The organism is Pseudomonas sp. MF6747, assembly GCF_963890955.1.
Classification (GTDB): domain Bacteria; phylum Pseudomonadota; class Gammaproteobacteria; order Pseudomonadales; family Pseudomonadaceae; genus Aquipseudomonas.
Genome location: NZ_CAWPSZ010000016.1, coordinates 1 through 103,435, shown reverse-complemented (window position 1 = coordinate 103,435; position 103,435 = coordinate 1). Strand labels below are relative to the sequence as shown.

88 protein-coding genes and 10 pseudogenes are annotated in these 103,435 nt (G+C 57.9%); 55 read left to right on the top strand and 43 right to left on the bottom strand.

Annotated features, from left to right (window positions below; translation table 11 throughout):
* Positions 1-327 precede the first annotated feature (327 nt).
* The 3 genes from rbsK to AACW30_RS17205 are packed head-to-tail and all read left to right on the top strand — an operon-like array spanning position 328 to position 3,664.
* The gene (rbsK, locus tag AACW30_RS17215) at positions 328-1,257 is read left to right on the top strand and encodes a ribokinase (RefSeq protein ID WP_200625453.1); all 930 of its coding nucleotides are present in this window, start codon (positions 328-330) and stop codon (positions 1,255-1,257) included.
* Positions 1,258-1,289: 32 nt separating this feature from the next.
* On the top strand, positions 1,290-2,621 hold the full coding sequence (gene fucP, locus AACW30_RS17210; protein ID WP_106580327.1) for an L-fucose:H+ symporter permease: 1,332 nt from the start codon (positions 1,290-1,292) through the stop codon (positions 2,619-2,621).
* On the top strand, positions 2,618-3,664 hold the full coding sequence (locus AACW30_RS17205; protein WP_200625452.1) for an aldose 1-epimerase family protein: 1,047 nt from the start codon (positions 2,618-2,620) through the stop codon (positions 3,662-3,664). The genes fucP and AACW30_RS17205 overlap by 4 nt, the downstream gene beginning before the upstream one ends.
* On the opposite strand, the gene deoR is transcribed toward AACW30_RS17205, so the two are convergent.
* The gene (gene deoR / locus AACW30_RS17200) at positions 3,661-4,419 is read right to left on the bottom strand and encodes a DNA-binding transcriptional repressor DeoR (protein ID WP_119740391.1); all 759 of its coding nucleotides are present in this window, start codon (positions 4,417-4,419) and stop codon (positions 3,661-3,663) included. The genes AACW30_RS17205 and deoR overlap by 4 nt on opposite strands.
* Before the next feature lie 130 nt (positions 4,420-4,549).
* On the opposite strand from deoR, the gene deoC reads away from it, so the two are divergent.
* A complete protein-coding gene (deoC, locus tag AACW30_RS17195) occupies positions 4,550-5,233 on the top strand; it encodes a deoxyribose-phosphate aldolase (protein ID WP_200625451.1) in 684 nt (227 codons plus the stop codon).
* A 54-nt stretch (positions 5,234-5,287) separates the two neighbouring features.
* Here the strand turns inward: deoC and AACW30_RS17190 are convergent.
* Positions 5,288-5,498: pseudogene (locus AACW30_RS17190) on the bottom strand (winged helix-turn-helix transcriptional regulator); the annotation flags it as partial.
* Between the two features lies 1 nt (position 5,499).
* Between AACW30_RS17190 and AACW30_RS17185 the strand changes: the two are divergent.
* Positions 5,500-5,988, top strand: a pseudogene (locus AACW30_RS17185) (SDR family oxidoreductase); the annotation flags it as partial.
* Positions 5,989-6,057: 69 nt separating this feature from the next.
* Here the strand turns inward: AACW30_RS17185 and AACW30_RS31575 are convergent.
* From AACW30_RS31575 to AACW30_RS17170, 4 genes are all read right to left on the bottom strand, one after another.
* Positions 6,058-6,312: a reverse transcriptase domain-containing protein gene (locus AACW30_RS31575; protein ID WP_445262341.1), complete on the bottom strand. Its 255-nt coding sequence runs from the start codon at positions 6,310-6,312 to the stop codon at positions 6,058-6,060.
* Positions 6,313-7,366: 1,054 nt separating this feature from the next.
* Positions 7,367-7,582: an NAD(P)-dependent oxidoreductase gene (locus AACW30_RS31570; RefSeq protein WP_442793546.1), complete on the bottom strand. Its 216-nt coding sequence runs from the start codon at positions 7,580-7,582 to the stop codon at positions 7,367-7,369.
* A 496-nt stretch (positions 7,583-8,078) separates the two neighbouring features.
* Complete coding sequence (cydB, locus tag AACW30_RS17175) at positions 8,079-9,092, bottom strand: cytochrome d ubiquinol oxidase subunit II (RefSeq protein ID WP_200625448.1); 1,014 nt, start codon at positions 9,090-9,092, stop codon at positions 8,079-8,081.
* Between the two features lie 37 nt (positions 9,093-9,129).
* Positions 9,130-10,536 carry a cytochrome ubiquinol oxidase subunit I gene (locus AACW30_RS17170; protein ID WP_200625447.1) on the bottom strand — a complete coding sequence of 469 codons (1,407 nt, stop codon included), beginning with the start codon at positions 10,534-10,536 and terminating at the stop codon, positions 9,130-9,132.
* Between the two features lie 339 nt (positions 10,537-10,875).
* Between AACW30_RS17170 and AACW30_RS17165 the strand changes: the two genes are divergently transcribed.
* Both AACW30_RS17165 and AACW30_RS17160 read left to right on the top strand, forming a co-directional pair.
* On the top strand, positions 10,876-13,149 hold the full coding sequence (locus tag AACW30_RS17165; RefSeq protein WP_234452734.1) for an FdhF/YdeP family oxidoreductase: 2,274 nt from the start codon (positions 10,876-10,878) through the stop codon (positions 13,147-13,149).
* 105 nt (positions 13,150-13,254) lie between these two features.
* Positions 13,255-14,196 carry a Dyp-type peroxidase gene (locus AACW30_RS17160; RefSeq protein ID WP_200625457.1) on the top strand — a complete coding sequence of 314 codons (942 nt, stop codon included), beginning with the start codon at positions 13,255-13,257 and terminating at the stop codon, positions 14,194-14,196.
* A 380-nt stretch (positions 14,197-14,576) separates the two neighbouring features.
* Here the strand turns inward: AACW30_RS17160 and AACW30_RS17155 are convergent.
* A pseudogene (locus AACW30_RS17155) lies at positions 14,577-15,083 on the bottom strand (IS5 family transposase); the annotation flags it as partial.
* A gap of 147 nt (positions 15,084-15,230) precedes the next feature.
* On the opposite strand from AACW30_RS17155, the gene AACW30_RS17150 reads away from it, so the two are divergent.
* The 7 genes from AACW30_RS17150 (at position 15,231) to AACW30_RS17115 (ending at position 25,373) form a co-directional block, all read left to right on the top strand.
* The gene (locus AACW30_RS17150; protein WP_200625446.1) at positions 15,231-16,673 is read left to right on the top strand and encodes a mechanosensitive ion channel family protein; all 1,443 of its coding nucleotides are present in this window, start codon (positions 15,231-15,233) and stop codon (positions 16,671-16,673) included.
* A gap of 1,443 nt (positions 16,674-18,116) precedes the next feature.
* Complete coding sequence (locus tag AACW30_RS17140) at positions 18,117-18,560, top strand: hypothetical protein (RefSeq protein WP_200625445.1); 444 nt, start codon at positions 18,117-18,119, stop codon at positions 18,558-18,560.
* 148 nt (positions 18,561-18,708) lie between these two features.
* Positions 18,709-20,265 (top strand): methyl-accepting chemotaxis protein, encoded by a 1,557-nt coding sequence (locus AACW30_RS17135; RefSeq protein ID WP_200625444.1) that lies wholly within the window; start codon positions 18,709-18,711, stop codon positions 20,263-20,265.
* A 154-nt stretch (positions 20,266-20,419) separates the two neighbouring features.
* Positions 20,420-21,439, top strand: coding sequence for a FecCD family ABC transporter permease (locus AACW30_RS17130; RefSeq protein WP_200625443.1), 1,020 nt, complete (start codon positions 20,420-20,422; stop codon positions 21,437-21,439).
* Complete coding sequence (locus AACW30_RS17125) at positions 21,436-22,200, top strand: ABC transporter ATP-binding protein (RefSeq protein ID WP_200625442.1); 765 nt, start codon at positions 21,436-21,438, stop codon at positions 22,198-22,200. The genes AACW30_RS17130 and AACW30_RS17125 overlap by 4 nt, the downstream gene beginning before the upstream one ends.
* A gap of 11 nt (positions 22,201-22,211) precedes the next feature.
* Positions 22,212-24,323, top strand: coding sequence for a TonB-dependent receptor (locus tag AACW30_RS17120; protein ID WP_200625441.1), 2,112 nt, complete (start codon positions 22,212-22,214; stop codon positions 24,321-24,323).
* Positions 24,324-24,368: 45 nt separating this feature from the next.
* Positions 24,369-25,373 carry an ABC transporter substrate-binding protein gene (locus tag AACW30_RS17115; RefSeq protein ID WP_234452732.1) on the top strand — a complete coding sequence of 335 codons (1,005 nt, stop codon included), beginning with the start codon at positions 24,369-24,371 and terminating at the stop codon, positions 25,371-25,373.
* 286 nt (positions 25,374-25,659) lie between these two features.
* Here AACW30_RS17115 and fdhD read toward each other — a convergent pair whose 3' ends face one another.
* Together fdhD and AACW30_RS17105 are read right to left on the bottom strand one after the other, a co-directional pair.
* The gene (gene fdhD, locus AACW30_RS17110; protein WP_200625439.1) at positions 25,660-26,487 is read right to left on the bottom strand and encodes a formate dehydrogenase accessory sulfurtransferase FdhD; all 828 of its coding nucleotides are present in this window, start codon (positions 26,485-26,487) and stop codon (positions 25,660-25,662) included.
* Positions 26,488-26,505: 18 nt separating this feature from the next.
* Positions 26,506-27,402, bottom strand: coding sequence for a LysR family transcriptional regulator (locus AACW30_RS17105; RefSeq protein WP_200625438.1), 897 nt, complete (start codon positions 27,400-27,402; stop codon positions 26,506-26,508).
* A 285-nt stretch (positions 27,403-27,687) separates the two neighbouring features.
* Between AACW30_RS17105 and moaB (AACW30_RS17100) the strand changes: the two genes are divergently transcribed.
* On the top strand, positions 27,688-28,227 hold the full coding sequence (gene moaB, locus AACW30_RS17100) for a molybdenum cofactor biosynthesis protein B (RefSeq protein ID WP_200625437.1): 540 nt from the start codon (positions 27,688-27,690) through the stop codon (positions 28,225-28,227).
* Positions 28,224-29,429: a molybdopterin molybdotransferase MoeA gene (locus AACW30_RS17095; RefSeq protein ID WP_200625436.1), complete on the top strand. Its 1,206-nt coding sequence runs from the start codon at positions 28,224-28,226 to the stop codon at positions 29,427-29,429. Before moaB (AACW30_RS17100) ends, AACW30_RS17095 begins: the two co-directional genes overlap by 4 nt.
* A gap of 54 nt (positions 29,430-29,483) precedes the next feature.
* Here the strand turns inward: AACW30_RS17095 and moaE are convergent, their stop codons facing one another.
* The 5 genes from moaE to moaA (AACW30_RS17070) are packed head-to-tail and all read right to left on the bottom strand — an operon-like array spanning position 29,484 to position 32,633.
* Positions 29,484-29,936 carry a molybdopterin synthase catalytic subunit MoaE gene (gene moaE, locus AACW30_RS17090; protein WP_200625435.1) on the bottom strand — a complete coding sequence of 151 codons (453 nt, stop codon included), beginning with the start codon at positions 29,934-29,936 and terminating at the stop codon, positions 29,484-29,486.
* 3 nt (positions 29,937-29,939) lie between these two features.
* Entirely contained in the window at positions 29,940-30,191 is a 252-nt protein-coding gene (moaD, locus tag AACW30_RS17085) for a molybdopterin converting factor subunit 1 (RefSeq protein ID WP_200625434.1), read from the bottom strand.
* A complete protein-coding gene (gene moaC / locus AACW30_RS17080; protein ID WP_200625433.1) occupies positions 30,188-30,682 on the bottom strand; it encodes a cyclic pyranopterin monophosphate synthase MoaC in 495 nt (164 codons plus the stop codon). The genes moaD and moaC overlap by 4 nt, the downstream gene beginning before the upstream one ends.
* A 13-nt stretch (positions 30,683-30,695) precedes the next feature.
* On the bottom strand, positions 30,696-31,595 hold the full coding sequence (locus AACW30_RS17075) for a bestrophin family protein (RefSeq protein ID WP_200625432.1): 900 nt from the start codon (positions 31,593-31,595) through the stop codon (positions 30,696-30,698).
* Positions 31,596-31,634: 39 nt separating this feature from the next.
* Positions 31,635-32,633 carry a GTP 3',8-cyclase MoaA gene (gene moaA / locus AACW30_RS17070; RefSeq protein ID WP_200625431.1) on the bottom strand — a complete coding sequence of 333 codons (999 nt, stop codon included), beginning with the start codon at positions 32,631-32,633 and terminating at the stop codon, positions 31,635-31,637.
* Positions 32,634-33,075: 442 nt separating this feature from the next.
* Between moaA (AACW30_RS17070) and AACW30_RS17065 the strand changes: the two genes are divergently transcribed.
* The 8 genes and pseudogenes from AACW30_RS17065 (at position 33,076) to AACW30_RS17030 (ending at position 41,989) form a co-directional block, all read left to right on the top strand.
* A complete protein-coding gene (locus tag AACW30_RS17065) occupies positions 33,076-35,400 on the top strand; it encodes an FdhF/YdeP family oxidoreductase (RefSeq protein ID WP_200625430.1) in 2,325 nt (774 codons plus the stop codon).
* A 113-nt stretch (positions 35,401-35,513) separates the two neighbouring features.
* Entirely contained in the window at positions 35,514-36,935 is a 1,422-nt protein-coding gene (locus AACW30_RS17060) for a cytochrome ubiquinol oxidase subunit I (RefSeq protein WP_200625429.1), read from the top strand.
* Positions 36,936-36,950: 15 nt separating this feature from the next.
* Positions 36,951-37,967 carry a cytochrome d ubiquinol oxidase subunit II gene (gene cydB, locus AACW30_RS17055; protein WP_200625428.1) on the top strand — a complete coding sequence of 339 codons (1,017 nt, stop codon included), beginning with the start codon at positions 36,951-36,953 and terminating at the stop codon, positions 37,965-37,967.
* Complete coding sequence (locus tag AACW30_RS17050) at positions 37,954-38,091, top strand: hypothetical protein (RefSeq protein ID WP_200625427.1); 138 nt, start codon at positions 37,954-37,956, stop codon at positions 38,089-38,091. The genes cydB (AACW30_RS17055) and AACW30_RS17050 overlap by 14 nt, the downstream gene beginning before the upstream one ends.
* Positions 38,078-38,239 carry a DUF2474 domain-containing protein gene (locus AACW30_RS17045; protein WP_200625426.1) on the top strand — a complete coding sequence of 54 codons (162 nt, stop codon included), beginning with the start codon at positions 38,078-38,080 and terminating at the stop codon, positions 38,237-38,239. Before AACW30_RS17050 ends, AACW30_RS17045 begins: the two co-directional genes overlap by 14 nt.
* Positions 38,240-38,300: 61 nt before the next feature.
* Positions 38,301-38,540: a hypothetical protein gene (locus AACW30_RS17040; RefSeq protein ID WP_200625425.1), complete on the top strand. Its 240-nt coding sequence runs from the start codon at positions 38,301-38,303 to the stop codon at positions 38,538-38,540.
* 193 nt (positions 38,541-38,733) lie between these two features.
* A pseudogene (locus tag AACW30_RS17035) lies at positions 38,734-38,916 on the top strand (Dyp-type peroxidase); the annotation flags it as partial.
* A 310-nt stretch (positions 38,917-39,226) separates the two neighbouring features.
* A complete protein-coding gene (locus tag AACW30_RS17030) occupies positions 39,227-41,989 on the top strand; it encodes an ATP-dependent Clp protease ATP-binding subunit (protein ID WP_200625424.1) in 2,763 nt (920 codons plus the stop codon).
* Between the two features lie 115 nt (positions 41,990-42,104).
* On the opposite strand, the gene AACW30_RS17025 is transcribed toward AACW30_RS17030, so the two are convergent.
* From AACW30_RS17025 to mobA, 7 genes and pseudogenes are all read right to left on the bottom strand, one after another.
* Complete coding sequence (locus AACW30_RS17025; RefSeq protein ID WP_200625423.1) at positions 42,105-43,010, bottom strand: bestrophin family protein; 906 nt, start codon at positions 43,008-43,010, stop codon at positions 42,105-42,107.
* Positions 43,011-43,043: 33 nt separating this feature from the next.
* Positions 43,044-44,042, bottom strand: a complete 999-nt coding sequence (gene moaA / locus AACW30_RS17020) for a GTP 3',8-cyclase MoaA (RefSeq protein ID WP_200625456.1) — start codon at positions 44,040-44,042, stop codon at positions 43,044-43,046.
* Between the two features lie 159 nt (positions 44,043-44,201).
* On the bottom strand, positions 44,202-44,378 hold the full coding sequence (locus AACW30_RS17015) for a DUF2897 family protein (RefSeq protein ID WP_200625422.1): 177 nt from the start codon (positions 44,376-44,378) through the stop codon (positions 44,202-44,204).
* A 431-nt stretch (positions 44,379-44,809) separates the two neighbouring features.
* The gene (locus AACW30_RS17010; RefSeq protein WP_200625421.1) at positions 44,810-46,888 is read right to left on the bottom strand and encodes a putative bifunctional diguanylate cyclase/phosphodiesterase; all 2,079 of its coding nucleotides are present in this window, start codon (positions 46,886-46,888) and stop codon (positions 44,810-44,812) included.
* A gap of 121 nt (positions 46,889-47,009) precedes the next feature.
* On the bottom strand, positions 47,010-47,891 hold the full coding sequence (locus AACW30_RS17005; RefSeq protein WP_200625420.1) for a formate dehydrogenase accessory sulfurtransferase FdhD: 882 nt from the start codon (positions 47,889-47,891) through the stop codon (positions 47,010-47,012).
* 227 nt (positions 47,892-48,118) lie between these two features.
* Positions 48,119-48,985 (bottom strand): annotated as a pseudogene (locus tag AACW30_RS17000) (LysR substrate-binding domain-containing protein).
* A gap of 133 nt (positions 48,986-49,118) precedes the next feature.
* The gene (mobA, locus tag AACW30_RS16995; RefSeq protein ID WP_200625419.1) at positions 49,119-49,709 is read right to left on the bottom strand and encodes a molybdenum cofactor guanylyltransferase MobA; all 591 of its coding nucleotides are present in this window, start codon (positions 49,707-49,709) and stop codon (positions 49,119-49,121) included.
* A 253-nt stretch (positions 49,710-49,962) separates the two neighbouring features.
* Between mobA and moaB (AACW30_RS16990) the strand changes: the two are divergent.
* From moaB (AACW30_RS16990) to AACW30_RS16965, 6 genes and pseudogenes are all read left to right on the top strand, one after another.
* A pseudogene (moaB, locus tag AACW30_RS16990) lies at positions 49,963-50,487 on the top strand (molybdenum cofactor biosynthesis protein B).
* Between the two features lie 84 nt (positions 50,488-50,571).
* Positions 50,572-50,765 (top strand): annotated as a pseudogene (locus tag AACW30_RS16985) (cytochrome d ubiquinol oxidase subunit II); the annotation flags it as partial.
* 360 nt (positions 50,766-51,125) lie between these two features.
* Positions 51,126-51,374, top strand: a complete 249-nt coding sequence (locus AACW30_RS16980) for a hypothetical protein (protein ID WP_200625418.1) — start codon at positions 51,126-51,128, stop codon at positions 51,372-51,374.
* An 89-nt stretch (positions 51,375-51,463) separates the two neighbouring features.
* Positions 51,464-51,901: a hypothetical protein gene (locus tag AACW30_RS16975; RefSeq protein WP_200625417.1), complete on the top strand. Its 438-nt coding sequence runs from the start codon at positions 51,464-51,466 to the stop codon at positions 51,899-51,901.
* A 628-nt stretch (positions 51,902-52,529) separates the two neighbouring features.
* A pseudogene (locus AACW30_RS16970) lies at positions 52,530-52,768 on the top strand (DNA-binding protein); the annotation flags it as partial.
* A gap of 16 nt (positions 52,769-52,784) precedes the next feature.
* Positions 52,785-53,087, top strand: coding sequence for a hypothetical protein (locus AACW30_RS16965; RefSeq protein WP_442793545.1), 303 nt, complete (start codon positions 52,785-52,787; stop codon positions 53,085-53,087).
* Positions 53,088-53,142: 55 nt separating this feature from the next.
* On the opposite strand, the gene AACW30_RS16960 is transcribed toward AACW30_RS16965, so the two are convergent.
* Together AACW30_RS16960 and AACW30_RS16955 are read right to left on the bottom strand one after the other, a co-directional pair.
* Positions 53,143-53,382 carry a hypothetical protein gene (locus AACW30_RS16960; protein WP_200625415.1) on the bottom strand — a complete coding sequence of 80 codons (240 nt, stop codon included), beginning with the start codon at positions 53,380-53,382 and terminating at the stop codon, positions 53,143-53,145.
* A 222-nt stretch (positions 53,383-53,604) separates the two neighbouring features.
* The gene (locus tag AACW30_RS16955) at positions 53,605-54,159 is read right to left on the bottom strand and encodes a hypothetical protein (RefSeq protein ID WP_200625414.1); all 555 of its coding nucleotides are present in this window, start codon (positions 54,157-54,159) and stop codon (positions 53,605-53,607) included.
* Between the two features lie 1,150 nt (positions 54,160-55,309).
* Here AACW30_RS16955 and AACW30_RS16950 point away from each other — a divergent pair.
* A complete protein-coding gene (locus AACW30_RS16950; RefSeq protein WP_200625413.1) occupies positions 55,310-56,371 on the top strand; it encodes an SDR family oxidoreductase in 1,062 nt (353 codons plus the stop codon).
* Positions 56,372-56,406: 35 nt separating this feature from the next.
* Here the strand turns inward: AACW30_RS16950 and AACW30_RS16945 are convergent, their stop codons facing one another.
* Positions 56,407-57,777, bottom strand: a complete 1,371-nt coding sequence (locus tag AACW30_RS16945; protein WP_200625455.1) for a heavy metal sensor histidine kinase — start codon at positions 57,775-57,777, stop codon at positions 56,407-56,409.
* Positions 57,774-58,445 carry a heavy metal response regulator transcription factor gene (locus tag AACW30_RS16940; protein ID WP_179677482.1) on the bottom strand — a complete coding sequence of 224 codons (672 nt, stop codon included), beginning with the start codon at positions 58,443-58,445 and terminating at the stop codon, positions 57,774-57,776. Before AACW30_RS16940 ends, AACW30_RS16945 begins: the two co-directional genes overlap by 4 nt.
* A 146-nt stretch (positions 58,446-58,591) precedes the next feature.
* Here AACW30_RS16940 and AACW30_RS16935 point away from each other — a divergent pair, with 146 nt between their 5' ends.
* The 5 genes from AACW30_RS16935 (at position 58,592) to AACW30_RS16915 (ending at position 61,645) form a co-directional block, all read left to right on the top strand.
* Positions 58,592-59,095, top strand: coding sequence for a GlcG/HbpS family heme-binding protein (locus tag AACW30_RS16935; protein ID WP_200625412.1), 504 nt, complete (start codon positions 58,592-58,594; stop codon positions 59,093-59,095).
* Positions 59,096-59,105: 10 nt separating this feature from the next.
* Positions 59,106-59,516: a hydroxyisourate hydrolase gene (gene uraH / locus AACW30_RS16930; protein ID WP_200625411.1), complete on the top strand. Its 411-nt coding sequence runs from the start codon at positions 59,106-59,108 to the stop codon at positions 59,514-59,516.
* A 194-nt stretch (positions 59,517-59,710) separates the two neighbouring features.
* Complete coding sequence (locus AACW30_RS16925; RefSeq protein ID WP_200625410.1) at positions 59,711-60,175, top strand: thiol-disulfide oxidoreductase DCC family protein; 465 nt, start codon at positions 59,711-59,713, stop codon at positions 60,173-60,175.
* 153 nt (positions 60,176-60,328) lie between these two features.
* Positions 60,329-60,898 (top strand): GTP cyclohydrolase I FolE, encoded by a 570-nt coding sequence (gene folE / locus AACW30_RS16920; RefSeq protein WP_106580338.1) that lies wholly within the window; start codon positions 60,329-60,331, stop codon positions 60,896-60,898.
* Positions 60,899-60,934: 36 nt separating this feature from the next.
* Complete coding sequence (locus AACW30_RS16915; RefSeq protein WP_200625409.1) at positions 60,935-61,645, top strand: SDR family oxidoreductase; 711 nt, start codon at positions 60,935-60,937, stop codon at positions 61,643-61,645.
* A gap of 23 nt (positions 61,646-61,668) precedes the next feature.
* Here AACW30_RS16915 and AACW30_RS16910 read toward each other — a convergent pair whose 3' ends face one another.
* Together AACW30_RS16910 and AACW30_RS16905 are read right to left on the bottom strand one after the other, a co-directional pair.
* Positions 61,669-62,250 carry a DedA family protein gene (locus AACW30_RS16910; protein WP_200625408.1) on the bottom strand — a complete coding sequence of 194 codons (582 nt, stop codon included), beginning with the start codon at positions 62,248-62,250 and terminating at the stop codon, positions 61,669-61,671.
* Positions 62,251-62,582: 332 nt separating this feature from the next.
* Entirely contained in the window at positions 62,583-62,831 is a 249-nt protein-coding gene (locus AACW30_RS16905; protein WP_106580341.1) for a CsbD family protein, read from the bottom strand.
* A gap of 300 nt (positions 62,832-63,131) precedes the next feature.
* On the opposite strand from AACW30_RS16905, the gene AACW30_RS16900 reads away from it, so the two are divergent.
* A complete protein-coding gene (locus tag AACW30_RS16900) occupies positions 63,132-63,599 on the top strand; it encodes a PAS domain-containing protein (protein ID WP_200625407.1) in 468 nt (155 codons plus the stop codon).
* Positions 63,600-63,675: 76 nt separating this feature from the next.
* Here the strand turns inward: AACW30_RS16900 and AACW30_RS16895 are convergent, their stop codons facing one another.
* Genes AACW30_RS16895 through AACW30_RS16880 form a run of 4 tightly spaced genes read right to left on the bottom strand, consistent with a single transcriptional unit; the run spans position 63,676 to position 69,250 of the window.
* Entirely contained in the window at positions 63,676-64,647 is a 972-nt protein-coding gene (locus AACW30_RS16895; RefSeq protein ID WP_200625406.1) for an XdhC family protein, read from the bottom strand.
* 1 nt (position 64,648) lies between these two features.
* On the bottom strand, positions 64,649-65,884 hold the full coding sequence (locus AACW30_RS16890; protein WP_200625405.1) for a c-type cytochrome: 1,236 nt from the start codon (positions 65,882-65,884) through the stop codon (positions 64,649-64,651).
* A 2-nt stretch (positions 65,885-65,886) separates the two neighbouring features.
* Complete coding sequence (locus AACW30_RS16885) at positions 65,887-66,426, bottom strand: (2Fe-2S)-binding protein (protein ID WP_119740456.1); 540 nt, start codon at positions 66,424-66,426, stop codon at positions 65,887-65,889.
* Complete coding sequence (locus AACW30_RS16880) at positions 66,419-69,250, bottom strand: xanthine dehydrogenase family protein molybdopterin-binding subunit (RefSeq protein WP_200625404.1); 2,832 nt, start codon at positions 69,248-69,250, stop codon at positions 66,419-66,421. Before AACW30_RS16880 ends, AACW30_RS16885 begins: the two co-directional genes overlap by 8 nt.
* Positions 69,251-69,546: 296 nt before the next feature.
* Here AACW30_RS16880 and AACW30_RS16875 point away from each other — a divergent pair, with 296 nt between their 5' ends.
* Entirely contained in the window at positions 69,547-70,137 is a 591-nt protein-coding gene (locus tag AACW30_RS16875; protein ID WP_200625403.1) for an acyl-homoserine-lactone synthase, read from the top strand.
* Between the two features lie 49 nt (positions 70,138-70,186).
* Here AACW30_RS16875 and AACW30_RS16870 read toward each other — a convergent pair whose 3' ends face one another.
* Complete coding sequence (locus tag AACW30_RS16870) at positions 70,187-70,912, bottom strand: autoinducer binding domain-containing protein (protein ID WP_339385059.1); 726 nt, start codon at positions 70,910-70,912, stop codon at positions 70,187-70,189.
* A 429-nt stretch (positions 70,913-71,341) separates the two neighbouring features.
* On the opposite strand from AACW30_RS16870, the gene AACW30_RS16865 reads away from it, so the two are divergent.
* The 7 genes from AACW30_RS16865 to phzG are packed head-to-tail and all read left to right on the top strand — an operon-like array spanning position 71,342 to position 77,629.
* Positions 71,342-71,833 (top strand): PhzA/PhzB family protein, encoded by a 492-nt coding sequence (locus tag AACW30_RS16865; protein WP_106580349.1) that lies wholly within the window; start codon positions 71,342-71,344, stop codon positions 71,831-71,833.
* Positions 71,834-71,858: 25 nt separating this feature from the next.
* On the top strand, positions 71,859-72,350 hold the full coding sequence (locus AACW30_RS16860) for a PhzA/PhzB family protein (protein WP_200625401.1): 492 nt from the start codon (positions 71,859-71,861) through the stop codon (positions 72,348-72,350).
* 23 nt (positions 72,351-72,373) lie between these two features.
* A complete protein-coding gene (locus AACW30_RS16855; protein WP_200625400.1) occupies positions 72,374-73,576 on the top strand; it encodes a 3-deoxy-7-phosphoheptulonate synthase in 1,203 nt (400 codons plus the stop codon).
* Positions 73,577-73,591: 15 nt separating this feature from the next.
* A complete protein-coding gene (locus AACW30_RS16850) occupies positions 73,592-74,215 on the top strand; it encodes an isochorismatase family protein (protein ID WP_106580352.1) in 624 nt (207 codons plus the stop codon).
* Between the two features lie 20 nt (positions 74,216-74,235).
* A complete protein-coding gene (locus tag AACW30_RS16845) occupies positions 74,236-76,125 on the top strand; it encodes an anthranilate synthase family protein (protein ID WP_372239328.1) in 1,890 nt (629 codons plus the stop codon).
* A 2-nt stretch (positions 76,126-76,127) separates the two neighbouring features.
* Complete coding sequence (locus AACW30_RS16840; protein ID WP_124417462.1) at positions 76,128-76,964, top strand: PhzF family phenazine biosynthesis protein; 837 nt, start codon at positions 76,128-76,130, stop codon at positions 76,962-76,964.
* On the top strand, positions 76,961-77,629 hold the full coding sequence (phzG, locus tag AACW30_RS16835; RefSeq protein ID WP_200625398.1) for a phenazine biosynthesis FMN-dependent oxidase PhzG: 669 nt from the start codon (positions 76,961-76,963) through the stop codon (positions 77,627-77,629). The genes AACW30_RS16840 and phzG overlap by 4 nt, the downstream gene beginning before the upstream one ends.
* 9 nt (positions 77,630-77,638) lie before the next feature.
* Here phzG and AACW30_RS16830 read toward each other — a convergent pair whose 3' ends face one another.
* From AACW30_RS16830 to AACW30_RS16805, 6 genes are all read right to left on the bottom strand, one after another.
* Positions 77,639-78,256 (bottom strand): dTMP kinase, encoded by a 618-nt coding sequence (locus tag AACW30_RS16830; RefSeq protein ID WP_200625397.1) that lies wholly within the window; start codon positions 78,254-78,256, stop codon positions 77,639-77,641.
* Between the two features lie 185 nt (positions 78,257-78,441).
* Positions 78,442-79,674: a phosphopentomutase gene (locus AACW30_RS16825; protein WP_200625396.1), complete on the bottom strand. Its 1,233-nt coding sequence runs from the start codon at positions 79,672-79,674 to the stop codon at positions 78,442-78,444.
* Entirely contained in the window at positions 79,671-80,978 is a 1,308-nt protein-coding gene (gene deoA / locus AACW30_RS16820; protein ID WP_179607941.1) for a thymidine phosphorylase, read from the bottom strand. The genes AACW30_RS16825 and deoA overlap by 4 nt, the downstream gene beginning before the upstream one ends.
* Before the next feature lie 10 nt (positions 80,979-80,988).
* The gene (locus AACW30_RS16815; protein ID WP_200625395.1) at positions 80,989-82,254 is read right to left on the bottom strand and encodes a NupC/NupG family nucleoside CNT transporter; all 1,266 of its coding nucleotides are present in this window, start codon (positions 82,252-82,254) and stop codon (positions 80,989-80,991) included.
* Between the two features lie 54 nt (positions 82,255-82,308).
* Positions 82,309-82,719, bottom strand: coding sequence for a cytidine deaminase (locus AACW30_RS16810; protein ID WP_119740485.1), 411 nt, complete (start codon positions 82,717-82,719; stop codon positions 82,309-82,311).
* Between the two features lie 303 nt (positions 82,720-83,022).
* Positions 83,023-83,928, bottom strand: coding sequence for a LysR family transcriptional regulator (locus tag AACW30_RS16805; RefSeq protein WP_200625394.1), 906 nt, complete (start codon positions 83,926-83,928; stop codon positions 83,023-83,025).
* Positions 83,929-84,078: 150 nt separating this feature from the next.
* Between AACW30_RS16805 and AACW30_RS16800 the strand changes: the two genes are divergently transcribed.
* The gene (locus AACW30_RS16800) at positions 84,079-84,276 is read left to right on the top strand and encodes a tautomerase family protein (RefSeq protein ID WP_164487938.1); all 198 of its coding nucleotides are present in this window, start codon (positions 84,079-84,081) and stop codon (positions 84,274-84,276) included.
* A gap of 50 nt (positions 84,277-84,326) precedes the next feature.
* Positions 84,327-84,677: pseudogene (locus AACW30_RS16795) on the top strand (putative quinol monooxygenase); the annotation flags it as partial.
* On the opposite strand, the gene AACW30_RS16790 reads toward AACW30_RS16795, so the two are convergent.
* Together AACW30_RS16790 and AACW30_RS16785 are read right to left on the bottom strand one after the other, a co-directional pair.
* A complete protein-coding gene (locus AACW30_RS16790) occupies positions 84,670-85,989 on the bottom strand; it encodes an LLM class flavin-dependent oxidoreductase (protein ID WP_200625392.1) in 1,320 nt (439 codons plus the stop codon). The pseudogene AACW30_RS16795 and the gene AACW30_RS16790 overlap by 8 nt on opposite strands.
* 23 nt (positions 85,990-86,012) lie before the next feature.
* On the bottom strand, positions 86,013-86,969 hold the full coding sequence (locus AACW30_RS16785) for an ABC transporter substrate-binding protein (RefSeq protein WP_200625391.1): 957 nt from the start codon (positions 86,967-86,969) through the stop codon (positions 86,013-86,015).
* A gap of 317 nt (positions 86,970-87,286) precedes the next feature.
* Between AACW30_RS16785 and AACW30_RS16780 the strand changes: the two genes are divergently transcribed.
* From AACW30_RS16780 to AACW30_RS16765, 4 genes are all read left to right on the top strand, one after another.
* Positions 87,287-88,894 carry an efflux transporter outer membrane subunit gene (locus AACW30_RS16780; protein WP_234452730.1) on the top strand — a complete coding sequence of 536 codons (1,608 nt, stop codon included), beginning with the start codon at positions 87,287-87,289 and terminating at the stop codon, positions 88,892-88,894.
* A gap of 91 nt (positions 88,895-88,985) precedes the next feature.
* Positions 88,986-90,098, top strand: a complete 1,113-nt coding sequence (locus AACW30_RS16775) for an efflux RND transporter periplasmic adaptor subunit (protein WP_177413700.1) — start codon at positions 88,986-88,988, stop codon at positions 90,096-90,098.
* 9 nt (positions 90,099-90,107) lie between these two features.
* On the top strand, positions 90,108-93,173 hold the full coding sequence (locus AACW30_RS16770; RefSeq protein WP_179607930.1) for an efflux RND transporter permease subunit: 3,066 nt from the start codon (positions 90,108-90,110) through the stop codon (positions 93,171-93,173).
* A gap of 22 nt (positions 93,174-93,195) precedes the next feature.
* On the top strand, positions 93,196-94,146 hold the full coding sequence (locus AACW30_RS16765; RefSeq protein ID WP_200625390.1) for a LysR family transcriptional regulator: 951 nt from the start codon (positions 93,196-93,198) through the stop codon (positions 94,144-94,146).
* Positions 94,147-94,322: 176 nt separating this feature from the next.
* On the opposite strand, the gene AACW30_RS16760 is transcribed toward AACW30_RS16765, so the two are convergent.
* Positions 94,323-95,264, bottom strand: coding sequence for a cupin (locus AACW30_RS16760; RefSeq protein ID WP_200625389.1), 942 nt, complete (start codon positions 95,262-95,264; stop codon positions 94,323-94,325).
* Positions 95,265-95,543: 279 nt separating this feature from the next.
* Between AACW30_RS16760 and AACW30_RS16755 the strand changes: the two genes are divergently transcribed.
* A complete protein-coding gene (locus tag AACW30_RS16755) occupies positions 95,544-96,413 on the top strand; it encodes an isocitrate lyase/PEP mutase family protein (protein WP_106580370.1) in 870 nt (289 codons plus the stop codon).
* A 1,965-nt stretch (positions 96,414-98,378) separates the two neighbouring features.
* Here AACW30_RS16755 and AACW30_RS31565 read toward each other — a convergent pair.
* A pseudogene (locus tag AACW30_RS31565) lies at positions 98,379-99,076 on the bottom strand (hypothetical protein); the annotation flags it as partial.
* A gap of 463 nt (positions 99,077-99,539) precedes the next feature.
* Between AACW30_RS31565 and AACW30_RS16735 the strand changes: the two are divergent.
* Positions 99,540-100,862: an OprD family porin gene (locus AACW30_RS16735; protein WP_200625386.1), complete on the top strand. Its 1,323-nt coding sequence runs from the start codon at positions 99,540-99,542 to the stop codon at positions 100,860-100,862.
* Here the strand turns inward: AACW30_RS16735 and AACW30_RS16730 are convergent.
* Positions 100,849-101,340 carry a winged helix-turn-helix transcriptional regulator gene (locus tag AACW30_RS16730; RefSeq protein ID WP_106580373.1) on the bottom strand — a complete coding sequence of 164 codons (492 nt, stop codon included), beginning with the start codon at positions 101,338-101,340 and terminating at the stop codon, positions 100,849-100,851. The genes AACW30_RS16735 and AACW30_RS16730 overlap by 14 nt on opposite strands.
* Positions 101,341-101,447: 107 nt before the next feature.
* On the opposite strand from AACW30_RS16730, the gene fabF reads away from it, so the two are divergent.
* Together fabF and AACW30_RS16720 are read left to right on the top strand one after the other, a co-directional pair.
* Complete coding sequence (gene fabF / locus AACW30_RS16725; RefSeq protein WP_200625385.1) at positions 101,448-102,716, top strand: beta-ketoacyl-ACP synthase II; 1,269 nt, start codon at positions 101,448-101,450, stop codon at positions 102,714-102,716.
* Between the two features lie 71 nt (positions 102,717-102,787).
* A complete protein-coding gene (locus AACW30_RS16720) occupies positions 102,788-103,168 on the top strand; it encodes a RidA family protein (protein ID WP_145160633.1) in 381 nt (126 codons plus the stop codon).
* Positions 103,169-103,435 lie beyond the last annotated feature (267 nt).

Sequence of the window (103,435 nt, the reverse complement as noted above, 5' to 3'; positions counted from 1 at the left end):
GGGCGGGCAAGTAACTGTCGATGGCGAAGGGGCCGATGGCGGTGATCAACCCCAGCAACAGGGCGAGGTGGGCGATGCTTCGAGACATGGGGTGTTCCGGGTGACGGCGAAAGATCGGCCAGCTTAGAGAGCCGCCCGAGGGGTTACAAGGTGGCGTTTACACAGGGGCTACATTTTTGGCCTTGAGCCTGCCGAGGCCGCCCATTCGGGCTGACCATTGATCTTTGCGCTGAAAAATAGATTGAATAATCACACTTAATGTTATTTAAATAACAAAACAAAAGCGCCACGACCTGCCTGGTCGTGCTGCAACAAGGTGGAATAGCAATGAGCAAGATCGCAGTCATCGGCAGCAATATGGTGGATCTGATTACCTACATCGACCGCATGCCGGCCCAGGGCGAAACCCTCGAAGCGCCGGGGTTTGCCCTCGGTTGCGGCGGCAAGGGTGCCAACCAGGCGGTGGCGGCAGCCAAGCTTGGGACCGATGTATTGATGCTGAGCAAGGTCGGCGACGACATGTTTGCCGACAACACCCTGGCCAACTTCCAGCGCTTTGGCATCGACACTCGTTATGTGCAACGGGTGCCTGGCGTTTCCAGTGGTGTGGCGCCGATTTTTGTGCGCACCGACTCCCACAACAGCATTCTGATCGTCAAAGGCGCCAATGCGTATTTGTCGCCGGCGGACATCGAGGCGGCGGCGGCTGATTTGCGTGAGTGCACGCTGATTGTGTTGCAGCTGGAGATCAATCTGCAGACGGTTTACTACGCCATCGAATTCGCCCACCGACATGGCATTGCGGTGCTGCTCAATCCAGCGCCGGCGCTGCCTGGCCTGGATGCCGACTACCTGGCAAAACTGGATTTTCTGGTCCCTAACGAATCGGAGCTGGCGCTGATCACGGGCCTCACCGTGGACTCGCCGGACTCGGCCCGCGCCGCCGCGCAAACCCTGGTGGCCAGCGGCGTTCGCCACGTCATCGTCACGCTCGGCGAGCAGGGGGCGTTGTACGTGGGCGAGGAGGGCACCTTCCAGGTGCCGGGCCAGCGGGTGGTCGCCCGTGACACCACCGGTGCTGGCGACGCCTTTATCGGGTGTTTCATTCAGCACTGGAACCGCGATGGCGATATTCGCCATGCCATGGAGCAGGCGGTGGCGTATTCCGCGTGCTCGGTGACGGCGCTGGGTACGCAGACCTCCTATCCCGACAGCGAAGCGTTCACGCGCTTCCAGCAACAGCGCCACGCCGTCTAACTCGGCTCCTTAATCCAGCCCGGAGAACAATAATGAACAAACCTGCGCTGCAACAGACACCCGATGGGTTCTACCTGAACCGCACGCCCTGGTTCGCTTTTATTCTGCTGTGCAGCATCTTCGCGTTGTGGGCCGCGGCGGCGAGCATGAACGACGTGCTGATCGCACACTTCAAGAAAGCGTTTTTGCTCAGCGATTTCCAAACCGCCTTTGTGCAGTCTGCGTTTTACCTGGGCTACTTTTTTGTGGCGATTCCGGCAGCGATGGTGGTGCGCCGCCTGAGCTACAAAAGTACGATCCTGATCGGCCTGTCGCTGTACATGCTCGGCTGTTTGCTGTTTTTCCCGGCGGCGTCGACGGCCAAGTACGGCATGTTCCTGCTGGCACTGTTTGTGATCGCGGCCGGGCTGTCGTTCCTGGAAACCGCCTGCAACACCTACTCGACGTTGATGGGCCCACGGGAAACCGGGACGCGGCGCTTGAACATCTCGCAGACCTTTCACCCGTTCGGCGCCATGGCCGGGGTTTATGTGGGCAGCTTTGTGATGTTCAAGGACACCGATGCCACCACTGCACAGCTCAAGCAGATGAGTGTCACCGATGCGGCGGTGCAACAATTGCAAATGATCCAGTCCACGCTGTTGCCCTACAAGTGGATGATCGCCGTGCTGGTGTTGATGTTCATCCTGATCGCTATTACTCGTTTCCCGGCCTGCAAGGGCAACGCACCTGTCGACAATACGTCTGGCAGCTTGCGCAAAAGCCTGGGGCGGCTGTGGCGTAACCCGCGGTTTACCTTTGGCGTGCTCGCGCAATTTCTGTATGTGGGCGCACAGGTGGGCGTGTGGAGTTTCACCATTCGCCTGGCCATGCAAATGGGCGGCATGAATGAGCGCAGCGCTTCATGGTTTCTGCTGACCACCTTTGCCGCCTATTTTGTCGGCAAGTTGATCGCCAATCTATTGATGCGGCGCCTGCACCCGGCCAAGGTCTTGGCGATCTACGGGGTGCTGTGCATTGTGCTGCTGGCCTACACCATTCTGGTGCCGAACATTTCTGCGGTGTACGCCGCGGTCGGCGTGAGTATTTTTCTCGGCCCGTGCTGGCCGACCATCTACGGCCTGACCATCGATGGCCTGGGTGAGGACACGGGTGTCGGCGGTTCATTGCTGGTGATGAGCATCGTCGGCGGCGGGGTGATTCCGATCTTCCAGGGCCTGTTGTCCGACGCCAGTGGCGGCAACATGCAGCTGGCCTATAGCGTACCGCTGCTGTGCTTTATCGTGATTGTGATGTACGCGGTCAAATGCCTGCGCCAGCCGGACGCGTTGCCCTCAAGTGCAGCCGCGGCGGTGGCCTCATGAATACGCGTATCCCGTTGTACCGCGCGGTGTTTGCCGAGCAGGAAAGGGTGCTTTTGCAGTCTGAGGATTTCAAGGTCAGCGCCTGGACTTATGCGTCTGGCGTGTTGGCGGTGAGCCTGGAGAACAGCCGTGGACGTCTGGTCGTGTTGCCGTATCAAGGGCAGATGATTTGGTCGGCCGAATTTGACGGCTGCGACCTGACCATGCGCAACCTGTTCGACGAGCCCAGGCCAAGCCCGACGGTCATCGACACTTACGGTTGCTTCATGTTTCACAGTGGCCTGTTGCGCAACGGATGCCCGGCGCCGGATGACACGCATGCCTTGCACGGTGAAATGCCCTGCGCGCCCATGGACTCGGCCTGGCTGGAACTCGGCGAGGGCTTTGTGCGCCTGGGCGGTTCGTATCACTATGCCAAGGGATTCGGCGATCGGTACCGGGCGAGCCCGAGCGTAACGCTGCGCGCCGACTCAGCCTTGTTCGATATCGACATGGACGTGACGAACCTGGCCGGCAAGCCGATGGACCTGATGTACATGGCCCACATGAACTACGCGTACGTGGACGACGCTCGATTCGTCGAGCCACTGGGCATGCAGCGCTTGCGCCTGCGCACCAGTGTGCCGGACCACGTCAAGCCGACGCCGGACTGGAGCGCCTACATGGCGCAACTGGCCGAGCATCCAACCCAGTTGGCCAGCCTCGACACGCCTGCGCTGTACGACCCTGAGATCGTGTTTTTCTTCGACGACGTGGGCACAGACGCCACGGGCTACGCACATTTCTTACTGGATCATCCGGCTGGTACGGCGTTCTACACCCGTTACCGCCCCGAACAATTCGCGCACGCTGCACGCTGGATTCTGTACACGCCGGATCAGCAAGTGGCGGCGTTCGTGCTGCCATCGACCTGCGAACCCGAGGGCTATAACGCCGAGAAAGCCAAAGGCCACGTAAGGTGCCTGGCGGCCGGGGCCAGCGCCTCGTTCAGCGTGACCACCGGCTATTTGAATGCGCAGGAACGGCAGACATTACTGGGTTAGATCAGCAACTGCGCGCCGCTGGCCTGGATGGCTTCTTTATAAGCGCGCGGGATTTTCTTGTCGCTGACCACGTACTGGAAGTCTTCCAGGTTGGCGAAGTGGGCGGTGCGCACCGTGTCGAACTTGCTGAAGTCGGCCAGCAACACGCGCTGCTGGGCCTGGCGCAGGACCTTTTGTTTGACCTCGACTTCATTGAAGTTGAAGCACGTCACGCCGAACGCCTGACTGACGCCGGCGGCAGTCACGAAGGCCCAGGTCAGGCGCACGCTGTCGAGGATGCTGCTTTCGGCGCTGCTTTCAAAGACCTGGTTCTTGCGGTGAAAGGTACCGCCGCACAACACGATGTGGCAGTTGGCTTTGTTCTGCAGTTTGAGCAGCACGTTCAACGAACTGCACACCGCGGTGAACTCCAACTCATCGGGGATGAAATCAATAACAAAGGGCGAGGTGGTGCCGCAGTCGAAAAACACCGTGTCGCCGGGCTGTATCAGCCGCGCGGCGAGCTTGCCGATACGGCGTTTCTCCTCGACGTGGCGTGTGTCCTGGTCGGCTACGCGGTAATCGCCGGCCTCGCCGCTGACCCGGGTGATGTAGCCACCCAGCAGGCGTACGTGCTCGGTGAAGTGGTTGAGATCGCGGCGCAGGGTCATCTCGGACACTTCCAGCAGCGCAGCCATTTCCCGCAGGTGGATGGCGTTCTGGTCCTGCAAAGCTTGTTGGATAAGCTTGAGTCGCTCGGCTTTTTTACTGTCCACGCGTATTCCAGGGCTTGATTGTTTGTGTTAGATAAGTAACATTTAATGATATTATTGTAACGCATTAATGTGGGCATTGTGACAAGCGCGTCCCACGATCATTGGCAACATACAGGCAAGGGCACGTTAAATGAACTCTCTTCAACCCGCAGCATTGGCCAAGTACATCGATCACACCTTACTGGCGCCCGACGCCTCCCGTGAGCAAATTCGCACCTTGTGCGAGGAGGCCATGCAGCATGGTTTTTATTCAGTGTGCCTGAACTCCGCGCAAGTGCCTTACGCCGCCTCATGCCTGACTGACAACAACGTGGTGATCTGTGCGGTGGTGGGCTTTCCACTGGGCGCCGGCTTGAGCGACACCAAGGCCTTTGAAGCTGAACGGGCGATTGCCGCCGGGGCAGGGGAGATCGACATGGTGCTCAATATCGGCTGGCTGAAGGAAGGGCTGCTTGAGGCGGTGCGTGAAGACATCGCCGCGGTTCACAGGGCCTGCGGCGCTGTGCCGTTGAAGGTCATCCTGGAAACCTGCCTGTTGAGCGACGAACAGAAAGTCCAGGCGTGTGAAATCTGCCGGGACCTGGGTGTGGCGTTCGTGAAGACGTCCACCGGGTTCAGCCGTAGCGGTGCGACTGCAGAAGACGTGGCGCTGATGCGCAAAACCGTGGGCGCCGGCGTTGGCGTAAAAGCCTCCGGTGGCGTGCGTGATTATCCGACGGCGGTGAAGATGATCGAGGCCGGAGCTACGCGTCTGGGCAGCAGTTCGGGCATTGCGATAGTCGGTGGGGCAACGACGGCGGCGAGCGGTTATTGATTGGCGCTTATATAACTCAACAAAATAGACATTTAGTTGAGTTATGCAATTAGATTATATCGAGGAGCGGCTTTCAAGACGGGCGAGGGCAGCCATGCGACGCTCGCTGATGCGTTCCACAGCGTCCATGTGTTCTGTTCCCCACACACAGCGTCCCCAATGCCGTGGCCAGCGAGCGCCCGAATGGCGTCAGCGAGTATTCAACCTTCGGCGGGATTTCCTGGTAGTCGACGCGGGCGATGATCTCATCACGCTCCAACTCCTTTGCGGGCCTGGGGGATTTTCAGCCGATTGGTTCGATCACGGAGGAATCGTTTGACCGTACGTTCGGCATCAACGTCAAGGGCACGTTGTTCACCGTGCAAAAGGCTTTGGCACTGATGAGCACTGGAGGCTCTGTCATCTTGACCGGTTCAACCACAGGCACCATGGGCACACCGGCGTTCAGCGTATACAGCGCCACTAAGGCCGCGCTGCGTAATTTCGCCAGAAGCTGGGCGCTGGACCACAAAGGCACTGGCATTCGTGTCAACGTACTTTCGCCCGGGCCGATCGCGACGCCTGGCCTGGACCTGGCGTTGTCAGGCACTGGCCAGAAGGATGCGATCATTGACGACATGACTGCACAGGTTCCACTGGGACGAATCGGCCAGGCAGCAGAAGCTGCGGCCGCAGCATTGTTCCTGGCATCGGATGAGAGCAGCTTCATGACCGGCAGTGAAATGTTCGTGGATGGAGGATTTGCCCAGGTGTGACGCCAACAGGGGTTTTGCCCGTTGAAATCTGACGGGCACTTGTCGAGATTTATTAATGTCTCGAAAGCTTTATCCTATTGAAAACATGAGTCTTACACAGCTCAAAGGCGGGCTATGCTTGACTTCTTGATGTTGGTCGATCTCATCAAAGAACGCCGTGATATCCGCATCGAGTATCCAGTTCACTTTCTGACCCTTGAGCGCGACCGTCAACGCATCCAGCGCATCGTGCTGGCTACGTCCCGACCGGAACCCATACGAGAATCCCAGAAAGTCCTCTTCATAGATCGCATTCAGAACGGTAACGACCGCCTGCTGTACGATCTTATCCTCCAGAGAGGCAATACCCCGCGGACGTAGCCTGCCGTCGGCTTTGGGGATATAGACTCGCCCCGAGGCGTTGCTCGATAGGCCCCGCTGTGGAGCCTTGCGTGCAGATCGGTCACCCGCTGGAGAAGACCTTCCTCATATTCTCGCGACGACATGCCGTCCACACCCACCGCAGCATCACGGCGAAGTGCATAGAAGCTCTGCGCCAATAACTGCGGTGTGATGTGGTGCAGCAATGCCGTGAACTGCATGCCCTTGTTCCTTCGGGCTGCTTCCCGTACACCTTCAAGTCCCATCGACGCGCAACTGATCCGGCTCTGTGTCCGGGGCGCGGGGAACGTGTCGGTGTTTCCCTTGGCTACGTCCCTTTCCTCCACCATCTCCGCAGGGCTTAGCCCCTTGTTCAACGGCTTCTCAGGTACTACGGACGTATCCGACTTCTCAGCGGCGTGAACAGCAGGGTTACGGCTTTTGGCCTTTCCTGCTCCGCCCGATACTTGCGCACCGGGCACCGCTGATATCTCCCAGTTTCTGTGCGAAGGACTTCCTGACGTGCACAGGGTCTCCGACCGCGCGGGATCAGAGCATGACTGGCGTATAGCGCCATGCTCCGTATTGCCTTCTGCTTCGGTTAACAGCATCGGCACCCCGAATTCCTGATTACGCGGCTCAATGGCTGGCCCATCGGTTTCACCCTGCACCTCACGGTGCAACATGCATGACTCGGAGTCTGGTTGATACGCCATTTCTTACCAGTATCGAGCTTTCATCGACTATCCTCCGCCAGCTTTAACTGGCGCTCTAACCGTCCGGCCAACACACCCTTATGCCATCGCTTAAGGCGATGGTGTCCACCCCAAGCCAAATTCGGAAAGCCTCCCAAAATTGACGAATGCACTGGAAGTTGAGAGACCCCAGGTCGGAAAATTTCACGCAGTGTGCAATGACCCATCAAGTGCCAATCGACACCGTGGTCAATCGAAGGGCCCTCTCAGAGTCCCGGGTGCCGAGAAACTCAGCCATGCCCGAGATTTCGGATGGGGGTTGATCATCTCCTACGCCCAGTGGCTGGAACGTCCAGTGTGCCCGCAGCATAACGTGCTTGCGCCGAGAGCGAGGTTCCGGACATATGAGGTGTCATACCGTTGAACGGCATAGTCCGCCAGGGATGTTCGGGTGATGCCGGCTGAGGAAGCCAGACGTCTGCTGCATAACCTGCGATATGTCCTGACTCCAAAGCTCTGACAAGAGCATCGCGCTCCACCAATTTGCTTCTTTCGGCGGTCAAATAAGCAGGCCAGAATGTTTGAGATATAACCACCTCGGCGTCAGGCAGGAGACGTTCGAACTCAGAGTTTGGCCCGTCCTGTCGCTGATCACAATGAGCTCATGGCCGCCCCGTTCCAAATAATTGCGAAGCCCCAACTCCCCTGAAACACAGCCCACCAGTTCACCGGGTTTTAACCCGAGAGGCCCCATTGGTGTCGGCGTTGTCTGGCCATTGGCATACGTAGTGATGGTTGGAATCTCATCTCTTGCGTAACGAGGTGGATAGCCATCAACAGGGTCGGGATAAAGAACACATAGTATTTTGCCATGAACTTTATCTGCCGTGTGTCGTGTGGCTTTCTGTTCAGCCAGGATAAAGCGATTGGGTTGTATGTCAGCGAAGGGCAGTGAAAGGGGGAAGGTGTCCAACTGAGGCCATCTATTTAGCCGCGCACTCAAAATTGGACACCCGGACCTACCAAGCTTGGCACCTAGTGGTGATAGCCTTCACCCAATTTAACTTTACCTCTGAAAACGTAATAGCTCCACGCGGTATAGACCAGAATGAAGGGAAGCGTAAACAGTGCTCCGATCAGCGCAAACAGCTGGCTTGCCACCGGCGAGGCCGCCTGCCACATAGAAATGGACGGCGGTACGATATTGGGCCAAATGCTGATGCCCAAGCCACTGTAGCCAAGGAAAATTACGAGCAGTGTCAACAGAAACGGACTTGCGGTTGCTCGATGCGCCAGCGTGATCAATGTGGCAATGAAACAGAACAGCAACAGCAGTGGTACAGGCAGGAAATAGAGCAGGTTAGGCATCGTGAACCAACGTTGCGCGATCTCCGGATGGGCGAGCGGGGTCCAGATGCTGATCACTGCAATGACGAACAACAGGGCATAGATGAAGTAGGACGAAAATCGGTACATATCCTCCTGCAATCTGCCTTCAGTTTTCATGATCAGCCAGGTGCTTCCCAACTGGGCATAGGCTATCAGCAGTGCGAAACCACAAAACAGCGGGAAGGGACGAAGCCAGTCGAGACTGCCACCTGCGTAGGCATTGTTGACGACTGGGATGCCGTCAAGGAAGGCACCGAGCGCAACGCCTTGGCTGAAAGTGGCAACGATAGAACCGCCGACGAAAGCCTTATCCCACCAATGCCGATTGCGCTCACTGGCCTTGAACCGGAACTCGAAGGCGACACCCCGAAAAATCAGGCCCAGCAACATGATGATCAGGGGCAAATACAGCGCGCTGAGAATGACTGAATAAGCCAAGGGAAACGCTCCGAAAAGCCCGGCGCCCCCGAGTACCAGCCACGTCTCGTTGCCATCCCATACGGGTGCAACCGTGTTCATCATGACATCTCGCTCTTCTTTGTCTTTGATCGCAAGAAAGAGCAATCCCACGCCTAGATCAAAGCCATCCATCACGACATACATCATGACGCCGAAGATGATGATCAATGCCCAAATCAAACTCAGGTCGATGCCGCCCATAGCGCTCGCTCCTCAAACTCGGAAAGGTGTCTGAACATCATTTTTCATCTGCAGCCGATAGTGGCCTGGCAGGTGTTCGTTGTTGACCTGCGCCGCCTTCAGGCGCGGGTTCCGCCCCGTGAGCCTGCGGCCCTTTGTGCACGAGTTTGAGCATGTAAGCGATGCCTGCACCGAAGAGGGCGAAGTAAACAAGGACGAACAGCACCAAGCTAATGCTGACTTGTGAAACGGTCAGTGGGGACACCGCGTCAACCGTTCGCAGCAGGCCGTACACCACCCATGGCTGACGGCCCATTTCGGTAGTCACCCATCCTGCCAACAACGCAATGAGTCCAGAGGGGCCCATGCAGAGCCAAAATGCCAAAAACGGACGTGAGGTGTATAGCTTCTGTCCGCGCCGCAGCCACAGGCTCAGTAGTCCGGCAAGGATCATCAGCATTCCCATACTGACCATCAATCTGAACGTCCAGAAAATCACGGTTGAATTAGGTCGGTCTTCTGGCGGGAATGACTTGAGCGCCGGAATCTGCTTGTCGAGGCTGTGGGTGAGAATCAAGCTGCCCAGCACTGGAATTTCAATCGCGTAGCGGGTTTTTTCCGCTTTCATGTCCGGCCATCCCGCCAGAATAAGAGGCGAGGGCTCACCAGGAACGTTTTCCCAGTGGCCTTCGATGGCGGCGATTTTCGCAGGTTGGTGTTCGAGCGTATTCAATCCGTGAGCGTCTCCGACCACCGCCTGAATCGGCGCCACGATCAGTGCCATCCACGCAGCCATCGACAACATAGTGCGCGCTGCCGGCGTGTCGTGACCGCGCAACAGGTGCCAGGCGCCTGATGCACCCACAAAAAAAGCAGTCGCCAAGAATGCTGCGATGGCCATGTGAGCAAGTCGGAACGGGAATGAGGGGTTGAACACCACCGCCAGCCAGTCCACAGGTACCGCACGACCACCAACGATTTCGAATCCCTGTGGCGTATGCATCCAGCTGTTAGATGAAAGGATCCAGAACGTTGAAATGAGGGTACCCAACGACACCATGGCCGTAGCAAAGAAATGCAGTCCACGGCCAACCTTTTCCCAGCCGAAGAGCATAACGCCTAGAAAACCTGCTTCAAGAAAAAAGGCGGTGAGTACTTCGTACGTTAACAAAGGCCCAGTGATGCTGCCGGCAAAATAGGAAAAGCCACTCCAGTTTGTTCCGAACTGATAGGCCATGACCAGTCCAGAAACCACGCCCATACCGAAATTCAGCGCGAAGATCTTTACCCAAAAAGTGTAAAGATCCTGATATACATCTCGTCCGGTTTTAAGCCACAAACCCTCCAGCACCGTAAGGAAGCTGGCCAAGCCAATTGTTATTGCAGGGAAAACGATGTGGACGCCAACAGTAAACGCGAACTGAATTCGCGCTAAATCAATTGCAGTCGAATCGATTATGTCCATGCTTTTCTGCCTCTCAGGAAGGGTGCAAATTTGCCTGGGAATACAGCTGGGAAGGCAACTACGCTGGCCCGGGTTATTGGCTTTCCTTTGCCTTGACATGGTGATGCATGCCGCCTAGATTCTAGATCACTGTCGAAAATCATGAGCAAATATTTTTCTTGACTAATGAGAGGAGCTCTCAAGTAGGGTTCTGAGTTGTCTATTTGTTTTGTGCTGTGTGGTTGTGACGTTTACCTCTCGCTAAGAGGGTGAAAGTTACGTAATGCCGTATTATAGCGGCAGGAAATATGCATCTATTGGCTCTCACCTCCTTGGTTATGAGTCGTATGTGGAGCGATCATGGCGATTAAGCGAAAAGTACCCGGTGTTCGAAATTACGATGGCCCTGCAGGAGGTTGGGGTGCACTTAAGGCTACTGCGACGGCAGTGCGTGAGCAGATGGATACGCTGAAGGCTCCTCTTACGTTAATGAGAACCAATCAGCCAGATGGATTTGATTGCCCTGGTTGTGCATGGCCAGATAAAGAGCACAAATCAACCTTCCAGTTCTGCGAAAACGGCGCGAAAGCAGTCACTTGGGAGGCCACCAACAAACGTGTCCCCCCTGAGTTTTTTGCCAAACATCCGGTTGCCACCCTGCTTAAACGTACCGACTTCGAACTGGAGGATTTAGGGCGACTGACTCACCCGATGGTTTACGACCGGACGACTGATACATACCAGCCGGTCGAGTGGGAGACCGCATTTGCGCGAATCGGTGAAATATTACGCGGACTGCCACCCAACCAAGTCGAATTTTACACGTCAGGCAGAGCATCCAATGAGGCGGCCTACTTGTGGCAACTGTTTGCACGTAATTTAGGTACCAACAACTTTCCAGATTGCTCGAACATGTGCCATGAGCCAACTAGTGTAGGTTTGCCGCGCTCAATTGGCATGGGTAAAGGGTCCGTGTCATTGGACGATTTCGAACTGTGTGAACTGGTTATTTCTATCGGACATAATCCAGGCACCAACCACCCAAGAATGATGGGGACGCTGCACGAAATTTCCCGGCGTAAAGTTCCAATCATGGTAATGAATCCATTGCGAGAGCGAGCACTAGAGCGATTTGCCGACCCGCAAGACATGATTGAAATGGCAACTTATGGTTCAACACGTATTGCCTCTACTTATTTGCAGGTCAAGGCCGGTGGTGATGCGGCAGCGATTAAAGGTGTAATGAAGTCACTGTTGGAAATGGAAGAGTCGGTAGGGCAAGTGCTTGATTATGATTTTATTGAAAAGCATACCAACGGTTTCGAGGCGCTCAAGGCAGACTTGTTGGCCACCGAATGGCCCGATATCGAGTTTGCCAGCGGATTAATCAAAGCTGACATGGAAAAAGTCGCGGCGGCCTATGCGAAATCCAATGCCACCATCGTAACGTATGGAATGGGGATAACCCAGCACAACGAAGGAACCGCCAATGTAAGACTGATATGCGATCTTCTGATGCTGCGAGGCAACATCGGCAAGCCCGGCGCAGGCATATGTCCGCTGCGCGGGCATTCCAATGTACAAGGAAACCGAACAGTAGGTATTACCGAGAAACCTTCCAGTGAGTTCCTCGGCAAGATTGAAGAAGTGCTGGGTTTTAAACCTCCGACGGAGCACGGTCACGACTCAGTGCAGGCCATGCAAGCGATGATTGCCGGCGAGTCAAAAGCACTGCTTTGTCTTGGAGGAAACTTTGTCGTCGCATTGCCTGATCCAGGCCAGTGTTTCCCGGCGATGGGTAAACTGGATTTGACTGTGCACATCGGTACAAAACTCAATCGCACCCACTTGCTGGTTTCCAAGGAAACGTATCTGTTTCCTTGCCTGGGCCGCACCGAACTCGATGTACAGAACGGAGAGCGCCAATCAATTACCGTCGAAGATTCGATGTCGATGGTTCATGCATCAGCCGGCAAGTTGACGCCGGCGTCCGAATTTTTGCGTTCAGAGCCAGCCATCGTGGCGGGTATGGCGACGGCCGCGTTGCCTGATAGCAAAGTGCCGTGGATGGAGCTCTCGGCTGACTATGACAAGATTCGCGACTTGATTGAAAAAACCATTCCAGGCTTTGATAACTACAACGAACGTATTCGCGTTCCCGGTGGTTTTCGCATGCCGCTACCGGCTACGGAGCGTATCTGGATGACGCCATCGGGAAAGGCCGAGTTCTTCGTGTTTCCTGGCTTACATGAGGATAAGCAGGTCGATGGTGATGATGTGTTACGGCTGATTACTCTGCGTAGCCATGACCAATACAACACGACGATCTATGCGCTGGACGATCGTTATCGTGGCGTCTTCGGGCGTAGGGATGTGTTGTTCATGAACCCAGCCGACCTCGCGGCGAGAGGCTTGGCTCATGGGGATTTGGTGGATATCGAAACGGTCGTTTCTGGACGTAAGCTGCGATACGAAAAAATAACGGCTATTGAGTACAAAATATCGGCTGGTTCAGTGGGAGCATATTATCCCGAGGCGAACACGCTGGTACCTTTGGACTACATCGACAAGGACAGTGGAACGCCGTCGTACAAGTCGGTGCCCGTGCGTGTGATACGCTCGGAGCTGAATTGATCACGTAACGGTATCCGGTTGGTCTTTCTCAAATTGAAGGAGGCGCGTTTTGCGCCTCCTTTTTTTGCTCCACTAGGTGAAGCTTCTATGGGGAATATTTCAATGATGAGCACCGATGCTCCTGAACCACAAGCGGTGTGTAGCCCGACTACCAGCAGCGCTATTTTCATCGTGGCAACCCTCAAGGCTGGAAAAGAGTCCGCAGAAAAAGTGAAGAACTGGTGCGCTGATATTGCAGCGATAACACGCTCTGTCGGCAAGCGAGTCCCTGCGGGCAATCTTTCGTGTGTCTGTGGATTTTCCTCCAGTGCTTGGGACGTTTTGTTCGCAAGTCCGCGTCCAGTTTCATTGCATGGGTTTCGCGAGTTTGGTGTCGACGGGCGACGCGCTATATCCACTCCGGGCGATATCCTTTTGCATATTCGTGCAGATCAGATGGATCTTTGTTTTGAGTTGGTGACGCAGTTCACTTCTGTGCTAGGCGATGCCATCACGGTCATTGATGAGGTTCATGGATTTCGATATTTCGACATGCGCAGCATCATTGGATTTGTTGATGGCACCGAAAACCCAGTAGGTCGCAAGGCAGCCAACTTTACGATAGTGGGGGATGAAGACCCTGCTTTCAGTGGAGGAAGCTACGTGCTGGTACAGAAGTATCTGCACAACATGGTGGCATGGAATCAGTTATCTGTCGAAGCGCAGGAGCATGTGATCGGGCGGAAAAAGCTTTCCGACATCGAGCTGGATGAGTCGGTCAAACCGAGCAATTCGCACAGCTCTTTGACGACGATTACGAAGGATGGTGAGGAGGTGAAAATCTTACGTGACAACATGCCGTTTGGACGACCTGGTGCAGGTGAGTTTGGGACTTTTTTCATCGGTTATGCTCGTTCACCCGAACCACTTGAACAGATGCTTGAAAATATGTTCGTCGGCAAACCACCAGGGAATTACGACAGGCTGCTCGACTTCAGTACGGCTGTCACAGGCAACCTTTTTTTCGTGCCGTCGTTGGATTTACTTGAGGAGTTGGCTGATCGCTAGCTGACGGAAAACCCTCTGTCCTTATTAGCTTTGCTCTCTCCAAGCCGGGTCAATCGCGTTATCTGATCCTCAACGTGCAGAGAGAGCTAAAGCGTCTACAACTCTCGTTCGTCGGCATCGCTGATGACTCATAGAGCGCTTTGATGAGCGCCCTACTATTTCGATCGGGTGGCTGTTCCTCAGGAAAATAACGCAAGCACTCCCTGCAAAGGTCGGGGTTATTAGCACTGCGATTTAGTATAATATTTCCACTTCTAAGGATGCTCCGATCAACTTTCCGCGTGTGCGGCAAGTCGAAAATTCACTCGACATACAGCATTATTCGCTGAAAATCGAATGATGCGTCGTACAGGGAGGGCGTTTTCGCCCGCTCTCCAGTGTTAAGAGCGCAACTCACCCCTACCCATCAGCTGTTTTCGAGCCATCCACAGATTCGATGGGGCGAACAGCGTGTTCAGTTGAAACGTGTTTTTCATCAGCCCATGGAAGCGCACTTTCACGTAGCCAAACTGACGCTTCATCACCCGAAACGGATGCTCGACCTTGGCCAGTATCTGAGCTTTGCAGTACTCAATCTTGCGCTTGGCCTTGTAGAGCATGCTGCGTTTATTCAGCATGGACTACGTGCTGCACCGCGCCGCGATTTGCCAGATGACCTCACGATTTTTATGCTCTTTACGCTTCTCGACACCGGTGTATCCAGCGTCTGCATAAACCGCGTTTTCTTCTCCATGTAACAGCTCGGCGACCTGCGTGATATCGGCCACATTCGCCGCAGTGCCCTGAACATGATGAACTAGTCCCGACTCTACATCGGCGCCGATATACGCCTTCACCCCGAAGAAGTATTAGTTACCTTTCTTGGCCTGTGTGGCCTGGACCGGCCTAGAAAACCCGCGCAGCGGGCGCTGATGGAGGTGCTCGACGAGATCCATCCCTGTCTAGTCTCAAGTTTTCTTAAGGGCTATGGTGTTGCAATCGATGTACCTTTCATCCCCGCATGCCGGAATTTCATTCACTCAAGAGTCGCCTGAATGCTCTCATTTGTTTCTGATCACCCGATGTTCTGCGCTTTGACGCTGATCCTGACTGACATTCTCCTGTGGCGGCTGATCGCCGCCGATGCCAGCAACTTGAAGCTGGCGGTACGGTTGGTGATCTTCGCCGTATTTAGCACCTTGCTGTTCAACGAGGGTATGAACCCAATGCAGGTTGCGCCCTGGGCGGAGGACGTGTCGTTGCACCTGGCGGCCACGGCATTGCAGATCGGTTGGTGGCTGTACGCCGCGCGTACCCTTACGGTGTTACTGGGCGTGGTGATGATGCAGCGGGTCGAACATGGTGGGCGGTTGCTGCAAGAGCTGATGGGCGCGGCGATCTTCCTGATTGCGATCGTCGCCGCCATGGCCTACGTACTCGACCTGCCGGTCAAGGGCGTGCTAGCCACTTCCGGCGCCGTGGCGATCATCGTCGGCCTGGCGTTGCAAAGCACGTTAAATGACGTGTTTTCCGGTATCGTGCTCAACACCACCAAGCCCTATCAAGTGGATGACTGGATCTCCATCGATGGCACCGAAGGCCGAGTCACTGACATCGACTGGCGCGCCACGCGGCTGCAAACCTCCCAGGGCAGCATGGCGGTGATTCCCAACTCGTTGGCGGCCAAGGCCAAAATCATCAACTTCTCGCGCCCGGCGAATATGTTCGGTCTGGTGGTCAGCGTGCAAGTCAGCCCCCATGCACGACCGCAAGTGGTGATAGAAGCCCTGGAGCGGGCCATGCAAGGTTGCCGGCCACTCTTGGTCGACCCGGCGCCCAGTGTCGCTTTCAAGACCTCCACCAGCGACGGGGTGGAATATGAAATCAGTGGTTTTGTGCTGGCCAGGGGGCAGAAACGTGAAGTGCGCAACCAGCTCTACGACCTAGCCTATCGGCATCTTGCGGCGGCCGGTGTGAGCTTGCTGTCGGCCTCCGAGGGGGCGACACCGGCAGCCACATCGCGGGCACGGGCACTGCTGGAAAGCTCGAATATCTTCTCCACCTTGCGTCAGGAGGAGAAGGAAAACTTCAGCCAGAATATGACCCTGCAAACCTTCCGTGCCGGCGAGATGATCTTGCCAGCCGGAGAGGTCAGTGACCATCTGTTTATCATTGAATCCGGCGTGGTCTCGGTGATGTTGAGCAAAGACGGGCACAAATTCGAAGCTGGGCGCATGGGCCCGGAGGAAGTGATTGGCGAGGGTGGGGTCTTGTCTGACCTGGCGGTATCGGCGGACTTCACGGCCAAGACCTATTGCACGCTGTATCGGATTGAGAAGGAGTACCTCAAGCCTTACCTGGATGTGCGCAACGACATTAGTGAGGCGATGAAAAACCTGCTGGACTTCAGACTACATACGGCGCAGAACCTGACTCAGGAAGCGCCGGTAGTGCCAACGAAAAAGGGCTTCTTGCAGTGGTTGCGTAATTTGACTTAACGCCGGGGATTACCGAACTGGCTATTAGTCTAGGACAGTGGGGTGACTAAGCGGGGCATCACTTCTTACGGTCTTGGGAGCATAATCATGTAAACGCGTACTGACCTTTACACCGTTTCGTCTGACGCCATGAACGCGATGCTGGCGCTGGTGCGTTTACGGGCTTCGCAGATCAATGAATGTGTGTTGGATACTCGCAAAAGCGGGGTGACGGTGCGTCGGTTGTATACGTTTTCGGTTTGGCAGGAAACGCGGCGCCTCAGAATCTTTTATGTTCAAGTCGAACTCAATCACTCCTGGCTTCTTTTCTGTGAGCAGCCAAGTGATTCGTTTCGTGTAACCATAGCCGCAGGAAGCGGTGTCAATCGTGGGCATAGCAGCCATCACGCAGCCGATTCGAAAGCGTACTCGCAGCTTCAAATCTCATTCGCCAAGGCTGCGGGATATGCTGGTCACGCACAATCACGAAAGGGTAGCCATCAACTCCGTCGACTTGTGATTCTGACACAAGCTCACGAAGCTCATTAATCGACATTACATATGCCTCACCAATCGGCTGTGCTCAGTCTTGGCTACCGATTTCATCGAGCACTGCCAAATACGGTTACGCTTGAGCATCACCGGGACATAGACTTTTCAAATGCAACAATGCTTCACGTCGTGCACGTTCCCGCCGCCATAGGGATTTTAAATCGGGACTCATCGGTATCTCCCTGACACAGTAAAATGCACCTCGATTAACAGACTTCAGGATGACTAGCTGACGGTATCGGCCCCTGCAAGTCAGGAGCCGAAAAGTATTCTGAGTGGATAGATTTCTGAGCGAAAATGCAATTCCACGAGCACGTACAATGATAGGTGGCCGACAATAATTATTACAAGCACGCCCTCATTGTTTATGTCGCGCTTCCAAAACGCTAAGCCAATAGACAGGAGGGCAACCGAAATTCAGGGGCTCCTTTCAAGGCGTGAGTTCCATTGAGATATCTTTATATAATTCGAGTGCTTCTCTTGAACGTCTAATCATTAATGTTTAACAAGCGATCAGCCAGCTCTATCACTGATCCGAAGTGCTGCACGAGGGAGTGATAGAGTCGATTGATAGGCTGGTCGATCAGAATGATTAGACAGTATGGTTGCAGGGTATTAACCTAGAGATATTATTTTGTTTTCCTTGTCGGTAGGCAATATTGCGTACTAGCTATTTGCGACGTTGAATATTTATACTGACCATTTGTAATGCTCGAGAATATATCAGTGATGCCTCCGAATGACGATCGGCGGGCACTTTCGCACTCAGCTCGCCCCTCCTTAACGCCGACACAAGTGGCGAATGGGGGGCGGTAAAAATTACAGTGCGATTGATCATTAGCGGCAATCGGTTCGCCCAAGAGGTGGTAGTTAATGAGAGATGCTAGATATCGAGAAGCAAAGGGCTTGCTGATGTATCAGAACACCCTATTTGATTTGTGCCCGGAGTTATTGACGCTGGATGACGCACAAGGCGAGAAGCTATTTCGCGACTTTATTCGTCACGTCAACTACAGTGGCCAGATTTTTGATTGGGCACAGCATCTCAAATTATATCGTTGGCTAGAGCGCTCTTCTTACGCAAAGGCCTTGGGGGGGAAGCATTTAGATGCCGTCATGGCGGCTGCCGTTTCGCTATGGTGCGAAAAAGATAATAGTGCGCACACGGGTGTCGCCCTTGTACATCGCAATAGTTCTACGATGATACTGGGCTGGAAGTCAATTGGCATTCGTGGCCACTCTGAACTTGAGGCACTGCCGAGGGCATGCCAGTTATTATCGATCAGTGATTTTGCATTCTGTCATATCTCTACTAATAACCGCCCCTTGCCACAGCACTTCCAAGTACTAAATTAATACTAAAGTTACGCCTTTGCGCTGCAGGGGCGTTTGTCTTATAGAGTTGTAATACGCGTTCAGCGCCCTCTGAAGTTGACTAGTTGTCTGCCCATGAGCGGGCGTCTTCGGCCATCCAAGCGCGTTTTTTTCATTGTCTGGAGTATTTATGTCTGGTTGGATCCGTAACATCCGCGTCAGCGCTAAGCTGAGTTGGGGGTTCGGCCTGGTGCTGGGGTTCTCCTTGTTACTGGTCGTTACTGGCTGGGTCGCGATTAATGTACTCACCGAACGCAGTATTAAAGTAGAGAGCATTGCTCGCGTCAGTGATATGACGATGGAGCTGCGTGTTCATCGTGTGCGCATGGAGCTCAACCCCCAGGGGGACAGTGTTCATTTGATTCTACAGACGCTCGATAAGCTGTCTGGGCACTTGAGCGCTGCTCGCGTGCTGCTGGCAGCCCCCCGCGATGAGGGGTTGATTGATGAGCAGATTGCGGCCGTCAAAGCGTATCGCGAGGCACTCGGTACCGTGAGTCAGCCGGGCGTTGATCTGGCGCCAGTGTTTGCGCGTATGAGTGCACAAGGTGACATCCTGCTCGACACCACGGGCCAGTTGATCGCCTCACAAAACAGGCAGCGTGATACCGATTCGTCGTTTGCCAAAGCCCTGCTCGTCAGTGTGGCGCTGCTGGCGTTGCTGCTAAGCGTGGTGGTGGCTTGGGTCATCAGTCGGCAGATTGTCACACCCCTACGGCACGTGCTGACAAACGTTGATCGGATTGCGTCTGGCGACTTGAGCCAGGACGTCGTGGTCGACCGTTGCGACGAACTGGGACAGTTGCAGAGCGGTCTGCAACAGATGACCAGCCGTTTGCGTCAGCTGATCGGAGGTATCAGCGGCAGCGTTATCCAGATTGCCAGTGCGGCGGAGGAACTGTCCGCTGTCACTAAACACACCAGTGCTGGTGTCAACGGCCAGAGAGTCGAGACTGATCATGTCGCCACTGCCATGAACGAAATGACCTCCACGGTGCAAGCGGTGGCACTGAATGCCGAAGAGGCGTGTGAAGCTACGACGATGGCCGATCAGCATGCACGGGAAGGCGATCAGGTCGTGGGTGAAGCCATCGAGCAGATCGAGCGGTTGGCCTTGGAGGTGAGACGTTCAGCCGAGGCGGTAGCTCATCTGAAAGAGCAAAGCGATAAAATCGGAGGCGTGCTGGACGTCATCAAGGCTGTCGCCCAGCAAACCAATCTACTCGCGCTCAACGCTGCGATCGAGGCGGCTCGGGCTGGTGAAGCGGGGCGCGGGTTCGCCGTGGTAGCGGATGAAGTGCGTAGCCTGGCTTTGCGTACCCAACGCTCCACTGAGGAAATTGAAAGCCTGGTGGCCGGTGTTCAAAGTGGCACTCACGCGGTGTCTTCAAGTATGGAAGCGAGCTTGCTATTGAGTGAGCACAGTGTTGAGTTCACTCGCCGAGCGGGTACGTCGCTGGAAAATATTACCCGTACGGTATCGACCATCCAGCTGATGAATCAGCAGATTGCTGCGGCTGCCGAGCAGCAAAGTGCAGTGGCCGAAGAGATCAATCGCAGCGTGATCACGGTGCGCGATATTTCCGAACAAACAGCCAGTGCCAGCGACCAGACCGCTTCGTCAAGTATCGAGTTGGCGCGGCTGGGGCATGAGCTGGAAGCGCTGGTCGCGCGGTTCAAGGTTTGACGCAAAGCATGACAACTTGACACTACTGGGCATCAAGCGATCGGCCACGTCCCGCTCTGTCACGGGATGCAAACGTTCCATGACAGGGATTTCACAGAGTGGAAGGACGTCAATCGCTATATACTTTTCTACATAGCGAAATATCGAGTGACTGATGTTCTACTTTCCCCGTGTGTCTCTACCCTGGCTCAGTTTCCTTCTATTGGTGGCTGCGACGTTGCTCGCCTTATTGTTAGGGCGCTATGCGATCTCAGTGGGTGAGTTGTGCCAATTCGTCATGACGATGGCTGGCCTTGGCGAGATGCCCACCGAACGTTATCAGTTGGTACACAGCCTGATCATCGACGCGCGCCTGCCTCGAGTCCTTGCCGGGCTATTGGTGGGAGCGGGGCTGTCAGTCTCGGGGGCGGCGTATCAGGCCGTCTTTCGTAACCCGCTGGTGTCGCCGGGCTTGCTGGGGGTACTCAGTGGCTGTGCTTTCGGTGCCGCCCAGGGAATCCTCCTGCACTGGGATCCGTTGCCCATCGCCTTGCTCGCCTGTACGACCGGATTGGTCGCCGTGGCCGTGGGCGTGGGGATCGCACATCTGTTCCAGACCTCTTCCATTCTGCTGTTGGTGCTCGGTGGCATCGTTGCCAACGCGTTGTTCACCGCGTTGCTGTCCATCACTCAGTACATGGCTGATCCGGTCGATCAACTGCCAGGCATTGTCTATTGGTTACTGGGAAGTCTCAGCTCGGTCGACCAACACACACTCATCTGGATTGCACCGGTGCTGGCGCTGGCAATCGGGCTGCTGTGCCTGGGAGGGCGTGTCATTGATGCCCTGTCTCTTAGCGATGACGAGGCCTACAGCCTGGGCGTGCCGGTTCAGAAGATTCGCTACGGCGTGATTGTGCTGGCCACGTTGATCTGTGCGATGACCGTCAGCCTGGCCGGGATGGTCGGTTGGATCGGCTTGCTCGTGCCGCACCTGGCTCGGTTACTGGTCGGCCCCGGCAATCTTCGTTTGTTGCCCGTCAGCGCCTGCCTGGGTGGAGTCTTCCTGCTCGCGGCCGACGGTACTGCACGGAGTGTGTCGAGCGGGGAAATCCCGCTGGGTATCGTGACCGAACTTTTCGGTGCCGTTGCCTTTGTACTGGTGTTGCATCGCGTGCGTAGAGGTTGGCTATGACCCTGTTGGCGACACACCGGTTGAGCTTTTACATAGGGCGTCGTCTCATTCTCGATGACCTCTCATTGAGCATCGAACCGGGGGACAATATTGCGTTACTGGGGGCTAACGGCGCCGGTAAGAGCAGTTTGCTACGCCTGCTGCTGGGCTTACTCAAACCCGCTGCGGGCCAGGTGCTGTTGGACGGTCAGCCGATTACGGCCTTGAGCCGTCGCGCCGTGGCTCGGCAACTTGCGTATGTGCCCCAGAGTCATGTGCCCAGCTTTCCTTTTAGCGTCGCGCAGATCGTTGCCCAGGGGCGCCTGCCTGTCACGGGGCTTGGGCAGGCCCCAGGCGCTGTCGACGCAGATGCCGTTCAGCACGCCTTGAACGAGTTGGGGATCGAGCACCTGCTTGAGCGGCCCTATACAGAGTTGTCCGGAGGCGAACGCCAGTTGGTGCTGATTGCCCGCGCCATGGTGCAACGGGCGCGCCTGATCATCCTCGACGAGCCCGTCACCGGGCTCGATTACGGCCATCAACTGCGCTTGCTCGCGCTGCTGCAACGTCTCGCTGGCCAGGGCCTGAGCGTCCTGTCGAGCAGCCACCGCCCAGAGCAAGCGCTGGCGTCGGCCAACCGCGTGCTGGTGTTGCACGAGGGGCGACTGATTGCTGATGGGCCGCCCAGTGCCGTCATCGACAGCGACCTCATGCAGCGCCTTTACCAGGTCGCAGTCCGGCAGATCGATACCGCCGGCCACCGTTTTTTCCTTCCCTGTTGAGTCATTTATCCATGCAACGCTTTACCTCACCCCACTTGACGGTGGTCCCGTTGCTGTTCAGCGTAACGGTGCCGTTTGCCCATGCTGAAACACTGCAACTGGCGCCCATCGACATCAATGCCGACGACATTCTCACCCAGCAGGCTCGAGACAAGAGTGCGACACTGGGTCCACTGGGCGAGCGGCGCCTACAGGATGTGCCGTATTCGCTCAGCGTGGTTTCTCGCGATCTGATCGACAGCCAGCAACTGAAAAGCTTCAAGGACATCATCCGTTATCTGCCGTCAGTGCAGGCTGATGGCGTACGCCCCCAGACCCGAGGCTTTCAAGGCAGCGTGGTGCAGAACAGCCGGCTTGATGGGCTCAATATCGTCTCGACCACCGATTACCCAGCCGAACAACTTGGCGGCGTTGAAGTGCTCAGTGGTCTCTCCGGCTCCCTGTATGGCCCGGCGAACCCGGCCGGAACGTTCAACCTGCTTTCCAAGCGCCCGACTGATTACACCCTTAACCGCGTCACTGTCGGGGTCGGCACCGGCCTGAGCTGGTTGAAAACCGCCGACCTCAGTGGCCCGTTCGACCCCGCTGGCAAGATCAAATACCGCGTCAATCTTGTCGACGAACAAGGCCATGGCTACGCGCCTGGTAGTACCTTGCGGCGGCAGTTGGTGAGTTTGGCGACGGATTTCCAGCTCAGCGACGACAGCGTTATCGAGACTAACTTCAGTCACTACAACTACCTCGCCAAAGGTTTTCCGGGGAAGTTCGCCGTGGCTTCCGGTGTGACATTGCCCAACGCACCTGACCCTACGCGCAACAATCTGGGGCAGAGCTACGCAGGTGACAACAACACCACCGACACCGCCAGCGCACACTTCAAGCACGACTTCGATGGCAACTGGAAGCTCGATGTTGGCGCACTGCGCCAGATCGCCGACCGTGAATCGACCGGGGTGACCAACACCCTGATCAATAACAGCGGTGTTTACCGCACCTCGGTCTCGAGCATCACCGCCAGCCGCTTCACGATCAACAGTTACCTGGCCAGCCTCAACGGCAGCGTGAATACCGGGCCGGTCCGGCATGAACTGACCTTTGGCCTGACCGGGTTCGACTGGGACAACTACAACCCGGTCGCCGGTAGCGCCCAGACGCTGGGCACAGGCTCCCTGAGCAACCCCGCTAACTTTGCCGAGCCCGACTACCCGGATTTCACTCAACGTTATCATTCGGCCAACACTCAACAACGCTCGCTCATCGTCGCCGACACCCTGACGTTCACTCCCCAATGGAGCCTGATGCTCAGCGGTAGCCAAAGCCATTTGACGGCGGATAACTACACGTTGAAAGGGGTGCACACGTCTTCCGAAGACTCGGGCATCAGCAGCGCCAGCAGCCTGATCTACAAACCCATCGACGACCTCACGCTCTACCTCACTTACGCCGACAGCCTGCAACAAGGCGACAGTGCAGCCGCGGGCAGTAGCAACGTCGGCAGTATTTTGGCTCCGTATCGCAGCCGGATGTGGGAGGTGGGCGGAAAATGGGTGGTCAGTGGCGTCAACCTGTCGCTCGCGGCGTTTCAGATCAAGCGTCCTTTTGCCTACACGCAAGCGGATAACGTTTATGCCGTCGCCGGTGAGCAGCGCAATCGTGGTCTTGAATTCCTGGCCGACGGTAACATCACCACCGATTTGAAGATGTATGGCGGTATCACCTGGCTGGACCCCAAGCTGCTATCAACGGGGGATGCCAATACGGAAAATACTCGTATCGTCGGGTTGTCACGAGTAACCGCCAGCCTGTTGACCGAATACCGTATTGATCAGGTGCCCGGGCTGGCCGTAAACCTCAACGCCCGCTACGCCGGTGCCCGCCCAACCGATGATAGCAACGATCATTGGGTCGGCAGTTATCAGACGTTTGACATCGGTACCAGTTACAGCACGCGTTTCATGCAGCGCGATACCGTCTATCGCCTGGAAATGACCAACGTCGGCAATGAGCATTATTGGACCAACATCGTCCCTGGCGGTTTAAACGGCTACACCGGGGCAGGGCAGTCCAGCGCTTCACCCGGTCTACCACGAATGGTACAAGCCTCTATTCAGGTGGATCTGTAGTTGAGGGGCATGGCGCGGTGCAAAACGCTGGTTATCGGGCTGCTAATGACCAGCCTGATGGCTCGCGCGGCGCCTGCACCTGAAGCCCAACAAGCCGAGACACAGGCCCGGCAGGTCATCGATGACAGTGGTCGGTCCGTCAGCCTGTCGGGCAAGCCCCGGCGTATTGCCGATGCCTGGTACGCCCATCACGTGTTACTGATGACACTGGGCGCCGGTGACCGCATCGTCGCCACCGTCAACCATGCGCGCAGCCAGCCCTGGATGTTCAGGCTACTGCCGAGCCTGAACCACGCGCTCAGCGTAGACGCCACGGCATTCAACGTAGAGAGCCTGTTGGCCGAGCGTGTCGACCTGGTCTTCACCTTGGCCAGCGATCCACAGGCGCGGGCTTACGAGCAGGCTGGCCTGCCTGTCATGCGCATGGGGTTCACCGATTTGCCTGGCTTGCAGCACTCGCTCCTGACGACTGCTCAGGCGCTCGGTGGTGCCCGGCCCCTCGCGCGCGCCAAGGCGTACAACGCCTACCTCGATGCCGAACTTGGCAGAGTAGGGCGCAAGGTCGCAGGCCTTGCCACCGAGCAGCGCCCGCGGGTGTTGCACATCAATTCGATCAACCCGCTGAAAGTGGACGGCAGCGACACGTTGATCGACGACTGGATCAAGCTGGCCGGAGGGCGGAATGCGGCAGTTGGGCTCAAGGGCAACCTGCAAGTGGTATCGGCTGAGCAACTGCTGGCCTGGCAACCGGATGTGGTGATAGTGGCGGCCGGCGCGGGGGAACTCAAGCAAGCCGCGCAAGCCTCACTATTGGCTCAATTGACGGCCGTTCAGCAACGCCGCGTGCTGCGCAACCCGGCAGGGGTATTCCCGTGGGACCGCTATGGCACCGAAGTGGCGCTGCAAATCGAATGGGCGGCGCAACAGCTTCACCCTGATCTGTTCAGTGACATCGACATGGTCCAAAGGACGATCACCTTCTATCAGCAATTCTTCGACTACACCCTGAGTGAAACCGATGCCAGGCGTATGCTTCAGGGTCTGCCCTGACGCCTTGTTGCAAGCGGCCTAGGTTCTAGAACACGCATCATCAGACGTGAGTCAATACTCCGTAGAAGGCTGCTCTGTCGTGGCAGCACCTAGGCATCTATCGGCTCCCGCCCTTCGGTGACGAGTTTGTCTGTGGAGTGATCCTGGAGATTAAGCGCAAGGTACCTGGTGTCCGTAAACCCGTAGGCCAACCAATTGGTGCCGCTGGACTAAATCGACGTGGGCAGTGGCACGCCGTCCTACAAATCGATACCGGTGAGTGTCGTGTGTTCGCAGCTCAATTGAGTTAGGCCGGGCTGTAGATCCGCGGCGCGTTTCGGTGAGGCACATGGATCAGGTTGAGGTGGTGCTTGCGCGCCCACTGCACCGTTAACACGGTGGGCGCCGACAAGCTGACCAGGGTGCCGAAGCGGGCCCTGACCGCTTTGTGAATCAGCTCCAGACTGCAACGGCTGGTGACCACCGTGAAGCCGCTGCGGGCATCGACTCCGGCGTGTTGCATGGCCCCGATCAATTTATCCAGCGCATTGTGGCGACCGATATCCTCACGGCACAGCAGGGCTATGCCGTCAGCACCGAAGTGCAAGGCCGCGTGCAGGGCGCCCGTGCTTTTTCCCATTATCTGGGCTTCTTCGATACGCTCCCGCAGGCCCTTGAGGTGTTGCTTTGGCGGCAGGGGCGCCGGCTGCAGACTCTCCAGTTGCGGCAGGGCCTGCTCCAGCGCCTCCACTCCACACAAACCGCAACCGCTGGTGCCCGCCATTTGCCGTCGATGATCTTTCAACGCCCAGAACGCACGGCTCGAGATCTGTACGTCGGCCTGGCAAGCTTGGTCAAAGTGCGTGAGTTGAATGTCGTAGATTTCATCCAGGCTATCGACGATTGCGTTGCTCACGCTGAAGCCCCGGATGAAGTCTTCGATATTGCCGGGTGAAACCATCATCACCGCCTGGCTCAAGCCGTTGTAGATAATGGCCAGGGCGATTTCCGCCGCCAGCGCCGCTTGGGCAACCTGGGCGTCTTCGTCATATTCTCGATAGGACACGTTGACCGGCTGTGGGGCCGGGGCATTGGCATCGCTTGGTTCAACGGACTGCTCGATTCGGCAAATCATGAGTAAACCTCCGATACGCTAGTTTGAGCCCTGGGTGGCAAACAGCTGTTTAGCTTCTGCAAAACACTTTTCGGCGATGGCCGAGCGCGGTTCGGTTTTACGCATCACCATGCCCAGTGGTGCGAGCACACTCGCATCCGGCAGGTTGATAAACGCTAGATTCTCGATGGGGTTTTTCAGGCCGCTGCCCAACGGCATGATCGCGCAGCAAAAACCTTCGTGGATCGCCTGGAACAGTTGGTACGTCGAATCGCTTTCGAGTATGGGCTGGGGGTCGAGGCCGCGGCTGCGAAAACTCAGGTCAATGGATTTTCGATAGTGCATGCCGTTGCTGATCATCCCCAGAGGCAATTCGGCGGCGTCTTCCCAGCTCATTTCCGTGCCTTCAAAATGGAAGTGGCGGGTGTCGTATAGCAGGCCGACGCGAGTCTCGCCCAGTTCGAAAAAGTCCAGGTAATTGGGGTTGACGTGGTCCAGGTAACACACGCCCAAGTCCAGCTGGTTGGTGCCCAAGGCTTCGATGATCTTGTCCGAGCTCATGGACGACAGGCTGAACTTGAGTTCCGGGAAGGTGTGAGAGAGCCTTTGGATGTAACTGATCGGGTTGAAGCCGCTAAGCGGCACCAGACCCAGGCGCAAGTTACCCACTAACTGGCCACGACACGCAGCGGCTTCAGCGAACAACCCGTCATGGGCGGCGAGCAAGGTGCGGGCCCAGGCCAGCACACGATCACCGGCTTGGGTGAAACCTTCGAACCGTTGGCCTCGGCTGACCAACTCCAGGCCCAATTCATCCTCCAGGTTGCGCAAGCGCATCGACAGGGTCGGCTGGGTGATGTGACAACGCGCAGCGGCCTGGCCGAAGTGGCGGGTCTGTTCCAACGCGATCAGGAATTTGAGTTGCTTTATGTCCATTTAAGGCACCTGCCAGGGAAAAAGTAAGAGGTCCTAATGAGTGCCAGTGTCGATATTCGCGGACCACAGCGAAAGAGATACGCAGACGATCTCATTGTAGGGCCAGCGCGTCCAATAACCCGTATTGAAGGCATGATCGATTCACTCGATAACCAACCAAAGGCACGCAGAAAAACCAGCGATAGAGAGGCTCGATAACCCGGTAAGCCGTAACGATTAGACAGTCATCGTTTGAGCGCTTTAGCCTCAGGCAATTATTTTGATGATGGCCTGCCGGAGAATGACATGAGCGTAACGTCGGATGCATTGTTTGTACCGTTGAATATTGCGGTGTTGACTGTCAGTGATACCCGGGAATATGCCAATGATACCTCAGGGCAACTGCTGGTCAGCCGGCTGCTGGAAGCCGGGCACAGCCTCAGTGAGCGCAACCTGCTCAAGGATGACCTGTACAAGATCCGCGCGCAGGTCGCGACCTGGATCGCCAGTGAGCAGATTCAAGTGGTGTTGATTACCGGCGGCACCGGCTTCACCGGCCGCGACAGCACGCCCGAGGCGGTGAGCTGTTTGCTGGATAAGCAGATTGATGGTTTTGGTGAGTTGTTCCGCGCGATCTCAATCCTCGATATCGGCACTTCCACGGTACAGAGCCGTGCCTTGGCCGGGCTGGCCAACGGTACGCTGGTGTGCTGTCTACCGGGCTCGACGGGTGCCTGCCGGACGGCATGGGAAGGCATCCTCGCCGAGCAACTAGATGCGCGCCACCGGCCGTGCAATTTCGTGCCGCACCTCAAGTCGGTGGCATTGTGCGGGACACGAGGGTGAGCCGTTCGCCGCTGATGTCGGTGGAGGAGGCTATTGCCTCGCTGCTGGCCATGGCGCAGGTGCAACGTCTGCAAGACAGCGAACTGGTGGTGTTGAGCGAAGCACGGCAACGCGTGCTGGCCAATGACCTGATTGCGACCCTGGATCTGCCGCCGTGGCCGAACAGTGCCATGGATGGCTATGCCCTGAACGTCGGCGATTGGACGGGCGAGCCGCTGGCGGTGTCGCAACAGATTTTCGCCGGCGTTGCACCTGAGGCGCTGCTGCCTGGCACCTGCGCTCGCATCTTCACCGGCGCACCGGTGCCTGCCGGGGCTAATTGCGTCCAGATGCAGGAAAACGCCCAAGTGCTGGAAGATGGCCGCGTGCGCTTCACGCAGCCGCTGAGCGTGGGCCAGAACATCCGCCCGCAAGGCCAGGAGAACCGGGCAGGCCAGGTGTTGCTCGCGGCCGGCAAGCGGCTCGGGCCTTTCGAGTTGGCCATCGCGGCGGCGCAGGGCTGTACCCATGTGCCGGTGGTACGGCGGCCACGGGTGGCATTGCTGTCTACGGGCGACGAACTGGCCGAGCCGGGTACGCCCCTGAAGCCCGGCTGCATCTACAACAGCAATCGCACCTTGCTCAGCCATTGGCTGGGTGCGTTGGGATGCGAGGTCATCGATGGCGGCATTCTTCCCGACCAGCCGCAACGCACCCGGCTCAAGCTGGAACAACTGCAACATGCCACCGATTTGATCCTCACCACCGGTGGCGTCTCGGCCGGCGATGCCGATTGCCTCGGTCAGGTGCTGCGCGAATGCGGCAAGCCATTATTCTGGAAACTCGCGATCAAGCCGGGCAAACCCTTGACCGTGGGCTACTTTGGCAATGTGCCCATGATCGGCCTGCCCGGTAACCCGACCTCGGCGTTGGTGACATTCGGGCTACTGGCGCGGGCATACCTGTTGCGTATCCAGGGGGTCGAGGACGTCACGCCACTGAGCTTCATGGTTAGCATCAGTTTTGACTGGCCTAAAGCTGGCAATCGCCGGGAATACCTGCGGGCCAGGCTGGAGGAGGGCAAGGCAGTGTTATATCCCAACCAGAGTTCAGGCGTGTTGCTGGGCGCTTCGTGGGCAGATGGGCTGGTTGAAATTCCTGAAGGCCAAACGCTGCAAGCGGGTGACACGGCACGCTTTATTCCGTTCTGCGACTTGTTCTAAGGCGAGTCAGGTGCGCTGACTGTGGCGAGCAAGCTCCCTCGCCACAACAAGCCTCTAGACCGCCCAGCGCTCCTGCGCCAACCGATCACTTTCCCTTTCCTCGACCCAACGCTCACCCGCCGGCGTCTGTTCACGCTTCCAGAACGGCGCGCGAGTCTTTAGGTAGTCCATCAGGAATGCACAGGCGTCAAAGGCGGCCTGCCGATGTTCACTTGCCACGCCGACAAAGACAATGGGCTCACCGACCTTCAACGCGCCTACACGGTGCACGATGCTCACCCGTTGCAATGGCCAGCGCTCATGGGCTTGATCGACGATCAATTGCAAGGAGTGCTCGGTCATGCCCGGGTAATGTTCAAGGAATAATTCGCTGACCTGGTCCCCTTGGTTGATATCGCGCACATAACCCACGAACGTGGCCACGGCGCCGACGCCTGGGTCTTCGGCGTGGACGCTGTGGGTCAGTTCACCCAGATCGAAAAGCGCCGTCTGAACCTGCACAGGCATGGATCAACCTCCGGTCACGGGTGGGAAGAACGCAATTTCGTCGAAGTCTTCTATCACCGCGTTTGGCGTACACAGTTCTTGATTCAGCGCGCACATCAGGCTGGACTCACCCAGCACTTGCTGCCAGATCTCACCTCGGGCACACAGTCGTTGCCTGACGTCCTCAATGGTGCGCAAAGACTCATCCAGCGTGATTTTTTCGCCACCGCTGCCCAGTTGATCGCGATAACGCGCAAAGTAGTTGACCAGGATCATTGGGCTTCACCGGCGATAAAAGTCCCCGACTTGCCGCCCTCTTTCTTCAGCAACTGGATACGGTCAATGATCATCCCCCGGTCCACCGCCTTGCACATGTCATAGATCGTCAAGGCTGCCACGCTGGCTGCGGTCAGGGCTTCGAGTTCGACGCCGGTCTGGCCGGTGAGCCGGCAGGTACTGACGATCCTCACACGGTCGGGTTCGACGGCCTGCAGTTCGAGGTGAATCGAACTGAGCATCAACGGGTGGCAGAGCGGGATCAGTTCATGGGTTTTCTTTGCCGCCATGATCCCGGCGATACGCGCGACCGCAAAAACGTCGCCCTTGGGGTGTCCATTGTGCTGGATCAACTCCAAGGTCGACGGCTGCATACGCACCCAAGCCTGGGCCTGGGCTTCACGGGTGGTGGCTATCTTGTCAGTGACGTCGACCATGCTAGCCCGGCCGGCAGCGTCCAGATGTGTCAGTGAGTGTGGGTGTTCGTGCATGGGGGACCTCGGATCAGTTCAGAATGAAATCGATGGGTTGCAGCACGGGAGGCAGTTCTGTCGCGCCATTGGCGTGGAGGACTTCGCGTTCAATAGTGCGCACGATGGCATTGGTCGGCAGGTCGTTTTCGTCATAGCCAAAGGGGTCTTCCAGCTCATCGCCAATCGCATCCAGGCCAAAAAACGTGTAACTCACGATCGCGGTGAAGAGTGGCGTCAGCCAACCCAATGGCTCGGCCATTGCGAAGGGCAGCAAGATGCAAAACATGTAGCTGGTGCGGTGCAACAACAGCGTGTAGGGGAAGGGCAGCGGGGTACTTTTGATGCGCTCGCAAACCGTTTGTGTACGGGTCAGGTCGCTCAAGTGCCCGGCCATCACCTGGTAGCGCCATTCGCTGATGTTCCCCGACTCGGCCAGCGTCGAGCATTGCTGGGTGACGCGGCCAATGATGCTTTCAGGAATGTTGGGCGTGTTGACTGAGGGCAGCCGGTCCAGCCAAGGCTCCGCCACGCTCAACTCGTCTTCATGACGCAGCCTGGCATTCAACGCGTGGGCGAATCCACACAGGTTGCGCAGGATGTCACGGCGCTGGCTGGCATCCTTAATGACTTGGGTTTCGCGAATCATTGCGCGCACCTGCGTCACCATCACGCCGAGCGCTTTGCGCCCTTCGTACCAGCGGTCATAGCAGGCATTGTTGCGAAAGCTCATGAAGATCGACAGTGACAAGCCCAACAGCGTGAACGGTGTGGCGTTGACCCTGGAAAAGTAGGCTGGGTGCAGGGTCTCGACCAGCACGATCGCCGAGGCCAGCAGTGTCACCAGCAGGCTGCGTTGTGCGATGCGCCGGGCGACGGAGCCCTTTAGCGAAATCAAGACACCGATCAGGTTGGGTTTGGCTCGGACGATCATGCGCTACAGCCTTCTGCAAAAAGAGGGAAAACCGGGCGGTTAACCGCCCGTCATGTTCATGAAACGGACAACCTGCACCTCATCGTTGAGCTCGAAGTTATGCCGGTAGGGCTTGAGTTTCATCGAGTCGAGAATGGCACTCTCCAGTCGTTGCGGCTCACCTGGATAACGGCGCAGGACCTCCTTGAGATCGACCGAATGCTCGTTGCCCAGGCACAGTAGCAGCCGGCCTTCAACGGTCAGTCGCACGCGGTTGCACGTGCCGCAGAAGTTGTGGCTGTGCGGGGAAATGAAGCCCAGGCGAATATGCGGCGCCTCGGCCAGGCGCCAGTAACGTGAAGGGCCTTGGGTCGATTCCGCAGAGTCGATCAGGGTATAGCGCTCGGCGATACGCTCGCGCACTTGCGCGCTGGAGTAGAACGCCTCGGCACGGCTGTGTTCGCTGATGACGCCCAAGGGCATTTCTTCGATAAACGAAATATCCACGCCCCGGTCGATGGCGAACGCCACGAGGTCGTTGATTTCGTGATCGTTACGCCCCTTCATCACCACGCAATTGAGTTTGGTGCGTTGAAAACCCGCCGCATTCGCCGCGTCGATACCGGCGATAACCTTGGCCAAGTCACCGGTGCGCGTCAGTTCGCGAAAGCGCTTTGGGTCCAGGCTGTCGAGGCTGATGTTCAGGCGTTTGAGCCCGGCATCGAACAACGGTGCGGCCAGCTTGCCCAGCTGTGAGCCGTTGGTGGTCATGCACAACTCGCGAAGGCCGGGAAGCGCCGCGATGCGCCGGCACAGCTCAACCACGCCCGGGCGGATCAAGGGTTCGCCGCCGGTCAGGCGGATTTTTCGCGTGCCAAGCGTCACAAAACTTTCAGCTAACTGATAAAGCTCTTCCAACGTGAGGATGCGCTGGCGCGGCAGGAATTCCATGTCTTCAGCCATGCAATACACACAGCGGAAATCGCAGCGGTCGGTCACCGACATCCTGAGGTAGTCGACCCGGCGAGAAAAACTATCCATCAAGATCTGGTCGGTCATTAAAACCTCCGGCAGCGACTCATTGAGCGTAGTCAGGGCGCTGGTTTTTGGGGGCTCGATAGGAATAAGAGCCTTGTTTGTGTTGAGGCTAATGTTGTTTTTGAAGTTCGTCTAATCACTATTAGTAACCGGCTGATCGACGAAATCTATGAAGATTTATTTGTATTTTTGCTGCGGCTTTATGGTTGTATCTTGTTGAAAAAACAGACTATTCATATTGATAGATGGCTTCGATGATGTGGTCATTATTTATGATTAGACAGGGAATTTAGGCGCGCATAGTCTGAACGCGTAACCCGAAGTAGAGCCCGTGAAACGGGTCGGCGCAAATGATGTTTAGTTATTTATAAATATTTTTGCGTTTTGCGATGCCTGAAAAAAAACCATTAATAAGGGCTTTAAGTTAGGCCGCCGCCTACGTGTGAAGTCTTGGAGAAATACCATGAGCGAAGTTGAGCGTTATAAACCGTACAAGGGGGCGGCTGCAGGTTGGGGCGCACTGATTGCGGTGACGAAAAACTGGCTGGGCAGTGAAAACGCGTTCAAGAACATCCGCGCGATGCTCAAGACCAACCAGAATGGCGGCTTTGACTGCCCGGGTTGTGCGTGGGGCGAGTCGCCGGAAAACGGTATGGTCAAGTTCTGCGAGAACGGCGCCAAGGCGGTTAACTGGGAAGCCACCGGGCGCCTGGTCAACCCGGCATTCTTCAATAAATACACCGTGTCGCAGTTGGCGGCGCAAAGTGATTATTGGCTTGAATATCAGGGGCGCCTGACGCACCCGATGCGTTACGACGCCTCGCTGGACCGTTATGTCGAAACCAGTTGGGACGACGCCTTTGCCTTGATCGCCAAGCACCTCAAGGAGCTGACGTCGCCGGATCAGGCAGAGTTCTATACCTCGGGCCGCGCCAGTAACGAAGCCGCTTATCTGTATCAACTGTTCGTTCGCGCCTACGGTACCAATAACTTTCCCGATTGCTCGAACATGTGCCATGAGGCCAGCGGCCTGGGCATGGACGACAGCGTCGGCGTAGGCAAAGGCACGGTGACGTTTGATGACCTGGAGGAGGCTGATGCGATTTTCGTCATCGGGCAGAACCCGGGCACCAATCACCCACGCATGCTCGAACCACTGCGCGAGGCGGTGAAGCGGGGCGCCCAGGTGATTTGTTTCAACCCGCTCAAAGAGCGTGGTCTGGAACGTTTCCAGCACCCGCAGCATCCGCTGGAGATGCTCACCAACGGCTCCGAACCCACCTCGTCGGCGTACTTCCGTCCGGCCCTGGGGGGCGACATGGCCGCGTTTCGTGGCATCGCCAAGTTCCTGCTGGAATGGGAGCGTGATGCGCTGGAGAACAATGGCGAGGCCGTATTCGACCGTGCATTCATTGCCGAACACACCTCGGGCCTCGAGAGCTACCTGGCGGAAGTGGACGCCACTTCGTGGGAACACATTGTCGAGCAATCCGGCCTGAGCCTCGCCGACATCGAGCTCGCTGCGCGCATGTACCGCCGCGCCAAACGCGTCATCATGTGCTGGGCGATGGGCGTGACCCAGCACACGCACTCGGTGGTGACCGTGCAGGAAATCATCAACGTGCAGCTGTTGCGCGGCAATATCGGCCGGCCGGGGGCAGGGCTGTCGCCAGTGCGTGGGCACAGTAATGTGCAGGGCGACCGCACCATGGGAATCAACGAGCTGGCGCCACCGGAGTTGATCAATGCGCTGGAAGCACGCTTTGATTTCAAGGTGCCACGTCGCCATGGCCACAACACGGTAATGGCGATTGCAGCCATGGAAGATGGGCGCTCCAAAGTGTTCATTGGCCTGGGCGGCAACTTCGCGCAGGCGACGCCGGACACCCCACGCACCCATGCCGCGTTGCGCAATTGCGACCTGACCGTGCATATCGCCACCAAGCTCAACCGCAGCCATTTGGTGACCGGTCGCGAAGCCCTGATCCTGCCGTGCCTGGGCCGTACCGATATCGACATGCAGGAAGAGGGGCCGCAAGGCGTGACGGTGGAAGACACCTTCAGCATGGTGCACATTTCCCATGGCCAGCTCAAACCCAAGTCTTCATTGATGCGCTCGGAGCCGGCCATTATCGCCGGGATCGCCAATGCAACGCTGGGCAAGCATCCGATCGACTGGCTTTGGGCGGTGGCTGACTACAGCCGTATCCGTGACTTAATCGCCGACACCATTCCCGGCTTCAAAAACTTCAACAAAAAACTGCAGCACCCTGGCGGCTTCCACCTGGGCAACAACGCGGCGCAACGCATTTGGAAAACCGCCAGCGGTAAAGCCCAGTTCGCCTCTAGCGTGCTGCCCGCTCACTTGGTCAGCGAAGGCGTACGCAACCTCGACGTCAAGCCGGACCTGATCCTGCAGACCATGCGTTCCCACGACCAGTACAACACCACGTTGTACGGGCTCGATGACCGCTATCGCGGCGTTTATGGCATGCGCGATGTGGTGTTCGTCAATGAGCAGGACATTCGCAAGCTGGGCTACGAGCCAGGGCAAAAGGTCGACATGGTGTCGCTGTGGGGCGATGGCCGGGAGCGTCGGGTCAGCGGCTTCACGTTGATTGCCTACGATATTCCAGCCGGCCAGGCCGCTGCCTATTACCCGGAAACCAACCCGTTGGTGCCGTTGGAAAGCTATGGCGACCGCACCTATACCCCGACGTCGAAGTTCATCGCCATTCGGCTTGAACCTGCGCCGGCCAGCAACCTGATTCAGTCCCTCGGCGCTTGAGCCGGACCGGGGTGGCCTGAGCGTCGCCCCGGGTTTTGCTGATCACTGGACACCGTGCGTCACGGGCCGCGAGGCCCAAGGCAACCGGGCTTGACCACTATGAGGGTATCGTCATGTTCAATCTTGAGGCGCTGGACCTGGCGCGAATTCAATTCGCGTTCACGGTCTCGTTTCACATTATCTTCCCCGCCATCACCATCGGCCTGGCCAGTTTCCTGGCCGTGCTTGAAGGGTTGTGGCTGAAAACCAACAACTCGGTCTACAAGGACCTGTATCACTTCTGGTCGAAAATCTTCGCCGTCAACTTCGGCATGGGCGTGGTGTCGGGCCTGGTCATGGCTTACGAGTTCGGCACCAACTGGAGTCGGTTTTCTGACTTTGCCGGGAGCATCACCGGGCCGTTGCTTACCTATGAAGTGTTGACTGCATTCTTCCTAGAGGCGGGCTTCCTGGGCGTAATGCTGTTTGGCTGGAACCGAGTAGGGCGTGGGTTGCACTTCTTTTCCACGGTCATGGTTGCCATCGGTACGTTGATCTCCACGTTCTGGATTCTGGCCTCCAACAGCTGGATGCAGACACCACAGGGGTTTTCCATCGTTGACGGACGGGTCATGCCGTTGGACTGGTTCGCCATCGTCTTCAACCCGTCGTTCCCGTTCCGTTTGGCGCACATGGCCATTGCGGCGTTTGTCGCCACCGCGTTCTTTGTCGGTTCGTCGGCCGCCTGGCATCTGCTGCGCAAGAACGACACGCCACCGGTGCGCAAGATGCTTTCGATGGCGATGTGGATGGCGTTGATCGTGGCGCCAATCCAGGCGGTGGTCGGTGACGCCCATGGCCTGAACACCCTGGAGCATCAACCGGCGAAAATTGCCGCTATCGAAGGGCACTGGGAGAACGTCGGTAACGAGGCGACGCCGCTGGTGCTGTTCGGCATTCCCGACATGGACGCCGAAAAGACCCGTTATGCGATCGAAGTCCCTTACCTGGGCAGCCTCATCCTGACCCACAGCCTGGATAAACAGATCCCGGCGCTCAAGAGCTTCCCTAAAGAGGATCGGCCGAACTCAACGATCATTTTCTTTAGCTTCCGGATCATGGCCGGGCTCGGGATGTTGATGATCTTCACCGGATTGCTGGGGCTTGCATTGCGTCGAAATGGCGCGCTGTATCGCAACCGCCTGTTCCTGCGCCTGGTGTTGTTCATGGGGCCAACCGGTCTTATCGCAATGCTGGCCGGGTGGATCACCACCGAGGTCGGTCGCCAGCCGTGGGTGGTCTACGGGCTGCTGCGCACTGCCGATGCGGCGTCCAATCACACCGTCACGCAGTTGAGCATCTCGCTGGCGTTGTTTGTGGTGATCTACTTCTCGGTATTTGCCGTGGGTATCGGCTACATGATGAAGCTGGTACGCAAGGGCCCGCAGCCCCATCACGACCATCCGCCTCAGGGCGGCCCCGGCCAGGAGCGCACGCCACGCCGTCCCCTGTCCGCTGTCACCGAGACGCTGGCGTCCGGCGACCACATCAACTGATCAAGGGGATTACACATGGGCATTCAAGGTATAGACCTGTCGTTGATCTGGGGCGTGATCATTGCCTTCGGGGTGATGATGTACGTGATCATGGATGGCTTCGACCTGGGGTTGGGCATCCTTTTTCCGTTGATCCCGGACGAGCAGGAGCGCGACGTGATGATGAACACCGTTGCGCCGGTGTGGGACGGCAACGAGACCTGGCTGATCCTCGGCGGGGCAGCGTTGTACGGTGCGTTTCCACTGGCGTATTCGGTGATCCTGGAGGCGCTGTACCTGCCGCTGATCTTCATGCTGGCGGGGCTGATCTTTCGCGGTGTGGCGTTTGAATTTCGCTTCAAGGCCAGCCCGCAGAAGCGGCACATCTGGGACATGGCGTTCATCGGCGGCTCGTTCCTGGCAACCTTTTGCCAGGGCGTGGTGATCGGCACCTACATTGCCGGCATCCCGGTACTGAATCGCCAGTTTGCCGGAGGCACGCTGGACTGGCTGTCGCCATTCCCGCTGTTCTGCGGCGTGGGGCTTGTAGTGGCCTACGCACTGCTGGGCAGCACCTGGTTGCTGGTCAAGACCGAAGGCATGCTTGAATCGCGGATGCGCCTGTTCAGCCGCTATTTGGCGTTCGCCCTGATGGCAGTGGTGGCCGTGCTGTGCGTGTGGACACCCTGGCTGCATCCAGAAATCGCCACGCGCTGGTTCTCCCATGCGCACATCGTGGTCTTCGGAGGGCTGATGCTACTGGGCGTACTCGCGCTGGTCGGGCTGCTGAAGACGTTGCGTCAACATCACTCCCACTGGCCGTTCGTATTCACCCTGGTGCTGGTCTTCCTGGGTTACATCGGCCTGGCCTTCAGCATCTGGCCGAACATCGTGCCGCCGTCCATCAGCCTGTGGGACGCCGCATCGCCACCTTCCAGTCAGTTGTTCATCCTGATCGGTACCCTGTTCATCTTGCCGATCATCCTGATGTACACCTGCTGGAGTTACTACGTGTTCCGCGGAAAAGTGAGGATTGGCGATGGCTACCATTAAGGCTGAAAAACCGCTGCCTTTTTACAAACAGGTGGCGCAGTTGAGCCTGCTGTTTTTAGGTGGGCTGATCATGTTGGCCGCCACGACGGCCCTGACGATGGAGTTGACCCATGGAACGCTCTGAAGTGTCGCAAAACCAACATAAGCCAGGCCCCTGGTACCAGCGGGTGTTTTGGCTGATCGCTATTTGGTTCGCCAGTGTGGTCGCACTCGGCATCGTAGCCAGTGGTTTTCGCTGGATGATGCACATGGCCGGTATGACCAGCCATTAAGAGGGCATTTCACCCCATAAAAGTCCGGCGCTCAAGGTGGCGCCGGATCAAGGAGAGCAACATGTCGGAACGTATTGATAAAACACATCCCGTTGAATACAAGACAAAAAAAGGAATTGTGGTACAGATTGGCTTCAGTTGGAGTCCGCCGCTCGATATACCGGTCGGGGCTACGCTGACCCTGACAGGGTCAACTTCCCCCGAAGCCTTTGTCGAGGGAGCTCATTGGGAGAGTTATGAGCAGGCGTTTAAAGAGGCGCAAGATGCTGCTGATCGCTGGGTGAGCTTTCTGTCTCGATAACGGGTATTGGGTTGCCAGGGGAGTATCCATGATGCTGGTAAGGCGAATGATCTGATCCGAGTCTGGCCTCAATATCTATTAATAGAGGTTAAAAAATGCAATTCGAATGCCTTTCACTTCTATGGATTCAGGCGCGCAAAAAAGCAGGCCCGCACCTTACTTGACAAGAGTAGCTGGGACTATGTGGTGTGTGAGCAATTCGCACAGCTCTTTGACGACGATTACGAAGGAGGGCGAGGAGGTGAAAATCTTGCGTGACAACATGGCGTTTGGACGGCCTGGTGCAGGTGGGTTTGGGACTCTTTTCAGCGGTTACACGCGCTCACCTGAGCCACTCGAACTGATGCTTGAAAATAGGTTCGACGGAAAACCTTCTTTCCTTTTTAGCGTTGCTCGCTCCAAGGCGGGTCAATCGCGTATCTGACCCTCAACGTGCTGGGAGAGCTAAAACGTCTAAAAATCTCGTTCGTCGGCATCGCTGATGACTCATAGAGCGCTTTGATGAGAACCCTACTATCTTGATCGGGTGGCTGCTCCTCAAGAAATGATGCAACCACTCCCTGCAAAGGGTTTATGAATAATCTCACTGCAACGCGGATTTCATACCTGGATTCGGTAGGTACCTTTACAAGGAAGTAGATCCATTTGATTGAGCCCGTGTTATCCACCCTTGGAGACAACTCATCATGGCTACACTCTGCGAAATATGTAATGCGAGACCAGCCGTTGCGCGGGTGACGGTATCGCAAAATGGCCAAGCAAAAACAATGTCCATTTGCGATCACGATTACCGCCAACTCGTCCGTCATCAAAGCATGCTCAATCCGTTTGACTCATTGCTGGGCGGTGGTATGTCCCGTTTCTTTGACAGCGTGGGCGGCCGCTCGGATCAAGGAGATGATGATCTAAGGCTTTCTGCACAGGTGCCCAGAGAGTCCGTAGACGCAACCGACGCCTTCAGCTCCCAGACGATGGAAATCCTCCAGCGCGCTGCAGAGAAGGCCCAGGAACTCAACCGCAGCGAACTCGACACCGAGCACCTGCTGTATGTGTTAGCGGATACCGATGTGGGCACGGCATTGCTCAAGGAGTTGAAGCTCTCTCCCGACGAAATCAAGGGCTACATCGACCAACACGCGCAGCGCGGCAGTGCCGAGTCGCCAGTCGATCAGATGACCGTTTCACCACGTCTGAAGAAAGTCTTCAATTTTGCGTTCCAGGCGTCCCGAGACCTCGGACATTCATACGTAGGCCCGGAGCATTTGTTGATTGGGTTGTCGGCGGTACCGGAGAGTATCGCCGGCACACTGTTAAAAAAATATGGAGTCACCCCCGAAGCCTTGCGGCAGAAAGTGGTCAAGGTCGTGGGCAAAGGTGCCGAGGATGGCCGGGTAGATACCCCGACTGGGACGCCGACGCTCGACAAGTTCGGTCGAGACCTAACGGCGTTGGCCCGTGAGGGCAAGCTTGATCCGGTACTTGGGCGTGCGCAGGAAATCGAAAACACCATTGAGGTGCTCGCCCGCCGTAGGAAGAACAATCCGGTGCTCATTGGAGAACCCGGAGTCGGTAAGACAGCAATTGTAGAAGGCCTCGCACAGCGCATCGTAAAAGGTGATGTTCCTGAGATTCTGCGTGGTCGACGACTGGTTGAGGTGAATCTGAACTCAATGGTGGCGGGCTCCAAATACCGTGGGGAGTTCGAGGAACGGGCCAAGCAACTGCTGGATGAGGTAACTGCGAAAAGCTCGGAGCTGGTTTTGTTTATCGACGAGCTGCACACCATCGTCGGGGCTGGGGCAGAAGAGGGCGGCCTGGACATTGCCAACGTTCTGAAGCCTGCATTGGCTCGAGGCGAGCTCAGCCTTATCGGCGCGACGACGCTCAATGAGTACCAAAAGCACATCGAAAAAGATGCCGCGCTTGAACGACGCTTTCAACCGGTGCTGGTACCAGAGCCTACGGTCGATCAAACCATCATTATCTTGCGTGGCCTGCGCGACAAGCTTGAGGCGCACCATCAGGTCACGTTTGCGGATGAAGCCTTCGTCGCTGCGGCAGAACTATCGGATCGTTACATCACTTCGCGCTTCTTGCCGGACAAGGCGATTGATCTGATCGATCAGGCGGCTGCGCGTGTTCGCATCAGCTCCAGCTCAAGACCCGCGAGCATCCAGGAACTCGAAGCTGAAATCACCCAGTTGAAACGCGAGCAGGATTATTCGACTTCGCGCAAACGCTTTGATGAGGCTAAGGGTTTTGAGGAGCGCATCAACCAGAAACAAGCACAGCTGGAGGAGGAAACCGAGGCTTGGCAGCGCAAGACCGGGTCTGAAACCCTGGAGGTCACGATGGCCTCGATTGCTGATGTTGTTTCGCGCCTTACGGGCATCCCTGTCAGCGAGCTGACGCAAGAAGAGCGGCAAAAGCTGCTCAAGATGGAAGACACTCTGCGTGATCGCCTGGTGGGTCAGGAGGACGCTGTTCTCGCCGTCAGTGACGCCGTGCGTCTATCGCGTGCCGGGTTGGGGCAAGCCAATCGGCCGATTGCGACGTTTCTTTTCCTCGGCCCTACCGGGGTCGGTAAAACCGAGTTGGCCAAGGCGCTGGCAGAGACTGTATTTGGCGACGAACAGTCGATTATTCGTATCGATATGTCCGAGTACATGGAGAAGCATGCGGTGGCCCGGCTGATCGGTGCACCACCCGGATACGTCGGTTACGACGAGGGCGGGCAGTTGACCGAGCGCGTGCGCCGCAAGCCCTACAGCGTGATTCTGCTCGACGAAATCGAAAAAGCGCATCCCGATGTCAGCAACGTGCTGCTGCAGGTGTTCGATGATGGTCGATTGACCGATGGCAAGGGGCGCGTCGTGGATTTCAGCAACACCATCATCATTGCCACCAGCAACCTGGGTTCTTCTGTAATCATGCAGAACCTGGAACGTCCGGAGGATGAGCGTCTCACTGATAAAGCCTTGCGCGATGAGCTGATGGACGTGCTCAAAGGGCATTTCCGTCCCGAGTTCCTGAATCGTATCGACGACATCATCGTGTTCCATGCCTTGAGCCGCGACAATATCCGGGCCATCGTGGGCATCCAGCTCGACCGTGTGACTCGAACCGCCGCAGCGCAGGACATCACGTTGAAAATCAATGACTCGCTTGTTGACCACCTGGCCGATGTTGGCTACCAGCCCGAATTTGGCGCACGCGAATTGAAACGGCAGATTCGCCAAACCGTCGAAACGCGACTTGCCAAAGAGATGCTTGCTGACAAGCTCAAAGCCGGCGACAGCGTTGAGCTGGGTTATGACAAGGGGCGCGATGAAGTGATCTTCAACAAGGTGCAGGTTGATGAACCGAAGGCTTCTGAAAAGACTAGCCCGCCGGCAGATCAGCCAAAGCAACCCGATGATTTAGCTCCTACGGCGGGCACTGGAACTTGACGTAAAACCAATATCGACTGAGGAGCGGGCCTGAGGATGTATTGATCACAGGCCTGCTTCGCTTTTCATCAAGGTATTGCTAGCCGAAAAATTCAGGTGGTTCACAGACCGCCTTTTAGCTTAGGACATAGTCAACAGGTTGGAGTGGAGGGGGGACATGGGTACGGCCAATGGCACTCAAGATATCTCGTTCAATCGCTCGAACGAGGGCATCAGTGGGGAGATCGTTTTCATCCCGTCCAAAAGGATCCTCCAACTCATCTCCGATGGCATCGAGTCCAAAAAATGTATAGCTGACTATCGCAGTGAAAATTGGCGCAATCCACCCCAAAGGTTCGGCCAGCGCAAAGGGCAGCAGTATGCAAAAGAGATAGATAGTGCGGTGCAGGAGCAATGTGTATGGAAAGGGAAGGGGGGTATTTTTTATACGCTCGCAAATTGCCTGGGCCTCACACAAGCCGGTTAATCGCTGCTCCAGCGTCACATATCGCCATTCACTGATTATGTTTTCTTGAGCCAGGCGTGAACACTCCCTTCCGGTTTCTTGCAAAATGCCATCGCTGATGTTGAAGGTCGGGGTGATCTTGATCAGAAGGCCTGGTACCCAAGGTCGAGCAGCTTTCAGCTCATCTTCATTGCGAAGCCTTGCGTTAAGCGCATGAGCGAACCCACACAATCCCAACAGCATCCTTTCCCTTAACTCAGTGTCCTGAATGACACAACTCTCGCGGATGAAAGAGCGTACTTCGATGATGATTCTTCCCCATTCCTTGCGTCCCTCCCACCACCGATCGTAACAAGCGGAATTGCGAAAGCTCATGAAGATGGACAGTGACAGGCCTAGCAGAGTGAAAGGTGTGGCGTTGACGCCTGAGAAGAAAGCAGGATGCATGCTTTCAATCAATACGATGATGGAAGCCAGGACGGTGACCATGATGCTTCGCCGAACGATACGTTTAGCGATAGATCCTTTCAACGTAACCAGAACGTTTAGCATGTTTGGTTTGGGATGAACGATCATGGTTGCCCCGCAAGCGAATGAAAGGATTGGAAGTTAACCACCCGTCATGTTCATGAAGCGCAGAATCTGCACGTCGCCATTGGTCTCGAAATGATGGCTGTAGGGCTTCAGCTTCATAGCGTCACGGATGGCTCTGTCGAGCCGTTCGCCATCTGCGGGGTGGCTGCGAAGAATCTGTTTCAGATCGCTTGAGTGTTCGTTACCCAGGCACAGCAGCAGTCGCCCCTCGACCGTTACTCTCACTCGATTACAGCTCCCGCAAAAGTTATGGCTATGGGGTGAAATGAAGCCAATTCTGATATTGGGTGCTTCTGCGATCCGCCAGTAACTGGATGGGCCTTGGGTGGATTCGGCTGACTCGATCAAAGTGAAGACTTCGCTCAGACGCGCTCGAACCTCGTCACTTGAACAGTAGGACTCATTGCGTTGGTGTTCAGTGATGACGCCCAGTGGCATTTCTTCAATGAAGGAAATGTCTAGCTGTCTATCGATGGCAAATCGCACCAGGTCAACCACTTCCGTATCATTACGCCCCTTGAGCACTACACAGTTAAGTTTGGTGTGGCGAAAGTCGGCGGCAAGGGCGGCGTCGATTCCAGCAATCACACGGCTTAGATCGCCTGTTCTTGTCAGTGATTTGAAAAGCTGGCTATTCAAGCTGTCCAAGCTGATGTTCAGGCGAGATACGCCAGCATCACGCAAGGGCTTCGCCATGTGGGGGAGTTGTGAGCCATTAGTACTCATGCACAGCTCTCTCAAACCTGGTAACGCGGCGATCTGACCACTCAATTTAACAATACCGTTTCGTACCAGTGGCTCTCCGCCCGTCAGTCGAATTTTCTGCACGCCCAAAGCCACGAATTGCTGTGCTATTTGGAATAGTTCTTCCAGCGTCAAAATGCTCTGACGAGGTAGAAATTGCATGTCTTTTGCCATGCAGTAAACACAACGAAAATCACAGCGATCAGTCACCGACATCCTGAGGTACGTGATTTTGCGATTGAAGCTGTCGACCAGCTCATTGTTTGGTATGTCCACTTTTGCCGTACCTTTTCATTGTGATTATCGGTGTCGAGGCGAAAGCATGCTTTGGAGCCAATCTAGGAGAGGAAGGGGTGAAATTTAAGCATAGGCAGGTGTCCGAGAGGCGTCAAACGGCACGGTATTCCAGGTTCGACGGCTCAAGATTCGTTAGCGCTTTTCGACGCTTTCAGCGTCCCTAGCGTCCATTTCGGCATTACGCTCCTCCACTCGTTTACGCTGTTCAACGGTCAACTCAATCCTATGCGCGGTATCTCGCAGAATCAGCAAACCTCCGATGATCGATAAAAACGCAATGGCAATAATCAACCAGGCATACCAAGGCATAACGCTCTCCTGTGTTCGTACGTAGTATTTCTGGTCAAGCGTCCATGATTGGTTGGTGCGCTCTTTCTTTAGTCTAGAACGGTTGCAGATGTGTCTCCTTTTAGTGGTTTTGCAGGGAGCCCAGTCCTGCTGGGGCTACGACGACTGGTCAGCGGCGGTAGCCTAACGCTAGGCTGTGACTCTGCACAGGCGATGACTTGCCTACCGGTTAATCTAAATCCCAAGACACCCCGTACCCAGAGGAAGATGTCGCGTCACAAGCTCTAAGCAGAGGCAGTATGCGGCAGTTTCGCACTTAAGGATCGATGTGGAGTAGGTAACTGCCGCTCCTACTGCAGCGCTGGGTAATGGATGGGGGCAGTCCCAAATGGTATAGCGTTATGTTGGGCTAGCCCCTAAGCGATTTGAAGTGAAAACTAGTTTGAAGCAGTTCAATCTTTCACTGCGTGGTCGGCACGTGTCGCTACAGTCAGGCTTTTGAGCAGCAGATCAGCTGGTAAAGGACTGCCAAGCAAAAATCCTTGTAACGTATTGCAACCTAAACGGGTAAGTAACTCCTGTTGCTCTACTGTCTCCACACCCTCAGCAACAATTTTCAGTCCTAGCGTATGCCCAAGTGCAATAATTGCTGAAACAATCGCTGCGTCATCATTACCTTGAGCCAACTCGGTTATAAATCCGCGGTCGATTTTCAGTTCATCGGCGGGTAATCGTTTCAAATAGAGCAGGCTTGAGTAGCCAGTCCCAAAATCGTCGATGGAAATGCTCAGTCCCAATGCTGATAGTTGCTCTAATATCACCAGGTTAGCCTCAGCATCCCGCATGGCCGTAGATTCTGTAACCTCAAGAATCAGGTGTTGGGGATTAAGCGAATGACGCTCCAGTGCTTCACGCACGACTTTCACTAGACCGGGATACCCCAGCTGAACTGTGGATAAATTTATCGCAATACTCCAGTCCTGATGGCCTTCGTCGTGCCATTCACGTATTTGTCGACAGGCTTCGTCAATTACCCAATTTCCAATGGGAATAATCAAACCGGTTCTTTCCGCAAGTGGTAGAAATCGATCGGGCGGGATTAGGCCGAGTTCAGGACTTCGCCAACGTAACAAAGCTTCGACGCCGATCATCGGACCGTTGGGGGCGAGCATTTTAGGTTGGTAGTACAGCAGGAATTCGTCTTGCTCAAGTGCCTTGCGCATGTCATGTTGAAGTTGCATCTGCTCATGGGCGTTGATGTTCATCGCGCTTTCGAAGAAGCAGTAACCGTTCCGACCCATTTCCTTAGCGTGGTACATCGCAGCATCTGCACTGATCATTAACTCGTGCGCGGTAAGTCCATCATTAGGGAACAATGCAATACCAATGCTCGCTGATATGTGTAGGGTATGATGAGAGATATTATAGGGGGTGCCAATGTTCTCAATCAGCCTTTGTGCCAGCGCCGCTGTATCTTCAGGATCCCCCGGATCAATCAATAGCACGAACTCGTCGCCACCTAAGCGTGCGACGGTATCCTCGCAGCGTTTGGTGTGTAAAATTCGCCGTGAGACTTCTATCAGGAGCAGGTCGCCAACGTGATGTCCGTACACATCATTGATGGTCTTGAAACCATCCAAATCCATGAATAACACTGAGAAATAGCGATTTTCTCGCCCAGCTTTTTGAATAGTTTGTCCTAATCGATCATTCAGCAGGACACGATTGGGTGACTTGGTAAGATTGTCATGCAATGCTAGCTGAATCAGTTCACTGTTGGCATTATCGAGTGAGGTTGCTAACAGATTAGTGCGTACATCCAACATGGAAATTATCAGCGCGATGGCGAATACCGCCAGGCTTACTACGATCACCAGTACTGCTAACCACTTAGTATCGATCCCGTTGTTCGACGCGCCACAGAAACTGCCAGTAGGAAACTGCGCAGCCGCCATCCCGGTGTAATGCATACCGACAATGGCGCAACCCATTAAGAGTGACGCACCTATACGTGCATACGCAGTCCCTTTTGACATTTTACGTAGACGGAAAGCAATCCAAAGGGCGGCCCCCGAAGCAAGAATCGCAATAGCAATAGATAGGAAAAATATCCAGGGTACATAGATCACACTCGGCGTCATCAACATTGCTGCCATCCCGGTGTAATGCATGGCAGCAATGCCGATTCCCATAAGCAAACCACCTAAGCAGAGCCGAGCCCAAGGTAGATCCTCCAGACAGACCAGCCAGAGGGCAAAAGCTGATGAGGCTATGGCAATCAGTAACGACAGCAGTGTAAGTGGTACGTCATACCCTAAGGATATTGGCAGATTAAATGCGAGCATTCCGATAAAATGCATCGACCAGATACCAAACCCCATCGCGAACGATCCGCCGATCAGCCATAAAACTGATGAGCCTCCGGTTGAACTGGATACGCGACTCGCCATGTTGAGAGCCGTGTAAGAGGCAAGAATGGCAACAATCAGAGAAAAAGCGACTAAAACGCTGTTATAACTACTGATAAGCATAAACACCCCTTTCCTGATGAGGCCAACGACTAGGTTGGTGCATTCAAACGGATCGAAAACCTTTCACCAATCACCAGTTGAATATACTCAGGTCATGTCAAAATCATCAGACTGAGCTTGGTTAGGTATGCTGAAAGTTAAATTTAAGTCTGCGTTTATTATTGGCGGACCCAAATTCTATTGGGCTATGAATCCGAGGTACGCTTCGATAAGGGACATGAATTAAATTGAGGCGGTACTTTAGAGCCCATTGCACGGTTAATGACGTTGGTGCTGACAAGCTGACCAAGGTTCCAAATTTAAACCTTGCCGCTTTGTGAATTAGCTCAAGGCTGCATCGGCATGTCACTACAATGAAACCGCAACGAGCATCGATTTGCGTATGTTGTACAGCACCTATCAATTTATCCAGAGCGTTATGGCGTCCGATATCTTCTCTACATAAAAGTGCTAGGCCGTTAGCATCGAAGTATAGCGCCGCATGCAGAGCGCCACTGCTTTTACCCACTATCTGCGCTTTCTCTATACGCTCACGTAGGCCTATGAAGTGTGCTGCAGGAGGACGGGTGGTGAGGGGGAGAATATCAAGTTTTGGAAGTCCTTGCTCCAGCGCCTCAACTCCGCATAATCCACAGCCACTAGTGCCCGCCAATTGCCGCCGGTGGTCTTTCAGTGCCCAGAACGCGCGACTTAAGATCTGTACATCTGCCTGACAACCCTGATCAAAATGAGAGAGACGGATATCGTAGATTTCGTTCAGACCTTCAACGAAGTCGTTGCTAACGCTGAAACCTCGGATGAAATCCCCGATGTTGCCAGGGGACACCATCATTACGGCCTGATTCAGACCATTATAAGTGATGGCTAAAGCGATTTCAGATTCTAAGGCCGCGTCTAAGACAAGTGCGGGCGAACCATACTCATGATACCTCACGGTCAGAGGCTTAGGTGCCGGTGCATTTGCATCGTTCTGATCAGAAGGCTCATCGATTCGGTAAGGCATGTCAAAACACTCGATACCCTAGATTCTGATCACGTTATGAACAGCCGAGCATCGCGTCCAATCGCTTGTTTTGATATAGTGATTGTTGTTATCTATCAAGCATCGAAAGTATTCATAAGTCATTAATTTTAAAGAAATTATAGTGCCATTTTTTCAATCTGAACGTTAAAAATTACGCCGCTGGCTGCCAGGCAGCAGCGTATAAATAAAACCAAATTCACCTTCTGTCAGTTCTTTAGTGTGAAAAGCATTCTTGCTTCGGCAAAACAATTCTCGGCGATTACTGAGCGAGGCTCGGTTTTACGCATAACGACGCCCGATGGTACGAGAGCACTTGCATCTGGCAGATCGATGAAAGCTAAGCTCTGAAGAGGGCTTGCCCAGCCCGTGTCGAGTGGCATGCTGGCACAGCAAAAGCCTTCGTGAGCTGCTTGGAACAACTGAAAGGACGAGTCGATTTCGAGCATTGGTTGTAGGTTAAGCTCGCGACTTCGGAAACTCAGGTCGACGAATCTTCGATAGTGCATCCCATTGCTGATCGTCCCCAGTGGCAACTCGGTGGAATCCCCGCCAGCTCATTTCTGTTCCTTCGAAATGGAAGTGGCGAGTGTCATACAGCAAGCCTACGTGAGTCTTTCCTATTTCAAGAACAGTCAAAATAGGCCGGGTTCACATGTTCAAGATAACAGATACCAAGATCTAATCGATTATTGCCAACACCCTCGATGAGGCGGTCTGAACTAATAGATGACAGACTGAACTTGAGCTCGGTAAACGTATTGGAATTAAAACCGCTAAGTGGGGCGTGACCTAGGCGTAAATTACCTACTAACTGGCCACGGCACGCAGCGGCTTCGGCGAACAAGGCATCGTGGGCCCCCAGCAGTGTTCTTACCCGTGCTAATACTCGTTCACCAGCCTTGGTGAAACCATCAAGGCGCTGACCTCAAGTGACAAGTTTCAGACCTAGTTCGTCCTCAAGATTGTACAGGCGCATTGCAGTGTCGGCTGAGTAGTGTGCAACGCGTAGCAGCCTGTCCGAAGTGACGAGTCTATTTCAATGCGATGAGAAACTTGAGCTGTTTGATGTCCAAAATAGCATCTACTGAGGGATAAAAATAATTTCAGTGTTGACTCAGGTGTTCAGGGCCTACGGAGTGCTTGAAAAGCGTGAGCCGACCCCTTTTAGGGAAATAGTGTGCAATTTTTGATGGGCACAGATAGAGCTTAACTAAGTAGCTCGGGGGTGTTGAAATTACTCAGGCGTGGATCGTCCTCGGCACATCTCAACGCCTTTGGGTAGCGCCTCAAAAGAGCACGTAATAAGCTTCGTTCGCCATCATTCCAGTCTTGCTGTAGCCCCGCCAATAATACCTTGGGGATCATACTAAACATGGGTTGCCATTTTTCGCCCTGCTGCACCATCAGCGGTGAGGCGAATGCAGAGCGGGCTTCAAGCAGGGCCTTGATTAGGGGAGCGTCTATTTTCGGTGCATCGCAGGCGAGAACCAATAGCCAGCCATGATGCGCAGCAGCCAGACCCGCCAGGACACCAGCCAGAGGTCCTGGGAAGTTCTTCTGTGAGTCCTTGACCAATTGATCGGCATAGGTCCGATACGTAATGTCATTACGGTTGCAGGAGATGATCAAATCATCGGTGAAGGGGCGAACGATAGCCTGTACATGCTCGATGAGCGGTTTGCCTTTCCAAGGCAGCAGCCCTTTATCTTGCCCGCCCATACGCGCCCCACGCCCACCAGCAAGTAGTAACACTGAGCAGGGAGCACATGATGCTGCGATGGAGTGCGTAAGTATCATTGTTTAGAGTACGGATAATTAGGTTTGTAGAGGATCTCACTGCCTTTCGTGTCCGTCCAATAGTAAGTCTCGACCAATCAATCAGTTGGCCCTATCAGTGAAAAATCGCTTATGGCTCAGTCATTTTCTGAAAAAACATCTCGATAGATGCGTTCGATGGAATGGTTGGTCAGAACGATTAGACAGCGACTGCTTTAGCGCTTTATTCTGTGGGAATTGTTTTCATTGCCGCCTGGCGGAGAATGAAGTTAGTGTGAAATTGGATGCGTTGTTTACACCGTTAAGTATAGCGGTGCTGACTGTCAGTGATACTCGATAATATCCCAACGATACATCTGGACAGTTGCTTGTTGGTCGATTGCTGGAAGCGGCTCATATTCTGAGTGAGCGTAACCTGCTCAAAGATGATCTGTACAAAATCCGTGCTCAGGTCGCAACGTGGATCGCTGACGATCAGATTCAGGTTGTGTTGATTACTGGGGGAACTGGCTTAACTCGCCGCGATAGTACGCCTGAGGCATTGAGCTGTTTGCTAGATAAGCAAATCGATGGTTTTGGTGAGTTGTTTAGGGTGATATCCATCCTCAGTATTTGCACTTCTACCGTGCAGAGTCGAGTCGAGCGTTGGCTGGACTAGCAAATGGCACACTGGTCTGCTGTTTGCCCGGCTCGACAGGCGCGTGTAGAACTGCTTGGAAAGGAATCCTGACAGAACAGTTGGACGCGCGTCATAGACCCTCATCTCAAATCTGTGCAACTCTGCAGGGGTTGGGGATGAGTCAGGCACCACTCATGTCAGTGGAAGATGCAACCGCCAAACTGCTGTGACTACACCCGGAAATTGCCATGCGCAGGTTTGCCCATCGGTCTTGCGTTCAGCACCCGGCCGACCATCGTCCCACCGTCCATCAGCTTGTGGGACGATGCATCGCGCCTTCCAGCCAGTTGTTCATCCTGATTGGCACCTTATTCATCCTGCCGATCATCTTGATGCACAACTGCTGGAGCTACTTCGTGTTCCGCGGGAAAGTGAGGATCGGCGATGGCTCCCATTAATAGCGCCACATCAAGCTGCTGAAAAAAACTTACCTTTTTACAAGCAGGTGGCGCGGTTAAGCCTACTGTATTTAGGATCGCTGATCATGCTGGCAGCCGCAACAGCACTAATGATGGAGTTGGTCCATGGAGCCTTCTGCCAACTTGGACCCTAGTACAAGCGGGTGTCGTGGCTGGTCGCTATTTGGCTAGCCAGTGTGATTGCAGTTTTCGCTGGATGGTGCATATGGCTGGTATGACCACCCATTGAAGGTCAGTTTTACAGGGTAAAGATCCGGCACTGACGTTAGCGCCGAATCTTTTACTGAATTTCAGCTACTAGTTGTTACTCACGCCTAGCGCTGGATCGAGGACAGACAAATGTCGGTACGCATTGATAAATCGCATCCCGTTGAGTACAAGACTAAAAAGGGTGTCATCGTGCAGATTGGTTTCAGTTGGAGCCCACCACTCGATATCCCTGTCGGGTCAACGTTGACTTTGGTAAGGTCACATGTAGAGCCTCACCTCATGGCTTTTGTAGAAGGTGATCACTGGGGAAGTTACGATCAGGCATTTAAAGAAGCGCAAGAGGCTGCGGATCGTAGGGCGAACCTCCTGCGCCGATAATTCGGGCTAGCTGCCAAGGTAATTAGCTACCAATCTCTGTAGTGGGTTTCATCAATCGTACATCGCTGAATGTCTATTGGAGGTTAAATATGCAATTCGAACGCCTTTCACTTCTACGAATTAAGGAGCGCGAAAAAACAGGACCGCACCTGACGTCACAAGAGCAATTGGGACTAAATGGGCGCATCGCTCTGCTCATCACCAATGCGGTTGGCACCATGTGGTGTGCCTACATTTTTGGGGTGATTGCCCTTATCAGCTTACCCTCAGCCATCGAGGGGGGGATCTCGACGCTGATTGCCTGGATTGCCCAGACATTTCTACAGTTAGTCTTGCTCTCCGTCATCATGGTGGGCCAAAAAGTAGCGGCCGCCGCCTCAGACAAGCAAGCGCTGCAGACCTATAAGGACGCTGAAGCACTTTTGAAAATTCAGGATGAGATGCAGCGCCTCATTGAGGTCAATAACACGATGACCGAAGCCATTCATGCCGCTGTAATCGCAAAGGATTCATCAGTAGTGAAGTAGCTGGCTACTGACCGCATACCAACTGAGGCGTGGTGCTGATCAATCGGATCTTCCAAGGTAGCGTTTTATCCGGGTATGAGGCTATGGTTCGACGCGTTAAGACACATAGATTCGTTTCGATCATGTGACTGGTCTATTGAGCGTCGAATTCTTCGAGGTAATGCGGGACCTCATAGCCTCTTCCTAACCTTCCCGAGTCCCAACCTTAGAATCGGCTACTCCCGCCATAGAGGACCGTAGAAGCTCCGGCTATTGCCCTGGAACCTTTTCAGCTCACGCGATGGTGTGTGGTTTTGGAGATGCTGAGGCGAATACAAAACTCGTGAGCTCTTTTTTTCCGCAAATCTGGGTCGCCGATCTTGTAGCTTGCGATGGAGGTACGGTAAACAACCGCGTTTGCGTTAGTTGCGCCCCCCTGAAAGACAACGATGCTCTCAAGCTTCTCAAGAGCCCATTCACGTCGACCGCTGACCGTCGGAGCGCACATCATGTGGACATGCTCGACTACTACGACATTTTGGCCAGATGTGCGCTCAAGGCTCGGAAGCAATTCGTTGGTCCCGTGTAAAATGCGTCATTTCTCACGATTACTTCACGTTCCAAATCAAGAATTGCTTCCGAGGACTGTTTGCTCGATCAATGGTGGGCGAGGCTGACCGAAAGGCTGAGTGGGGAGGTTCGCCTGCCGACATTGCCGGCGGGGGGGGGTCGCAGGCCTTTGTCGCCGTGTGGCAACAGGCGATCCGTCTGGCTCAGGGCGTTGCTGAGCAGGCGTTGTCCGAACAGCGTAAGGTCTTGGCCGCCGAGCGCGAGCGAGTCGCGGTCGTGGAGGACAAGGCTCGTCAGGACGCAGCACTTGCTCGACAACATACGATGGTCTGGGGTGATTTTTACCATCACCCCCCAGGTGCGCCAGGCTGTTGTCGATCTCACTATTGATCAGCAGCTTTCCGACTTCGTTCAGACCACTACCGGTGTAAATGGAAGCCCGACTTTGACCAAGCGGCAATTGACGACAAACGTGCAGATGCGTAACGCCGAGGTCCTCATTTTGGATGGATTGACCGAGGAAAAAACCTCAGAAACGCAAACTGGCCTATCTTTCCTGCCGTCTATTTTCCGTTCCAGGGTTACTGAGTCGAGCAAGTCGGAAATCTTATTGGTTATCCAGATGATGAGGATGTGAGGGCAGGGTGCTTCACGTAGTCAGAACCCGTAGGAGCGGACATGCCCGCAGCGCGTCAGCGCGAGGACTTGACCACTCCTACGGGTACATTCATAGGGGTAAATAGGGGAGGAGGGATGCGTTGACGGCGCTTTTCGTCGTCTGGTTTTCGCATCACTTCTTTTAGGAGTTGGGACGGGCCTTCAATGTCAGACGGCGCCGCGACGCTAACAGCAAGCATTAACGCCTCGCGGCGTTTCTTCTTGCCGTCCAAGATTTCAGCGAAACTACTTTCCGGCTGGCTTTGTTGGCTCATCATTGCTGCCTTTAGCTGTGCTTCATTGGATGCTAGCACGGGCTTGATTCGACTTAGTTCGGGCTCGACACGTTGTCGATTTAGCAGCTAAATTTCTGAACGATCCTTCTGGCGCTCAATCGGCTTTCACCGTGAAAAGCTGAGCATCTTGTTATAACTAAACTAAAGAACTATTTAGTTTAGTTATAATTAAGATGCATATCAGGGGGAGGGGAGGCAAGATTACCGGCTGGTTCGTCCAACCATTAAAAGAGCCTGAAAGGCAGCTTCAGCCGCCGCCTCAGCCGTTTTGATTTGGTTGAGAACCGTCATTAAGTGAAGGTCAATCACATCTTGCAGCTCTTTATCTGACAGGTCACCGAATAAGCCGACGAATTGTTTTAAGCGATTTACTTCAGAAAATGCGTTTGCCAGGGTGCTGCTGACAGCCTCACTGAAGAAATCAGCTTTGTCCAAAAACTGGGATGGAAGCTCAATCGTAATTGCTGATGCCTTTTCGACCAGCTGCTTTCGCGCATTTTTGTCCTGCAGCAAACTGCCGATCAGGGGATCACTGCCAGTTGGAAAAAGATCGCTTTTGAATTTAGAAATCTGGACATGAGCAGCTCCAACAAGTGTCGTCATGATCTGAGCTAGAAGCCTAGCACTGGCCTTGCGTTCGAGCCTCCGTTGATGCTTGTCGTAAAGCCAAACGGATAATGCGATGAGTGCGGCTGCGGCAGTAGCCACGGCGCTGATTGCGTTCCAATCAATTTTCCAGTCTGTACAAAGCCACATTCCGTTTCTCCGGCGCCGAGTGGAAGCAACAGCGTTGCTAAAGGCCGGCATTCAAGCATGCGGAGAAAGCATCGCCAAGCCGAGCCTGTACGAGCTGGAGACGGTGATCGAGGGTTGAGCCTGGCTTGAAATCTGACCAGCAGAGCCCCCCAGACCCGCATAGGACGGTTCGCATAATGTATATTATGTTAAACGATGTGCTGTGTCATATAAAGTCCGTCAGAATCGACCTAGCCACCGAGACAACATTCCAGGTGGGCACCAACAACAGCGGCAAGTCCTCTATCTCAAGCCGTAAGCTCTGCACTACCTATCAAGGACGATCCAGCATGCCCGCAACGCTCATCCCATCAGAGAATGCGCAATGGTTCGCAATGCTCGGTCTGGGCGACATGCCCGACTACAGCGCCATCTCCATCACGCTGAGCAACGAGCCCATCGAGCATTGGTTTTACAAGCGCAATAAATTGAGACCTGAGCCTGAAGCTCCGGTTACTCGTTCCTTCCTTAGGAGGCTGGCGGGTCGAGCTGGAACGGCACGACGAGCTGTTCCTGGCTCAATGGCGCCCCAAGGACGACCTGCGAATTGAGTCTCAGCAATTGCGTTATCGAAAGCTTGTGGCGTGGCCACGCCTGTCGAGCATCATCGACTTTCCGCAATTGATCGGATCGCTGGAGCGCAGCCTTGAGGTAAGTTTCTTGCCGCATGCAGATATCGGCGCGCGCCTGATTGACCCCGAGACCTTGGCCGCAAATCTACAGCTACGCCAGTGGTTGGCTCCGTGCGCCAGTAGCCTCGGATGGAGCCTGAAAGTGCAGCCGATGTAGAGGCTGAACAACCAATCGGCACCACGCCTCGCATTAGAAATGCCTCAAGCCTCACCTCAATGCCGATCTCTTTAGCCATCGCAATCATGATGTCCACGCGGTCGGCATTCACGATGAAACCCGCGTGCTCGTTACCGCCAGTGTCCAGGTGCAAATAGCTTGCGCCCTGCCCCTCAATATTCAGTGTTCGCCTAGGTCAGAGCATTCAATAGTTAGTTAAGTGTGTTCGACATCCGCTTACGGCACACGCCCATACGGATCCGGTTCAGGTTGAACCTCTGCTGCTCGGGTGAACTCCCAACTCTAAATCTAGGAGGAACTCATGAGCCAAACAGCTTTGGTCGTCGGCGCCAGCGGCATTGTCGGCAGCGCCATCACTCAGTTATTAATCGACAACCATTGGCAGGTCGCCGCGCTATCGAGGCGCCCGTCGCAATCGCAAGGTGTGATCCCCATCGCCGCAGACCTCCAAGATCCCGCTTCGCTGGAACGTGCGCTTGCGGACCTGAAACCTACTCATGTGTTCATCACCACATGGTCACGGCAAGCCACCGAAGCCGAAAACATCCGCGTTAATGCCGCCATGGTACGCAACGTGCTGGCCGCTATTCGACCAGCCAGGAGCGTTAAGCACGTAGCACTGGTTACTGGCCTGAAACACTACCTCGGGCCTTTCGAAGCCTATGGTAAAGGCAGCCTCCCGCAAACACCGTTCCGCGAGGATCAGGGGCGTCTGAATGTGGAGAATTTCTATTACGCCCAAGAGGACGAACTTTTCGCCGCTGCCGAAAAGGACGGCTTCACCTGGAGCGTTCACCGCCCGCATACCGTGACCGGCGTTGCCGTCGGCAACGCGATGAATATGGCAACCACCCTCGCCGTCTACGCCTCGATTTGCAAACAAACCAGGCGCCCTTTTGTATTTCCGGGATCAAGCGTGCAGTGGGACAGCCTCACCGATATGACGGATGCACGGCAGTTGGCGAAACAACAACTGTGGGCGGCCACTACGCCGGCGGCGGCCAACCAGGCTTTCAATGTCACTAATGGCGATGTGTTTCGCTGGAAGTGGATGTGGAGCCGAATTGCCGAATACTTCGACCTGCCTGCTGCCGATTATCCCGCCGCACTTTCACCTCTCGAGAAGCAAATGGCTGACGACCAAGCCGTGTGGACGCAAATAGTGGCGGAGCACGGCTTGAAAGAAGCCGATATTGGTCGCCTGATATCCCCCTGGCACACCGATGCAGACCTTGGTCGACCCATCGAAGTCGTCACTGATATGTCGAAGAGCCGTGCAATGGGCTTCACCGCCTACCAAGCGAGCGATCAAGCCTTTTTCGATGTGTTCGACAAACTCCGCGAGATGCGCTTGATACCCTAGGTCGTGCCACAACGGCTAGGCTCAAGGGCATTCGCTCAAGCATTCTGTAGCAGAAACACCAAGCAAAAGCGCGTACCCGTACCAGTGCTCTCAACGGTTACGCGCCCGCCATGCAATTGCATAATTGAGCGCACGATTGCTAACCCCAAGCCACCAGAATCGTCCGGCTGATTACGTGACGGGTCGCACCGGTAGAAGCGCTCAAACAGCCGGGGTAAATGTTGCGCTGAAATCGGCGGGCCTTGGTTGTGCACGGTGACTTCGATCCTGTCCTCCCGCGCCACACTGCCAATCGTCACCGCGCTGGCAGTAGCGCCATAACGCAGCGCGTTGGACAGCAAGTTAGCCAATGCTCGACGGACCAAGGCCGGATCGGCACGCAAGTGGTCATGGGCCTGATTGATCAGCGTGACGTCACGCTCTTGCGCCACGCCTTCAAAATACTCACACAGTTGCTCGACTAGATCGTGCAGGTTGATGAGCTCATCACTGACCGACGCATGCGACTGTTCGTTACGAGCGAGAAACAGCATGCTGTCGATCATTCGTGCCAGACGCTCATATTCTTCCTGATTGGAAACCAGCAGGTTCTGATAGTCCTCAATTGAACGACCATGCCTCAGGGATTGTTGGGTATGCCCCATCAGGTTAGTGAGCGGAGTTCGCATCTCATGGGCGAGATCCTCTGAGAACCGTGATAGCTGGGCGAACCCCTCTTCGAGGCGTGCGAGCATTTGATTAAGCGCCTGGCTGAGCACTTGCAGTTCACTAAATTCGTTGAACTCATCCAGCCGCAGATGCAGATGGTGTGCATCAATGGCGGCAGCGCGCTTGGCCAGCAGGCGCACAGGTCGTAACCCTCGCTGACTGACCCACCCGCCGAGTACAAAAGCCAGCAGCGCGCCGACCGACATCGCGAGCCACAGCTTGAATCGGTAAGCCCCCAGCATTTGCTCGCGCTCGCTCAATAACTTGCCAGCAATCAGGGTCAAGCCGCGATTACCCTGCATGACATGCTGCCAGGCAAGCCGCACCGGCACCGAAGTGTCACCGTCACCCAACTGAGCCTGGGCTGCAGCCGGTAACGTGGGCAAGCTCATGCTGACGGGGTTGATTTCGATCAGCACCTGGCCTGTGTCATCGATGATCCACAGCAGGTTGTCGCGATTGCCCAGCATATTTTCGTATAGCTTGGGCCGATTTCTGAGTTGCTCGACGCTGACACTGTCGTTGATCAGCGCCTGCATGCGCTCCAGGCGCCCGAGCAGGGCCTGGTCATCGCGCCACGCGATTTCTCGCTCTAACGACTGATAAAGGTAAAAACCAATGGAGCCCAGCAGCAGCGCGCTGACTAACGCGAACATGACCGCCAGGCGCAAGCTCAGGGCGCGCGGAAACAGTTTCAGGATTGCACCTCAAGCATGTAACCGATGCCACGCACTGTCTGTATCAACTTGAGCGGGTAAGGATCGTCAACCTTGGCGCGCAGTCGCCGGATGGCGACGTCGACCACATTGGTATCACTGTCAAAGTTCATCTGCCAGATCTGCGAAGCAATCAACGAGCGCGATAGCACCTCCCCTTCACGGCTGACCAGCAGGTGCAACAGGGCAAACTCCTTGTTGGTCAGGGTGAGGCGCTCTCCTCCGCGCGTCACTTTACGCCGCAACAGATCCAGGCTCAGGTCTGCAACCAGGAACTGCTCGACCTCACGTGGCGGCCCCCTGCGCAGCAAGGTACGTACGCGCGCCAACAACTCGGCATAGGAAAAAGGTTTGACCAGGTAATCATCGGCCCCTGCCTCAAGCCCCTTGACCCGATCCTCCACAGAGTCCCTGGCCGTCAGAAAAAGCACCGGGGTTTGCCACTTGCGCCGAATAATCTGCAGCAATTGCCATCCGTCCAGGCCCGGCAGCATGACGTCCAGGATGATCAGGTCGAACTCACTTTCCTGCGCCAGATACTGGCCCTCCAGGCCATCCAGGGCGACTTCCACCACGTAACCCGATTCAGTCAGGGCTTTGTGCAGGTAATCCGCTGTTTTCGCTTCATCTTCTACGACCAGGATACGCATCTTTTCCTCCGGAACTGGAGCATAGGCTAGCGCGCCCGAGCGTTTTGGCACATTACATCTTGGTAATCATCAGGCAACCATTTTGACGGAGTGCACGGGGCATCATGCCTGGCTATGACTCAGCCAGACCACACAAAGGACAAAGCATGCGTATAAGCCTACCGACCTCATTGCTGATGTCACTCGCCATGAACTCAGCGCTCGCCGTTGCAGCCCCGGATCAAGTGCTGCAGCGCAACGACGTATCACTGGCAATGGCCAATGATTTGCTCAACGCCGCGCTGACAGCCTGCCATGCCGATGGCCGTACAAGTGTTGCTGCCATTGTCGACCGTGGGGGCAATTTGGTCGCCCTGCAGCGTGACGATAACGTGGGCCCACACAACACATTAGCCGCCCAACGCAAGGCCTACACCGCCCTGTCGACCAAGACGCCAACGCGACTATTGGCAGAGCGGGCCCGCAGCACCCCCGATGCAGAAAACCTCAACACCCTGAATGAGCTATTGCTGCTGGGCGGCGGCGTGCCGTTGCTGTTTGAAGGGCAAGTCATTGGTGCGATCGGAGTGGCCGGTGCCGGTGGTGCCGCAAACGATGAAAGGTGCGCACTGGCCGCTATCGACAAAATCCTACCTACCGTCAAAAACTAAGGACATCATCATGACTGGATTAAAAACATGCTTCGCGGGCCTTGTATTGAGTGTCGTATCGTCACTGGCGCTGGCGGCAGGAAACCCGCTCAGCGTGCATGTGCTCAACTTACAAGATGGTCTGCCCTCCCCTGGCGTCAATGTCACGCTGGAAAAACAGGACGGCAACCACTGGAACATGCTCAACAGCGCCGCGACAAATGAGCAAGGGCGTATTCCCGGGTTGTACCCCGATGGTCAGGCGCTGGAGAAAGGCACCTACCGCGTCACGTTTAAAACCGGGGAATGGTTCAAAGCGCACAAAGTTGCCAGTTTCTTTCCGGAGGTACCGGTCATTTTTGAGGTAGACGGTACGCTTTCGCACTACCACATCCCATTACTGCTCAGCCCCTACGGTTTCTCGACCTACAGAGGCAATTGAGCGCCGACCAGACATAGAGACAAGGCCGCCCCAGAACTCATGGGCGGCCTTTTTGCTTAATGAGTTTGCATCAATATCGTGTCCGTACCTGTATCGCACCGTTGGCCACGCTCAGTACAGCAAAAACAGAGTGCCCATTGTCAGTCTGTTTCTTTCAGCCTATCTTGTACAAAACCTATACAAGAGCATGGCCCATGTACAAGAAAGTGAATTGGCCGCTGACGCTGTATTTTGACGGTGAATGCCCTCTGTGTGCGCGCGAAATCAAGCTACTGCGCGGCCATGCCGTAAAGGATCGACTGCTGTTTGTGGACATCAGCAGCCGTGCATTCGACGCCCAGGCACTCGGGTTCACATTCGAGCACATGCAGTCCTCGCTGCACGCCCGTTTCGCTGATGGACGCTGGGTAACAGGCCTGGATGCCACGCTATGGAGCTGGCGAGCCGCAGGCCTGGGTTTTTGGGCAACACCACTGACGTGGCGGGCCCTGCGCCCATTGCTCGAGTTCGGCTATCGGCTTTTCTGCCGCTTACGTCCCCATTTGGCGTGGTTGCCCCACCCAGACGGTGGGCGCCGCTGCGTCGATAGCCGTTGCGCGGTGCCTGCTTCCAACCCCGACTCAGACGAGCAGTCCACATCGAAAAAAAAGCACACCTAGAACGCTTTGCTTGGTCATGGGCCCGACGAAGAGCCAGGGTCATGGCTGACCTGGCAAGTCCTAGGGTGTACGCCTCAGATCGTGCGCAGCAGATACTCCCCACTGCCAAGGATTGCCGTCACAGAAAGCGCAGCAAGGCTGCGAGGAATCAAGATGAACGCATCGACCCCATCGCTCGCCGCACATTACCGTGAAATTCTCGTCGGCGTAGGCGAGAACCCTGAACGTGAAGGACTGCTGGACACACCCAAGCGTGCAGCCAACGCGATGCAGTACCTGTGCAATGGCTACACGATGAGTCTGGAGGATGTGATCAATGGCGCATTGTTCGAATCGCAAAACGATGAAATGGTCATCGTGCGCGACATCGAGCTGTACTCATTGTGTGAGCATCACATGCTGCCCTTCATCGGCAAGGCGCATGTAGCGTACATCCCCACCGGAAGGGTGCTGGGCCTCTCGAAGGTGGCCCGAGTGGTGGACATGTTCGCCCGTCGCCTACAGATCCAGGAAAACCTTACCAAACAAATTGCCGACGCCATCCAGCACATCACCGATGCCGCCGGCGTGGCCGTGGTCATTGAGGCGAAGCACATGTGCATGATGATGCGGGGTGTGGAGAAACAAAATTCGGTGATGACCTCATCGGTAATGCTGGGCGCCTTTCGCGAGTCCTCTGCGACACGTCAGGAGTTCCTGCAACTGATAGGGCGACGGGGCTAACACCAACACATCGCATCAGAATGCAGGAGAGCCTGGATGAACACTTCCTTCACGATGAATTCCCTGGGTGAGGGCTATCGTGCCCTCGTGATAGGCGCCAGCGGGGCGCTGGGCTCGGCTTTTTGTGAGTTGCTTAACCAGGACCCACGGTGCGCGCATGTTCATGCGCTGGGGCGCAACAGTGTTCCATTCCTCGACCTGGAGAATGCCGACAGTATCGCCAGCGCAGCAGCCGAATTGACTGAGCAAGCACCGTACCAGTTGATCTTGCATGCCGCAGGTCTGCTCCATCGCGACAAAATAAAGCCTGAGAAAAGTTATTCCGCGATTGATGCAGATGCGTTGCAGTCGGTATTTCAAGTCAACACCATCGGGCCTGCGCTGGTTTTGCGCCACTTTTTGCCCTTGCTTGACCCTCGCGGCGCGATGGCGATGCTCTCTGCCAAGGTGGGTAGCATCGGCGATAACCGCTTGGGCGGCTGGTATGCCTATCGCGCCTCCAAGGCAGCCCTGAACATGCTGATTAAAACGGCGGCCATCGAACTGGCAAGAACGCGACCTCAGAGCCGACTGCTGAGCCTTCATCCGGGCACAGTTGTATCAGCGCTGTCGCAACCCTTTCGAGGCGCGTCTGCCGCCAGGCCGGCAAACGTGGCCGCCTATGAATTACTGTCGCTGATCGACCGACTGGAGCCTACCGACAGCGGCAATTTCTTCGCTTATAACGGAGAGCGCCTTCCCTGGTAGGTACGCAGGTCTATGCCAATGCCTCAGCGGTGCAACGCCTTGGTTCGGCTGCGCAAATACCGCACCAGCGCCGCAAGGCTCACAAGGGCTACCACCCCGATGAAGATCGGCAGGCGATACGGTCGCAGGTCGCCAAAGAAATGCTGCAATGCTTCGCCAGCCCAATAGCCGGCGCTGACGAACAGGGTGGCCCAGATCGCCGCACTCAGCATATTAATCAGCGCGAAACGCCAAGGGGCAAGACCGCTTGCACCTATCACCATAGGGCCCACTAAGCGCATTCCGTAGAGAAAGCGCACAGCGAATACAGACGTCATCGGGTAGCGATGGATAAGGCGCTCTACCCGTTGGATGGCAGACTGGTGACGCTTGAGTTTGGGCAGCAGGCGGCTCCCGGAATAACGTCCGGTCCAGAACAGTAACTGATCGCCGAGTATGCCGCCCAGGGTAGCCCAGCCGATCACATGCAGCCATTGCAGAGTGCCCTGGTGTGCAGCCATACCGCCGAGGAGCAAAACTGTTTCGCCTTCCAGCAGGCAGCCCACGAGGATGACCCAGTAGCCGTAGACGGCAATCAGCGCGTTGAGGTCGAGATGTTCGAACATGGGCATTCCCGGATGCGGTGGGGGCAATGGCGGCATCATTGCATGTATTCGACCCAGCGTTAATGGGCATAAACAGATCGGTTCCTCGATCGATTCACGCCAATGCTTTAGCCGTCACGTTTGACGCCTTGGCGAGATGGGTATGCGTCCCGCCGAGCCATAATTCTTTGATTGACCTAAGGTCGGTGCTAGCCAGTTGATCCAGCGTGCTTGGCGTGTCCATTGCGCTGTGCCTTACCAATAAGTAGACATACAGGCTTAGGTCCTCGCACTGTCGAGGTAGACGCCCTGGGCAGTGCGAGGGAAAGCGACACAAGCCCTCTCCTTGCGGCTTAGCGGCGCAAGAGACGGTCCAGCACAAGCAGGGCTACTGCGCCAATGGCCAATGCAGCAACCGGTTTTTCCTTGACGAACGTAGACACGCTGTCGAGTGCATCGCCATAGGTCTGGGTCAGCTGGCCCGCAGCTTGACGTCCAGCGCCTTCAGCTTCCAGCTTCGAATCACCCATCAGCTTCCCGACCGCGCTCTGCGCCTTGCCGGCCAGTTTCTCTGCAACACCTTCTACCTGTTCACTCTTCATATTCATAAACCTTCGTGTCAGTGGGACGCTTAAATAAGCCCACTGCGATGGCGCCACGTTCAACACCATCGCAGCCAGGGGATGTGGACAGAAAAGTTGACCGGTGGTGAAGAGTCGGAGTTCCACTTTTTATGTGCACCTCGTCTGCGACGCCCATAAAAAGAGACGCTGTAATAAGCACCTTCACAGCGAGTCGTCGGCCATGCTTCGGTCGATCACAGGGATACGTTCAATTATTCCGAAACGCGCTTGACCCTCAAGTTGTCCTAGAATGATGTGAAATTCGCCAGGGCTCTGAAAATGATCGACGCAGAACTGCTGAAACTGATGGTTGAAACCTCGGAAGATGGCATTGTCATTGCGGAGCAGGAAGGCGATGAGCATATCCTGATCTACGCCAACCCCGCCTTTATGCGCCTTACGGGCTATAACGCTGACGAAACGCTGTACCAGGACTGCCGCTTCCTGCAGGGTGACGACCGAGACCAGGCGGGTTTGGTCGTGATCCGCGAGGCGATAAAGTCGCGTCAGCCCTGCCGGCAAATCATTCGCAACTACCGTAAGGACGGCAGTGCCTTCTGGAACGAGCTATCGATTACTCCCGTATTTAACCGGGCAGATCAGCTCACCTATTACATTGGCATCCAGAAGGATGTCAGCGCCGAAGTCGCGGCCAGCGAACGCGTGCGCGAACTTGAGGCGCAAGTTGCCAGCCTGGAAGCTCAATTGGCTCAATTGCATAGGCTGTTACCGGGCAAGCCCAGGTAATGCGCGGTCGGCATCCTGGGCCCATTACTTGGCAATCACCGCGCCGATACCTTTGAAAGCGCCGATCACAGGCGGGTCAGAGTCGATCCCGCGCGATGCCGCTGCGCGTACGAAGAATATCGGCCAGCACCGCCAACGCGATTTCCGCCGGAGTCTTGCTGCCCAGGTTCAAACCGATCGGCGCATGGATGCGTGCCAATTGGGCCTCGTCCAACCCGCCAATCCGCCGCAAGCGCTCGAAGCGCTTTTGTGACGTGCGCATCGAACCCATTACACCGATGTAAAACGCGTCGGTGCGCACCGCCTCCATCATCGCCAGATCATCAATACGCGGATCATGAGTCAACGCCACCACCGCAGTGTCGTTGTGGCAGCCGCCGTCAGCGATGACCACCGACGGCAGCTGGCGGCGGATTTCGACGTTGTGCAGCACCACGCCTTCGAGCACCTCGTCGCGGGGATCGCACAGAATCACCTCAAACCCCAGGCCCACGGCAAACTCGGCGCAGGCCTGGGCGACACTGGAATAGCCCGCCAGCAGCAAACGCTGCGCCGCGCCGACCCGCACACGGACTCGGTCGATCTCGCGCTCGATGCGCGCGCCCTGCTCGCTGTCTGCACACACGCGGCGCGCACCGCTGGCCAGGTCGACTTCGCGAATCAGTCGGCGCTGGCCCAGCAACGCGCACTCCAGCTCGCGCAGATGGGCCTGTACCGCGCAGTCCGGCGCAAGCTTCTCTACCAGCACATCGAGCACGCCGCCACACGGCAGGCTCACTCGCGAGCGCGGGTTCTCGCCTTCGCCGTAACGAACGACGTTGACCGCCTGCTCAAACGCGCCTTCGGCCACCCGCTCAAGAAAGTCTTCCTCAACGCAGCCACCCGACAGCGAGCCGATCCATTGCCCGCTCACGTTCACTGCCAGCAACGAGCCCGGCGCACGGGGCGCCGAGCCGTAGGTGGCGAGCACCGTGCACAGCCAAACCGGCTGGCCGGCCGTCGACCATTTCAGCGCCCGGCGAATGACTTGCAGATCCAGATGCTGCATGTCAGTGCGCCTTGTGCTCGGCTGGCGGTGCATCGGCCTGAAGCTTCTGCACGTCGCTGACCGCCAGCTCACTCGACTGACCGCCCCAACCCTGGCGCAAATAATTGAGCAAATCGGTCAGCTGTGCCGGAGTGAGCTTGTCGGCAAAGCCGGGCATCGGTTGCATGCGTTCAAAGCCGGTGAATGTCTGCTCGCCGATGCCGTCCTCGATCACCCGCAACAGGTTGCGCGGATCTTCCAGGCGCAACGTGGTGTTGCCGCGCATGGCCACCGCGATGTGCGGCTTGCCCTCGCCGTTCGGCGCGTGGCAACCGGCGCACACGTTCAGGTAATCCTGACGACCGCGTTGGGCGCTTGGGCTCATGTTGTCGAGTGGCACCTCGCTCAGCACTGTGGCGGCCGGGGCTGGATCGCCGAGCAGGTAGGTGGCCATCGCCGCCAGGTCCGTGTCACTGAGGCCCTGGGTGCTGTTGTGGAACACCGGGAACATCTCGTTGAACATCGTGCCCTGGGCGCTCATGCCGTGCTTGAGGAAGGTGCTCAGGTCTTGTTGATTCCAGCCGCGAGCGGCCAGGTCAGTGGCCAACAGGCTCGGTGCCAAATAGCCGTTGAGCAGGCCGCCGGTCAGGCGTTTGTCCTGCTGCATGGCGCCGGGCAACCCGCGTGGGGTGTGGCATTCGCCGCAGTGCCCGAGCACTTCGACCATGTATTCACCCCGCTTGAAGGTGTCGCTTTTGCCCTCGGTTTGCGCGAGTTTCACGTCTTTGCCGTAGAGCAGGTTCCAGCCCATCAAGCCAAGACGCACGTTGAACGGGAAACTCAGGCGAGTGACCGGCGCAGCACGTTCAATCGGCTCGATGGTTTTCAGGTACGCATGGATCGCGTCCGAATCTGCGCGCGGCATCAGGTGATATGAGGTGTACGGCATTGCCGGGTACAGGTTCGCACCATCGCGGCGTTTGCCTTCGGTCAGCGCGGCGAAGAATTCGTCATCGTTGTACACACCAATGCCGTGCGCTTTGCTCGGGGTGATGTTGGTGCCATAGATGGTGCCGAACGGCGACACAATCGGCAGGCCGCCCGCAAACGGCGCGCCGCCCGGTGCGGTGTGGCAGGCCATGCAGTCAGCGGCGCGGGCAAGGTATTCGCCGCGCTTCACTTGATCATCCGCATGCGCCAACAGCACCGGCGCAGCCAAACCAACCGCCAATGCCAGGCGGGAAAGTAGATGTTTCATGCTTAACCCTCCTTGACCAGGCCGAGATCGGTCAGCACGTTGCGGGTCGCGTTGTAGTAACGCACGTAGCCGGTGCAGCGGCAGATGTGGTGACCGAGGCTGTCCTCGATGACTTTTTCCAGCTGGCTTTTAGCGATGGGCTGACGCTGCAGCTTCTCGACCAGTAGGGTCGCGGCATTGACGAAACCCGGCGCGCAATAGCTGCACTGGAAGGCGAATTCGTCGACGAAACGCTGCTGGATCGGGTTCAGTTGAGTGACGTTGCCCTGCTCGTCGCGGGTCGCGTGCCCCTCGATGGTCCGCACTTTTTTGCCTTCGAAATAGTGGGCGCCGGTGATGCAGGTGCGCACTTCTTCGCTGGTGCCGTCCGGGTTGTCGACGATCACCACGCAGGCGTGGCAGATGCCCTGGCCGCAGCCGAGCCGCGAACCGGTGAGGTTTTTGTATTCGTGCAGGTAGTCGATCATCGGCAGGTCATCAGGGATGTCCACCGGGCCGACGGATTGACCGTTGAGGGTCAGTTGAAACGGACGGTTAGCCATTGAGGGCCTCCTTGATGCGCGCAGAAGTGATAGGCAGGTCGCGGACACGTTTGCCGATGGCGTGGGCCACGGCGTTACCGATAGCGCCGACGATCGGGATCATCACCACTTCTGCGATGCCCTTGGACGGGTCGCTCGGCGACAACGGCGGCAGGATTTCAGCCGTCTGGTTCCACACGGCAACGTGTCGGGCCATCGGCAAGCGGTAACGGTTGAAATTCCAGTCACCCTCCCCCGGCCCGCCTTCGTACAGCGGCATCTCTTCCATCAACGCGTGGCCGATGCCCATGGCGATCCCGCCTTCGAGCTGCCCCTTGACCAGCTCTTCCACCAGCACCCGACCGCACTCGACCCACGAGTGGTGGTTGAGCACTTGCACTTCGGCGGAGCCCTTGTTCACTTTCAACTCCACCAGCGTCGCAACCGGGCTGTAGTAAGTCACCGCCGCGTTGTTCAACTGGGTGACCGGGTAGTGGACGTTCTGGCGATCCAGCAGATGGAAACCGTTGCTGGTCATCTGTGCCAGTTTCGCCTTTGGTGCGCCGTCGCCGTACTTCACCGCTAAAGCATCCAGAGGCAGACGCTCGCGCACGCCGTCGATGCTGTACTCGGCCTCGGCCCAGCTCCAGCGGTTGAAGCCGTGCACGGTAGCGCCGGTCACCAGGCCCTTTTCGTGCGCGTACCTGGCCAATTGCTCAAAACTCAGCGGCTGCATGCCGTTGGCGGTGAGTTTGCCGTCGACCCAATGCGCATCTTCGCGGCGCACCACGTATGGGTTGGCCTGGCCGCCGTAAGGACCTTGGCCCCAGATCTGCAACGCTGCCGGCCACAAGCCGTGGTTGAACAGCACCCGTGAGGCTTCACGAGTGGCGTGGCTGAAGTAGTACGCGGAGTTGGTCGCCGACGAGGCCGACGCCAGTTTGCCGACCCAACGCGGGTTGCGCAAAAAACCATCCTGTTCGGCCTGGCTCATGGTGTACGGGTTGCCGCCCGTGGTCAGTTGCAACTCTTTCCATTCGGTTTCGCCGGTCTTCACTTGCGTGGCCGGAATGCCGATGAAATCGGCCACCACCAGGGCTTGCGAGGTGGACATGCCGGTGCCGATTTCAATGCCGATATGGCGCAACGTCACGTGCCCTTCAGCGGTGAATTCGATGCTGGCCATCGGCGCCTCGGAACCGGTGCCGAAGTCTTTTTGGCAGATGGCAAAACCGACGCCATACCAGTGATCCGGGTCAGCGGCTTCGCGTGTCTTTTTGATCAGGTTGCGATTTTTCCAGACGTCATGGACAGCTGCCTTGTCGAGAATCTCGTGCAAGCGCAATGCGCCGGCCGGCACCGCGCCCTGGGTGTTTTTCATGCCCGACAGCATGGCGTTTTTCTTGCGCAGGTCGATGGCGTCGATGCCGAGACGGCCGGCGATTTCGTCGACCATCATCTCGGTCGACGCCATGCTTTGCAGGGTGCCGTAACCGCGCATCGAACCCGCTTCAACCGCGCGCGAATGGTAGGCCGTGACCTGCAAATCGTTCTGCGGCATGTAGTAGATCGACTGCGCTGCCGTGGCGCCAACCGCGGCCACCGAAGGGCTGTAGTTGATGCGCCCGCCGCCATCGACGTTCATCTCGGCGCGGAAAATCTGGAAGCTGTGATCGTTTTTGTCCACCGCCAATTGGTAGCGGATATCGAACGGGTGACGCTTGATGCCGCTCTGGAACTGCTCATAGCGGTCGTTGGCCAGGCGCACCGGCACACCCGCGCCGTACAACGCGGCGAGGGCTGCGTAGTAGACAAAAATGTTGTGGTCCTTGGAGCCGTAACCGACGGTGTAGCCCGGGTGCATGTGCAGATTCGCCAGGCCGAAGCGCGATGGCGCAATCATCTTCGCGGTTTCGGTGGCCGCTTCCAGCGGGCATTGGGTGGCGACGACAAAGTGCAAAGTCTTGGTGGCCGGGTCGTACCAGCCGTTGCCGTTGTCCGGTTCCATCGCGGCCGGCTCAATCGACGGGGTTTTGTAGCGCTCGTCAAACACCAGCCAGTGGTCGGGCGGCGCGTCGATTTGCTGCTTCATCCGGTCGGCGTAAAACAGCCCGCGCTCGGTGAGATTGCCGTGCAGGTCCGGCTGGGAATTCCACACCGGACGACGGTTTTTCAGCATCGGGAACAGGATCGAATCCTTGAGGCTGGCGAATTCATCTTCGTCCGCTGAGGTCGCACCGCCGACGCGCACATAGCGGAAGCTGCCATATGGATCACGTTCGTAATACGGCGCTGAGGCGCCGTAACGGATCGCTTTGTCATTGAATTTGAGTTTGGCCTTGGCCTGGCGGAAACGCTCGAAGTCGTTCCAGATCAGGATCGCCACGGGGTGACCGATGAACATTGGCACCTGGCCTTCGGGCAACAGCGGATCCGGCGCGTGCTCTTCCGGGAAGACGATGCCGTCTTTGTCCAGGTCGGCGGCCGTCACGATGCGGTCAGGTTGCAGGTCGGCGCCAAGCCACGACAGATCGTAGCCGGCGTAGATGCGATCGGCCTTGGTGGTCTTCAGCAACAGGGCGTGGCCCTGTTGCTGCGGCCAGCCCGGCATGTCCTTGGAACGGATGTCGCGGGCAAAGACTTTGCTGCCGCAGACCTTGGACAAGGCGTCGTTACGCGAGCGCGCCTTGCCATTGTTGCCGAGCCATTGCTCGGACGGCACGGTCACGCTGTTTTCCATCAACGCAGCCAGCGCCTGGGTGCTGAGCGGTGTAAGCGTCACGCTCACACCCGCCACCAGCCCGCCCTGAAGGAACGAGCGCCGGGAGATATCACGGTTGGACATGGATCATCCTCTGGGCGGTTATAGGTCCGCCCTTATGGTTATGTTCTGGGGATCTCGGGTCTGGCAGAAGCGCTTTTGCCGGAACAAAAGGCTGTACGTGGCAGTGCAAAGCTGACCGAAAGGTTAACTTTATAGGTTTATGCGTCAGCCGCAAACAAGCTGTTACAAAAAATTGACCGAAGAATCAAATCTGCGAACCGCATGCCAACGCCACCTACAAGATCTTGTAGGTGCCAAGCCTGTGCAAGTCCTCTATAAAAACCGCACTCACCCCCACCCCCAAGGAGCTCCGGACCATGCACATGGAAGAGCACACGCTGAGCGCAATGAGCGACGAGCTCAAACTCAGGCTAGGCCGCTTTCGGCACGAGCAATTTGTCGAGAAACTCGGCTGGCGGCTGCCTGGCCATCCGCACCAGGCGGGTTGTGAATGGGATCAATACGACACCGAGCATGCGCGCTACCTCTTGGCGTTCAGCGAGCACCGTGCCATTGTCGGCTGCGCGCGTCTGATACCCACCCCATTCCCAAACCTGCTGGAGGGTGTTTTCAGCCATACCTGCGCTGGCACGCCGCCCAAGGATCCTGCCATCTGGGAAATGACACGCTTCACCACCCGCGAGCCGCAATTGGCCATGCCGTTGTTCTGGAGAAGCCTGAAGACCGCCAGCCTGGCAGGCGCCGATTTCATTGTCGGCATCGTCAACAGCACGATGGAGCGCTATTACAAAATCAACGGGGTCAACTACGAACGACTGGGACCGGTCACCGTGCACCAGGACGAAAAAATCCTCGCGATCAAACTCTCGGCTCACCGTGAACACCACCGGTGCGTCCGCCCGCCTTCAGCCTTCATGCCCGGCGCACTGTTGAAAGACACCGCTTGATACCGGCCGAGTCATCCTTTTGGGATGGCTCGGCAGCAGTTGATGAACCTCAGATATACCCCAGCGCCACCGCGTAAGACACCGCCTGCACACGGTTGCTGGCGCCGATTTTGCGTTGGATATTGCGGTGATGGTAATTCACGGTGTCGGTGCACACGCCCATGATCACGCCAATTTCCTCGGAGGTTTTGCCGTCCGCGGTCCAGCGCAGCACATCACACTCCCGTTCGCTGAACTCGACATCCGTGTTGAACACACGAGCGTCATTCTCCAGCTCAGAAATTTTCTGGTGGGCCGCAGCGGCAAACGCTTTGGTCACCGGCTTCAAGGCTTCGAACTCCTGAGGGCTGATGACGTTGTCCTTGCGTGCAATGCTCAACACCCCTACCCGGCCCTGGGTGTTGAACGAAGGTTGCGCCAGGCCATGGCACAGACTCGAATCGTTGGCCTCAGACCACAGCTCAGGGCACCCCTTGAATAGCGCATTGCTCCACAAGATGGGGGCGGACGAGACTTTGCTGTGTTTCACCGTGGGGTCAATCGCCGCGTAGTTCGCTGCCTGGTATCGCGCTATCCAATCCTTGGGATAATTACTGTACATATACGTTTTGGGCCGCATGAACGGGGTTGCGCTGCACATGCCATAGGCGAAAAAATCAAACTGCAGTTCACGTAAGGCCCTCAATGCAACAGCCGTAAATTCCTGCATGTTCATAGTTTGCGCAAAGATACTGTAAAAATAAGCATCCCATCCCAACAGCTGTCCTAATTCCATTTGAACACCACTCGAGTTGGAAACGAGTCGTGAGACTAGACGAACCTGAACTCATGTCAATACACAATGTTCGAAGGTTATAGACCGCTTCGCAATAGCGAAGGGTTTATTGTGCCTAACGAACTAACTAGCCATAGGCCATTGATAGCCTGGCGATGTTAGTGGGCCATCGGTGCGGTTTGGCCGACGAACGAGCCGGTTGATTCATAATAGTGCAACACACCCTCCGATGGATTGCATCCAACCCGTCACGCACCCGCCGCTACAAGATCTGGTAGTTCCTGCCGCGAGAAGTGCAGGTGTATAAACAACACGCCTCAGCACGCTCTCACCCTCCACAGTTAAAACCTGTCAATGCTGACGTGCGTTATTAACTAAATATTTACTTGATTTTCAAAAACGTTAATCAAACTAAGGAGAACATGGCTCATGTCGGTTTCGCTTTGCGCCAGTGGCTTTAATGATCAGCTTGAACTTCGCCGAAAAAACCGCGCCACCGTGGAACAGTACATGCGCACTCATGGCAAAGATCGCCTGCGTCGGCATGAACTGTTCACCCCGGATGGCAGCGGCGGTTCGTGGAACACCGAAACCGGTGAACCCCTGGTATTCAAGGGCCACGCGAAACTTGCCGCCCTTGGCGTGTGGCTGGAGCAATGCTTCCCAGACTGGCAGTTTCACAACGTGCGGGTGTTTGAAACCGACAACCCCAACCACTTCTGGGTCGAAAGTGATGGCCGTGGCAAAACCCTGGTTCCCGGCTATCCGGAAGGTTATTGCGAAAACCATTACATCCATTCTTTCGAATTGGACAACGGCAAGATCAAGCAGAACCGTGAATTCATGAACCCCTTCGAACAACTGCGCGCCTTGGGCATTCCGGTGCCAAGCATCAAGCGTGAAGGTATCCCCGCCTCATAAACCCTTTCATTATTGGAGAGTGAACATGCCTACTCATGCAGCGCGACAACTAACCGCTCACGACATAAGCGAACTTCGCCGCAAGAACCGCGCCACGGTCGAGCAATATATGCGCACCCATGGCCAGGATCGCCTGCGCCGCCATGAACTGTTTACCGAGGACGGTTCGGGTGGCTTATGGACCACAGACACCGGCGCGCCGATTGTAATCAGTGGCAAGGCCAAGTTGGCCGAACATGCTGTTTGGTCACTCAAGTGCTTCCCGGATTGGGAATGGTACAACGTCAACGTATTTGAAACCGACGACCCCAACCATTTTTGGGTCGAGTGCGATGGCCACGGCAAGATCCTCTTTCCAGGTTATCCCGAAGGGTATTACGAGAACCACTTCCTGCACTCCTTCGAGCTGGAAGACGGCAAAGTAAAACGCAATCGCGAGTTCATGAACGTCTTTCAACAACTGCGCGCCTTGGGCATCACCGTGCCGCAGATCAAGCGTGAAGGCATTCCTACTTAATCCTTTGGGAGAGTAATCGCATCATGGAAGACTTACTGAAACGGGTTCTAAGTTGTGAAGCGTTCCAGCAGCCTCAATGGAGCGAGCCCTCACAATTGCATGACGCGCAGGCCTACCTCAGGGACAGCGCATCACTGATTCGCGTCGAAGACATCCTGGTGCTGCGTGCCACCTTGGCCAGAGTGGCGGCGGGCGAAGCGATGATCATCCAGTCCGGAGACTGCGCCGAGGACATGGATGAAAGTGCTCCCAGCCATGTGGCCCGCAAGGCCGCGGTGCTGGACATCCTGGCCGGTGCGTTCCGGCTGGTGACCCAGCAACCGGTGGTGCGCGTCGGGCGGATTGCCGGGCAGTTCGCCAAGCCGCGTTCCAACAACAGCGAGCGCATCGGCGATGTCGAGTTGCCGGTGTATCGCGGTGACATGGTCAACGGCCGCGAAGCGGTCTGCAACCATCGCCAGCATGATGCACAACGCCTGGTACGAGGCTATCGCGCGGCCCAGGACATCATGCATCACCTGGGCTGGAAAGAACCCGCCAGCAAGGAACAGCTCAGCGGCTCTCCCGCCTGGACCAGCCACGAAATGCTGGTGCTCGACTACGAATTGCCGCAAGTGCGCAAGGACGAACAGGGCCGGGTGTTTCTCGGCTCAACCCACTGGCCGTGGATCGGCGAGCGTACCCGTCAGTTGACGGGTGCTCACGTGGCACTGCTCAGCGAAGTGCTCAACCCGGTGGCCTGCAAGGTCGGCCCGGACATCACCCAGGACCAGTTATTGAGCCTGTGCGAGCGCCTGGACCCACGGCGCGAGCCCGGCCGCCTGACCCTGATTGCGCGCATGGGCGCCCACAAAGTCGCTGATCGCCTGCCGCCACTGGTTGAAGCGGTGCGCCACGCCGGGCACAAGATCATCTGGCTCAGCGACCCGATGCACGGCAACACCATCGTCGCGCCCTGCGGCAACAAGACCCGCATGGTGCAGACCATCACAGAGGAAATCACCGCCTTCAAACATGCCGTGACCTCGGCCGGTGGCGTGGCTGCCGGCCTGCACCTGGAAACCACCCCTGATGACGTCAGCGAGTGCGCCTCCGATGCCGCCGGCCTGAGCCAGGTGGCCAGCCACTACAAAAGCCTGTGCGACCCACGCCTGACCCCTTGGCAAGCCATTACTGCAGTGATGGCCTGGAAAAACCTGCCCTCCTCCACCCTTGCCTACCTTTGACTGGAGTTTGTCGCCATGACTGGCATTCCATCGATTGCCCCGTACGCCCTGCCTACTGCCCGCGACCTGCCCGTCAACCTCGCGCAATGGCGCGTCGACCCCGAACGCGCCGTTCTGTTGGTGCACGACATGCAGCGTTACTTCCTGCGGCCCTTGCCCGATGCCCTGCGTGAAGCCGTCGTGGCGAATTCCGCGCGCATTCGCCAGTGGGCTGTCGACCACGACGTGCCGGTGGCCTACACCGCCCAGCCAGGCAGCATGAGCGAGGCACAGCGCGGGCTGCTCAAGGATTTCTGGGGCCCTGGCATGAAGGCCAGCCCCGCCGACCGCGAGGTGGTCGACGCGCTGACGCCCAAGCCGGGTGACTGGCTGCTGACCAAGTGGCGCTACAGTGCATTCTTCAACTCCGACCTGCTGGAGCGCATGCACGCCAACGGGCGCGATCAGTTGATCCTGTGCGGGGTGTATGCCCATGTCGGGGTACTGATTTCTACCGTGGATGCCTACTCCAACGATATCCAGCCGTTCCTCGTTGCCGACGCGATCGCGGACTTCAGCAAGGCGCACCACTGGATGGCGATCGAATACGCCGCCAGCCGTTGCGCCATGGTCATCACCACCGACGAGGTGGTGCTATGAGCCAAGCTGCCGCCTGCCTCATGGAACGCATTCTGCAGCCGGTGCCCGAGCCGTTTGCCCTGTTGTATCGTCCCGAATCCAGCGGCCCGGGGCTGCTGGACGTGCTGATTGGGCAGATGTCGCAACCGCAGGTCCTGGCCGATATCGACTTGCCTGCCCCCTCAATCGGTGCCCCGCGCCTGGATGTACTGACGCTGATTCCCTACCGCCAGATTGCCGAACGCGGCTTTGAGGCGGTGGACGATGAGTCGCCACTGCTGGCGATGAACATTACCGAGCAACAATCCATCGGCATTGAACAGTTGCTGGGATTGCTGCCAGACGTGCCGATCCAGCTCAACGGCGAACGCTTCGACCTCAGCGACGCCCGCTATGCCGAGATCGTCAGCCAGGTGATCGCCAACGAAATCGGCTCAGGGGAAGGCGCCAACTTCGTGATCAAACGCACCTTTATGGCGGAAATCAGCGAGTACGGCCCCGCCAGCGCGCTGTCATTCTTTCGCCATCTGCTGGAGCGCGAGAAAGGTGTTTACTGGACCTTCATCATTCACACCGGCAGCCGCACCTTCGTGGGCGCCTCGCCCGAGCGGCACATCAGCGTCAAGGATGGGCTGGCGGTGATGAACCCCATCAGCGGCACCTACCGTTACCCGCCCGCGGGCCCCTGTCTGACGGATGTCATGGCCTTTTTGGCCGACCGCAAGGAAGCCGATGAGCTGTACATGGTGGTCGATGAAGAGCTGAAAATGATGGCGCGCATTTGTGACGACGGCGGCCACGTTCTCGGTCCTTACCTCAAGGAAATGACGCATCTGGCCCACACCGAATACTTCATTGAGGGCAAGACCCGACGCGACGTTCGCGACATCCTGCGCGAAACCCTGTTCGCCCCGACCGTCACCGGCAGCCCGCTGGAAAGCGCCTGTCGGGTCATCCAGCGCTATGAACCGCAAGGCCGCGCGTACTACAGCGGCATGGCCGCGCTGATCGGCAGCGATGGCAAAGGTGGACGGTCCCTGGACTCGGCCATCCTGATTCGCACCGCCGACATCGATAACAGCGGCCAGGTACGCATCAGCGTGGGCTCGACCATCGTGCGTCATTCCGAGCCCATGACCGAAGCCGCCGAAAGCCGCGCCAAGGCCGCCGGCCTGATAGCGGCCTTGAAAAACCAGGCGCCCTCGCGCTTTGGCAGCCACCTGCAGGTCCGCGCAGCGCTGGCCAGCCGCAATGCCTACGTCTCGGACTTCTGGTTGATGGACAGCCAGCAGCGCCAACAGACCCAGGCCGATTTCAGCGGGCGCCAGGTGCTGATCGTCGATGCCGAAGACACCTTCACCTCGATGATCGCCAAGCAGCTGCGGGCCCTGGGCCTGATAGTGACGGTGTGCAGCTTCAGCGATGAATACAGTTTCGACGGTTACGACCTGGTGATCATGGGCCCAGGCCCCGGCAACCCGAGTGATGTTCAGCTGCCGAAAATCGACCATCTGCACGTGGCCATCCGTTCCTTGCTCAGCCAGCAGCGGCCATTCCTCGCGGTGTGCCTGAGCCATCAGGTGTTGAGCCTGTGCCTGGGCCTGGAGCTGCAACGCAAGGCCATTCCCAATCAGGGCGTGCAAAAACAGATTGACCTGTTCGGCAACGCTGAGCGGGTGGGTTTCTACAACACCTTCGCCGCACAGAGTGCCAGTGACCGCCTGGACATCAACGGCATCGGCACCGTCGAAATCAGTCGCGACAGCGAGACCGGCGAGGTGCATGCCCTGCGTGGGCCATCGTTTGCCTCGATGCAGTTTCATGCCGAGTCGCTGCTGACCCAGGAAGGCCCGCGCATCATCGCCGACCTGCTGCGTCACGCCCTCATTCACACGCCTGTCGACAGCAATATATCGGCCGCCGGGAGATAACCATGCACCACTACGTCATCATCGATGCCTTCGCCAGCGTCCCGCTGGAAGGCAACCCGGTCGCGGTGTTCTTCGACGCCGATGATTTGCCGGCGCCGCAAATGCAACGCATCGCCCGAGAAATGAACCTGTCGGAAACCACCTTCGTGCTCAAGCCACGCAACGGCGGTGATGCGCTGATCCGGATTTTCACCCCGGTCAACGAACTGCCCTTTGCCGGCCACCCGTTGCTGGGGACGGCCATCGCGCTGGGCGCGCACACCGACAATCACCGGCTGTACCTGGAAACCCAGATGGGCACCATCGCCTTTGAACTGGAGCGCCAGAACGGCAGCGTGATCGCCGCCAGCATGGATCAGCCGATACCGACGTGGACGGCCCTGGGCCGCGATGCCGAATTGCTCGAGGCGCTGGGGATCAGCGACTCGACCTTTCCCATCGAGATCTATCACAACGGCCCGCGTCATGTGTTTGTCGGCCTGCCGAACATCCAGGCCTTGTCGGCCCTGCATCCGGACCACCGTGCGCTGTCGAGCTTTCACGACATGGCGATCAACTGTTTCGCCGGCGCCGGGCGGCGTTGGCGCAGCCGGATGTTCTCACCGGCTTACGGCGTGGTTGAGGATGCGGCCACCGGCTCGGCTGCCGGGCCGTTGGCGATCCATTTGGCGCGCCATGGCCAGATCGAATTTGGCCAGCAGGTGGAGATCTTGCAGGGTGTGGAAATCGGCCGCCCGTCCCTGATGTTCGCCAGGGCTGAGGGCCGCGCCGATCAACTGACGCGCGTCGAAGTCTCCGGCAATGGCGTCACCTTCGGGCGGGGGACCATCGTGCTATGAACAGTTCATTGCAAGGTAAGCCGCTGCTGGGTAAAGGCATGTCCGAATCCCTCACCGGCACACTGGATGCACCGTTCCCCGAGTACCAGACACTGCCCGCCGACCCCATGAGTGTGCTGCGCAACTGGCTGGAGCGCGCACGGCGCGTAGGCATCCGCGAACCCAAGGCGCTGGCGCTGGCCACCGCCGACGGCCAGGGCCGGCCCTCGACGCGCATCGTGGTGATCAGTGAGATCAGTGACACCGGGGTGTTGTTCAGCACCCATGCCGGCAGCCAGAAAGGCCGTGAGCTGAGCCACAACCCGTGGGCGTCGGGCGTGCTGTATTGGCGCGAAACCAGTCAGCAGATCATCCTCAATGGCCAGGCCGTGCGCTTGCCGGATGCCAAGGCGGATGAGGCGTGGCTCAAGCGCCCGTATGCCACGCATCCGATGTCGTCGGTGTCTCGCCAGAGCGAAGAACTGCAGGATGTTCAGGCCATGCGCAACGCCGCTCGCGAACTGGCCGAAGGCCAAGGTCCACTGCCGCGTCCTGAGGGCTATTGTGTGTTCGAGTTGCGTCTTGAATCGCTGGAGTTCTGGGGGAATGGGCAAGAGCGGCTGCATGAGCGGTTGCGCTATGACCGCAGCGATAACGGCTGGAGGGTGCGGCGTTTGCAGCCTTGACTGCACAAACTACGAACATCGAAGGACGCTGTAGATCTCAGAAACCACCTGAGCCGTGGCGTCCTCGATCGTTGTTTCATTACGGCATAAAACCCAGCCGTGATCGGTCATCGCGCGCTCGAACGCCTGAGTACACGCGACATGCTCTTCCAGCTTGTGCATCACAGTACTGCTCAGCCCACGCCGTCGCTCGGCTGCCCTCGCCCAAGAAATATCAGGGGCGGTGACCACGCCGACATGCAGGTCGGGCACTTGCACGTTTCGATCAATGTTCAACTGCAGAATGTCTGCAAACCCGACGATCCGGCGAAACGCTGCATCAGAGGGGTACCAGCGATCAATCAAGATGATGCTACCGGCGGGCTGTCTGGCCAGTACGTGGCGGGAAATCCAGGCACGGCTGTCAGCAAAGCGCTCACACACCCTCAGCTCCAACTCCCGGCTGGGGTGTCTGACGAGAGTGTTAACGAGGGCCATGGTTTCAGCCCTGTAGGGATCGCTTTTTTGCTCGCTGAGTCGGATCACCTTTTGCCTGTCTGCCCTCAGCACTTGGGTCACAGCTTCCAAAAGCGTGGTTTTACCAGTGCCCTTGGGGCCATCGAGAGAAACAAACAGTGGACGACTCATACTTCACATAATGATTGGTAGCGGTTTATTGGGCTCTGTTCGTTCGCTGGAGCCGCCTGGCGCGACGACGCGAATCGAGTGCGGAGCCCATATGAACAGACATTACTGAAGGCGTCGATGAACAATTGGCAAACCCGCCATCAAGCTACCCCGCCCGATTCCAAAGCACGGGGTGCCAGGCGGACTCAAGGGTGACCCTTCAGCAGAAACGAAGTCCCCCACGCCAACGGCGCCAAGCCCAAATGTGCCGCCAGCGTCTGGCCGATATCGGCAAAGCTGCCGCGCTCGCCCAGCCAGCCAGCCGCAACGCCTGCCCCAAAAGCCAAGACCGGCACATGCTCACGGGTATGATCGCTGCCCGGACGCGATGGGTCGCAACCGTGGTCGGCGCTGATGATCAGCAACGTCTGTGGGTCCATCAACGCCAATAATTCCGGCAGCCTGCGGTCGAACGCTTCCAGCGCGGCAGCGTAGCCGACCAAGTCGCGACGGTGCCCGTAGAGCATGTCGAAGTCGACGAAATTGGCGAACACCAGGCTGTTGTCCGGCGCCTGCTGGTAAGCCTTGAGCGTGGCATCGAACAGCGCGTCGTTGCCATCTGCCTTGTACAACCGGCTGATGCCGCGGTGCGCGAAGATATCGCCGATCTTGCCCACCGCCTGCACGCTGCCGCCAGCTTCGCACAGATGATCCAGCAGCGTCGGCGACGGCGGTGGCACCGTGTAGTCGCGACGATTGCCGGTGCGGCGAAACTCGCCCGCGCGCTCGCCGGTGAACGGCCGGGCAATGACCCTGCCGACGGTGTATTCATCACACAAATCGCGCGCGATTTCACACACCCGGTACAGCTCATCCAGCCCGAAATGGCCTTCATGGGCGGCGATCTGCATCACGCTGTCGGCCGAGGTGTAGCAAATCGGTTGCCGGCTGCGGATGTGTGCTTCGCCCAATTCGTCCAGCACCGTAGTGCCCGAGGCATGGCAATTACCCAGAACACCCGGCAACCCGGCCCGCTCAATCAGGTCGGCCAGCAGCTTGGGCGGAAACGACTCGACCGGCCGCTCGAAATACCCCCAGTCGAACAACACCGGCACGCCCATCATTTCCCAATGCCCGGACGGTGTGTCCTTGCCTGAGGATTGTTCGCGCGCATGGCCGTAGGCGCCGACCGGGGCAGCGTCGCCCCAGTGGCCCGGCAACGGTCCGTCACCGCTGGCCGCGGCGGCGGCGCCCAGGCCCAGGCGACCCAGATTTGGCAGCCACAGCGGCCCCCGGCGCAGTGGCCCATCGGCCTCACCGCGGGCACACGCCTGGGCTATATGGCGCAAGGTGTCGGCGCCGGCATCGCCAAAAACAGCAGCGTCGGCACTGGCGCCGATACCCAACGAGTCCAGCACCAATACGATGGCTTTGCTCATAGGATGGCCTGGATCAAATCACGTGAGGCCAGGCTCGAACCGCCTGACCGATAGGCGGCGCGCAAGGCGGATGCGCCCTGCGCGGCCTGCTCTGGATTGCGCGCGTGAACCCAGCCCAGCGGCCGTTGCGCGTTCACCTGTTCACCAACAAAGGCCAACTCGCTGAAGCCCACGGACAAGTCCAGCACGTCGTCGGGATGACTGCGCCCACCGCCCAATGCCACCACTGCCAGGCCCACCGCCCGGGTATCGATCTCGGTAACGCAGCCCTCTTCCTCGGCCCACACCGGCACCGACACGGCGGCCTTGGGTAAATGCGCTTCAGGGTTTGCCGTGAAGCCCGGCGGGCCGCCCAGAGCGACGACCATTTGCTCGAAGCGCTGCAAGGCTGCCCCGCTCTGCCAGGCCTGAAGCAATTGATCACGGGCCTGGGCGTCATCCCGCGCCAAACCGGCCATCGTCAATGCCTGGGTGGCCAGCGCCAGGGTCACCGCCCACAGGCGCTCGCTGCGCACCTCGCCCTTGAGCAAGGCGACTGCTTCGGCAACCTCCAGGGCGTTGCCGGCACTGCGGGCCAGCGGTTGATTCATGTCGGTGATCAGTGCGCGGGTATTGACCCCGGCACCGTTGGCCACCGCGACGATGCTGGCGGCCAGTTCGCGTGCCTGTTCCGGCTCGGCCATGAAGGCGCCGTTGCCGGTTTTCACATCCATGATCAGTACGTCGAGGCCGGCGGCGAGTTTTTTGCCGAGGATCGACGCGGTGATCAGGTCAATTGACTCCACCGACCCGGTCACATCGCGGATCACATACAAGCGCTTGTCCGCCGGCGCCAGGTTGGCGGTCTGGCCGATGATGGCGCAACCGACCTCGGCCACCACCGCGTGCAGGCGTTCGGGGCTGGGTTGGCAGTCGTAACCGGGAATACTCTCGAGCTTGTCCAGGGTGCCGCCGGTATGGCCCAGCCCACGCCCGGAAATCATTGGCACGTAGCAACCGCAGGCCGCCAGCAACGGCGCGAGCAGCAAGCTGATCATGTCGCCGACGCCACCGGTGGAATGCTTGTCCACGACCGGCCCCGGCAGGTCCCACTTCAGCACTTGGCCGGAATCGCGCATCGCCTCGGTCAAGGCCAGGCGTTCGCTCACGTCCATGCCCTTGATGAACACCGCCATGGCGAACGCCGCCACCTGCCCATCGCTGAGGCTGGCGTCGGCAATGCCGGCGACAAAGCGTTGAATGTCCATTGCGGCCAGGGCGTGCCCGTCGCGCTTACGCCGAATCACTTCTTGTGGCAACCACATACTGTGCTCCTTACAGCGAAATGAAAAAGCCGACAATCGCCGCGCTCATCAGGTTAGAAAGCGTGCCGCCGATCATCGCCCGCAAGCCCAGCCGCGCGAGTTCCTCACGGCGTTGCGGGGCGATACCTGTGAGGCCGCCCAGTTGAATGGCAATCGAAGACAGATTGGCAAAGCCGCACAGGGCGAAGGTGACGATCACCTGGGTATGCACCGACAACAGCGGCACGCCAGCTTCGGCGGCCTTGGCCGGTGTAAGGTAGTTAGCCAGGTCGGCGTAGGCGACAAACTCGTTAAGCACCAGTTTTTCGCCGATAAAACCGCCGGCCATGACCGCCTCATGCCATGGCACCCCGAGCAGAAAAGCGATGGGCGCCAGCACGTACCCAAGGATCAGTTGCAAGGTCAATTGCGGGTAGCCAAACCAGTTGCCCGCCCAGCCCAGAAGCCCGTTGAACAGCGCGATCAACGCGATAAATGCCAGCAGCATGGCACCCACCGACAAGGCCAGGCGCAAGCCAACCTGGGCGCCATCGGCGGCGGCGTCGATGATATTGGTGGGGCGATTCTCGGCCTGGCCCAGCTCCTCGATCACCTGTTCGGTGCGGGCGGCTTCGGTTTCCGGCTCCATGAGTTTGGCCATCAACAGAGCGCCCGGTGCCGACATGAAGCACGCCGCGATCAGGTACTTGAGCTCCACGCCCAGCCCGGCATACCCCAGCAGCACCGAGCCGGCCACGGCGGCGAAACCACCGACCATCACCGCGAACAACTCAGAGCGCGTCAGCTTGGCAATGAAGGGCCGTACCACCAGCGGCACTTCCGACTGGCCGATGAAAATCGCCGAGGTCACCACCATCGACTCGATGCGACTGGTGCCCAGCAACAGGCGCAGGGCACCGCCCACCAGCCGAATGATCCAGCCCATCACACCGATGTAATACAGCACCGAGATAAAGCTGCCGAAGAACACGATCATCGGCAACACCCGGATGGCGAACACAAAACCACCACTGCCGAACACTTCAAACATGTGCGGCGAACTCAGGCCGCCGAACAGAAACTCGATGCCTTTGTTAGCGTAAAGCTGCAGCGAGGCCACCGCCCCTGAGAGCGAGGCGAGCACCGCCTGGCCCCACGGCACGTAAAGCGCAAATGCGCCGATCAAGACCTGGATCAAAAACGCCACCGAAACCGTGCGCCAGTTGATCGAGCGTCGTTGATGAGATAAAGCAATGGCAATGAGAATAAGCGTCGCTATTCCGACAAGACTGATCATGCAGGCGTCTCAACAATGGACCACGCGAATGCAGACTCGAAGGCCTGCCCAGGATTAGAAAGCGTCGAAGGCGCCCGGCAGCAATTGCTCCAGGGTCCAGGTGCGCGTGGCGGCCGGGTCACTGCCCTGACAGATCACCACCGCATCCTTGGCCATCAACTCCAGCATCACCTGGCGGCAGGCACCGCAAGGGCTTATCAGTGAAACGTTGGGTGCATAAACAGCCATGGCTTTGAAACTGCGCGGGGCATGGCCCTGGCTGATAGCGCTGAACAAGGCGCTGCGCTCGGCACAGTTGGTCAGCCCGTAGGAGATGTTCTCCACGTTGCAACCCTGCACCACCTCACCGTCGGCAGTCAGCAATGCCGCGCCCACGGGGAAATGGGAGTAAGGCGAGTACGTGCTCTGGGCGGCACGCTTTGCCTGTTCCATCAAACGCTCTTCAATTGTCATGCACAGGGTCATCCCATCTTATTGCGAGCACGTCCAGGGCGGTCGTGACGCTATTGTGGTGTTATTTAAATAACAATTGATGTGAATATTCAATCTTTTTCTGCACCTGTGAACGCACGTTCATGATGCCCGCGCAATTGCAGCGCACCACCTATCGCCTGAGCGGTCGCTGATCGCCTCCTTGCACACCGCGCAGCACGCGGAAACTGCGCATGAGGTAATTGGCGTTGGCAGGTTCAAGCACACCGGTCTGAGCTGACCGACCAGGCACGAATGAAGTAAGCCGGTCGAAAAGTCGATTGCGGTTTTATTCACCTACAACGGCCACTGCGCACACCGCTTGACCAACTCATCCACCACGTACCTCACCTTCGGCCGCAAGTGCGATACCTTCGGCCACACGGCATGTACATCAACGGCTTCCGGCTCGTAGGTGTGCAGCACCTCAACCAGGCGCCCCGCGTCGATATCGTCCTGGAACAGGCTGCGCGGCATCTGGCACAGGCCAGTGCCGGCAACCGCCGCCAGAATCATGGCTTCGCCATCGCCAATCTGATGCGCGGCGGGAGGCGCGTACCACTGCGTACGCCCTGCCTGCATGACTCGCCAGGCCAAAGGCTGGCCACGTCGATGCCCGACAATGCAGCGGTGATGGCTTAGGTCTTCAAGGGTTTGAGGCATTCCAAACCGTGCCAGGTAACCGGGCGCGGCACAAATGGCCCAGCGTTGGCGCGTCAACCGCCGCGCTACCAGCCCACTGGTGTCCGGCAATTCGCCGAAGCGCACCAGCAAATCAATCCCCTCTTCGAACGGGTCCACCAAGTGGTCGGAAAACGTCAGGTTCAATTGCAGCGCGGGGTATTTATTGGCGATCTCGAACAGCAAGGGCGCAACCACGCGACGACCGAAAGCCACCGGCACATCGACACGCAAGCGCCCCGAAGGCTCACCCCCATTGGGGCCCAAGCCACTTTCGGCGGTGCCGATTTCTTCCAGTGCCGTAGAGCACGCCAGGTAGTAAGCCTCGCCATCGGCGGTGAGGGAAATTCGCCGCGTGGTGCGATGAAACAGCTGCGTGCCCAAGCGCTCTTCAAGCCGTGCGACGGCTTTGCCCACGGCAGATTTCGACAGGCCCAAGCGCTCCGCAGCCTGTGTGAAGCTGGCCGAACGCGCGGCGACGACAAAGGTGATAACACCCTGGAAGGAATCGATAGGGACCATGCCGCACTCGCTGATTGTAGAGTTTTAGTCTACCCAGACTATAGCCAGAGGCCGTTTATCGCCAGCTTGCTCAACAGTAGGATGGCCTCAGTCACATAGCGGTGCACATGGCGCACTGCTCCCAGACCAATCTCTCAAGAGGAATACGTCATGCCCGTCGTACGAGTGAGCTGGTTCGAAGGTAAAGAACACGCGCAGAAAGCCGCAGTTGCCGCCGACATCACCGAAAGCATCGTCAAACACACCGGTACTGATGCCAATTACATCTACGTCATTTTTGAAGACGTTGCGCCGTCCGATTGGGCCGGTGCCGGCAAACTCTTCGCAGGCGCCCCCGACAAGTCTTGAGCGCCTCCCACTCAACAGGCGCCGCCTGGCGCCCCTGACGGAAACCCAGCATGCACCCTTATATTTCCTGTTTGTTTACCCTTGAAGTACAGCCCGCAGCGTTCGCCGAATTCAAGGCACTGATCGCCACCATCGTCACGGCCACCCGTGCCGAGCCCGGCACCCTGATTTACGAATACAGCGCAAATGAGGATACCCGCACCGTGCATATCCTCGAGCGCTACCACGCTGATGCCGTGGTCAGCCACGTCGACACCACGTTTGCACCGTTCGGCCAGCGCTTCCTGGAACTGTGCAGCATCACCAGCCTGGTGGTGTACGGCACGCCGGACGCCGAGATCCGCAAGCGCCTGGACCCATTCGGCGCGGTGTACATGACCCCGTTTGACGGCTTCAGCCGCCAAATCGCGGAATTCCCAGCCCCAAACTCTCGCGCAACGTCGTCCCCTCATACGCCGTGCGATACACCCCGCGCGCCTGCAGCAACGGTATGACTTCCTGCGTAAACCGCGCGAACTGCTGCGGATGCCCAATATAGATATTGAACCCATCCACCGCCCGCGCCTGGAGCCACTCCTCCATCTTTCGTGCAACCGTGTCCGCCGTGCCCACAAACGCGCCCGGCCGCAGTTGGCGGCCAAACTCCACTGCTTGGCGCAGCGTGAAACCTTTCTCCCGTGCCTGGTCGGCAATGCGCTTGGCATTGGTGAAAAAGCTGCTGCGCGCTGCTTCCAGGCTCTCTTGCGGAAACGGAGCATCGAGGTCGTATTGGCTGAAATCATGCCAGCCGAAATTGCGCCCGAACTCCTTCAGCGCCAGCTCGAAACTGTGATCGGCGTGATGGTAGTGCTGCTCGATTTCCCGCGCGTGCTCATCGGTGTCGCCCACATAGACCTCGGCGCCGGGCATCACCAGCAATTGCTCCGGGTCGCGCCCCCGTTGCGCCGCCCTGCCCTTTATATCGCGGTAAAACGCCTGGCCCTGTTCGATGCTGACCGCGTGGGTGAAGATCACGTCCGCCGTGGCGGCGCCCAGGTCACGACCTTGCTCTGAGTCGCCAGCCTGGAAGATCACCGGCTGGCCTTGCGGCGAGCGTTGGATGTTCAGCGGGCCGACCACCGAAAAATGTTCGCCCTTGTGGTTCAGGCTGTGCAGTTTGCTCGGATCGAGGAACTGGCCGGTTGCACGGTCACGCACGAAGGCGTCTTCCTCGTAGGAGTGCCACAGGCCTTGCACCACCTGGACGTGCTCGGCGGCGCGGCTGTAGCGCGTGTCGTAATCGTAATGTTCGTCGCGGCTGTAATTGCCGGCGGTGCCGGCGTCGCCGCTGGTGACCACGTTCCAGCCGGCGCGGCCTTTGCTGATCAGGTCGAGTGAGGCCAGGCGCCGGGCCACGTTATAGGGCGAGTTGTAAGACGTGGTCAGCGTACCGACCAAGCCCAGATGCCGCGTGCTGACGGCCAGCGCAGAGAGCAGCGTCAGCGGTTCCAGGCGGTTCAGGTAGTGGGACGGCGAGCCCGGTGTGATGAATTGGCTGTCGACGATAAACATCAGGTCGAACAGCGCCGCCTCAGCCTGGCGGGCAATGTCGATGTACCAGTCGACGTTGACGCTGGCGTCGGCCGGCAATTGCGGGTCGAGCCATAGATTGTGGCGGCCCGGCCCACCACACCCCATGGTCAGGGCGCCGAGTTTGAGCTGTCGTTGGGTCATGTCGGAAGAGTTCCTTGAAGCGTTCACGGCTGGGTTTGGGCGACGGCGGGTTGCAGCGAGGCCGAGAAGGAATCATCGAACAGGCTCGCTGCGGAGTAAGACTTGACCAGGCCTAGGCTCGCGAAGAAGTCCACGGTCGTTTGCGCCTCGACAGGCGACTGGGCCGTCAGGGGCTCGACCGTCGTGCGCGCTCGTGCAAACCAGGCGCGTGCGATGTCGGCGTCGGCGCGGGTGCGCTTGGCCCACGCATCGGCATACGCGTCAGCGTTGGCCGGGCTTTGGCGCGTCCAGTCACGGGCCTTTTTCAGGCGCTGGAGGAAGTCACTGATTTGCGCGCGTTTGGCCTCGACAGCCTTGGCGTTGGCGGCGATGAAGCTCTGCGCCGGGATCAAGCCTTCAGCGGTTGCGAGTACCCGCGCCCCTTGGCGTTCCTGTTGTGTGACGTAGGGTTCCCAGGTGGCGATGACGTCAACCGAGCCACCTTCCAACGCATGGGAAGCGTCGAGTGCGCTGAGGTAGCGCAGCTCGAGTGAGTCGCGCGGGACGCCGGCTTTGTCCAGCGCGGTAAGCAGCAATTGCTGGCTCCAGGAGCCCTTCCAGACCGCCGCACGTTTGCCGGCAAGGTCGGCCAGGCTGTGGATCGACGAATCCTTTCTGACCAGGATGGCCACGCCGTCGAGGTTTTGCCGGCTGACGGCAATCACCTTGATCGGTGCACCCAATGCGCCCAGGAACAGCACCGGCGCGTCCCCCAGCAAGCCGATATCCAGGCTGTTGGCATTCAGCGCTTCGGCGACCGGCGAGCCTGCGGTGAACTGCTTCCATTCAAGCGTGTACGGCAGGTTTTCGAGCACGCCCGCCGCTTCCATCACGGCTTGCGCATTGTAGCTTTGATCGCCCACCACCAGCGTTTGCGCGTTCGCGGTCAGGCACAGCAAGGTGGCGGCCAACCCGGCCGCCAGTGTTGTCAGGTAACGCACGTTCGTCTCCAGATGCCTGGTCAGGCATGCAAGTCGATCCGCGCGTGCGGTCTCGGCAGTGTCAGTAGGGGTTCATACGATGCCGTTATCAAGACCGCCTGTAAAATACTGATAACGCATAACCTAATTCACAAATAATGCAACTTAAGCATTTTCACGCCGCGCGCGTTGCGCCGGCACATTGCACAGTGCCCTGCGCCACCTACACTGGTTGAAACCCCGGCACCCCGCGGCCTTCTCAAGCCGCCCGGTCGGACGCAGCCGCACGCATTGCTCAACCATGACTGCCGTTGGCCAACTGATTAATCCGAGTAAATATGAAAGAGCAGCTTCGCCAGCGTGCACCCGCAGTGGTGCCAGTCCGCACCCCGTTTCGACATGCCTGTTTGCTGGCGCCGCTGAGCCTGCTGTGCCTCGCCCTCGCCGGCTGTACCGTGGGGCCCGACTTCACACGGCCCGACGTACCGGCCAATGCCGGCTTTGCCAAGAACCCACGCACGACCACCGCCCAGGCGGACATTGACGCCGGTGGCGCGGCGCAGCGGCTGATCGCCGGGATGGATATTCCTGGGCAATGGTGGACGCTGTTCCGCTCGCCTTCACTCAATGCTCTGGTCGAAGAAGCCCTGCGCGCCAACCCGGACGTCAGCGCCGCGCAAGCGGCACTGCGCCAGGCCAACGAGCTGGTGTATGCCGACCAGGCGTCGCTGTTTCCGTCGGTGAGCGCCAATGTGCAAAAAGCCCGCGAGAAAGTCTCCGGCGTGACCTCGGGCATCCCGGAGTCACCGATTCTCACAGTGAGTTCGGCGTCGCTGAGCGTTTCCTATGCGCCGGACGTATTTGGCGGCACCCGCCGGCAAATCGAATCCACCACCGCGCAAGCCGAGTACGAGCGCTTTCAGCTGGAGGCGACTTACCTGACCCTGACCTCCAATGTGGTCAACACCGCGGTCAGCCTGGCGTCGTTGCGTGATCAGGTGGCCGCCACCGAAGAAATCATCACACTGCAGGGCGGTCAGCTCGACCTGCTGCAAGCTCAGCGCCGACTGGGCGCCATCGGCGATAGCGACGTGCTCACGCAGCAAACCGCACTGGCGCAAACCCGCGCGACCTTGCCGCCGCTGCAAAAGCAATTGGCACAAACCCGCAACCAATTGATGGCGTACCTGGGGCGCTTTCCAAACCAGGATCAAGGCGAACGCTTCAATCTGGCCTCGTTGCATCTGCCAGAGGCGCTGCCGGTCAGCCTGCCCTCGGCCATTGTCGGCCAAAGGCCGGATGTGCGTACGGCGCAGGCGCAACTGCATCAAGCCAGCGCCAACATTGGCGTGGCCGTCGCCAATCAGTTGCCGCAATTCAGCATTACCGGGTCGTTGGGTTCCACAGTGGCAAGCGGCACCAAGCTGTTTTCGGCGGGCAGCGGTGTCTGGAGCCTGGCGGGTTCGATTACCCAGCCGATCTTTGACGCCGGCGCACTCGAGCATCGCAAACGTGCGGCCGTGGCTGCCTACGACGAGTCCGCCGCGCGCTATCGCGGCACGGTAATCACCGCCTTTCAGGATGTCGCCAACGCGCTGCGGGCGCTGGAGGCGGACGCCGATGCGCTGAATCAGCAGGTCGTGGCCGAACACTCCGCGCAAGCCAACCTTGACCTGGTGCAAGCCCAGTTCCGCCTAGGCGCGGTGGCGTATATCAACTTGCTCACGGCCCAGCAAACCTACCAAAACACCGTGCTCGCCCGCGTCAAAGCCCAGGCCGCCCGCTACAGCGACACCACGGCGCTGTTCCAGGCGCTGGGCGGCGGCTGGTGGAACCGCACGGATGTGAACCCCGCCACCCAGGGCACGCCGGACCGCTTCGGCCTGCCGTCGTGGCAAGAGATCATGCCGGCTCACAGTAAAGCCGCACCCGACTTGAATCATTGAAACAGTGAGAACTCCCATGGCTGACGTTCAGACCGCCTCTACCCTGCCCCCCGAACCCGGCGTACCGCGCAAGCGTCGCTTGTGGCGGCCGATGCTGATCATGATCGTGGTGGTGCTGGTGATTGTCGCGATCATTGCCGGGGTGAAATTCGTGCAGATTTCGGCGCTGATCGCCCAATCCAAAGCGCCCTTGCCTGCCGCCGTGGTGACGGCGCTGCAGGTGCCATTCAGTGACTGGCAACCGAGCGTCTCCGCCGTGGGCTCGATGAAGGCGGTGCGCGGTGTGGATGTAACCACGGAAGTCGGCGGCATCGTGCGCACCCTCGGCTTCACGCCCGGGCAAGAGGTGGCAGCCCAGGCATTGCTGGTGCAATTGAACGCCGACTCGGATATCGCCCAATTGCATTCCCTGGAGGCAACCGCGGACCTGGCCGGTATCGTGCTCAAGCGCGACAAGGCGCAACTGGCGGTCAACGCCATTTCCCAAGCCCAAGTGGACACCGACACCGCCGACCTCAAGGCCAAACTCGCCGCCGCCGAACAACAGCGCGCGCTGGTGGCGAAAAAAACCATTCGCGCCCCTTTTGCCGGGCGCATCGGCATCACCAGCGTCAACCCCGGCCAATACCTCAACCCCGGCGACAAGATCGCCACGTTGCAGACCTTTGATCCTATCTACATCGATTTTTCGGTGCCGCAGACCCAACTGGAGGCCATTGCCATCGGCCAGGTGGTTTCGGTGACGGCTGACGGCCTGTCAAAGCAGACCTTCACCGGGCGAATCAGCACCATCGACACCCAGTTCGACTCAACCACGCGCAACGTCACCGTCGAGGCGACCGTCGAGAACCCCAAGCAAAGCCTGGTGCCCGGGATGTTTGCCCGTGCGGTGGTCAACTCGGGGACCACCCAGCGCTACCTCACCGTGCCGCAGACGTCAGTGACCTACAACCCTTACGGCACCACGGTGTTCATTGCCACGTCGAGCAAAAACGACAAGGGCGATGAGGTACTCACCGCGCAACAAACCTTCATCAAGACCGGGCCGACCCGCGGTGATCAGGTCGCGATCCTGTCGGGCGTGAAGGAAGGCGATCTGTTGATCACCAGCGGCCAGATGAAGCTCAAGAACGGCTCGCCGGTGAAGGTCGATAACAGTGCCGCGCCGCTGAACGACCCGGCACCAACTCCCCAAGAACATTAAAGGTGTCCCATGAAGCTTACCGATACCTTTATTCAGCGACCGGTGTGGGCAGTGGTGGTTTCGCTGTTCATTCTGATCCTGGGGCTGCGCTCGATCTTCGAGTTGCCGGTGAACCAATGGCCGCGCACCGAAAACACGGTGGTCACCATTACCACCGCCTACTACGGCGCGGATGCGTCCACAGTCGCCGGTTTTATCACCCAGCCGCTGGAGTCGGCCATCGCCCAAGCCCAGGGCATCGATTATTTGTCCTCGACCAGCATCACCGGTGTCTCCACCATTACCGCGACCTTGCGGCTGAACTACGACGCCAGCAAGGCGCTCACCGAGATCAATACCCAGGTCAATTCGGTAAAGAACCAGCTGCCTGCGCAGTCCCAGGAACCGGTACTCACCATTGCCGTCGGGCAGACCACCGACGCCATGTACCTGGGGTTCTACAGCGACACGCTGCCCACCAACAACATCACCGACTACTTGGTGCGGGTGGTCAAGCCCAAACTGGATTCGATCCAGGGCGTGCAAACCGCAGAGATTCTCGGCGGGCGCCAGTTCGCCCTGCGCGCCTGGCTGGACCCGGACAAGCTGGCCGCACATAACGTCACGGCGCAGGACGTTTCCACGGCCCTGGCCAACAACAACTACTTGTCTGCCGTGGGCTCGACGCGCGGGCAAACGGTCACGGTCGACCTCACGGCCGGCACCGATCTGCACACGGTGGATGAATTCAAACGACTGGTGATCAAGCAGAAAGGCGATGCCTTGGTGTACCTGGAGGACGTGGCCACCGTCACCCTCGGCGCTGAAAGCTACGACAGCAGCGTGGCGTTTTCCGGCAAGCGCTCGGTGTTCATCGGCATCAAGGCGGCGCCGACCGCGAATATCCTGACCGTCGCCGACAGCGTGCGTGAGGCCTTCCCCGAGCTGCAATCGCAACTGCCCACGGGCGTGCGCGGCGAGATCGTGTACGACTCAACCGAGTTCATCAATACCTCGATTTACGAGGTGGTGAAAACCCTGGTCGAGGCGATGATCATTGTCTCGGTGGTCATCTACCTGTTCCTCGGGTCGTTCCGCGCGGTGATCGTGCCGCTGGTGGCGATCCCGCTGTCGCTGGTCGGCACCTTCTTCATCATGTACCTGCTGGGGTACTCGATTAACCTGCTGACCCTGCTCGCGCTGGTTCTGGCGATTGGCCTGGTGGTGGACGACGCGATCATCGTGGTGGAAAACGTCGACCGGCATATCAAGGAAGAAGGCAAAGGCGTGCTGGAAGCCGCGCTGATCGCGGCGCGGGAACTGGGTGGCCCGATCGTCGCGATGACCGTGGTGTTGATCGCCGCGTACGTGCCCATCGGCCTGCGCAGCGGCCTCACCGGTGCGCTGTTCAAGGAGTTCTGTTTCTCGCTGGCGGGCGCCGTGACCGTGTCGGCCGTGGTGGCGCTGACCCTCTCGCCAATGATGACGTCCAAGCTGTTCAAGTCCGGGCAGGAAGAAGGTCGTTTTGCACGTAAGCTCGACCAGTATTTTGACTGGCTGCGCGGGCGTTACCACCGCGTGCTGTCTGGCGGGCTGAACATATGGCCGGTGCTGGTGACCTTTGGGTTTGTGCTGTTCCTGCTGGTGGCCGCCAGTGGCATGACCGCCAAAAGTGAACTGTCGCCCACCGAAGACCAGGGGCTGGTGTTCATGCAGATCAAAGGCCCGCCGACGGCCTCGCCGCAGCAGATGGAGCGCATCGCCGACCAGGCCTTCCAGATCGCCAGTAAAGAGACGGAATACGCGCAGATGTTCCAGCTGACCGGGCTGCCCATCCTCAATCAAGGCCTGGGCGGCGTGCTGCTGAAAACCTGGGGGGATCGCACGCGCTCGCAGGCCCAGCTGATACTCGACCTGCAGCAAAAGTGGAATCAGGTGCCGGGCGCTACCATCGCGGCCTTTCCGCTGCCGTCGCTGCCGGGCGCCCAGGGCTTGCCGGTGCAATTTGTGATCACCACCACCGACTCCGTGGAAAACCTCAATGAGGTCGCGCAGGCCGTGATGGCCGAGGCGCAGAAACAGCAGTTGTTCTGGTTTGCCGACATGGACTTGAAACTCGACAAGCCGCAAGCCCGGCTGGTGGTGGACCGGGAGAAGATCGCCGCATTGGGCCTGACTCAGGCCGACGTCGGCGCGGCGCTGTCGGCGGCGTTGGGCGGTAACTACGTGAACTACTTCTCGACCGCCGGCCGCTCCTACAAAGTCATTCCCCAAGTGCTGCAGGTCAACCGCCTCAACCCGGAGCAGATTCTCGATTACTACATTCGCACCCCGTCCGGCTCGATGATCCAGGCACGCACCGTCGCGCATATCGAAACCTCGACGCAGCCCGAATCGATCAACCACTTCCAGCAACTCAACTCGGCCACCCTGTCAGGCGTCAGCGGCGTGGCTCAAGGTGAGCTGCTGGCCAAACTCAACACGATCCTGACCAACGTGGCGCCCTCGGGTTACACCTCGGACTTTGCCGGCGAGTCGCGCCAATTCATCCAGGAGTCTGGTGGGTTCTTTGGTTTGCTGATGTTCTCGATTCTGATCGTCTACCTCGCCCTGGCCTTCCAGTTCGAGAGCTTTCGCGACCCGGTGGTGATCCTGTTCTCGGTGCCGCCCGCCCTGTTTGGCGCGCTGGCCTTCATCACCATGGGCTACGCGTCGATCAACGTGTACACCCAGGTGGGCCTGGTGACGCTGCTGGGGTTGATCACCAAGCATGGGATTCTGATCGTGCAGTTCGCCAACGAACTGCAACGCGCAGGTCACAGCAAGCGCGAAGCCATAGAAGAGGCCGCCGGCGTGCGTCTGCGCCCGATCCTGATGACCACGGCCGCAATGGTGCTGGGCGTGGTGCCGCTGGTGTGGGCCTCCGGCGCCGGTGCTGCGGGGCGGCACGACATGGGGCTGGTGATCTTCGCCGGGTTGTCGATTGGTACGCTGTTGACGTTGTTCATGGTGCCGGCGATGTATATGTTTATTGGGGAAACGCACCATCAGCAAACAACACAGACACTCCCAGGCTCAGACTTGAGGACGACATAAACCTAAGCCCGGCAGGTCACACTTGGATTATTTCACCGCGCTGACCGCCTTCGTCGAAGCTGCCGAAGGCAACAACTTCTCGCGCGCCGCCGAGCGGCTCGGCATCAAGGCGTCAACCGTTTCTCGCTACGTGAAGGGCCTTGAACAGGACTTGGGCATCGCCCTGTTCAACCGCTCGACGCGCACGCTGCACCTGACCGAGGGTGGCCGGACGTTTCTGCTGCATGCGCGCAGGGTGCTGGATGAGCTTGAACAGGCCAAGGCGGCGACGTCGGCGCTGAACCAGGAGCCTCGTGGGCTGCTCAAGCTCAACTTGCCGCCAGCGTTTGCCCGTCACCATATCCTTCCCCTGTTGAATACATTTGTGGCTCGCTACCCGCAGATCAAGCTGGAACTGGTATTGGATAACGCCCAAGTCAACCTGATTCATACCGGCGTTGACCTGGCGATTCGGATTGGCACGCTGGCTGATTCCACGCTCAAGGCGCGCAAGATTTGCGCGGGCAACTACCTGCTGGTGGCCAGCCCGGGCTTTTGCGCTGCGCACCCTGCCCCTTCAACGCCGGCCGAGCTGGCCCGCCTGCCGGCAGTACTGAGTCAGCATGATTTTGCGTTTGCATCTTCTGATGAAGTGGTGCCGCTGGTCCCTCACGACTGTATCCGTATCAACGACCTCGATGCGCAGCTGATCGCGGCGCGCCAGGGCCTGGGGTTTGCCCTGTTACCCGACTGGTTGGTGGCTACCAGTATCGAAGCGGGAGCGTTACAGGTATGGCTGCCAGAATGGAACATCCTCGGTGCCGAGCAGGCATTCTCTGTGTGGTTCGTTTATCCACCCAAGAAGATCGTGTCGTCCAAGGTCAGGTGCTTTATCGACTTCATCGTTGAGCAGTTGGGTGAAACACCTGATTGGAAGCGCCAGGGCTGTCCGTGCCCAAGCGGGCCGCCAGCCGACCTAAATGGTGGGTGTTAAACTCGGTCAAATTGTGGGAGCGGGCTTGCTCGCGAATGCGGTGTGTCAGCAAGCTCTTTTTTAACTGAACGACCGCATTCGCGAGCAAGCCCGCTCCCACATTAAGGTCTCATCACATCAGCCGATGCCGTGTGGCTGTGCGTTTGCCTCTAACACTCAGAAAGAAACTCCCCCCCTCAGCTGAAGCGAATATCCAGCGCGCGCAAGTAGGTTTGCAAGCCAGCATCCTGGATAGGGATCAGGAATGCTTCCTGGTCGGACTCATTGAAGTGCGCGTGCCAATACCCCGGCGGGGTCACGAACGCCAAGCCCGGCGACCAGTCGACGCGTACCGGGTTGCGAATCTGCCCATCGGCGTCCAATTCGGTGCCCACCAGCGAGTAACAGCCCGTGGGGCAGTCGATGATGAAGTCCAGTGCAATCGATTGGTGCCGGTGCGGCTTCTGGATCGAGCCGGGCGGCAGTATGCCGTACATGGCCCACAGCACATGCGTGACGGTTCGGGTCTGTGGAAAGTTGCGGTTACCCAGCAGGATGCTGATACGGCTGCGGTCCTGGGCACGCGGATCATCGGCCGCTTCACGCAGCTTCAGGTTGGCCAGTGCGGCCGGATACAGCGTCGGCGCGAAACGGTCGGTGCTGCGCGTAACCCCCAGGTAGCGCAACAGCGGCTCATCGTGCACGTAGTACAGGCGCGCATCCTGCGAGGCGCGGAACCGGGCTGCCAGCACGCCGGGCAGCGCGATAAAACAACCGGCCGACCATTTGATCTGGTGTTCGCCCTGGCTGACGCTGCCCTCTCCGGCGATCACATAAAACACTTGGGAGGTGGCATTGGGGTGCAGCTCCACGGTGTCATCGGCGTTCAGGCGGATGAAGTTGGCACACAGCCCGGGCCCGGTCGCCGGACCTTCACAGCCCAGCGCAGCGCTGAGGTCCAGTGCGACCACCCGCGACGGGCCGCTGTCATACAGCGAGGCCGGGAAACTGTGGTAAGGAATTCGGGTAATCAGGTTGGCGCTGATCGGGTTGGCTGCCTTGCTGTATTCAAAATACTCGGCATCGACTTGTTCGGGTGGAGTAGCAACGGCCAGGTCGGGCTTGAATTCGCTGTTCATGGTTCACCTCAGTCTTGGGCTGGTTTGAAACAACTATAGGCATTGCGCCCATCGCGATTAAGCACTCGGTTGGCACAGCAGTTGTGCAAGATGGGGTGGCTATGCTCCTGGAGGGTGCGACAGGCCTGTCCATGGCCAAAGCGTGAACCGATGATCCATGTGTCAGGCATCTATCTCATGCTCAAACGTCATAATCCCACGTTCGTCTGCGTGGTAATCTGGCGCCACCATGAATAGACATTGATCGTCACTTGACGATGACCAGAGCCAGGAAAGAACATGCCAAAGATTTCTCACTCAGCACTGCGCCGCAACTTCCGTGAACTGCTTGCCAAACACATCTGCGTTGAAACCGCCTCCGTCTTTGACCCCATGTCTGCGCGCATCGCCGCCGACCTGGGTTTCGAAGTCGGTATCCTCGGCGGTTCAGTCGCATCGTTGCAGGTCCTCGCGGCACCCGATTTTGCGTTGATCACACTGAGTGAGTTCGTCGAGCAGGCCACCCGCATTGGCCGTGTGGCCCAACTGCCGTTCATCGCCGACGCCGACCACGGTTACGGCAATGCCCTGAACGTAATGCGCACCGTCGAAGAGCTTGAGCGCGCCGGGGTTGCGGCACTGACGATTGAAGACACGTTGTTGCCCGCGCAGTTCGGGCGTAAATCCACCGACCTGATTTCGGTTGAGGAAGGCATCGGCAAGGTCAAGGCCGCGCTTGAAGCGCGGGTCGATCCAGAGCTGTCTATCGTCGCCCGCACCAACGCTGGCGTGTTGCCGACCGAAGACGTCATCGCCCGCACCAAAGCTTATGAAAAAGCCGGCGCCGACGGCATCTGCATGGTGGGCGTCAAAGACTTCGACCACCTTGAGAAGATCGCAGAAAACCTCAGCGTGCCGTTGATGCTGGTGACTTACGGCAACCCGCAGCTCAATGACAGCGAACGCCTGGCCGCGCTGGGTGTGCGCATTGTGGTGGCCGGCCACGGCGCCTACTTTGCGTCGATCAAGGCGACTTACGACAGCCTGCGTGCGCAACGCAAGTTGACCAGCAGCACCTCGAACCTCAGCGCGACTGAACTGACGCATACCTACACGCTGCCGGAAAGCTACGTGGCGTGGGCGGAAGAATTCATGGACGTGAAAGAGTAAGCCTCAGCCAATCGGCGGCCAGTTCCGACTGGCCGCCGACCGCGGTCAGTAGTTGGCGTTGGGATTACCCACGTCCACGTAGCCATTTTTGGGCGCAATGATCACCTCCAATGGCGGCGGCGTAACGCCAAAGTCATCAAGCTGATCCTTGAGCCCGGTGTACCACTCTTCCTGCTGTTTCTTGCGCGCATTGTCGGCCTTGATGTCGGCAATGATCGCGTAGATCAAGCCACCGACCGCCGCGATGCCGCCCACGGCACCCGCCAGGGCGCCGGCCGCGCCGCCAATCACGCCTGCGGCTTCTGCAACGCCGGCCGCCACCGTGGTTATGCGCGGCACCACGTAGGTGGCGACCTCCACCATGCCGGCCACGGCCGACAGGCCATTAAGCCCCGCGAAGGTGCCCTGGAACCCGGCACCGACCTTGTCGCCGCTCTGGGCCGAGTTTTTCGCGGAAATGGCCCCGGTGACCAAGCCCAGTACGTTACCCGCCACGCCGCCCAGGCTCTTGCCGACGTTTTCCACGTCCTTCACATACTTGGGCGCGTCGAACTTGTACGTGCCCTGCTGGGTGCGATCGAACTGGTCCTGGACAAACTTGGCGCCACCTTCAAGGAACAGTCCGGCCGCCTGAAACGACTGCCCGACTGTTTGCGCGGTGCTGCCGCCCTTGCCGCTGGCGATGCGCGTGCCGATGGCGCCTGCCAACAGCACGCCGGACACGCCATGCATCACCCCGGCCTTGTACGCCGCGCTGACCCCGGCCGGCAGCTTGCCGCCCCAGGTGCTTTGGACTTTTTTGATCGCATCGTCGAACTTGGCGCCGCCGCGCATGGCGTCGTCCACGGCCCGAATGCCACTGATGATATCGGCGGTTTTCGGTGGGGCCTCGCCAGGTGGCGTGAATGCAGCGATGTTGTCGTTGATCACTTGCTCAAGGCGCGGGTCATTGGCGCCGGTAACGCCCAGGCCGCGGTAGAAGTCATCAATCGACTGGCCTTTAAGCAGGTCTTCGCGCCCCAGCTTGGCGGCGACGTCGTTGAAGCTCGAACTGCCCGCCTGCACGGTCTTGTCGTCCAGTACGGCGTCAAAGATTGCCTTGTTCACACCGGACTGAATCACCGCCTTGTCTGCCGGCACGCCGATGGCGATCAGGTCGTTGATCTGCTTGCCGGAGGTGATATCTACGTACTCGGCGTTGACCTTGTCCTTGATGGCTTGCGGGGCGTTTTCCAGGGCTTTCTTGTAGTCCGGCTGTTTGCCCAGGGCCTGGGCATAGAAGTCCGGGTACTTGATAAAACTCGACAGCGCATCAGTGGTGCTCGCGCCCTTGGCGGCAAACGCGCTTTGCAGCGCGTCGCAACTCGATGAAGCGTCCAGGCGCCGCTCCATCTCGGCTTTCAAGGCTGGGTCGGCGGCGACCATTTTCTGCAGCTGTTCGGTGCCCTGGGTGTTGAGGAACTGCTGCACGTCCGGGTCTTTACTGAGCGTGTCGATGCGCCCTTGTACATCCTTGATAAAGTCTTCGCGTTGCTGGCCCGGTGAGGGGCCTTCGCCGGACCACTCATTGGCCGCATCCGGCCCCTGGTGCGCAAACGCATCGGCACCCGCCTTGTAGTTGGCCAGGCCCGTGGACAGCTGGATGATTGCTGCGGTCTTGTCCGCACCGCTGGCGCTGCTGTTACCTGTGACGAAATAGTCAGCGCCTACTTTGGAGGCGTCACCACCGGCCGCCTTGATGGCGTCTTCGGTGGCCTTGGCATTCAAGTCCTTGATCTGGTCATCCGCGCTGTTACCGTCCAGGCCCTTGAGGTTGCCGTAGCCGTATTTGCCGAAGTCCTGCAGGCGCCCCGCTTCCGTGCCGTGGCGTGCTTCGCCATCCTTGGTGAAGCCGTCGATGCGGCCATTGCCCACGTTGCCGCCGTCGATGTGCTTGCCGGTCTCGTCGTAGTTCTCGACATAGGCGAGCACCTGCGCGGCACGCCAGGCCGCGTCGGCGTCGTGTTCAAAGTCGCCGACACGCTCGCGCAGAGCGTCCTTGACCCCGCTCTGGTTGCCGAGGTTTTTCAGCAACGGGTTGTCTTCAATGATTTGCTCGGCACTGCGGTTGTCGCCCATCGGCCGGCCTTCACCCGGCAACGGCAGATGGTTGGACGGCGCATCGCCCTTGGGCGGCGTGCTGGGTGGGCTATGCGGCAGCTCGCCTTTGAGGGTCTCCCAGCCGTACTTGCCGAAATCCTGCAGGCGCCCGGCTTCGGTGCCGTGGCGGGCGTCACCGCCTTTGGTAAAGCCGTCGACCTTGCCGTTGCCGGCCTCATTGAGTTCTGGCCGCTTGACGGCAGGCTTGCCGTTTTCGTCGAGTTTTCGATGTGCTCCAGCACCCGGCTCGCGCGGTAAGCGGCGTCCGGATCATGCTCAAAGTCGCCAACGCGTTCGCGCAATGTGTCTTTCACGCCACTCTGGTTGCCGAGATTCTTGAGCAGCGGGTTGTCGTCGATGATCTGCTGCGCAGTGCGAAAGTCACCTTGGGGCCGCTTTGTATCGGGGCCCAGACTGTTGTCGTCGGGTTGATTGCCTAGCGCTTTCGACACCGCTTTATTCCAGTTGGGGTTGTCGCCCGCGTTGGGGGTGCTATCAACCTGACGAAGCTGATTGACTTGCATGGCCTGTCTCCTGATCTGGCATGGGAGAAGGATTATTAGAGGACAAGTGCAACAGTCTTGTTACATGGGCGAAATTGAATCAAGCGCAATCATATAGCCACCACTGAACGGCGGCGGCGTACATAAACTTTTAGATAACTAAGCATTAAAAAATCCGCCGCAGAGCCTGCGGCGGCAAACCAAAGGTTTTTGTCGAAGCAGAGCGGCTAAGACCCTATTAACCCTACACCCGCTGGTGATTAAAAGACGTGAAGTTTAATTAATCGAGTTTAATCCGCCACGCCGCTGCAGGCCGCGAAAAATATGATAAAAATCGGCTTCGGCAACCACGCCGAGCACAATAAAAAACGTCACTACGCTCACCTGAAAACATCTGCCCATAACACTGTATGCGTCCTAAAAATTGCGATGTTTCTGCGCGCGCGTTATTTATTCCGGGGAAGTAAACACCATGATCAAACCCATGATTAGACAGTGCAGCCTGCTCACACTGGCAGTGTGCGCGAGTGTCAGCCAAGTGGCCTTTGCCGAGTCCGTCACCGACCAGGCCGATTCCAAGGGTTTTATTGACGGCAGCAGCATCACGGGCCTGTTGCGCAACTATTATTTCGACCGCGACCGCCAAAGTGGCAAGGCAGACAACCGCGACTGGACCCAAGGCGCAATGCTCAACTACGCCTCGGGCTTTACCCAAGGCACGATTGGTTTTGGCGTGGACGCCTACGCCTATGGCGCGATGAAACTCGACGCCACCCACGCGGATGCTGGCACCGGTGACCTGCCAACCGACCGTCATGGCGACCCGGAAAACGGCTATGGCTCGGTTGGCGCCGCGGTGAAAATCAAGGTCTCCAAAACCCAACTGAAGTTCGGTGACATGCAACCCACGGCGCCGGTCTTTGCGACCGGCGGCACTCGAATTCTGCCGCAGACCGCCACCGGGTTTGACCTGACCAGCAGCGAAATCGCCGGGCTGGACCTGGAAGCCGGGCATTTCACCAGCACCAACAGCGGCATGACCAGCAACCATGACCACGATATCTATGCCACCTACGCCAACGTCGCGGCCAACAGTGCGAGCTTTGTCGGCGGCAAATACACCTTCACGCCATCGCTGAGCGCAACCCTGTACGCCGGTGAGCTGGAAGATATCTGGCGCCAGTACTACACCAACCTCAACTACGTGTTGCCGTTGAACCATGACCAGTCGCTGGCGGTGGACGCCAACCTGTACCGCACGCTCGACACCGGCAGCGCCAAGGCCGGGGCGATCAACAACACCACGTATTCGGTGGCAGCGGCCTACTCGTTCCTGGCGGCCCACACGCTGACGCTGTCGTTCCAGAAGGTGCACGGCGATACGCCGTTCGACTACATCGGCACCGGCAACAACGGCGCGGGTGAAGGCGGCGATTCGGTGTTCCTGGCCAACTCGATTCAGTGGGGCGACTTCAACGGCCCGGGCGAGCAGTCCTGGGGCGTTCGTTATGACCTGAACATGGCCGGCTACGGCGTGCCGGGCTTGAGCTTCATGACCCGCTACGTCAACGGCTCCGACATCAACGGCACGCACACGCCGGCCAACAGCGCCTACGTCGGCGACTACGGTGCCGATGGCGACCACCACGAGACGGATGTCGAGGCCAAATACGTGCTGCAAAGCGGCCCGGCGAAGAACCTTTCGCTGCGCGTGCGCGATGCGATGGTTTCGTCAAACGCGGATCAGCGCGACGGCAAATTGAACGAGCTGCGGGTGATCGTCGACTACCCGTTCACTCTGCTGTAACCACCCCAGGCTCCAACCGTTGGCGCATGCCTGCGCTGGCGGCTGGACCGGCCTGCACCACGCACGCATCCAACGGCACGAGTGTGCCTTGGGCCGTCACCATCATCGGTTGCACCGGCTGGCCCGTCTCGCGCTCAACCACCTCGACACTGGTGCCCTCTTCGGCAAAATGCCGATTGCCCCACGCCACCAGTGCCATCAGCACCATGCGCAAATCCTCGCCCTTGGCCGTCGGCACGTATTCATACCGTGGCGGCCGCTCGCTGTAGGCGCGGCGCTCAAGCATCCCGGCGTCCACCAGGCCATTCAAGCGGCGCGTCAACATGTTCGGCGCGATGCCCAGGCTGCGTGAAAACTCATCGAAGCGACGCAAGCCATGCAATGCATCGCGCATGATCAACATGCTCCACCACTCCCCTATCCGTTCAAGGCTGCGGGCGATCGGGCATTCGTCGCTGACAAGAGACTTGCGTTGCATAAGGGTTCCCAGGTGCCGGTACAAAGTTGTGTGACGCCATGTTACTTTCATCATGATAGTGACGTCCATAGGGTCTGTACCCTCAACGCAACCGGAGTCAATTGATCATGAGTAAACGTATCGTCGTGACAGGCATGGGCGCACTGACGCCGCTGGGCGCCAGCGTGGAATCCACCTGGCAACGCCTGTTGAACGGGCAGTCGGGCATACGCCGTCTGCCTGAGGAATTGATCGGTGACCTCGCCATCAGCATCGGTGGCCAGGTGCAAAGCGTGCTGCAAGACCCTGAGGCCGGGTTTGACCCTGATCGGCTGCTGGCCGCCAAGGAACAGCGCAAGATGGACCGCTTTATCCTGTTCGCCCTGGCGGCAGCCGATGAAGCCCTCAAGCAAGCCGGCTGGGCGCCTCAAACGCCGCAGGCACAGGAACGCACGGCGACCATCATTGCCTCTGGCGTCGGCGGCTTTCCGGCGATTGCCGATGCCGTGCGCACCACCGACAGCAAAGGCCCGCGACGCTTGTCGCCCTTCACCATTCCGTCCTTTCTGAGCAACATGGCGGCCGGGCATGTGTCGATCAACTATGGCCTGAAAGGCCCGCTGGGCGCGCCGGTAACCGCCTGCGCAGCCGGTGTGCAAGCGATTGGGGACGCGGCGCGGATGATCCGTGCCGGGGAAATCGATGTGGCGGTGTGTGGCGGTGCGGAAGCGGCGATTCACCGGGTCAGCCTGGCCGGTTTTGCGGCGGCGCGGGCGTTATCCAGCGACTTCAATGACACGCCAGAGCGGGCGTCGCGGCCTTTCGATCAGGCACGTGACGGCTTCGTGATGGGCGAAGGGGCCGGCATCCTGGTCATCGAAGAACTGGAACATGCCCTGGCACGCGGCGCGCAGCCCATCGCCGAACTGGTGGGTTATGGCACCAGTGCCGATGCCTACCACATGACGGCCGGGCCGGAAGACGGTGATGGCGCGCGGCGGGCGATGACTCAGGCACTGCGTCAGGCAGGCATCGAGGCGGCCCGGGTGCAGTACTTGAACGCCCATGCAACCTCGACGCCGGTGGGTGACAAAGGCGAACTGGCAGCGATCAAGACCGTGTTCGGCGCCGAGGGCGGCCCGGCCATCAGCTCAACCAAATCTGCCACCGGCCACTTATTGGGCGCTGCAGGCGGCATCGAAGCGATCTTCAGCGTGCTTGCCCTGCGCGACCAGGTCGCCCCGGTGACGCTGAACCTGGACAACCCGGACGCGCTGGCCGACGGCCTGGACATGGTGCGCGGTGAAGCGCGGCACATGCCGATTGAATATGCGCTGTCCAATGGCTTCGGTTTTGGTGGCGTGAATGCCAGCGTGCTGTTCCGCCGCTGGGCGTAACCCCCGGTTTGCCCCTGCCGTGATTTTCGGGGACCATGTGCGCCTTCTGCTACAGCCAACCAGAGGCGCCCATGGCCAACCACGACCTGAGCTACACCCCCGATCCGGATGCCGACTCGATTTCCTCCGACGTCGTCGGCTTCAACGGCATCCTGGTCTCCACCCAGATCCCGACCCGCGCCGATGGCAGCCTCGAACTCGGCGACATCACCCTGCAAAGCGAATGCACCCTGCAAGCGCTGAAAGTCGCGCTGGAAAAAGCCGGCAGTTCCATGGACCGAGTGATGCACCTGACCATCTACCTCACCGACATGGCTGATCGCGCCGCGTTCAATGAGGTCTACAAACGCTTTTTCGCCAAGCCTTGGCCGGTTCGCGCCGCCGTAGGTGTGGCCGCACTGGCCGTTGAAGGCATGCGCGTGGAAGTCACCGCGATGGCGGCCAAGGCCTGAGTTATCGCTGGCAATACCCATCAAGGGTTGGCGCGATAGCGTCAGATAGACCGAGGTGTCTGCATCGCAGGCAAGCCAGCTCCCACATTTGGAGCTCAGTGCATCAGACGAAGATGTGTTGCTGTGCTTTTGCTTCAACCACTCAGGTCGGCTACTAGGCCGCCGTGCTCTGCTCTTGATCTTGCTTTTGATCTGACAGGCCCCGTCAACCACGCTGGCCGAACGCAGGCTTGAATCCGTGGGTAACCCGGCAGGACGCCGGGTTAG

Excerpts from the sequence above, each read along its gene's own strand:
- AACW30_RS16925 (WP_200625410.1), top strand. The coding sequence starts at position 59,711 with ATGTACAAGAAAGTGAATTGGCCGCTGACGCTGTATTTTGACGGTGAA.
- AACW30_RS17160 (WP_200625457.1), top strand. The coding sequence starts at position 13,255 with ATGAGCACCGATGCTCCTGAACCACAAGCGGTGTGTAGCCCGACTACC.
- AACW30_RS16955 (WP_200625414.1), bottom strand. The coding sequence starts at position 54,159 with ATGTGGCTTTGTACAGACTGGAAAATTGATTGGAACGCAATCAGCGCC.
- AACW30_RS17005 (WP_200625420.1), bottom strand. The coding sequence starts at position 47,891 with ATGCCTTACCGAATCGATGAGCCTTCTGATCAGAACGATGCAAATGCA.
- AACW30_RS16770 (WP_179607930.1), top strand. The coding sequence starts at position 90,108 with ATGAAGCTTACCGATACCTTTATTCAGCGACCGGTGTGGGCAGTGGTG.
- AACW30_RS17130 (WP_200625443.1), top strand. The coding sequence starts at position 20,420 with ATGTTCTACTTTCCCCGTGTGTCTCTACCCTGGCTCAGTTTCCTTCTA.
- AACW30_RS16730 (WP_106580373.1), bottom strand. The coding sequence starts at position 101,340 with ATGCAACGCAAGTCTCTTGTCAGCGACGAATGCCCGATCGCCCGCAGC.
- AACW30_RS16760 (WP_200625389.1), bottom strand. The coding sequence starts at position 95,264 with ATGAACAGCGAATTCAAGCCCGACCTGGCCGTTGCTACTCCACCCGAA.
- AACW30_RS17065 (WP_200625430.1), top strand. The coding sequence starts at position 33,076 with ATGAGCGAAGTTGAGCGTTATAAACCGTACAAGGGGGCGGCTGCAGGT.
- AACW30_RS16735 (WP_200625386.1), top strand. The coding sequence starts at position 99,540 with ATGATTAGACAGTGCAGCCTGCTCACACTGGCAGTGTGCGCGAGTGTC.
- AACW30_RS16975 (WP_200625417.1), top strand. The coding sequence starts at position 51,464 with ATGCAATTCGAACGCCTTTCACTTCTACGAATTAAGGAGCGCGAAAAA.
- cydB (WP_200625448.1), bottom strand. The coding sequence starts at position 9,092 with ATGGGCGGCATCGACCTGAGTTTGATTTGGGCATTGATCATCATCTTC.
- AACW30_RS17150 (WP_200625446.1), top strand. The coding sequence starts at position 15,231 with ATGCTCTCATTTGTTTCTGATCACCCGATGTTCTGCGCTTTGACGCTG.
- AACW30_RS16800 (WP_164487938.1), top strand. The coding sequence starts at position 84,079 with ATGCCCGTCGTACGAGTGAGCTGGTTCGAAGGTAAAGAACACGCGCAG.
- AACW30_RS17040 (WP_200625425.1), top strand. The coding sequence starts at position 38,301 with ATGTCGGAACGTATTGATAAAACACATCCCGTTGAATACAAGACAAAA.
- AACW30_RS17115 (WP_234452732.1), top strand. The coding sequence starts at position 24,369 with ATGACCAGCCTGATGGCTCGCGCGGCGCCTGCACCTGAAGCCCAACAA.
- AACW30_RS17075 (WP_200625432.1), bottom strand. The coding sequence starts at position 31,595 with ATGATCGTCCGAGCCAAACCCAACCTGATCGGTGTCTTGATTTCGCTA.
- AACW30_RS16885 (WP_119740456.1), bottom strand. The coding sequence starts at position 66,426 with ATGGCTAACCGTCCGTTTCAACTGACCCTCAACGGTCAATCCGTCGGC.
- moaB (WP_200625437.1), top strand. The coding sequence starts at position 27,688 with ATGAGCGTAACGTCGGATGCATTGTTTGTACCGTTGAATATTGCGGTG.
- phzG (WP_200625398.1), top strand. The coding sequence starts at position 76,961 with ATGAACAGTTCATTGCAAGGTAAGCCGCTGCTGGGTAAAGGCATGTCC.
- AACW30_RS16865 (WP_106580349.1), top strand. The coding sequence starts at position 71,342 with ATGTCGGTTTCGCTTTGCGCCAGTGGCTTTAATGATCAGCTTGAACTT.
- AACW30_RS17105 (WP_200625438.1), bottom strand. The coding sequence starts at position 27,402 with ATGGACATAAAGCAACTCAAATTCCTGATCGCGTTGGAACAGACCCGC.
- AACW30_RS16960 (WP_200625415.1), bottom strand. The coding sequence starts at position 53,382 with ATGAGCCAACAAAGCCAGCCGGAAAGTAGTTTCGCTGAAATCTTGGAC.
- AACW30_RS17025 (WP_200625423.1), bottom strand. The coding sequence starts at position 43,010 with ATGATCGTTCATCCCAAACCAAACATGCTAAACGTTCTGGTTACGTTG.
- AACW30_RS16845 (WP_372239328.1), top strand. The coding sequence starts at position 74,236 with ATGGAACGCATTCTGCAGCCGGTGCCCGAGCCGTTTGCCCTGTTGTAT.
- AACW30_RS16755 (WP_106580370.1), top strand. The coding sequence starts at position 95,544 with ATGCCAAAGATTTCTCACTCAGCACTGCGCCGCAACTTCCGTGAACTG.
- AACW30_RS16905 (WP_106580341.1), bottom strand. The coding sequence starts at position 62,831 with ATGAAGAGTGAACAGGTAGAAGGTGTTGCAGAGAAACTGGCCGGCAAG.
- AACW30_RS16915 (WP_200625409.1), top strand. The coding sequence starts at position 60,935 with ATGAACACTTCCTTCACGATGAATTCCCTGGGTGAGGGCTATCGTGCC.
- AACW30_RS16830 (WP_200625397.1), bottom strand. The coding sequence starts at position 78,256 with ATGAGTCGTCCACTGTTTGTTTCTCTCGATGGCCCCAAGGGCACTGGT.
- AACW30_RS16825 (WP_200625396.1), bottom strand. The coding sequence starts at position 79,674 with ATGAGCAAAGCCATCGTATTGGTGCTGGACTCGTTGGGTATCGGCGCC.
- AACW30_RS16840 (WP_124417462.1), top strand. The coding sequence starts at position 76,128 with ATGCACCACTACGTCATCATCGATGCCTTCGCCAGCGTCCCGCTGGAA.
- moaD (WP_200625434.1), bottom strand. The coding sequence starts at position 30,191 with ATGATCCTGGTCAACTACTTTGCGCGTTATCGCGATCAACTGGGCAGC.
- AACW30_RS16805 (WP_200625394.1), bottom strand. The coding sequence starts at position 83,928 with ATGGTCCCTATCGATTCCTTCCAGGGTGTTATCACCTTTGTCGTCGCC.
- uraH (WP_200625411.1), top strand. The coding sequence starts at position 59,106 with ATGACTGGATTAAAAACATGCTTCGCGGGCCTTGTATTGAGTGTCGTA.
- AACW30_RS16875 (WP_200625403.1), top strand. The coding sequence starts at position 69,547 with ATGCACATGGAAGAGCACACGCTGAGCGCAATGAGCGACGAGCTCAAA.
- AACW30_RS16900 (WP_200625407.1), top strand. The coding sequence starts at position 63,132 with ATGATCGACGCAGAACTGCTGAAACTGATGGTTGAAACCTCGGAAGAT.
- AACW30_RS17045 (WP_200625426.1), top strand. The coding sequence starts at position 38,078 with ATGGAACGCTCTGAAGTGTCGCAAAACCAACATAAGCCAGGCCCCTGG.
- AACW30_RS17060 (WP_200625429.1), top strand. The coding sequence starts at position 35,514 with ATGTTCAATCTTGAGGCGCTGGACCTGGCGCGAATTCAATTCGCGTTC.
- AACW30_RS16870 (WP_339385059.1), bottom strand. The coding sequence starts at position 70,912 with ATGGAATTAGGACAGCTGTTGGGATGGGATGCTTATTTTTACAGTATC.
- AACW30_RS16935 (WP_200625412.1), top strand. The coding sequence starts at position 58,592 with ATGCGTATAAGCCTACCGACCTCATTGCTGATGTCACTCGCCATGAAC.
- deoA (WP_179607941.1), bottom strand. The coding sequence starts at position 80,978 with ATGTGGTTGCCACAAGAAGTGATTCGGCGTAAGCGCGACGGGCACGCC.
- rbsK (WP_200625453.1), top strand. The coding sequence starts at position 328 with ATGAGCAAGATCGCAGTCATCGGCAGCAATATGGTGGATCTGATTACC.
- AACW30_RS17050 (WP_200625427.1), top strand. The coding sequence starts at position 37,954 with ATGGCTACCATTAAGGCTGAAAAACCGCTGCCTTTTTACAAACAGGTG.
- fabF (WP_200625385.1), top strand. The coding sequence starts at position 101,448 with ATGAGTAAACGTATCGTCGTGACAGGCATGGGCGCACTGACGCCGCTG.
- AACW30_RS16940 (WP_179677482.1), bottom strand. The coding sequence starts at position 58,445 with ATGCGTATCCTGGTCGTAGAAGATGAAGCGAAAACAGCGGATTACCTG.
- AACW30_RS16980 (WP_200625418.1), top strand. The coding sequence starts at position 51,126 with ATGTCGGTACGCATTGATAAATCGCATCCCGTTGAGTACAAGACTAAA.
- AACW30_RS16780 (WP_234452730.1), top strand. The coding sequence starts at position 87,287 with ATGAAAGAGCAGCTTCGCCAGCGTGCACCCGCAGTGGTGCCAGTCCGC.
- AACW30_RS16855 (WP_200625400.1), top strand. The coding sequence starts at position 72,374 with ATGGAAGACTTACTGAAACGGGTTCTAAGTTGTGAAGCGTTCCAGCAG.
- AACW30_RS16775 (WP_177413700.1), top strand. The coding sequence starts at position 88,986 with ATGCTGATCATGATCGTGGTGGTGCTGGTGATTGTCGCGATCATTGCC.
- moaE (WP_200625435.1), bottom strand. The coding sequence starts at position 29,936 with ATGCCTGTGCAGGTTCAGACGGCGCTTTTCGATCTGGGTGAACTGACC.
- AACW30_RS17135 (WP_200625444.1), top strand. The coding sequence starts at position 18,709 with ATGTCTGGTTGGATCCGTAACATCCGCGTCAGCGCTAAGCTGAGTTGG.
- fucP (WP_106580327.1), top strand. The coding sequence starts at position 1,290 with ATGAACAAACCTGCGCTGCAACAGACACCCGATGGGTTCTACCTGAAC.
- AACW30_RS17205 (WP_200625452.1), top strand. The coding sequence starts at position 2,618 with ATGAATACGCGTATCCCGTTGTACCGCGCGGTGTTTGCCGAGCAGGAA.
- AACW30_RS17140 (WP_200625445.1), top strand. The coding sequence starts at position 18,117 with ATGTATCAGAACACCCTATTTGATTTGTGCCCGGAGTTATTGACGCTG.
- AACW30_RS16850 (WP_106580352.1), top strand. The coding sequence starts at position 73,592 with ATGACTGGCATTCCATCGATTGCCCCGTACGCCCTGCCTACTGCCCGC.
- AACW30_RS16810 (WP_119740485.1), bottom strand. The coding sequence starts at position 82,719 with ATGACCCTGTGCATGACAATTGAAGAGCGTTTGATGGAACAGGCAAAG.
- mobA (WP_200625419.1), bottom strand. The coding sequence starts at position 49,709 with ATGATACTTACGCACTCCATCGCAGCATCATGTGCTCCCTGCTCAGTG.
- moaC (WP_200625433.1), bottom strand. The coding sequence starts at position 30,682 with ATGCACGAACACCCACACTCACTGACACATCTGGACGCTGCCGGCCGG.
- AACW30_RS16910 (WP_200625408.1), bottom strand. The coding sequence starts at position 62,250 with ATGTTCGAACATCTCGACCTCAACGCGCTGATTGCCGTCTACGGCTAC.
- AACW30_RS16815 (WP_200625395.1), bottom strand. The coding sequence starts at position 82,254 with ATGATCAGTCTTGTCGGAATAGCGACGCTTATTCTCATTGCCATTGCT.
- AACW30_RS16790 (WP_200625392.1), bottom strand. The coding sequence starts at position 85,989 with ATGACCCAACGACAGCTCAAACTCGGCGCCCTGACCATGGGGTGTGGT.
- AACW30_RS16890 (WP_200625405.1), bottom strand. The coding sequence starts at position 65,884 with ATGAAACATCTACTTTCCCGCCTGGCATTGGCGGTTGGTTTGGCTGCG.
- AACW30_RS17015 (WP_200625422.1), bottom strand. The coding sequence starts at position 44,378 with ATGCCTTGGTATGCCTGGTTGATTATTGCCATTGCGTTTTTATCGATC.
- AACW30_RS17165 (WP_234452734.1), top strand. The coding sequence starts at position 10,876 with ATGGCGATTAAGCGAAAAGTACCCGGTGTTCGAAATTACGATGGCCCT.
- AACW30_RS17125 (WP_200625442.1), top strand. The coding sequence starts at position 21,436 with ATGACCCTGTTGGCGACACACCGGTTGAGCTTTTACATAGGGCGTCGT.
- AACW30_RS16880 (WP_200625404.1), bottom strand. The coding sequence starts at position 69,250 with ATGTCCAACCGTGATATCTCCCGGCGCTCGTTCCTTCAGGGCGGGCTG.
- fdhD (WP_200625439.1), bottom strand. The coding sequence starts at position 26,487 with ATGATTTGCCGAATCGAGCAGTCCGTTGAACCAAGCGATGCCAATGCC.
- AACW30_RS16860 (WP_200625401.1), top strand. The coding sequence starts at position 71,859 with ATGCCTACTCATGCAGCGCGACAACTAACCGCTCACGACATAAGCGAA.
- AACW30_RS17030 (WP_200625424.1), top strand. The coding sequence starts at position 39,227 with ATGGCTACACTCTGCGAAATATGTAATGCGAGACCAGCCGTTGCGCGG.
- AACW30_RS17120 (WP_200625441.1), top strand. The coding sequence starts at position 22,212 with ATGCAACGCTTTACCTCACCCCACTTGACGGTGGTCCCGTTGCTGTTC.
- deoC (WP_200625451.1), top strand. The coding sequence starts at position 4,550 with ATGAACTCTCTTCAACCCGCAGCATTGGCCAAGTACATCGATCACACC.
- AACW30_RS16895 (WP_200625406.1), bottom strand. The coding sequence starts at position 64,647 with ATGCAGCATCTGGATCTGCAAGTCATTCGCCGGGCGCTGAAATGGTCG.
- AACW30_RS17010 (WP_200625421.1), bottom strand. The coding sequence starts at position 46,888 with ATGCTTATCAGTAGTTATAACAGCGTTTTAGTCGCTTTTTCTCTGATT.
- AACW30_RS16720 (WP_145160633.1), top strand. The coding sequence starts at position 102,788 with ATGGCCAACCACGACCTGAGCTACACCCCCGATCCGGATGCCGACTCG.
- moaA (WP_200625431.1), bottom strand. The coding sequence starts at position 32,633 with ATGACCGACCAGATCTTGATGGATAGTTTTTCTCGCCGGGTCGACTAC.
- folE (WP_106580338.1), top strand. The coding sequence starts at position 60,329 with ATGAACGCATCGACCCCATCGCTCGCCGCACATTACCGTGAAATTCTC.
- cydB (WP_200625428.1), top strand. The coding sequence starts at position 36,951 with ATGGGCATTCAAGGTATAGACCTGTCGTTGATCTGGGGCGTGATCATT.
- AACW30_RS16950 (WP_200625413.1), top strand. The coding sequence starts at position 55,310 with ATGAGCCAAACAGCTTTGGTCGTCGGCGCCAGCGGCATTGTCGGCAGC.
- AACW30_RS17170 (WP_200625447.1), bottom strand. The coding sequence starts at position 10,536 with ATGGACATAATCGATTCGACTGCAATTGATTTAGCGCGAATTCAGTTC.